The organism is Micromonospora musae, from assembly GCF_003626635.1.
Taxonomy (GTDB): Bacteria; Actinomycetota; Actinomycetes; order Mycobacteriales; family Micromonosporaceae; genus Micromonospora; species Micromonospora musae.
The window spans coordinates 171,970-256,169 of the sequence record NZ_RAZT01000012.1 but is presented as its reverse complement, the minus strand read 5'-3'; the positions used below and the strand labels follow the sequence as shown (position 1 = coordinate 256,169).

At 71.2% G+C, this 84,200-nt stretch carries 68 protein-coding genes, 6 tRNA genes and 1 pseudogene (1 of these 75 running past the window's edge); 39 read left to right on the top strand and 36 right to left on the bottom strand.

The annotated features are described in order from the left end of the window. The first annotated feature begins 167 nt into the window (after window positions 1-167). Both D7044_RS24040 and D7044_RS24035 read left to right on the top strand, forming a co-directional pair. Window positions 168-833: a TetR/AcrR family transcriptional regulator gene (locus D7044_RS24040; protein ID WP_158610030.1), complete on the top strand. Its 666-nt coding sequence runs from the start codon at window positions 168-170 to the stop codon at window positions 831-833. Window positions 834-878: 45 nt separating this feature from the next. Beyond that, window positions 879-1,664 (top strand): DsbA family oxidoreductase, encoded by a 786-nt coding sequence (locus D7044_RS24035; RefSeq protein ID WP_233565105.1) that lies wholly within the window; start codon window positions 879-881, stop codon window positions 1,662-1,664. 46 nt (window positions 1,665-1,710) lie between these two features. On the opposite strand, the gene D7044_RS24030 is transcribed toward D7044_RS24035, so the two are convergent. Beyond that, window positions 1,711-2,100 (bottom strand): winged helix-turn-helix transcriptional regulator, encoded by a 390-nt coding sequence (locus D7044_RS24030; RefSeq protein ID WP_120684465.1) that lies wholly within the window; start codon window positions 2,098-2,100, stop codon window positions 1,711-1,713. Between the two features lie 224 nt (window positions 2,101-2,324). Between D7044_RS24030 and D7044_RS24025 the strand changes: the two genes are divergently transcribed. Both D7044_RS24025 and D7044_RS24020 read left to right on the top strand, forming a co-directional pair. Continuing rightward, the gene (locus D7044_RS24025) at window positions 2,325-3,269 is read left to right on the top strand and encodes a quinone oxidoreductase family protein (protein ID WP_199716748.1); all 945 of its coding nucleotides are present in this window, start codon (window positions 2,325-2,327) and stop codon (window positions 3,267-3,269) included. Window positions 3,270-3,315: 46 nt separating this feature from the next. Further along, on the top strand, window positions 3,316-4,080 hold the full coding sequence (locus tag D7044_RS24020; RefSeq protein WP_120684461.1) for a glucose 1-dehydrogenase: 765 nt from the start codon (window positions 3,316-3,318) through the stop codon (window positions 4,078-4,080). A gap of 179 nt (window positions 4,081-4,259) precedes the next feature. On the opposite strand, the gene D7044_RS24015 is transcribed toward D7044_RS24020, so the two are convergent. The 4 genes from D7044_RS24015 to D7044_RS33320 all read right to left on the bottom strand — a co-directional run bounded on the left by D7044_RS24015 (window position 4,260) and on the right by D7044_RS33320 (window position 7,905). After that, window positions 4,260-5,519 (bottom strand): CynX/NimT family MFS transporter, encoded by a 1,260-nt coding sequence (locus tag D7044_RS24015; protein WP_199716747.1) that lies wholly within the window; start codon window positions 5,517-5,519, stop codon window positions 4,260-4,262. A gap of 397 nt (window positions 5,520-5,916) precedes the next feature. Beyond that, window positions 5,917-6,504, bottom strand: coding sequence for a TetR/AcrR family transcriptional regulator (locus tag D7044_RS24010; protein WP_199716746.1), 588 nt, complete (start codon window positions 6,502-6,504; stop codon window positions 5,917-5,919). Between the two features lie 70 nt (window positions 6,505-6,574). Beyond that, window positions 6,575-7,774, bottom strand: a complete 1,200-nt coding sequence (locus D7044_RS24005) for a cupin domain-containing protein (protein WP_120690264.1) — start codon at window positions 7,772-7,774, stop codon at window positions 6,575-6,577. After that, window positions 7,771-7,905, bottom strand: a complete 135-nt coding sequence (locus D7044_RS33320) for a hypothetical protein (RefSeq protein WP_267901614.1) — start codon at window positions 7,903-7,905, stop codon at window positions 7,771-7,773. The genes D7044_RS24005 and D7044_RS33320 overlap by 4 nt, the downstream gene beginning before the upstream one ends. A 96-nt stretch (window positions 7,906-8,001) precedes the next feature. Here D7044_RS33320 and D7044_RS23995 point away from each other — a divergent pair, with 96 nt between their 5' ends. Beyond that, a complete protein-coding gene (locus D7044_RS23995) occupies window positions 8,002-8,775 on the top strand; it encodes a DUF2785 domain-containing protein (RefSeq protein WP_120690262.1) in 774 nt (257 codons plus the stop codon). A 32-nt stretch (window positions 8,776-8,807) separates the two neighbouring features. On the opposite strand, the gene D7044_RS23990 is transcribed toward D7044_RS23995, so the two are convergent. Then, window positions 8,808-9,719: a nucleoside hydrolase gene (locus D7044_RS23990; protein ID WP_120690261.1), complete on the bottom strand. Its 912-nt coding sequence runs from the start codon at window positions 9,717-9,719 to the stop codon at window positions 8,808-8,810. 469 nt (window positions 9,720-10,188) lie between these two features. Between D7044_RS23990 and D7044_RS23985 the strand changes: the two genes are divergently transcribed. Both D7044_RS23985 and D7044_RS23980 read left to right on the top strand, forming a co-directional pair. Beyond that, the gene (locus D7044_RS23985) at window positions 10,189-10,398 is read left to right on the top strand and encodes a YbaB/EbfC family nucleoid-associated protein (protein WP_120684449.1); all 210 of its coding nucleotides are present in this window, start codon (window positions 10,189-10,191) and stop codon (window positions 10,396-10,398) included. A gap of 12 nt (window positions 10,399-10,410) precedes the next feature. Next, a complete protein-coding gene (locus tag D7044_RS23980) occupies window positions 10,411-11,286 on the top strand; it encodes an SDR family NAD(P)-dependent oxidoreductase (RefSeq protein WP_120690260.1) in 876 nt (291 codons plus the stop codon). A gap of 56 nt (window positions 11,287-11,342) precedes the next feature. Here D7044_RS23980 and D7044_RS23975 read toward each other — a convergent pair whose 3' ends face one another. Beyond that, window positions 11,343-14,459, bottom strand: a complete 3,117-nt coding sequence (locus tag D7044_RS23975) for an amidohydrolase family protein (protein WP_120690259.1) — start codon at window positions 14,457-14,459, stop codon at window positions 11,343-11,345. Window positions 14,460-14,819: 360 nt separating this feature from the next. On the opposite strand from D7044_RS23975, the gene D7044_RS23970 reads away from it, so the two are divergent. The 3 genes from D7044_RS23970 (at window position 14,820) to D7044_RS23960 (ending at window position 18,399) form a co-directional block, all read left to right on the top strand. Continuing rightward, entirely contained in the window at window positions 14,820-16,217 is a 1,398-nt protein-coding gene (locus D7044_RS23970) for an FAD-dependent oxidoreductase (protein WP_120681982.1), read from the top strand. A 122-nt stretch (window positions 16,218-16,339) separates the two neighbouring features. Then, a complete protein-coding gene (locus D7044_RS23965; protein ID WP_120690282.1) occupies window positions 16,340-17,500 on the top strand; it encodes an NAD(P)/FAD-dependent oxidoreductase in 1,161 nt (386 codons plus the stop codon). After that, window positions 17,497-18,399: an RNA polymerase sigma-70 factor gene (locus tag D7044_RS23960; RefSeq protein WP_120690281.1), complete on the top strand. Its 903-nt coding sequence runs from the start codon at window positions 17,497-17,499 to the stop codon at window positions 18,397-18,399. Before D7044_RS23965 ends, D7044_RS23960 begins: the two co-directional genes overlap by 4 nt. Window positions 18,400-18,425: 26 nt before the next feature. Here D7044_RS23960 and D7044_RS23955 read toward each other — a convergent pair whose 3' ends face one another. Continuing rightward, on the bottom strand, window positions 18,426-18,917 hold the full coding sequence (locus tag D7044_RS23955; protein ID WP_120681980.1) for an isochorismatase family protein: 492 nt from the start codon (window positions 18,915-18,917) through the stop codon (window positions 18,426-18,428). Window positions 18,918-19,001: 84 nt separating this feature from the next. Between D7044_RS23955 and D7044_RS33640 the strand changes: the two are divergent. The 7 genes and pseudogenes from D7044_RS33640 to D7044_RS32475 all read left to right on the top strand — a co-directional run. Next, window positions 19,002-19,091: pseudogene (locus D7044_RS33640) on the top strand (IS982 family transposase); the annotation flags it as partial. A 386-nt stretch (window positions 19,092-19,477) separates the two neighbouring features. Further along, window positions 19,478-19,550, top strand: a tRNA-Ala gene (locus D7044_RS23945). 34 nt (window positions 19,551-19,584) lie between these two features. Next, window positions 19,585-19,656, top strand: a tRNA-Gln gene (locus D7044_RS23940). A 33-nt stretch (window positions 19,657-19,689) separates the two neighbouring features. Next, window positions 19,690-19,779 (top strand) — tRNA-Ser (locus tag D7044_RS23935). A 1-nt stretch (window position 19,780) separates the two neighbouring features. Next, window positions 19,781-19,853: transfer RNA gene (locus D7044_RS23930), tRNA-Arg, on the top strand. Between the two features lie 61 nt (window positions 19,854-19,914). Next, a tRNA-Pro gene (locus D7044_RS23925) sits at window positions 19,915-19,988 on the top strand. 5 nt (window positions 19,989-19,993) lie between these two features. Continuing rightward, window positions 19,994-20,080, top strand: a tRNA-Ser gene (locus tag D7044_RS32475). A 91-nt stretch (window positions 20,081-20,171) separates the two neighbouring features. Here the strand turns inward: D7044_RS32475 and D7044_RS23920 are convergent. Then, a complete protein-coding gene (locus D7044_RS23920) occupies window positions 20,172-21,785 on the bottom strand; it encodes a carboxylesterase/lipase family protein (RefSeq protein WP_233563426.1) in 1,614 nt (537 codons plus the stop codon). 148 nt (window positions 21,786-21,933) lie between these two features. On the opposite strand from D7044_RS23920, the gene D7044_RS23915 reads away from it, so the two are divergent. Continuing rightward, window positions 21,934-22,881 carry a TetR/AcrR family transcriptional regulator C-terminal domain-containing protein gene (locus tag D7044_RS23915; protein WP_233563424.1) on the top strand — a complete coding sequence of 316 codons (948 nt, stop codon included), beginning with the start codon at window positions 21,934-21,936 and terminating at the stop codon, window positions 22,879-22,881. A gap of 78 nt (window positions 22,882-22,959) precedes the next feature. Here D7044_RS23915 and D7044_RS23910 read toward each other — a convergent pair whose 3' ends face one another. The 5 genes from D7044_RS23910 to D7044_RS23890 form a co-directional block, all read right to left on the bottom strand. After that, on the bottom strand, window positions 22,960-24,090 hold the full coding sequence (locus D7044_RS23910; protein ID WP_120681978.1) for an erythromycin esterase family protein: 1,131 nt from the start codon (window positions 24,088-24,090) through the stop codon (window positions 22,960-22,962). A gap of 125 nt (window positions 24,091-24,215) precedes the next feature. Continuing rightward, the gene (locus D7044_RS23905; RefSeq protein ID WP_120681976.1) at window positions 24,216-24,836 is read right to left on the bottom strand and encodes a hypothetical protein; all 621 of its coding nucleotides are present in this window, start codon (window positions 24,834-24,836) and stop codon (window positions 24,216-24,218) included. A 73-nt stretch (window positions 24,837-24,909) separates the two neighbouring features. Then, window positions 24,910-25,929, bottom strand: a complete 1,020-nt coding sequence (locus D7044_RS23900; protein WP_120690258.1) for an alpha/beta hydrolase — start codon at window positions 25,927-25,929, stop codon at window positions 24,910-24,912. A gap of 13 nt (window positions 25,930-25,942) precedes the next feature. Then, entirely contained in the window at window positions 25,943-27,175 is a 1,233-nt protein-coding gene (locus D7044_RS23895) for an SGNH/GDSL hydrolase family protein (protein ID WP_233565104.1), read from the bottom strand. 157 nt (window positions 27,176-27,332) lie between these two features. Further along, entirely contained in the window at window positions 27,333-28,673 is a 1,341-nt protein-coding gene (locus tag D7044_RS23890) for a nicotinate phosphoribosyltransferase (protein ID WP_120690256.1), read from the bottom strand. A 259-nt stretch (window positions 28,674-28,932) separates the two neighbouring features. On the opposite strand from D7044_RS23890, the gene D7044_RS23885 reads away from it, so the two are divergent. Further along, window positions 28,933-30,159, top strand: coding sequence for a PucR family transcriptional regulator (locus tag D7044_RS23885; RefSeq protein ID WP_120681968.1), 1,227 nt, complete (start codon window positions 28,933-28,935; stop codon window positions 30,157-30,159). Between the two features lie 32 nt (window positions 30,160-30,191). Here D7044_RS23885 and D7044_RS32710 read toward each other — a convergent pair whose 3' ends face one another. From D7044_RS32710 to D7044_RS23870, 4 genes are all read right to left on the bottom strand, one after another. Continuing rightward, window positions 30,192-30,365, bottom strand: coding sequence for a hypothetical protein (locus D7044_RS32710; protein ID WP_199716743.1), 174 nt, complete (start codon window positions 30,363-30,365; stop codon window positions 30,192-30,194). A gap of 88 nt (window positions 30,366-30,453) precedes the next feature. Beyond that, window positions 30,454-30,660, bottom strand: a complete 207-nt coding sequence (locus D7044_RS23880; protein WP_120681966.1) for a helix-turn-helix domain-containing protein — start codon at window positions 30,658-30,660, stop codon at window positions 30,454-30,456. Continuing rightward, on the bottom strand, window positions 30,660-31,094 hold the full coding sequence (locus tag D7044_RS23875; protein ID WP_233563421.1) for a DUF2975 domain-containing protein: 435 nt from the start codon (window positions 31,092-31,094) through the stop codon (window positions 30,660-30,662). The genes D7044_RS23880 and D7044_RS23875 overlap by 1 nt, the downstream gene beginning before the upstream one ends. A gap of 184 nt (window positions 31,095-31,278) precedes the next feature. Beyond that, a complete protein-coding gene (locus tag D7044_RS23870) occupies window positions 31,279-31,542 on the bottom strand; it encodes a DUF2188 domain-containing protein (RefSeq protein WP_233565103.1) in 264 nt (87 codons plus the stop codon). An 85-nt stretch (window positions 31,543-31,627) separates the two neighbouring features. Here D7044_RS23870 and D7044_RS23865 point away from each other — a divergent pair, with 85 nt between their 5' ends. Then, window positions 31,628-32,338 (top strand): DNA alkylation repair protein, encoded by a 711-nt coding sequence (locus D7044_RS23865; protein ID WP_120690255.1) that lies wholly within the window; start codon window positions 31,628-31,630, stop codon window positions 32,336-32,338. 92 nt (window positions 32,339-32,430) lie between these two features. Here D7044_RS23865 and D7044_RS23860 read toward each other — a convergent pair whose 3' ends face one another. Next, the gene (locus D7044_RS23860; RefSeq protein WP_120690254.1) at window positions 32,431-34,344 is read right to left on the bottom strand and encodes a Xaa-Pro dipeptidyl-peptidase; all 1,914 of its coding nucleotides are present in this window, start codon (window positions 34,342-34,344) and stop codon (window positions 32,431-32,433) included. Window positions 34,345-34,757: 413 nt separating this feature from the next. Here D7044_RS23860 and D7044_RS23855 point away from each other — a divergent pair, with 413 nt between their 5' ends. The 5 genes from D7044_RS23855 to D7044_RS23835 are packed head-to-tail and all read left to right on the top strand — an operon-like array spanning window position 34,758 to window position 39,256. Next, window positions 34,758-35,591 (top strand): carbohydrate ABC transporter permease, encoded by an 834-nt coding sequence (locus D7044_RS23855; protein WP_120681958.1) that lies wholly within the window; start codon window positions 34,758-34,760, stop codon window positions 35,589-35,591. After that, window positions 35,588-36,880: an ABC transporter substrate-binding protein gene (locus D7044_RS23850; protein WP_120690253.1), complete on the top strand. Its 1,293-nt coding sequence runs from the start codon at window positions 35,588-35,590 to the stop codon at window positions 36,878-36,880. The genes D7044_RS23855 and D7044_RS23850 overlap by 4 nt, the downstream gene beginning before the upstream one ends. Then, window positions 36,867-37,883 (top strand): ABC transporter ATP-binding protein, encoded by a 1,017-nt coding sequence (locus tag D7044_RS23845; protein ID WP_233565102.1) that lies wholly within the window; start codon window positions 36,867-36,869, stop codon window positions 37,881-37,883. Before D7044_RS23850 ends, D7044_RS23845 begins: the two co-directional genes overlap by 14 nt. Beyond that, window positions 37,880-38,761 carry a carbohydrate ABC transporter permease gene (locus D7044_RS23840; protein ID WP_120690252.1) on the top strand — a complete coding sequence of 294 codons (882 nt, stop codon included), beginning with the start codon at window positions 37,880-37,882 and terminating at the stop codon, window positions 38,759-38,761. The genes D7044_RS23845 and D7044_RS23840 overlap by 4 nt, the downstream gene beginning before the upstream one ends. A gap of 18 nt (window positions 38,762-38,779) precedes the next feature. Next, window positions 38,780-39,256 carry a hypothetical protein gene (locus D7044_RS23835; RefSeq protein WP_120681953.1) on the top strand — a complete coding sequence of 159 codons (477 nt, stop codon included), beginning with the start codon at window positions 38,780-38,782 and terminating at the stop codon, window positions 39,254-39,256. A 33-nt stretch (window positions 39,257-39,289) separates the two neighbouring features. Here the strand turns inward: D7044_RS23835 and D7044_RS23830 are convergent, their stop codons facing one another. Continuing rightward, on the bottom strand, window positions 39,290-40,261 hold the full coding sequence (locus tag D7044_RS23830; protein ID WP_233565101.1) for a hypothetical protein: 972 nt from the start codon (window positions 40,259-40,261) through the stop codon (window positions 39,290-39,292). Beyond that, window positions 40,255-40,587 carry a PadR family transcriptional regulator gene (locus D7044_RS23825; protein WP_120681951.1) on the bottom strand — a complete coding sequence of 111 codons (333 nt, stop codon included), beginning with the start codon at window positions 40,585-40,587 and terminating at the stop codon, window positions 40,255-40,257. The genes D7044_RS23830 and D7044_RS23825 overlap by 7 nt, the downstream gene beginning before the upstream one ends. A gap of 162 nt (window positions 40,588-40,749) precedes the next feature. Between D7044_RS23825 and D7044_RS23820 the strand changes: the two genes are divergently transcribed. Then, a complete protein-coding gene (locus tag D7044_RS23820; protein ID WP_120681949.1) occupies window positions 40,750-41,553 on the top strand; it encodes a maleylpyruvate isomerase family mycothiol-dependent enzyme in 804 nt (267 codons plus the stop codon). 14 nt (window positions 41,554-41,567) lie between these two features. On the opposite strand, the gene D7044_RS23815 is transcribed toward D7044_RS23820, so the two are convergent. Together D7044_RS23815 and D7044_RS23810 are read right to left on the bottom strand one after the other, a co-directional pair. Continuing rightward, the gene (locus D7044_RS23815) at window positions 41,568-42,578 is read right to left on the bottom strand and encodes a hypothetical protein (protein WP_120690251.1); all 1,011 of its coding nucleotides are present in this window, start codon (window positions 42,576-42,578) and stop codon (window positions 41,568-41,570) included. 13 nt (window positions 42,579-42,591) lie between these two features. After that, entirely contained in the window at window positions 42,592-43,155 is a 564-nt protein-coding gene (locus D7044_RS23810) for a PadR family transcriptional regulator (RefSeq protein WP_120681945.1), read from the bottom strand. Window positions 43,156-43,337: 182 nt separating this feature from the next. Between D7044_RS23810 and D7044_RS23805 the strand changes: the two genes are divergently transcribed. Next, window positions 43,338-45,728, top strand: a complete 2,391-nt coding sequence (locus tag D7044_RS23805) for a WD40/YVTN/BNR-like repeat-containing protein (protein WP_233565100.1) — start codon at window positions 43,338-43,340, stop codon at window positions 45,726-45,728. 85 nt (window positions 45,729-45,813) lie between these two features. Here D7044_RS23805 and D7044_RS23800 read toward each other — a convergent pair whose 3' ends face one another. From D7044_RS23800 to D7044_RS23780, 5 genes are all read right to left on the bottom strand, one after another. After that, window positions 45,814-49,206, bottom strand: a complete 3,393-nt coding sequence (locus tag D7044_RS23800; RefSeq protein ID WP_120690249.1) for a S8 family serine peptidase — start codon at window positions 49,204-49,206, stop codon at window positions 45,814-45,816. A 257-nt stretch (window positions 49,207-49,463) separates the two neighbouring features. Further along, on the bottom strand, window positions 49,464-51,884 hold the full coding sequence (locus D7044_RS33315; protein WP_120690248.1) for a M14 family metallopeptidase: 2,421 nt from the start codon (window positions 51,882-51,884) through the stop codon (window positions 49,464-49,466). A gap of 323 nt (window positions 51,885-52,207) precedes the next feature. Next, the gene (locus tag D7044_RS23790) at window positions 52,208-53,110 is read right to left on the bottom strand and encodes a DUF4231 domain-containing protein (RefSeq protein WP_120690247.1); all 903 of its coding nucleotides are present in this window, start codon (window positions 53,108-53,110) and stop codon (window positions 52,208-52,210) included. A gap of 63 nt (window positions 53,111-53,173) precedes the next feature. Continuing rightward, window positions 53,174-55,174, bottom strand: a complete 2,001-nt coding sequence (locus D7044_RS23785; protein ID WP_120690246.1) for an elongation factor G — start codon at window positions 55,172-55,174, stop codon at window positions 53,174-53,176. A gap of 201 nt (window positions 55,175-55,375) precedes the next feature. Further along, entirely contained in the window at window positions 55,376-56,713 is a 1,338-nt protein-coding gene (locus D7044_RS23780; protein WP_199716742.1) for a glycoside hydrolase family protein, read from the bottom strand. A 466-nt stretch (window positions 56,714-57,179) separates the two neighbouring features. Here D7044_RS23780 and D7044_RS23775 point away from each other — a divergent pair, with 466 nt between their 5' ends. From D7044_RS23775 to D7044_RS23745, 7 genes are all read left to right on the top strand, one after another. Continuing rightward, window positions 57,180-58,226, top strand: a complete 1,047-nt coding sequence (locus D7044_RS23775) for a LacI family DNA-binding transcriptional regulator (protein WP_120690245.1) — start codon at window positions 57,180-57,182, stop codon at window positions 58,224-58,226. 38 nt (window positions 58,227-58,264) lie between these two features. Further along, window positions 58,265-59,860, top strand: coding sequence for an FAD-dependent oxidoreductase (locus D7044_RS23770; RefSeq protein WP_120690278.1), 1,596 nt, complete (start codon window positions 58,265-58,267; stop codon window positions 59,858-59,860). A gap of 23 nt (window positions 59,861-59,883) precedes the next feature. Further along, entirely contained in the window at window positions 59,884-61,164 is a 1,281-nt protein-coding gene (locus D7044_RS23765; RefSeq protein WP_233563413.1) for an ABC transporter substrate-binding protein, read from the top strand. A 12-nt stretch (window positions 61,165-61,176) separates the two neighbouring features. Beyond that, a complete protein-coding gene (locus tag D7044_RS23760) occupies window positions 61,177-62,127 on the top strand; it encodes a carbohydrate ABC transporter permease (RefSeq protein ID WP_120681927.1) in 951 nt (316 codons plus the stop codon). After that, entirely contained in the window at window positions 62,117-62,959 is an 843-nt protein-coding gene (locus D7044_RS23755) for a carbohydrate ABC transporter permease (RefSeq protein ID WP_120681925.1), read from the top strand. The genes D7044_RS23760 and D7044_RS23755 overlap by 11 nt, the downstream gene beginning before the upstream one ends. Then, window positions 62,956-63,858, top strand: a complete 903-nt coding sequence (locus D7044_RS23750; RefSeq protein ID WP_120690244.1) for an ROK family protein — start codon at window positions 62,956-62,958, stop codon at window positions 63,856-63,858. Before D7044_RS23755 ends, D7044_RS23750 begins: the two co-directional genes overlap by 4 nt. 73 nt (window positions 63,859-63,931) lie before the next feature. Continuing rightward, window positions 63,932-64,627 (top strand): N-acetylmannosamine-6-phosphate 2-epimerase, encoded by a 696-nt coding sequence (locus D7044_RS23745; protein ID WP_120681921.1) that lies wholly within the window; start codon window positions 63,932-63,934, stop codon window positions 64,625-64,627. Window positions 64,628-64,717: 90 nt separating this feature from the next. On the opposite strand, the gene D7044_RS23740 is transcribed toward D7044_RS23745, so the two are convergent. Further along, the gene (locus tag D7044_RS23740) at window positions 64,718-65,176 is read right to left on the bottom strand and encodes an SRPBCC family protein (RefSeq protein ID WP_120681919.1); all 459 of its coding nucleotides are present in this window, start codon (window positions 65,174-65,176) and stop codon (window positions 64,718-64,720) included. Further along, on the bottom strand, window positions 65,173-65,532 hold the full coding sequence (locus D7044_RS23735; RefSeq protein WP_120681917.1) for an ArsR/SmtB family transcription factor: 360 nt from the start codon (window positions 65,530-65,532) through the stop codon (window positions 65,173-65,175). The genes D7044_RS23740 and D7044_RS23735 overlap by 4 nt, the downstream gene beginning before the upstream one ends. Window positions 65,533-65,714: 182 nt before the next feature. Here D7044_RS23735 and D7044_RS32470 point away from each other — a divergent pair, with 182 nt between their 5' ends. Further along, on the top strand, window positions 65,715-66,143 hold the full coding sequence (locus D7044_RS32470) for a hypothetical protein (RefSeq protein ID WP_158609393.1): 429 nt from the start codon (window positions 65,715-65,717) through the stop codon (window positions 66,141-66,143). A gap of 61 nt (window positions 66,144-66,204) precedes the next feature. Here D7044_RS32470 and D7044_RS23725 read toward each other — a convergent pair whose 3' ends face one another. From D7044_RS23725 to D7044_RS23710, 4 genes are all read right to left on the bottom strand, one after another. Further along, entirely contained in the window at window positions 66,205-70,185 is a 3,981-nt protein-coding gene (locus tag D7044_RS23725) for a ThuA domain-containing protein (protein ID WP_120681913.1), read from the bottom strand. Window positions 70,186-70,286: 101 nt separating this feature from the next. Then, complete coding sequence (locus tag D7044_RS23720; RefSeq protein WP_199716741.1) at window positions 70,287-71,492, bottom strand: multicopper oxidase domain-containing protein; 1,206 nt, start codon at window positions 71,490-71,492, stop codon at window positions 70,287-70,289. Next, window positions 71,489-72,445 carry a sugar phosphate isomerase/epimerase family protein gene (locus D7044_RS23715; protein WP_120681911.1) on the bottom strand — a complete coding sequence of 319 codons (957 nt, stop codon included), beginning with the start codon at window positions 72,443-72,445 and terminating at the stop codon, window positions 71,489-71,491. Before D7044_RS23715 ends, D7044_RS23720 begins: the two co-directional genes overlap by 4 nt. Window positions 72,446-72,461: 16 nt before the next feature. Continuing rightward, complete coding sequence (locus D7044_RS23710; RefSeq protein WP_120690243.1) at window positions 72,462-75,581, bottom strand: OmpL47-type beta-barrel domain-containing protein; 3,120 nt, start codon at window positions 75,579-75,581, stop codon at window positions 72,462-72,464. A gap of 838 nt (window positions 75,582-76,419) precedes the next feature. Here D7044_RS23710 and D7044_RS23705 point away from each other — a divergent pair. Beyond that, window positions 76,420-77,538 (top strand): DUF4185 domain-containing protein, encoded by a 1,119-nt coding sequence (locus tag D7044_RS23705; protein WP_120690242.1) that lies wholly within the window; start codon window positions 76,420-76,422, stop codon window positions 77,536-77,538. 231 nt (window positions 77,539-77,769) lie between these two features. Here D7044_RS23705 and htpG read toward each other — a convergent pair whose 3' ends face one another. Beyond that, window positions 77,770-79,683 (bottom strand): molecular chaperone HtpG, encoded by a 1,914-nt coding sequence (gene htpG / locus D7044_RS23700; RefSeq protein WP_267900772.1) that lies wholly within the window; start codon window positions 79,681-79,683, stop codon window positions 77,770-77,772. Between the two features lie 219 nt (window positions 79,684-79,902). On the opposite strand from htpG, the gene D7044_RS23695 reads away from it, so the two are divergent. Next, window positions 79,903-80,388 carry a winged helix-turn-helix transcriptional regulator gene (locus tag D7044_RS23695; RefSeq protein WP_120690241.1) on the top strand — a complete coding sequence of 162 codons (486 nt, stop codon included), beginning with the start codon at window positions 79,903-79,905 and terminating at the stop codon, window positions 80,386-80,388. Between the two features lie 60 nt (window positions 80,389-80,448). After that, the gene (locus D7044_RS23690) at window positions 80,449-81,147 is read left to right on the top strand and encodes an SDR family oxidoreductase (RefSeq protein ID WP_120681905.1); all 699 of its coding nucleotides are present in this window, start codon (window positions 80,449-80,451) and stop codon (window positions 81,145-81,147) included. A 156-nt stretch (window positions 81,148-81,303) separates the two neighbouring features. Here the strand turns inward: D7044_RS23690 and D7044_RS23685 are convergent, their stop codons facing one another. Further along, window positions 81,304-82,833: a M28 family peptidase gene (locus D7044_RS23685; protein ID WP_233565099.1), complete on the bottom strand. Its 1,530-nt coding sequence runs from the start codon at window positions 82,831-82,833 to the stop codon at window positions 81,304-81,306. A 1,145-nt stretch (window positions 82,834-83,978) separates the two neighbouring features. Between D7044_RS23685 and D7044_RS23680 the strand changes: the two genes are divergently transcribed. Next, window positions 83,979-84,200, top strand: partial view of a C39 family peptidase gene (locus D7044_RS23680; protein WP_120690239.1) — the beginning only. Its footprint extends 435 nt past the window's final position; only the first 222 of its 657 coding nucleotides appear in the window; the start codon lies at window positions 83,979-83,981; its stop codon lies beyond the right edge, outside the window.

The following is an 84,200-nucleotide window of genomic DNA, read 5'->3' as shown; positions in this document are numbered from 1 at the left end:
TCCGGACGCTCCCGAGGGACACCACGGCTACGGGCAGTACCGCGAGACCTACAAGAAGGTCGACGGGCAGTGGCTGATCGACTCGGTGCTGCTCACCCGCTTCTGGATGGACCCGCTTGAGAGCTGGGTTGCGAATGCCTGATCGGGATCCGGCACGCCATCGGCGCATGGACGAGCAGCAGAACCAGAGCCGGCCGAGCACCGCGCCACCCTTGGACGGTGTGGCCGGCGTCCGCGCGGACGCGCGGCACAACCGACGCCAGCTGATCGCAGCGACACGGGAGGCGATCGCCTCCCGTGGGCTCGACGTGTCGGCTTTGGACATCGCGAAGGCGGCGGGCGTGGGGGTAGGCACGTTGTATCGGCGCTTCGGCACCAAGGAGGCGCTACTCGACGCCGTCGTGCTCGGCCTCTACGACGAGTTGTGCGATACCGCGCAGGTCTGCATGGAGCGCCCGGATCCCTGGGACGGGCTGGCGGAGTTCATGATGGAGCTGGCCGGAGCACATCGGGACAGCCGCGGACTAGCCGAGGTCACCGCTGAGTGCGAGGGGCCACCGTCACCCGAGCTCGCACAGCGGACCGCCGCACTGCAGGACGCGGTCATCTTGCTCACCGAGCGGGCGCGCGCGGCAGGCTACCTGCGCGAGGACGTGACCTGGCAGGACGTCTTGATCTGCTCACGCGCGTCGCTGGACACCGACCACTGCCTCGGCGTCGACGCAGGGCCGGACGGGTGGCGTCGAGTCGTCACGATCCTGCTCGACGGAATGCGCGCCCCCGGGCGAACCCCTCTTGAGGGGCCGGGGCCGCAGGTCCACAGCGCAGGATGACCGAAGAGCTGCACGCTCCGGCAGACAAAGGAAACCCTTCAAGGAATGAAGAATATGCACATCGAAATTTGGTCAGACATATCCTGCCCGTGGTGTTTCATTGGAAAGGCCCGGTTCAACAAGGCACTTGCCACGTTCTCTCACGCGGAGCATGTGAAGGTAGCGCACCGTTCCTTCGAGCTCGACCCCCGGCTGGCCCAGACCCGCCCGACAACCGGCGCGGCGCACGCGGAGAAGTACGGCATGACCCCGGCACAGGCCCGAGCGGCCGAGGCGAACCTCGCGGGCATCGCCAGGAAGGAGGGCCTTGAATACCTCGTCGAGTTCCGGGACCACGGCAACACCTTCGACCTGCACCGACTGCTTCAGTTGGCCGCGACCCAGGGCCTGGAGCACGAGCTGCTGACACGGTTCTACGAGGGCAACTTCGCATCGGAGCGGACCATCTACGACTCCGAGCATCAGGTGGAACTCGCCGTCCACGCCGGACTCGACGAAGCCGAGGTAAGGACGGTCCTCGCCGACAAGCGGGCGTACGCCAACAAGGTACGCAAGGACGAGGCCGAGGCCGCACAGCTGGGCATAAACGCTGTACCGTTCTTCCTGATCGACCGGAAGTACGGGCTCTCCGGCGCCCAGCCGATCGAGGTCTTCTCCGAGGTGCTGGGGCGCGCCTGGACCGATCGCCAATCCGAACTGACAATCGTCGGCGCAGCCGACCAGGCCGGGTGCGACGCGGACGGCGCCTGCGACCTGCCCGGAAGAACAGGCGTGGGGGGGGACCGTCGCGCGACCGGCCGCCTGCTGACGGACCCCGGGTTCACCTATTAATCGGCGACGGACCCGGCAGTACCGCAGCGCGTGCATCGGCTGCTTTTCACTGGGAAGCGTCGAAGGTCGTCCTTGACTCCTGGATACCGGCGGCGTTCTCCACCGCCCACCCAGCGAGATTCCGCGCGACGGCGAGCAGGCTGAGGCCGCGCGAAGTCAGCGCGTAGTCGACTCGAAGGGGTTTGGTGTCCCGGAGGGTTCGGGTGACCAGACCGTCCCGCTCCAGCCCGCGCAGCGTGGCGCTCAACATGCGTTGAGTGATCGGTTCACTGAGCCGGCGCAGCTCGTTGAACCGCTTCGTGGTGTCGCCCAACTGGCAGATGACGACCACGGACCATTTGTCGCCGATTCGTTCGAGTACGTCCCGCACCAGCTCCCGGCCCTGCCCACACAAGGCCAAGGCCGTGTCGTCCGCGGATGTGATCGGATGCGCCATAGTCCAGAGTATACGAGATATACCAGGTGCCCAGGCTGCACTCATTTGGCACGGGTGGTTCCCCTCGTGATACCTGGGCACCTTGAGGTGCCTTCTTGTCGCTATACCCAGTTTTCCGCATACTCGTTCGGGTCGTTCGGATCCGATCCAAAGTGCGTGAACTAGACCATGAAAGGAATGCATTCGTGCGAGCTGTTGGTCTTTACAAGTTCGGCGGACCGGAGGTGCTGCAGGCGATCGAACTGCCGGATCCGCATGCTGGCCCGGGCGAGATTCGGGTGCACGTACGTGCGGCGGCGGTGAACCCGTCGGACACGCTGCTGCGGTCGGGTGCCCACGCACCTGCGCTCGCCGGGGTGCCGGGGCCCTACGTGCCCGGGATGGACGTCGCGGGTGTGGTCGACGAGATCGGCCCCGGAACGGAGACCGACCTGTCGATCGGTGACCCGGTGATGGCGATGCTCCTACCAGTGACTCCGGCCCCCGACGGCTCCCTCCAGAACAGCGGCGGCGGTTATGCGGAGTACGTGGTACGCCCGGCCAACTGGATCGTCCGTGCGCCTGCGGGCACCAGTCATGAGGCCGCCGCGACGCTGCCGATGAACGCATTGACCGCGATGCTGGCGCTCGACCAGTTGAATCTTGCGCCAGGCTCGACCCTGGCTGTGGTCGGGGCCGCCGGGGCGCTCGGTAGCTACCTGATCCAGATGGCCAGGCAGGCCGGCCTGATCGTGATTGGCGACGCTGCTCCGGCCGATGAGGCTCTGGTCCGTGAGTCCGGCGCGATCGACATCGTGGCCAGGGGCTCCGATGTCGCTGGACGCCTCCGGGCCCGCTATCCCGATGGCGTGGACGCGGTCGCTGACGTGGCGCTGTTCGGGTCGCGGCTCTTCGACGCCATCCGCGATGGGGGCACGCTGGTCCGGTTCCGCCAGAGCGACGAACCCGGCGGCTATCAGGCCGACAGCACCCGCGGGATCACGGTACGGACGCCGTTCGTGCCCGAGTACGCCGGACGGGCGGACAAGCTGGACGAGATCCGCCGTCTCGCCGAGTCGGGTGTGCTCATCCCGCGGGTCGCGAAGACCCTACCCGCCGCCGAGGCGCACGACGCGCACCGCCTGTTCGCAGCCGGCGGCGTTCGCGGCCGGCTCGTTCTCACCTTCTGAACCACCCACTGATCTGCCAACCCAGAGACTGAGACAAGGATCCATGATGTCCACCCGCTTCACCGACAAAGTCATCCTGGTCACCGGCGCCACCTCCGGCATGGGACGGGCCCTCGCAGAGCGGGTCGCCGCCGAGGGAGCGAAGGTCGTCCTGGCCGCACGCGGCAAGGACGCCGGCGAGACACTCGTCGCCGAGCTGCAGTCCGCCGGGCGAGAAGCGATCTTCGTGCCGACCGATGTGACGGTCGGCAGCGAGGTCGAGCAGCTGGTCCGGCAGGCGGTCGACCACTACGGCCGGCTCGACGGCGCCTTCAACAACGTCGGCGCGGCCACTGCGCACGGTCAGATCCACGAGGTCGACGAGGACGCCTGGAGCGCCGAGTTGGCACTCAACCTCAACAGTGTCTTTTTCGGACTGAAGTACCAGATTCCCGCGCTGCAGGCGTCCGGCGGCGGCGCCATCGTGAACAACGCCTCCAACGTCGGTGTCACCGGTGCGGCCGGCATGGCCGCCTACAGCGCCGCCAAGCACGGCGTCATCGGGCTTACCCGGTCGGCCGCACTCGACGTGGCCGAAACGGGTGTGCGGGTCAATGCGCTTGTCACCGGCGGCGTCGACACCCCGCTGCTACGGGGCGCGATGGGCCCGAATCCGGAGGAGGCCATCCGCGCTGCGGGCGCTATGCACCCGGTGGGCCGGATCGGGCGGCCCGATGAGATCGCCGCTCTCGCGGCCTTCCTTCTGAGCGACGAAGCCAGCTTCATCACTGGAGCCGCGCTCGCGATCGATGGCGGCCTGACCGCCGCCTGAGGACCCGGACGTCGATCTTCGGTGGGTGTGACGCCCCTGGCTGACGCGGTCACAGCCCTGAAAGGCTCACCGCCGGCTTCGTACGGGCGGCAGCTGATCGATCCAGTTGCCGGTCGGCCCGAGAAGGGGTCGAAGGGCGGCAGACCGCCGCCCTTCGACCCCCAGAATCACGAGAAACGTCACGCTGCTGGACGCGGCACAACGGTCACCTCGCGCGAGGCGTACCGGTCACGGGCCGAACCGAGCCCGCAGGCGAGGGTCGGCACGCCGAGGGCGATCAGCGCCGCCAGCGGAACGGCCCAGCTGCGGGTGGAGTCGTGTAGCGCCCCGAGAGCGAATGGGCCGACGGCCGCGAGGATGTATCCGGAGCACTGCGCCATACTCGACAGCTGAGCGGCGTGCCGGGCGTCCGGCGCGCGCAGCACGATGAACATCACCGACAGGCTCAGACCGGCACCCTGCCCCACACCCATCAGCGCCATCCACAGGTAGGTGTTCGCATCCGGCGTCACCAGGAGCCCGGCGAAAGCGGTCATGGTCAGCAGCGCGCTCAGCAGCACCAGCACGCCGGGGTGGAGCCAGCGGTTGGCCAGCATCGGCGTGAACAACGCTCCGACGATGGCGGACAGGCTGGAGAAGGAGAGCATCCAGCCGGCCGTACCGGACGACATCCCCGTGCCGGTGAGAATGGTCGGCAGCCAGGCCGCCGCGGAGTAGAAGACCAACGACTGCGCCGCGAAGTAGAACGCCACGAACCACGCCACGGGATGCGTCCAGAGACCCCGTACCAGCTGGTCACTGACGTCACCGCCGCGCGACCGGGACAGGCCCGCGCTCTCGTCCGCCGTCCGGCGGCGCAGCTGCGGCAGCCACACGAGCACGGCCAGGACGGCGAGGACACCCCACATCGCCAGCGCCGGTCGCCAGCCGAGGTGCAGGGCGTTGCGGACCGGCAGGGTCACGCCGGCGGCGAGCGCCGCGCCGATGAAGAGCGACATGGTGTAGATGCCCGACATGAGGGCCACCCGGGACCGGAACTCCTGCTTGATCACACCGGGCAGCAGCACGTTGGCCACAGCGATCGCCGCGCCGACGATGACGGTGCCGGTCAGCAGCGCGCTCGTGGGATGCAGCAGCCGCACGACGGTTCCGGCGGCCAGCAGCAGCATCATGACCAGGAGCACGGGGTTCACCCCGAACCGGCGTCCGAGGCGGGGCGCGAGCGGCGCGAGCAGGCCGAAACAGAGCAGGGGAAGCGTGGTGAGCAGACCGGCCAACGCCGTCGACATGCCGGTCTCGGCGCGCATGGTGTCGAGCAGCGGCGAGACGGCCACCACCCCGGGACGGAGGTTGATCGCCAGTAGCACCAGCCCGACGGCGAGCAGGACTGCCGATCGTCGGGGGGCCGAGCGATGGTGGCCGGCGTCGACGGTTGACACCCCCTGAGCGGGCGATGCACCGCGCTCCGCGGCCACTGGTGGATCGATGGACATAAGGCTTCCCCTCGAGCTGTGACTGCCGGCCGCACGCCGACATTTGATTGATGTATATCGATATATCGGCTCAGACGAACCCCCGTTCCGCAGGGTTGTTTCTCGACCGGGCCGCTCAGAACGGCGTGACGACTCCGGGCACGACGAAACGCGGCGCGTCCAGGAGGGCGGTAGGGCGCGTCGGACCGAGCGGACGCGAACGCCCGTCCATCAGGCACCGCCAAGGGTTACGGGGCGAGTCACCGCCGAGCGGGGGATCGATCAGCCAGCAACAGCCGCCGCACGCTGCGGCTCCGCGCCGGGCCGCTGACCGCGCCGCTTCCCCGCCCCCGCGGCGGCCGGCTCACCCGGCATTAGGCACCGAGGCCCTGAGCAGCGCCAGGGCGCCCCGGACGGCACGCTCGTACGGCACGACGGACTGTTCCGCCCGGGCCAGGGCGTAGCCACCCTGCACCACGGCCGCCAGCGCGGAGGCGGTCTCGTCGGCGTCGATCTCCGGGGCGAACTCACCGGCCGCCCGACCCTCCTCGATCACGTCGACGAGGAACCGGTGCAGCAGCGCAAAGGTCTCCCGGACCGGCTCGCGGAGCTGGTCGTTGACGACCACCTCCGGGTCGGCGACGAGCCGGCCCACCCGGCACCCGCGGAGCGCGTCGCGCTCCCGCAACAGGTACGCCGAGATCCGTTCGAACGCCGTCCCGTCGCCGGTGAGGACGGATCTCAGCTCTTCCTGCATCAACGCGGCGCTGCGCTGCTCGGCGGCCAGTACAAGGTCCCCCTTGCCCTGGAAGTGGTGGTACATGCTGCCCTGTCCGACTCCGGAGCGACGCAGGATGGCCGCCGGGCTCACGCCGACGTACCCGCGTTCCCAGAGCAGCTCGGAGGTTCCCTCGATCAGACGCTCACGCGCGTCGTCCTGTTGTCTGGCCACTCCACGACCATACCTACTAGTACGTATGTCGACCATGTGACGTGCCTCGCGGCGGTGCCGGCGCCCCGCCCTACCCGTCGTACCGGCGGATCGACGGCGTGTCGTTCACGTCCGGGCCGAAGAACTTGAAGATCACCAGATCGCCGTCCCCGGTGTTCTCCACGGGATGGGCGGCGGTCGCCGCGGCATGGCTCACCAACAGCTCGTCCCGGTCAGCATCACCACCACGCACGTCGTGCCCGCAGTACGTTCCGGAACCCGACCAGACCAGGATCGAGTACACCCCGTTCTCGGCCGCCGTGTGCCGCCGCCCGGGTGGCACGACGAGCTTCTTCCCGCTGAACTTCGGGGTGTTGTAGAAGATCCACCACTCCTCGCCACCGCCGTCGGTCTCGACCCGCTGCGGACTCAGGTGGTTGTTCTCGTAGAAGAACGGATCGCCGTTGAGCTCCCACTCCACGAAGTTGAGCGGGAAACGCTCGCCGTGCGCCTCCCGGTCGGCCGCGCGCACGTCGTGGAAGAGCAGCTCCTTGTCGATGATGCGACCGGCGTTGAGCGCCTGGAACATCGCGAAGACGTCCGAGTCCTCCTGCAACTCCACGGTGAGCGCCGTACCCGGCCCGTGCAGCACCCCCGACGGCACCTGGAAACCCTCGTCCGGCACCTGCAGCTCGGCCCGGGAGTGCCGCAGGATCAGGTCGCTGTCCCAGTCCACGAGGTACGGCAGGAGCACGTCGTACGCACGCTCCCGGACGATCCACGGGTGCACCCCGAAGAACGTCTCCGGGTGCGGGCCGGCATCGACGCCCGCCGGGAAGTAGTACGCCTCGTCCTTCGACCGGCGGCCCAGCAGCTCGGCGAAGCGCTGCGGCGGATGGATGTGGTACGGGATTCGCGCCCCGTAGTCCAGCAGCTTCGCCAGCCGTCCGAGACCCTGCGGATGACTCGCCGCGTACCCCGCGCCCATGATCGCGGCCGGATCGGCCGCCACGGCCTCGCGCAACGTCAGCCGGGGCCGGCCCGACGAGTCGACGATGCGGCTGAGCCCCTCGTCATCCGGCCCGATCCGGTTGTCCGCCTTCGTGGTCGAGCCCAGCCACCGCTCACAGAGGTAGCCCCGCTCGCCCAGGTCGTACGCCTCCTCGGGCAGGCCGAACCGCCGTCCGGGCGGCACCAGGTCCCGCGCCACGAACGCGGGCGCGAGACGCAGCACTCCCCCGCCGTCGTTCAACAGCTCCTCAACCAGCTGTCGGGGCGAAGCCTCGGTCACCCCTTGACCCCGCTCAACGCGATGCCCTGGCTGAATCGGTGCCGGAACAGCGGGAACGCCACGATCATGCGGAGGGTAGCGACCACCGAGCCGGCCGTCAGCCCGTTCCACGGCGTCCGATTCTTGACCACGCACAATGCTAGGCCGAGCGGCGCTGTGAATTTGTCGGAACCCGAGACCACGACGAGCGACCGCGAGTCCGTGTACCTCCGGTAGCCTGCCGGGCCGTGACCGACTGGGACGAGATCTACCGCAGCGACAGCACTCCGCCCGCCGGAGCCGACCTGGACGACCTGACCACCGAACTCGCCACGTGCCTCGGCGACGCCGACCCGGGCATACGCGACGGCACGCCGCACGCGGTGCTGCGCACCTGGATCGCCCGTGACGTCATCGCCGGCGAACGGCGTGCCTGGCTCGGCGACCAGATGGCGTCACGCTTCGCCGATCCGCGTATCGAGGCCCGCACCTTCGCACCCTTGGTCCTGGACATGATCGTCAGCCGGGGCGACCTGCGCCCAGGCTGGCTGGAGTCATTCGTGCGCTGGTACCCGGCCGAGACCGACCTGCGCGGCTACGACGACGAACTTGGCTGGCTGCACGCGGTCGCTCACGGCGCGGACCTGCTCGGCACACTCGGCCGCCATCCTGAAGTCGACCCGGCCGGAATGCTTGACGTGGCGGCCGCGCGGCTGATCGCACCCACCGACCACCTCTATGCCGAGCGTGAGGACGAACGGCTCGGCCACGCGATCGCACTGACCCTCACCCGCCCTCAACTGACCCCACGGCAATCGCTGGGCTGGCTCGAAACGATCGAGGAAGAGCTCAACAGCTTCACTCCAGGCATCACTCCGGCCCACGTCAGCAACACCTTGCGCACCCTGCGCATGCTCTACCTACTGACTCACCTCGGCGTACCCGACGGGCACGGCGGGGCGCGCATCCAGCTGACGCACCGCGACTCGATCATGGGACGGCTGGCCGCTGTGCTGTCCTGAGGTTGCAACGCCGAATCCTCGCTCGGCAACGGTCAGCAACGACCGATCCGTGCCCCGGACGGCGCCGCGTCGAGGATCGTCAGATAGTGGTCGATGAAAGCCTCCGGCCGTACGCCGACCGCCACCTCGTGCGGCCCCGTCCCGCCCTCTTCGGCGGCTCGCCAGGTCGTCACGCCCGCCGCCGGCCCGGAAGACCGGTCGACCGTCACCTCACCGGCGGCGAACACGCAGAGCGCCGGGTCGAAGAGGGTCGCCGCGGCCAGCGGGTCGTGGAACGTGATCTCGGACCGCTCGGCGAACCACGACGCGGCCATGTCCGCGACCGGCCGCAGCAGCGGACTCGTGCAGTGCTCCAGGAAGGCCTCGGCCTCCATCCGCACCCGTGTCGTCGCGTCGAGGCCGATCGAGCGGTGCACCGGCACCCGGGCCGCGTACACCCGGGCCGCCGCATGCGGATCGCAGCGCACGTTCCACTCCGGGCCGGGCACCGTGGTGAACGCCCCACCCATCAGCACCAGCGACCCCAGCAGCGACGGGATCTCCGGATCCACCGCGAACAGCAGCGCCACGTTCGTCAGCGGGCCGATCGCCAGCAACGTGACCTCGCTTGGACGCTCCCGGATCGTCCGCCGCAGGAACTCCACCGCCGCACCGGCGGGGAACGAGGTCTCGTGCTCCCACCGGGCCAACGCGGCCGCCTGCGTCGGCGGCCCCTGAACGGACGGGCCGGCCAGCGGCTGCGCGGCTCCGGGAAGGATCGGCACCGTGCGCCCCGCCGCCCGGCACAGCACGCTCGCCAGGGCGGCGCGCTGCTCGGGCTCGGCGCTGACCGTGGTGATGCCCAGCAGCTCGCACCGGGGCTGCGCGAGCAGGTACGCGAGGCAGGCGGCATCGTCGATGTCGTTGCCGATGTCGGTGTCCAGCAGGACCGGGGTGCTCTCCATGGCGGGATCGATTATCCGAACTGCCGGCCCGGGAAGCAGCGGAAGCAGGCGATGCCGCCGCCGGCTCGGCCAACGTACGAGCCGATGCGGTGAACGGGCGGTTCCGGACGGTGAGCGGCACGCCACACCGGCCGGATCTGCCTGCACCGCAACGCGTGTCGCGTATCGACGGTGTGAAAACCCGGCCCCGCCGCGTACCGAACACGTCAAGATCCTTGCTCGCCGCCACGAGGTCGAGGTGTGCTGGTCACGTCGGGGCGATCGAACCCGACGGGGTGAAAGGAAGACGTGGGTCCCCTCGAAACGGCGAGCCCTCCAACCGCCTGACCAGGTCGATGCGGTCCAGACAGCGCAGCGACCCCCCGCGGCGGCGGGAGCCCGCCACCCGTCCCTTTCCGCCTCCACGCGGCAGGTCCTCGCCGGTTCGGCCGGGACCTGCCGCGACCCCATTCGACAGAGAGCAACGACCGTGCACGAGATCATCGAATCGGGCGTCACCGCCGCCGATGCCGCCGGCTACGTCGAGGCCACCATCCGGCCCGACGGACGTCTCGCGGCACTGCGGATCGACCCCCGCGCCATGTACGACCTGACCGCCGCCGAACTCGCCGGCGCCTGCATCGAGGCGATCCAGCGCGCCTGCTCGGCGCGGGCCGATACCACCCACCACACCGCCTGAGGCGAGAAGAAGATGCCTGCCATCACCGTCGATCACCCAGCCACCACCAGCGCCGGCCGTAACCGGTCGGCGGAACTCCGCGCGCACCGCCCGCGGACCGCGCTCGTCACCGGCGCCGCGGGAGGCATCGGCCAGGCGGTCGCCGCGCGGCTGACCGCCATGGGATGGCGGGTGCTGCTGCACGCCCGCACCAGTGCCGAGGGCGCGGTCGCCGCCGACCGCCTGATCAGTCAGGGCGCGGACCCGGAGCGGCTACGGCCGGTCGCGGCCGACTTCACCCACCTGGCGGAGGTGCGCGACCTCGCCGACCAGGTCACCTCCCCACTGGACCTGTTGGTGAACAACGCCGCCGTCGCCGGTGAGATGCGGCGCGCGGAGACCGTGGACGGCCACGAGCTGACCTGGCAGGTCGACTACCTCGCCCCGTACCTGTTGACCCGGTTGCTGCTGCCCGCGCTGAGCGCGGCGGGTGGGTCGCGGGTGGTCAACCTCTCGTCGAGCCTGCACCGGATGGGAGACCTGCGCTGGGACGATCTCGACCGCACCGGACGGTACTCGCCGGTCGCGGCCTACGCCCAGGCGAAGCTGGCCCTCACCATGTTCGGCGCCGAACTGCCCGAGCGCGTCGACGGGGTGGCCGTGGTGAACGTGCACCCGGGCGTGGTGCGCACGTCCCTGACGCGCCTCTACAGCCGCAGCGGCGCCCCCGTCGAGGACGGCGCGTTGGCGGTGCTGCGCGCGGCGGTCAGTGACACCGTCAGCGGCGGATACTACGAGGGCACCCTGCGAGCCGTGCCCGCTCCGATCGTCGCCGACCGTCCGAGCGCGCGGCGGCTGTGGCGGCTCAGCGAACGGCTGGTCGGCCTGGACGTGCTCAGCCGCGCCTGACTCCCGGGTGGGAGCCGGACCCCGCGCTCCACGGGGCCCGGCACCGACCGGGGCGGTCAGCCCTCGGCGCAGCACGAGTGGCGGCCCGCCTCGACGTAGTGCGGGTCGTGCCACCAGTACCGGGCGTTCTCCGGATGCGCCGGCAGCGGCGGCAGCACCCTGCTCGCCGCGATCGTCGCCCTGGGTTCGCCGGTGAACGGTGCGAGCAGCTCGTCAACGCTGTGCAGCACCCCGTTGACCATGGTCAGCCGCACGTTGGCCGCTTGGTCGATGTCGGTGAGCGGGTCGCCGCCGAGCACCGCCAGGTCCGCGTACCCGCCGGGCACGAGCTGACCGATCGGCTCCTCGAGGAACTCTCCCGCCGCCCGGGTGGCGGTCGTCAAGGCCTCGTACGGCGTGAGCCCGTACTTCACCATGGCGCGCAGGTTGAGGTGCAGGCTGACCGCGTTGAACGCGATGGGTGAGTCCGTACCGGTGAGCACCCGCCCGCCGCCGCGGATCATCGCCGCCGCCTGCGCGACCTGCCGGGCCAGGTTCTCCCGGTTGGCTCTCTGGTCGGTGGTCTGCGCGGCGGTGGCCGCGGCTTGCAGCGCGGCGTACTGCCAGGACGGGTAGAGCGTGCGGACCCGCCGGTCGGTGACGAGCGAGGTGTCCTCGCGCAGCAGCGTGTTCGCACCGAACAGGGTGGGGGTGCGGGCGGCCCGCGAGGTGTTGAAGATGTCGATGACGTCCTGGTACCCGGCACCGATCGCCGTGACGGTGCGGGAGTAGCCGAACCGGTTCGTCGCGCCGGTGTGCTCCATGCCGTCGCTGCCGAACGCGAACGCCGGGTAGTGGTAGTGCGAGGTGGAGTGCACACCCCGCCGGTGCGCCCACGCGACCACGGCCCGCTGCCATTCGACCGGCAGCCGGACGTAGGCCTTCATCAGGTCGTAGTCGAGCGCCCCGGCCCGCTCCAGCTCCAGCTCCAGCTGCCGCTCGTCGAAGGTCGGCCGCATGAAGTTGTAGTAGATCCGGGGCCCGTCCACGGCCTCACCGGTGCCGAAGTACCGCGGCCCGATCCGGGCACCGGACTGGATCGACTCCCGCTCCTCCACCATGTGATAGGCGGGGCTGCCGGGCGAGCGGGTGGTGGTCACGCCGAGGGAGAGCCAGAGGCGGTTCTGCCGGGCGCCGTAGGCGTAGCCCTGCATCTCCCGGTGGTGGTGCATGTCGATCAGGCCGGGGATCACCACCCCGTCGCGCGCGTCGACGAGCCGCCCGTCGCGACCCGGCCGGGACGACTCGACGGCGGTGATCCGATGCCCCTCGACCACCACATCCACGTCCGTGCGCAGCCGCCGGCCGACGCCGTCCCAGAGGCGTCCGGCCCGGATCACCGTACGCCCGCGCGGCCGGCTGTTGGCCCAGCTCAGACCGACCGGCACGGTACGGGGTGCGCCGCCGCCGGCCGACACCAGCCGCAGCCGCCCGTTGTTCAGGTAGAGCAGCCGCGTCGAGTCGCCGCTCCAGCTCGGCGCGTCGGTGACCTCGTTGGTCACCTGACGGGGCGGGCCGGCGAAGGTGCCGTCGGGGTGGACGTCGACCACCCAGAGCACGCTGGCCACCACGAAGGCCATCCGCCGGCCGTCGGGCGACCAGACCGGCCCGTCGTCGCCCCGGGTCTGGATCGACCGGTGCGGCATCGGGTCGACGTAGCGGGCGGCTCCGGACGTCCGGTCGACCAGCAGGATCTTGCTGAGACCCTCCCGGTAGCGGGCGGAGTAGGGCACCACCGCGGCGAGGGCGATCACCCGGCCGTCGGCCGACCAGGTGGGGCGGCCGGGTTCGAAGGTCGCGCCGAAGACCGGCTGTACCTGCCCCGTGGCCACTTCGACGGTGTAAAGCGCGCCGTTCTGGTCGAGGAACGCCAGGCGGTCGCTCTGCGGTGACCAGGTACCGGAGACGGCGGCAGCGTCCGGCAGATCGGTCAGCTGCCGCTCCGCGCCGGTGCGCAGGTCACGCAGCCAGATGTCCAACTTCCCGCCCCGGTCGGTGGAGTACGACAGGTACCGCCCGTCGGGCGACCACGCCGGGTCGCACTTCCACCACTGGTCGCGGGTGAGCGGGCGGGGCGGCTGCCCGATCGTCAGCAGGTAGATGTCGTTGAGCGCGCGGAAGGCCACCTGCCGGCCGTCCGGGGAGAGCACCGGGCTGCCGATGCCGACGACCGGCCTGCGGGTCGTCGAGTCGAAGTCGCGCCGCCGCTTGCGGTACCGGGGCGTGGCGACGGTCACCGGGGCGACGAAGCCGATGTCGTGGCGGCGGTCGCCGTCGAGCCGGCGACGCCGGATCCGGCCGTCCGCCGTGTAGACGAACTCGCGGTCCGAGCGCCAGGAGACCCGGAACGGGTAGGCGTCCTCGCCGGTGACCAGCGGCGCGTCGCCCCGCCACAGCTCGCTGCGGCCGTCGAGCAGCCGGTGGTAGACCAGGTCACGGCCGTCCGGGGTCCAGGCCGGGCTGTGCAGCACCGCGCCGGTCGGCCCGGTGACCGCGGTGCTCCGCGCGCCGCTTTCGACGTCGACCACGTCGATGCGGGTGTTCGCAACCACGAACGCGATCCGGGTGCCGTCCGGCGACCAGGCCGGCTCGTACTCCTCCAGTTCGCTGTCGGCGACGACCGCGGTCTGCCCGCTCTTCAGGTCGAGCAGGTGGATTCCGTAGCTGCCGGAGCGGTCGGAGGAGAAGGCGATGCGTCGCCCGTCCGGGGAGAAACGCGGCTCGCGGTGGTCGTACGGGCCGTGGGTGAGCTGCCGGAGACCGGAGCCGTCCGGACGGATCAGCCACAGGTTGAAGTTGCCGTCCCGGTAGGACTGGAAGGTGATCGTCGAGCTGTCCGGCGCCCACTCGGGCTGCGCGATGTCGAACAGGTCGCTGGTGAGCCGGCGGGCCGGACCGCCCGACGCCGGTAGCACCCACAGGACGCTGACCAGGTCCATCGCGATCGTCCGGCCGTCCGGCGAGAGCTGGGCCGCCACATCGGTGCCCTGCCGCAGCGAGATCCGGCGTTCCCGGTCCGCCGTCTCGTCGTGCCCTCCGGCCAGCGCCGGGCTCGCGATCGCTACCCCACTCCCCGCGAGCGCCGCCGCGCCGGCCGTGCCTGCCAGGAGATCCCGTCTCCGTACGCCCGTCATCGTGCCTCCCCGCCGAAGCCTCCATCGAATATCTCCGATGGTTGTCCTGCTTCGGAACGCGGGGCAGCTCCCACTCGCCCGCCTGCGGCCAGCGGACCGGCAGCTGCGGCGATCGGCTCGTTTCCGGCGTTCAGCGGCACGCCGGCCGCCGAGCTCAATGCCCTGCGGGAACTCCTCCGACGCCACGGACCGCCCCAGGACCCCGCGGGGTAGGCGCTGATCATCCTCCTTATGGGTGCCATAAGTGCGACGAATAGCGGCGTGCAGCGACCGCCGACTAGCGTGAGTCGGGCATTTTGACCAGGTGCCCCTGACAACCCACCTGCGCCGCCGCCCGACATCTCCCAAGGAAGCGGAGCCATGAGCACCCCGAACCGCACGCTGCAGAGCGACATCCTCATCATCGGCTTCGGAAAGGGCGGTAAGACCGCGGCCGCCACCTTGGGCCGGTCCGGCAAGCGGGTCGTGCTCGTGGAGCAGTCGGAGCGCATGTACGGCGGCACCTGCCCGAACGTGGGGTGCGTACCGACGAAGGGCCTCGTGCACAGGTCGCAGCGACGCCGCCCCGAGGACCCCGCGCAGGACTGGTACGCGCGCTCCGTCCAGGAGGTCCAGCAGACCCGGGAGATGATGCGCCGGGGCAACTTCGACAACTTGAGCAGCATCGAGACCGTCACCGTGATCACCGGGCGGGCCTCCTTCGCCGACCCGCACACGGTCACCGTCGTCACCGGCGACGAGCACCTCACCGTCACCGCCGACACCATTCTCATCAACACCGGGTCCGAACCGGTCGTCCCCGACGTCCCCGGCCTCGCCACCAGCAGGTACATCAGGTCCAGCACCGACCTGATCGAGACGGCCACCCTGCCGGAGCGGCTCGCGATCGTCGGCGGCGGGTACCTGGGCATCGAGTTCGCCGCCATCTACCGCCGGTTCGGCTCGCAGGTCACCCTCTTCGAACGCACCGCCCGGATCCTCGGCCGCGAGGACGACGACGTCGCCGCCGTGGCCACGCACATCCTGGTCGACGAGGGCATCCACCTCGTCACGGCGGCCCAGGTGACGGAGGTGCGCGACGGCGACAACGGCGCGACGATCGGGTACGACAAGGACGGCGAGCAGCACACCCTCGAGGTCGACGCGATCCTCGCCGCCGCCGGCCGTGCACCGGCGACCCGTGACCTGAACCTGGCAGCCGCTGGCGTCCGCACCACCGCAGCGGGAGCGGTCGAGGTCGACGAGCACCTGCGGACGAGCCAACCCCACATCTTCGCCCTCGGCGACGTGCGCGGCGGGCCGCAGTTCACCTACCTCTCGCTCGACGACAGCCGGGTCGTCCTCGACCAGCTCACCGGCGAGGGCCTCCGATCCACGGCCGATCGCATCGTCCCCCGCACGCTCTTCATGACCCCGCCCCTGGCGACCGTGGGCATGACCGAACGGGAGGCCCGGAAGGCGGGACACCGGGTGAAGATCGCCCGCGAGGCGGTCGCGGAGATCGTGGCGATGCCCCGCGCGTACGCGGTGGAGGAGACCCGCGGCGTCATGAAGTTCGTGATCGACGCCGCCACGGACCGGATTCTCGGTGCCGCGATCCTCAGCATCGACGCTCAGGAGATCATCAACACCGTCGCGCTCGCCATGCGGCACGGAGTCACCGCAGCCGAACTCCGCGACGCCGTCTACACCCATCCGAGTTCGACCGAGGCGTTCAACGAGGTGCTCGCCACCATCGTGCGGGCCGACGAGCCGTAACAGCCCCGACCACTGGGCCCAGCAGTCCCCACCAGGCACGCTGTGATCCACATCACCCCGGCTCACGATCCAGCCGCCCCACCCGTCTCGTGGTCGTCACCGACACGAAAGAGGGCGGACAGATGAACAGGATCGTGATTCTCGGCGCCGGGTACGCGGGCCTCATCACGGCGGTCAGCCTCGCCGGGCGCACCCGGCGGCGCGAGGACGTCCAGATCACCATCGTCAACGCGGAGGAGCGGTTCACCGAACGGTTGCGGCTGCACCAGACCGCATCCGGCCAGCGGCTCGCCGACCTGCGCATCCCGGAGCTGCTGGCCGGAACCCGGGTGGAGTTCGTACGCGGCTGGGTCACCGGCATCGACACCGCCGCCCACCGCGTCCGCGTCGACGACGGGCGGGAGATCGAGTACGACCGGCTGGTCTACGCGCTCGGCGCCACCGCCGACACCGACACCGTTCCCGGCGTCGGCGAACACGCGTACACGCTCGACAGCGCGCACGACGCCGAACTGCTCGCCCGGAAACTGGCGAGCCTCGGCCGCGGCACGGTGGTGGTCTGCGGCGGCGGGTTGACCGGCGTCGAGGCCGCGGCCGAGGTCGCCGAGCAGCACCCCGGCCTGGACGTGGTGCTGCTCGGCAGGCAGGAGCCGGGATCGATGATGGCCCCCAAGGCCAAGGCGCACCTGCACGCCGGTCTCGCCCGGCTCGGCGTCCGGGTCGTCAACGGCGTGGAGATCGTCAAGGTACGCCCCGGATCGGTCGACCTTGCCGACGGCACCAGCGTCCAGGCGGACGCCGTGCTCTGGACCAGCGGCGTGCGGGTGCCGGTGCTGGCCGCCGCGGCAGGCCTGCGGGTCGACGGCAGCGGCCGCATCGTCACCGACCCGGCGCTGCGCTCGGTGTCGCACCCGCAGGTCTACGCCGTCGGCGACGCCGCCGCGATCCAGCAGGGCTACGGGGTGCTGCACGGCACCTGCGGGAGCGGCCTGGCCAACGGCGTGCACGCGGCGACGTCGATCGTGCGGGAGCTCGACGGCGGAGAGCCCCGAACCTTCCGCTTCGGCTACATCCACGCGGCCGTCAGCCTCGGCCGCCACGACGCGGTCATCCAGTTCACCCACCCCGACGACAGCCCGAAACGGTTCTTCCTGACCGGCCGCCCTGCGGTCTGGTACAAGGAGACGGTGAGTTCGATCGCGTGGCCGTCGTTCGGCCAGCTCAAGACGTTCCCCGCAATGGGAGCGTTCGTGTGGCGCCGCGGCGGCCGGTTCACCCGATGACCGACGAGCCGGGCGGTGGGGCCTTCGACAAGCACCGCAACCTGCTCTTCTCCGTCGCGTACCGCGTCCTCGGCGTCGCCGCCGACGCCGAGGACGTCGTGCAGGACACCTGGCTGAAATGGTCGGCGGCCGACCGCTCCCAGGTCGCCGACCCGAAGTCCTACCTGGTGCGGATCACCACGAACCTGGCGATGGACCGGCTGCGCTCGGCGCAGACCCGACGCGAGACCTACATCGGCCCGTGGCTACCCGAGCCGATCCTCACCAGCACCGACGCGGCCGACGACGTGGCCACCGCCGACACCGTGTCGATGGGGCTGCTGGTCGTGCTGGAGACGCTGACCCCGCTCGAACGCGCGGTCTTCGTGCTCAAGGAGGCCTTCGGTTTCACGTACGCCGAGATCGCCCAGGCCGTGGAGCGCTCCGAGGAGACCGTACGCCAGGCCGCGCACCGGGCACGCGGGCACGTACGAGCCCGCCGGCCGCGATTCCCGACCGATCGCACCCGCCAGCGGGCGGTCACCGAGCGTTTCCTCGCCGCCGCGGCGGGCGGCGACATCAACACGTTGATGCAGCTGCTCGCCCCGGACGTGACACTCTGGACCGACGGTGGCGGCAAGGTCCGCCAGGCGATCCGCCCGATCACCGGCGCGCAGCGGGTGTCCACCTGGTTCGCGGCGGTCGCGGTCCAGCCCTACCAGGGCATCGAACCGGTCAACATGGCCATCGAGGTGGTCGAGCTCAACGGGCAGGTGGGTCTGGTCTTCGGCGACGGTGGGCGGATCGTCGCCACCGTCACCTTCGACCTGAACGACGACGGCGTGATCACCGGCATCCACGACGTCGCCAACCCCGACAAGCTCCGCGCCGTCACTGCCCGGACGGTCCACCACCTCTAGAGGAATGAGTCCGAAGTGCGGGCTGGTCAGTGGTCGTAGGCGTCAGTGTTCTGCACCTTGCCGAACCGAGGAAAGATCTTCTCGATGGTGAAGTTGTGTTCCTCGGCGGCGAACCCGGACATCGCGTCGGCGACGAACTCCAACTCGTAGCCGTAGTCGCTGGCCGCCCGTGCCGTGGACTCCACCCCCATCGTGGTGACCAGCCCAGCGAGGACCAGTGTGTTCACCCCACGACTCTGCAACTGGTCGTGCAGGTCGGTGTTGTGGAATGACCCGATGGTGCGCTTGACCACCACAATGTCGTCGGGTTGGACCAGGCCATCGGCGAAGTCACTGCCGGGTGGCTGCTCAGACACGTTCGGCCGCTCCACCCGGACCAGAACCACCGGATGATCGTTCGCGCGGAACGCCGTGGCCAGCCGACCGCAGCGTTCAAGAACCTGTTGGCCGGAGTGGGGGGCAACAGGCAGAGCGATGATTCGCGGCATCAGGTCGATCAGTACGAGAGCGGTGGTCATGGAGATGATCATAATTGGCATCGTGACCCGTCCGGCGACCCTCGACTCGATTGACCGCACGGCGAAGGGTGTCACTGTTTCCGTGTGACAGCGAACCTTGACAGCCTCCTCACGGCACTCTACGTGTTCTGTGACGAGCACGTCATCGGGCGTCGCCGGATCGGACGCCCGCCGTAAATGCGTTGCCCGCTCTCGTCACCATGCCTAACGTCGTCGTCAACAGATCAGGAAGGAGCAGCCGGTCATGATGAGCCACCCGAGCCCCGCACCGCAGCAGCGAATGTCGCCGCGCGGGCGAAGCCGCCGAGCCATGGCCGCCTCCTCCGTTCCCAGCCGCCCGAGCCGGTGGCGCGACTGACCGCGACCGAACCCGCGGAGGCCGCCCACCCAGCGAAGGGAACGGGCGGCTTTTTCGTACCCGGGAAACCAAACCCGCTAAGCACCTGACGCCTCGGCCAGCCGGCCGGAGGAGCAATGGTCATTGTCAACTTCACAGGGAAGAACAATCGGCGATCCGGCCGGCGGTAGCGCATCCCCGCAGCCCACCGGAGCGTCACGATGGGCCTGTGGCGCAGTCGGTAGCGCACCTGCTCGGCAGGCAGGAGGTGCCCGGTTCGAATCCGGGTAGGTCCACGCATGGTCCGGCGCGCGACGTCGCCCGGCCCGTTCCCGGATGGTCCAGTCGGCAGGACGCCGCACCCTGGATGCGGAGAGCTGGGTTCGAATCCTGGTCCGGGAGCTGCTCGACCCCCTCAGCCAGAGGGGATATCACGAAGGGTTGGCCGAGTGGCCTAAGGCGCCGCGGTGCTAACGCGGAGCGGGTTCACCCCCGCCGGGAGTTCGAATCTCCCACCCTTCGCCACGCCCCCGTAGCTCAGCGGAGAGAGCGCTTGATTACGGATCAAGAGGCCGGACGTTCGAATCGTTCCGGGGGCACGTACGCCTTTCCCGGCCGTCCTCACGACGGCCGGGAGGGAGCCGGCACCGCCGGCTCCGACGGGTAGTGGCGCAGCTTGGCAGCGCGCTTGCTTTGGGAGCAAGAGATCGCAGGTTCGAATCCTGTCTACCCGACTCCTGGTGAGGCCACCCGATCTGGTGCCGGGCGCCGTCTCGAAAACGGTCTGGGCCGAGAGGCCGTGTGGGTTCGACTCCCACCCTCACCGCCGAGCTGCCGGCCGGGCTCGTGCCCGCACGGATTGCGGCCCCGATGCGAGCGCCGCAATCCGTGCCGGGTGTCGACCGTCCGGCGGGTCCTCAGCTCGGGACGGACCGCCAGAAGGCGACCTGGTGTTCCCGGGCGAAATCGGTGCGGCCGACGCCGCCCGGCCCGGTGGCGAGTCGCTGCACGTAACCGGATCGGGCGTCGAAGCGGGTCCAGGAGGGCAGTCCCCGCCGGTTGGGGTCCCCGTGGTGGGCGAACGTGGTCCAGTAGCCGGCCAGCACCGCGGAGAGTCGCTGCTGCGCGGCGGAGAGCGGCCGCGCGTAGTCGACGGCGAACAGGTACGGCAGCTCGGCGGTGTGATACGCGCCGGTCGGGAAGCTCACCGGCGCCGCCTCGGTGAAGAACGGCGCCTCCCGGTCGGCGAACTCGTACATGAAGGTCGGAACGTACCGGCTGAACTGTGCGGCGGTCTCCAGCACCGGCTGCGCGTACTGGAAGTCGGTCATCGCGGCGGAGAGCGCCTCGGAGGGCGTGCCGTAGGTCGCCAGCGGATAGCGGGCGGCCACCTTCGACGCCTGCGCGTCGAACGTGGCGCCGAGCTGCTCCCGGTGCTGCTCTGCGGTGAGCGCGCACGGCATCTCCTGGCCCGGCGCGCAGAGCATGCCGGTGCGTTCCATGCCCCAGACCTGCGCGCGGTACTCGTCCCGGGTCACGCCGATGAGGATCGGCACCCGATGGAACCGGCCCGTGGCGACCGCCTCCGCCGGGTCGACCGGCAGCATCGGCCCGCCGGCGACCGGGCCGGACTCCCACGCGGACTGACCCGGGTAGCCGGCCGCCTCGATCAGTTCCTGCGCCGACCGGCCGCGTAGGCAGGCCGCGACGCCGGCCGCGTCCCCGTCGCAGCCGACAGCCGCGACGAGCGCGTCCGCGCCGGCTGCCGTTTCCCGGCGGGTACGCAGCGGGGTGCTGCACGAGTTGCTCTGCAGGATCGCGCGGTGGAACAGTCCGGCGGAGTCGGGCGCCGCGAGGTGGGCGCAGACGCTGGTGGCGCCGGCCGACTGCCCGGCGAGGGTGACGTTGCGCGGGTCACCGCCGAACGCGGCTATGTTGGCCCGTACCCAGCGCAGCGCCGCTTGCTGGTCCTCCAGCCCGAAGTTGCCTGAACCGCCGACGTCGGGGCGGGTCAGGAAGCCGAGCGGCCCGAGGCGGTAGTTCACCGTCACCACGACCACGTCGCCCCCGACCGCCATGGTGCGCCCGCCCCAGGTGTCGCCCTGGCCGAGGAAGAAGTGCCCGCCGTGCAGCCACACCACCACCGGCAGCGGCTTCCCGCCCCGCCGGGTCGGCGGCGCGGTGACGTTCAGGTAGAGGCAGTCCTCGCTGACGCTGGGCCGATCCGTCGGTAGACCGGCCAGTTGGGCGCAGCCCGGCCCGGGTCGGGTGGCGTCGCGCACTCCGCTCCACGCCGGGGCCGGTTGCGGCGACCGCCAGCGCAGCGCACCGACGGGCGCGGCGGCGTAAGGGATGCCCCGGAACGACAGGTGGTCTGCGGTCACCGTGCCCCGCACCAGCCCCTGGCCGGTGCGCGCCACACCCGACCCGCGCTCCGGGCCGGTCGTGCCGGCCCCCACAGCGCCCACCGAAACCAGTGCCGCGACGGCGAGTGCCGTGACGGCCCACCAACGCTTCCTCGACTTGGCCACCTGTCGCCTCCAGAATCGCTGTGTACGTGGTACCTGTCCGGGCCGAGCCTCCGTCCATCCGCCAGTCCCCTCAACCAGGGCACTAGTGCGCCCGGCGGGCCGGTCGGGACGGCGGCGAGGCGCACTAGTGCAGCGGGAGGGAGACGGTGTGACGTCCAGCGAGGCCGCACCGGTGTCGGCACGCATCAGCGCGGAGCTGCGTAGGCGCATCGCCGCCGGTGAGCTCCGGCCGGGCGATCACCTGCCCTCCACCCGGCAGCTCGTGCGGGACTGGGGCGTGGCGATGGCCACCGCCAGCAAGGCCCTGGCCGTACTGCGGCAGGAGGGGCTGACCGAGACGGTTCCCGGCGTGGGCACGATCGTCGCGCCCCGCCGAGCACGTCGCAGCGGCGATTCGCATCCCGGGCGGCGGGTGGCCGGCGACGCCGACGTCTTCCGCGATCGGGTCGTGCGTACCGCCATCACGATCGCCGACGTCGAAGGCCTCGCGGCGACCACGATGCGTCGCGTAGCGACGGAGCTGGAGGTGGCGACCGTGGCCCTCTACCGTCACGTACGCGGCAGGGAGCACCTCGTCACCCTCATGGCGGACGCGGCGTTCGCCGCCCACCCCCTGCCCGCGAAGCCGATCGGTGACTGGCGTAGCCGGCTGGAACTGCTCTGCCGCACCCAGTGGGCCATGTACCGGCGGCATCCGTGGCTCGCCCATGTCGTCTCGCTCACCAGGCCGCTGCTCACACCGCACGCGATCGCACACACCGAATGGACCATGCGTGCGGTCGCCGACCAGGGGCTCGGCCCCACCGCTCTCATCCACGTGGCGGCGACGGTCGCCAACTTCGTCCGCGGCACCGCCGTCGGCCTGCAGCGGGAGGCCGAGGCCGAACAGGACACCGGCCTCACCGACGACGAGTGGATGCACGCCCAGAGCAGCGAACTCGCTGCGGCGCTGCGCAGCGGCCGCTATCCGATCCTGGCCCGCATCTCCGCCCGTGACGACGTCGACCTCACCCTCGACAGCCTCTTCGACTTCGGCCTGCAGCGCATGCTGGACGGGATCGCACTGCTGTGCGGGGTCCGGCCCGGCCCCGGTTGAGCGACACCAACTCCTCGACGTCGGGGTGTCCGGCTCGGCGGATGCCCCAACGTCGAGCAGGTCGAGTGGGAACCAGCGCTAGCCGGTGATGTGCAGGATCGCGTCAGCGCCGTCGATCGTCGCCTGTTCGAGCGGGAAGTACCCCTGCTGCGGGGTGGTGTCTTCTCGCCTGCGGGCCGGCGACACCTCGGCCGCCGGGAGCAGGCCCCAGTCGGTGATGCGGCGTTGCAGGAGCCCCTCGAAGGTGTCCGGCGCGGGCTCGCCGAGCTTGAGGGCCGTGCTGCGCCCGAGGCTGCCCGCGATGAAGGTGTAGTTTCCGATCCCCAGGGAGTCGACGATGGCCCCGGCGCCGTACCAGTCGGCGCTCAGGTCGCCCAGACGCCAGGCGCTCACGTTTCGTTGCAGGTGCGAGTTGTGGGCGCAGAGCATCGTGGGGCCGCGCTCCGCCTCCACACGGCGGATGTCGAGCAGGTTGCGGGCCATCAACGTGTCCCGAGTGGTCAGCAGGAGGCAGATCCGCTCGCTCTGCGGGAGGGGCCGCGCCGCCTGCCAGTGGTAGTGGAGCAGCCCGAGGCCGGCGTCGAGGTGCGTCCTGGCCCGGAGCCACTCGGCACGGGAGGTCCGGGCGATCAGCTCCGGTGCGCGGGCGTGCAGCCGGGTGAGCAGGTCCTCGCCGATGCTTCGCAGCCGCTCGGCTTCGGGCGTACGGCCCATGGACCTGGCGAAGTCGAGGATCGCCTCGTCGCGGCTCCAGCGGTGGTCGTCCCCGGCGATCTCCGCGAGGTCGAGGTCCTCGATCTGAAGGTAGTCGCGGGCGTGCTCGAAGTAGCTTCTCGGGCTGGGCGCGCTGGTGTTCTCGGTCGGAGCGTCGAAACCGTGGAACGTCACGCGCTCCTGCGCGGGCCGGTGCCGGTTGTGCTCCCGCAGCCAGGCGACCAACCGCCGGTTGGCGTCCAGGGCGCCGAAGTCGTGGGAGAAGCCTTCGGCCAGCACCGTGGCGAGGTTTCCGGTGCCGTGCAGTACGTGGTCGTTGACGGCGAGCGCGGCCACCCGATCGGTTTCGAGGGCGATCGAACGGAAGCCGAGCTGGACCAGTTGGGCGAAGAGTTCGTTGCGGACCGCGCCGAAGGCGGGCTCCTGGTGGGTGGGCTCGCCGAGGGCGAGGAGGTCACCTGGTTCGGGTACGAGGTCGCGAATGTGCTGGCTCATGTGGCTCAACCGTACCGTTGAAACCTCGGTGGAGACTTTCTGCGGCGAGCGACGAGGTACGCCGCGCGAAAGCCTCAACCGACTGTTCAGGCGAGTGCTGGAGCGGGGCGCTGCGACCCGACGGCTCAGCGGTGGCCGGTCGGCTGCGGGAGCGTCGTGTCCGGGTAGACGATGAGCGGCTCGTACGGCGAGGTGCGACGCCGCCGGTAGAAGGCGTTCGCGGCCGGCAGCGCGAGCAGGACGAGGGCGACGAGCAGTGCGGGGGAAGCCACGAAGCCGGAGACGGCGTCCACGGGCTCGACCCATCCGGGCATGAGCCGGCCGGCGATCGCTTGGACGCTCTCCCAGTCGGTGGTGTCCCGAGCCGGATCGGCACCGCCGGACGGCAGGAGCCTCAGCGCGAGCCAGAAGCCCGAGAACGCCAACGTCACCCCGCCGAGGGCCCAGGTGACGATCCGGGTCCAGTTCCATCCGCCGAGGTTGGCCAGCGCCAGCGCCAGGAGGGCGAGCGCGGAGAGCGCCACGACCAGACCGACGACCATGAGGAAGACCATCGGTAGGGCGGCGAAGCCGTTGGGCGTGCCCACCCGCTCGTGAGCCCTGAGGTAGACGTTCTGCGACACCGCCTCCGCCGCCACCTGCGCGAGCCGGGCCAGGCCGCTGAGCGCCAGCAGCAGGCTGGACGCGAGAACGATCGGATGCGGGCGTCGGCGGGCCGTGCCGGTCGTGTCGATCCCCGTGTTCATGTGCATGAATGCTAGTCAGCGGTCGCTGGTGGAGGGCACCCGCCGTTGGTCGGCGGCGGGTGCCCCCACCGGCCTACCGCTCGGCGGAGTGGACCGCCGCGCCGCGTCCGGTCCCCAGGGCGTCCAGCAGCATCGGCAGCGCCCGGTGCAGTTCGCGCTGCCAGTACGGCCAGCTGTGCGTGCCGGGGCCGTAGAAGTCGGTCTCGACGGAGACACCCACGTCGCGCAGCCGGTCGACGACGTCGAGGTTCTCCTGGTGGATGAGCGCCTCCAGGCTGTCCGTCGCGCCGGGCTGATCGAACGGTCCGCCCGCGGTGCCGTCACCGCTGGCCACGAAGAGCGCCGTGTGGCGCAGCCGCTTCGCGAGGTGGTACGGGTCGTGTGCCGCCCAGATCCGCCGCTGCGCCACCGGGTCGCCCCAGAGGTCGTACGGGTCGAGCCCGGTGCGCCCGAAGAACGGCAGCCAGAACGAGGCGTCCCGCAGCGGGTGCAGGACGCCGCTGAACGACGCGGCGGCCCGGAACATCCCCGGGTTGCGGGCCGCGTACGACAGGGCGCCGAAGCCGCCCATCGACAGCCCGGCCACGGCGCGCTTCGGGCCGGCGCCGTATCCCCGTTCGGTGAGCTGACGTACCTCGCGCAGGTGGAAGGTCTCCCAGGCCGGGGTGCCGCCCCGACCTGCGTTCCACCAGTCGCTGTACCAGCCGGCGGCACCGGCCTCCGGCATGACGACGAGGACGTCCCGCAGCTCGGGGATGCTCGCGACGTCGGTCGAGCGGGTCCAGCTCAGGTAGGAGTCGCAGCAGCCGTGCAGCAGGTAGAGCACCGGCCACCTGTCCCCGCGCCTGCGCTGCTCCCAGCCGTCGGGGGTGAGCAGCCGTACGTTCGCCGTCGTGCCGAGCGCCGGTGACTGGATGGTCAGGTCGACCAGACGTGGCCCGACCGTCGTCTCCCGCACCACGTACGCCCCATCGGCGGCCCGGACGGGCGCGGCGGTGGCGGTTGTCGCGGCGAGGGCCGGCGTCGGTGCGGAGAGTCCGGCCAGCAGGAGCCCGGCCGCGAGGGCGGCGCGGAGCACCGATGATCTGTTCATGTCCTCTCCCCCGTTATCGGCAGACGGCTCTGAGGTCCACGGCCCGCGCCATGGCGGTGAAACCGGCGTCGCCGGGGTGCAGGTGGTCGCCCGAGTCGTACGCGGGGTTGATCCGGCCGGGGTTCGCCGGGTCGCGGGTGGCGGCGTCGAGGTCGACCACCGCGTCGAACTCGCCGGAGGTGCGGATCCACTGGTTGACGGCCTGCCGGTCGGCCTCACCGGCGGCGCTGTAGTAGCCGGCGCCCTCGTACGGCAGGATCGTGGCGCCCACGGCGCGGATGCCGGCCTGGTGTGCCCGGGCGATGAACTGCCGGTACACCCCGATGAGCTGCTCCGGTTCGAGGGCGCCGCGGCTGTTGCCGATGTCGTTGATGCCCTCCAGCAGCACGACCGAGCGGACGCCGGCCTGTCCGAGCACGTCACGGTCGAACCGCGCGAGAGCGGAGTCGCCCGCCGAGCCGGCGTTGGCCAGCAGCCGGTTACCGCTGATGCCGGCGTTGAGGACGCCGCAGCGCCGGGCCTCGGGCAGCCGCGTCAGCCGGTCGGCCACCTGATCCGGGTAGCGCAGGTTCGCGTCGACGGTCGAGACGACCCCGTCGGTGATGGAGTCGCCGAAGAAGACCACCGATCCGGCCGCCCGGGAGACGACGTCGACGCCGGAGAGGAAGTACCGCGCGGTGTCCAGCGGAGTGAAGGCGCCGCCGGCGTCCGTGGTGGCGTCGCCGGTGGCGCGGAAGGAGGTGGCGTAGCCGGCGGGGTGCCAGGTGGTCGGGCCGGTGGGGCCGGGCAGGTACGTGCTGACCACCAGGTCGGAGTTCGCGGCGACCTTCAGGCGCAGCGGATCGGACCACCACTCGGATCCGGCGGGGATCGTGACCGACCGAACGCCCGCGAACGTGACGGGGCGCAGGGCCCGCTCGGTCACCTGCGGCGTTCCCGATCCGCCGGAGCGCGGGGCCACGGTGACCGCGCCGACGGTCAGGGGTGTGGTTCCGTAGACGTTGCTGAGGCGTACCCGGATGCTGTCGCCGCCGATCGACAGGTGCGCGACCTGCCGCAGCGTGGTGTCGGTGAACCCGGTGGCCGACGTGCCGGTGGTCCTCGGCTCGGCCACCGCCACCGTCCAGCTGCCGATCCAGTCGGCGCGGGCGTGCGACTGCGCGGTGGCGCTCGCCGGCAGGAGGCCGATCACCGCGGTGAGCGTCGCGGCGGTGGTGAGGCGTACTCGTAGACGTTTCGATGTCACACCCAGCTCCTCGTCTCGAGTTTCATGAAGGGGTCGCCGGCCGGCGGGGCCGATGAAATCACGTACCGTGATCATCCGATAGCGCATCGACGGTCATCGGTACGGTCAGCGCGACGAGCGGACGGTTGGCTGAGCCGAGCGGCGAGCGGGGCTGCGATCAGCGGCCGCCATCTTGGCGCGCCTCCGCCGCCACCCGGTCCCGCAGCGCGGCCAGCGCCGGGCTGACCAGAACGGTCAGCGGCTGCGGCTGAGCCAGCCGTCGCGCCGACCCGGGCAGCCAGGTGAGTTCCGCCTCGAATCGCCGCCGCGCGGCGCGCACCAGGTCGGCGGGGGCACCCGTGTCGAGGCGGCGTCCGTCGCGCATCACCGGCACCAGCAGCGGCTCCCGGTCGGCGGGTACCGGCTCGTCGCGGAGCCCGATCACGTCGCACGCGACACCTGTCGCATCCCGGAACACCTGCTTCGGGCCGGGGAGCGTGGCCTTGCCGGGGGAGAGTTTCAACACCGGCCGGTCACCGATGGAGACCAGCTTGTACGCGCTGTCCAGCGACGGCGCGTCGTAGGAGACGCCCATCTTCGTCCCCACGCCGTACCCGTCGATGGGCGCGCCCGCCGCGACGAGGCCGGCGATGACGTCCTCGTCGAGGCTGCCGCTCGCCACGATCCGGGCTCGGCTCAGCCCCGCCTCGTCGAGGATCGCCCGGGTCTGCCGAGCCAGCGCCGCGAGATCACCGGAGTCGAGCCGGACCCCGAACGGGCCGGTCAGCCCCAGCTCCTCCACCACGTCGACGGCGGCCCGCACCCCGTCCGGTGTGTCGTACGTGTCCACGAGGAAGATCGGGTCGACCGGGAAGTCGGTGGCGAAGGCCCGGAACGCGGACCGTTCGTCCGGGAACGCCTCCACGTAGGAGTGCGCCATGGTGCCGGACGGGGTGAGGCCGTAGCGGACGGCCGCCTCGACGTCGCTGGTCGCCGCGAAGCCGGCGATGGCCGACGCCCGGGCGACCCCCGCCCCGGCCTCGAACCCGTGCGTACGCCGGAACGCGAAGTCGATCAGTTGAGCGTCGCCCGCGGCGATGCGGCAGCGGGCGGCCTTGCTGGCGATCGTGGTCTGGAAGGTGATCAGGTTGAGTACCCCGGTCTCCACCAGCTGCGCCTCGGCGATCGGCGCGGTGACCTCCAGCAGCGGTTCGTCGGCGAAGACCACGCGGCCCTCCGGAACGGCCCAGACGTCGCCGGTGAAGCGCAGCGTCGACAGCGCGGCCAGCGTCGACCGGTCGAAGCCGCCGACCCGGCGCAGGTAGTCGAGGTCGGCGGCGTCGAGCGAGAAGTCCTCCAGGAAGGTCAGCGCCTCGGCCAGTCCGGCGGCCACGAGGAAGCCCCGCCGGGACGGAAGCCGGCGGGAGAAGAGGCTGAACGTCGCCGGCCCGGTCATTCCGTGCCGCAGGTAGCTGGCGGCCATCCGCAGCTCGTACAGGTCGGTCCGCAACCCACTCATGTCGCCTCCTCAACCACGGCACCACTGTGGTGGACGCGGAGTCGGGATGTGTGGGAAACGGGAGATCCCGGGCGGCGCGTCCCGACCAGCGGGCGTCGAGGTCGGCTACGGGCCGGTAGGCGGTTGTCCCGGTCGATGTCGACAAGCATGATCGTTCTGTGCGGCCTTGGCGCGGCCGGGCCTGGAGGCTCGGTAGGCCGCACCGGTGGGTACCAGTCCACCGTGTGAGGTCCAACGAGGAGGTGACCGGAGGAATGTCATGCAGGATGAGTTGCAACGCCTCGTCGACGCGCTTGCCGCGTATGCAGGACGACCCGCGCTGATCGAGGACCGGCGCCAACGGGTGGTGGTCTACAGCGAGCACAACGGACCGATGGATGACGTACGGCGCGCCTCGATCCTGCGCCGGCAGACCACCCCGGAGGTGATGGCCTGGTTCCGTAACGTCGGCATCATGGACGCCCGGGAACCGGTACGCACACCGGCCTCCGGGGAGCTGGACCTGCTGCCGCGGGTCTGCGTACCGATCCGTCACCAGGATCTGCTGCTCGGGTTCGTCTGGTTCATCGACCCGGAGGGCACCATGGCCGACACGGACATCGCCGCCACCGGTCTGATGAGCGAGCTGTCGCTGGCGCTCTACCGGGAGAACCTCCTCGGCGAGCTCGCCTCGCAGCGGGAGACCGAGGCCGCCCGAACGCTGCTCTCCGACAACGAGGCGACCCGGGTCCGGTCGGTACGCGCCCTGCGTGAGGCCGGCATGATCGCCGACGGGTCGGCGACCGCCCTCGTGGCGCAGCTCGTCGCCTGCGACGGGGATCCGCTCGACGAGCTCGCCCGGCTCGCCCTGGAGCAGGCCCTGGTCACCACCCGGCGGTGGGTCGGCACCCGGGAGGCGCTGCACCTGGTCCGCGACGACCACGGGGTGCTGCTGATCGCCGGTGGTCGGGGCGCGGGACGCCCCTCCCCCGAGGTCGCCGCGAAGCTACTCGACGACAACCTGCGGCATACGACCCGGGGCCTCGGCTCGATCGAGCGTGCGGTGGTCGGGATCGGGCAGACGCGGCCCGGCCTGGCCGAGGCCTTCGGGTCGTACGGGGAGGCGTTGCAGGCCGCCCGGGTCGGCGTACGGCTACCGGCCCTCGGCGGCGTGGTCTCCTGGTCGGGTCTGGGGATCTACCGGGTGCTGTCCCGGCTGGAGGGGCGGCACCTCGACATGGCCGACGTGCACCCGGGTCTGGAACGGTTGCTGCGCGAGCAGCCCAATCCGGTGCTGTTGCGGACCCTGGAGCGCTACCTCGACCTGGCCGGCAACGCCCACGCCACCGCCGAACAGCTCCGGCTGCACCGGACCACGCTCTACTACCGGCTGCAACGGATCGAGGAGCTGGCCGAGACCGACCTGAAGAACGGCAACGAGCGGCTCTGCCTACACCTGGCGCTCAAGCTGGGCCGGCTCACCGGCGCGTACCACCCGGAGGACTGACGGAGCGCGCCGTGCCGGGGCACGGCGCGGCGTCACTGCCGCCCGTCGCGGCGGATCGTCCGCACTCCGAGCCCGATCGTGGCGATCACGAGCAGGGCGCCCAGGAGCTGGAGGCCCGGGGAGTCGTCGGCCTCGCCGTACACGACGGCGGCGACGCCGATCACGACGGCGAGGAGGGCGACGGGGGCGAGGATGACGTACCTCATCGGGTCTCCTTCCGGCGGCCGAGGCCGGCGGCGGTCTCGTGGGTGGGCGCGTCGACGGTCGACGTCGCCGGCAGGTGCGGCGAGGTGCTCATTCGTCGACCCATTCGAGGAGGTCACCGGGCTGGCAGTCGAGCACCCGGCACATGGCTTCGAGGGTGCTGAACCGGACGGCCTTGGCGCGACCGTTCTTCAGCACCGCGACGTTGGCGGGGGTGAGCCCGACACGTTCGGCGAACTCACCGACGCTCATCTTGCGCTTGGCGAGCTGGACGTCGATGCGCACGACGATCGGCATCAGATCACCGCTTCCATGTCGGTACGCAGGGTGGTGGCCTGGCGCAGCAGGGCACGCATCACGACCATCAGCAGCCCGATCACCGCGACGCCGATCAGCAGCAGGAGCAGCACGAGCGGAGCGCCAGGGTCGTCCGCGTTGATCCCGACCCAGAGGAACACGCCCAGGAGCACCACCCAGGCGGCGGCGATGGCCCACACGATGGCGTCGACCCAGGCCAGGGCGGGCTGGCTGAAGATCCGGTCGTTCTTGACCATGCTGAGCAGCTTCCAGGTCGCCACGATCACCACCTGGACGCAGAGCACCCAGAAGACGGTGATGGCGGTCAACGGCCACCTGAGGTAGGCGTCCTGCGGGGACTCCTTGGCCATGTGGGCGAACTGTCCGGGCAGCGACAAGGTCTGGAACAGGACCAGGATCCCGAACAGCAACACGAGGAAGACTCTGAGAGCGGCTACCGCCCGATGCTCTGTGACCATGCATCGACTATCACTCGTTACCTATCGAAAGTCAATAGGTTCAAGGATTCGGCAGGGCCGGCAACGGCACGCCGACCTGTCGTGACCGCCGGTGGCGTCCGGAGGTCCGGACGCCACCCGATCCGTCGGAGCCGGGCCCTCAGCCCTCGATGTCGCGCGGATCCCGGCTACGCGGGTACGTGTTCTTCTCCCCGATCGTGCCGTCCTGCTTCTTGATCACGTGCTCCGTGCCGCGCTCGACAGCCGTGTCCCGGCCGGCGGCCGCCGCCTCCGACTTCGTGTCGTGCGTGCTGCTGGCGCGCTCGTTGCCCTCGGGACGGTTCTTCCACTGCCCGTCCTCCTGGTACGTCTCGACGTCGCCCTTCGACATGACCTGACCTCCCTCGATCGCATGGTCGGTCACGAATACCTGCCCGCGGCGGACTCCGCCAAACGTCCGCCCCCGCTTCACCTGGTTTCGCGGGCCGGTCGCGGTAGGTTGCACAGTCATGGCCACGGTCGCCGACATCCGTCACGAACTCGCCGACCTCGCCGACCCACTGCGGGCGGCGAGGCTGAGCCGGTTCCTGCAGATGGTCCCGGGCGGGTACGGCGAGGGCGACCGGGCCATCGGCGTCTCCGTGCCGGACCAGCGCAGGGTGGCCGCCCGGCACTGGCGCGACCTGCCACTGGCGGAGACGGTACGGCTGCTGACCAGCGGCGTGCACGAGGAGCGGCTGACGGCGCTCTTCATCCTGGTACGGAAGTTCGGCAACGGGAGCGACGACGAACGGGCCCGGATCTTCGACGTCGTCCTGGCCCACACCGGCCACATCGACAACTGGGACCTGGTGGACTCCTCGGCGCCGTACATCGTCGGCCCCTGGCTGATGGACAAGGACCGCGACGTCCTCGATCGGCTGGCCCGGTCGAACCTCGTGTGGGACCGGCGCATCGCCGTCATGGCCACCTTCGCCTTCATCAAGGCCGGCGACTTCCAGTGGACCTTCCGCCTCGGCGAGCAGCTCCTGCGCGACCCGCACGACCTCGTGCGGAAGGCGGTCGGCTGGATGCTGCGCGAGGTCGGCAACCGGGACCGGGCGGCGGAGGAGGAGTTCCTGGCGAGTCGTTACCAGGTCATGCCGCGAGTCATGCTGCGCTACGCGATCGAGAAGTTCGAACCGCAGCGACGCCGGGAGTACCTGACGGGCGCGGTCTAGCGCCGACCGGCCGGCGCTCCCCCGCGGACCGAGAGAGGGCGGGGCGACACACGCCGCCCCGCCCTCTCGTCACTCGATCCGGTCTCCGGAGGTCACAGACCGGCCTTCTCGGCGGCCCTCCGGCCGCCGACGACCGGCAGCTCGATCCGGCTGCTGTCGAAGTGGACAGTGATCTCGGCCTGGTTCTGCTTCGCCCGGCTGCTGTAGCCGGAGTACGAACCGAGCAGCACCACACCGATCTGGTTCCCGGCGTCGAAGACGTAGTCCTCGGGCAGCAGCGGCACGTCGACGCTGTTCTTCTTCCCCGGCCGCAGCGGGGTCGACTTGGACAGCGAGTCCAGGTTCAGGCCGTCCAGGATGCCCTTGGTGACGAGCGCCTGCGGATCGGTGGCCACGTTCTTGGCGGTCTCCCGGTAGCAGGCCTCCTCGGCGTACCCGCCCCAGTTGGCCTGCTCGCCCCAGCAGTCCTCCTCGGTCAGGGTCCGGATGCCGTCGCCGGCGGTGCTGAACCGGGGGCGGGTGCCGTAGTCGACGAGCAGGCCGGCGAAGCTGGTGTCCTCGCCGTTCACCGACGCCTTGATCCGTACGACCGGGGTGCCGGAGATGTGCAGCGGCGCCCGCAGCGGCTGCGACAGGAACACCAGCCGGTTCGCCGTGTTCGCCGCCGGGTCCGACGGGTGCCGGATCGCGTTGGTCTGGCTCATCGACGGCGTGTCCTGGAAGGTACGGGAAACCTTGCCGTGCTCCGGCCTGACCGAGAGCGCACCCGCGGCACCCTCAGCGCCCGGGCGCAGGAACACCGAGGTCTTCTGGCTCGTGGGGATCGGCCAGTCGCGGTGGGTCTCCCAGACGTCCGGCGCCCGCTCGATGTCGGCGCGCGGCTCGTTCATGATGCCGTTCTTGACGCCCTGCAGCCAGAAGTCGAACCAGCGGTGCAGGGTGTCCACCCACTCACCCCGCCGGAAGTCGAACGGGTCGACGTGGCCGGTGCCGGTCATCCAGAGCTTGCGGGGCACGTTGTTCTTGGCGAGGGCGTCCCACCACTTGCTGAAGTGGTCCGCGCGGACGTTGTCGTCGTTGATGCCGTGCACCACGAAGACGCTGGCGCGCACCCGCTTGGCGTCCGGCACGTAGTCACGCTCGGCCCAGAAGTCGCTGTAGTCACCGGTGGTGTCGTCGCCCTCCACCCCGAGCTTCTCCCGGACCGGTGCGCAGTACGCCCGCCGCTCCGGGTTCGTGACGGTGTTGGAGAGGCTGCCCGAGTAGTTGTTGCCCCGGGTGACCAGGCCGTTGCTGCGCGAGTAGTCGTACCAGCTGGAGATGGCCGAGATCGGCACGATCGTGGAGAGCCCCTTGACGCCGGTCGCGGCGGCCGCGTTGGCGAGGGTGCCATCGTACGACTTGCCGATCATGCCGGTACGGCCGTTGTGCCAGTCGGCCACGACCCGCTCGCCGGCGGCGTTGGTGCCCTTCCGCCGACCGTTGAGCCAGTCGATCGCCGTCGGCGCGCTGATGTTGTCGCCCCGTCCGCCGGTGACCGGGCAGCCCGTCGAGTGGTTGGTCCCGATCATGTCGAGCAGGATCACCGCGTAACCACGCGGGACGAAGTAGTTGTCGTAGAAGAGCGGCCACTTGTCGTTGAGGCCGTCGCCGTCGACGTCGTCCTTGCACTCGCTCTCGTTGCCCCGGCACACCGTCGAGTAGTACGGGCTGGCGTCCATGATGACCGGAACGTCCAGCCCACGCTCGCTGGCCTTGGGCCGCATGATGTCCATGGCCACGACGTCACGGGCGCCGTCGCCGTCGGTGTCCACATCGGAGGTGACGAATACCCGCTCGCGGATCGCGTCGGCGTACCCGAACACCGGTTGGGTGACTCCGTCCCGGACGACCGGTCGGAGACGATCCCCGGACGGGCTCGCCGTCGCGGCGGCCGCCGGCAGGCCCACGGCGACGGTCAACGCGACCACCACCGACGACCGCCACCAGCTCCTCGTGGTTCGCATGGTGCTCCTTCCCTGATCCGGCACCGGCGCAGTCGCCGGCCGTTCCGGGCAGGGACGGCCGGCCGCGGGTGCGGCATGCATCGAACCCTAGAAATCCAGCCGGGACCGGTCATCGGACAGGTGCGGGAGTTGATCGTTCCCGGCTCCTACGTCTGTCGCATACCTTCGCTACCGGCCGTGACCGGCAGCCGCGCAGGCCACCGGCGCGCTGCCAGACCTGCCGGAGTGCGACAGGCGTAGCAGCGCCCGGGGGGTGATTCCGTCAGGTGCCCGATGACGCACACGCCCGGCCGCCATAGGTTCGGCCGCACCAGCACGCCGAACGGTCAACCCGGCGGGCCCTGTCGCCGGTGTCGACCCGGGCGGGGCACGCCGACCGGTGAGAAGGGCAGGATGTGCGGTCCGAAGGCGCCGTGGCACTGCGGTTCGTCGGGCGGTTCGTGGTGCCGGCACTCTTCGCGGCGCTCTTCACCGCCCCGCTGTGGTTCATGGTGGTCGGCTCGCTGCGGCCCGTCGGAGAACCACCGCCGCGCACCCTGGAGCTGCTGCCGCCGGACCCGACCGTGGCCGCGTACACCCGGCTGCCGGAGCTCATCCCCCTCTTCCGCTACCTGGCGAACTCGGCGCTGGTCGTCGCGATCGCCGTGCCGGTGACCGTGCTCGTCGCGTCGCTGACCGGCTTCGGGCTGCGCCTGCTCAGCCCGGCGGCCCGTCGTCGCGCCGTGCTCGGCCTGCTGGCGGTGCTGCTCGTACCGGTCACCGCCGTCTGGGCCACCCGCTTCGAGCTGTTCCGGCTCGCCGGCGTCGTCGACACGTACGTGCCGCTGCTCGCCCCGGCGCTGCTCGCCGGCAGCCCGCTGCTCGTGCTGCTCTACGCGTGGGCGTTCGGCGGCGTACCGGAGAGCCAACTCGGGGCGGCCCGGCTCGAAGGCGCCGGCTGGTTGACGATCTGGCGGCGGGTGGCGCTGCCCCAGGTGCGCCCGGCGACCCTCGCGGTCGCCGTGCTCGCCTTCACCCTCCACTGGTCGAACCTGATCGACCCGCTGCTGTACCTGCACAGCGGCGACCGCTACACGTACCCGCTGGGCCTGCAGTTCCTGCGGCTGCTGAACCCGACCGACTGGCCGCTGCTGATGGCCGGCTGTGTCGTGGCGACCGCGCCGTGCGTCGTGGTGTTCCTGCTGGCCCAGCGCATCCTGCTGAACGACGATCCGCTGGCCGCACTGAGATCTGGAGGTCGTAGGTGAACCGATTCCGCCGGTACGCCGCCCTGGTCACCGCCGCGCTGCTGCTCGGTGTCACCGCCTGCGACAGCGGCGGCGAAGCGGAGGACGACGCGGGGATCACCATCGTGCTCTTCGGCGACGCGGAGGAGATCGCCGGCTACCGCAGCATGATCGACGCGTTCGGCGACGCCCAGCCGGACGTCCCGGTGACGCTCTCCCCGGTCGCCACCCAGGACGAACTGATGGCCCGGCTGACCACCTCGTTCGCCGGCGGGCAGCCACCCGACGTCTTCCTGCTGAACTACCGCCGGTACGGGCAGTTCGCCGCCCAGCAGGCGATCGAACCGGTGCAGTCGTACCTCGACCGCAGCAGCGTGCTGAAGGAGAGCGACTTCAGTCCCCGGGCGCTGGACGCGTTCCGGTTCGACGGCGAGAAGCTCACCTGCCTGCCGCAGAACATGTCCTCCCTCGTCGTCTACTACAACGCCGACCTCTTCGCGAAGGCCGGCGTGCCCCTGCCGAAGGCGGGCTGGACCTGGGACGACTTCCTCGCCGCCGCCCGCGCGCTGACCGGCGACGGGAAGTACGGCCTCGGCGTCGAACCCTCGGTTCCGAGGCTCGCGCCGTTCGTCTGGTCCAACGGCGGCGAACTCGTCGACGATCCGAACCGACCGACCGCGCTGACCCTCACCGGCAACCCGCCCACCCGCCGGGCCGTCGACTGGTTCCTCGACCTGCAACTGAAGCACCACGTCGTACCGCCCGACGCCGAGGAGCAGAGCGAGTCGAGCGAGGACCGGTTCCTGCGCGGCACGCTCGGCATGTACCTCAACAGCCGCGTCGCCGTACCCACGCTGCGCACCATCGAGGGCTTCACCTGGGACGCCGCACCGCTGCCGGTCGCGCCCGGCGGGGTACCCGCGTCGATCCTGCACAGCGACGCCTACTGCATGAGCGCCGGCGCGCCCAACCACGACCGGGCGTGGCGGTTCATCGAGTTCGCGATGGGTGCGCAGGGACAGCAGATCCTCGCCGGGTCCGGCCGCACCGTGCCGTCCCGCCTCGACGTGGCGAACTCCCCCGTCTTCCTCGACCCGCAGGAGCCGCCGCGGTCGTCCCAGGTCTACCTCGACGCCGAACCGCACCTGCGGGCCACCCCCCGCACCGGCACCTGGTCCCGGGTGGAACGGGAGGCGGACGCCCTGCTCGAGGAGGTCTTCTACGGCCGGGTCGGCCGCGAGGAGGGGCTGCGGAACCTGGAGGAGAAGATCCGCCCGCTCTTCACCCTGCCGGTGGGTGCGGGTGGGTGAGCGCGGCACGATCCGGATCGAGTCGCTGACCAGGACGTACGGGCGGGTCGTCGCCCTCGACGGCGTCGACCTGGAGGTGCGGGCCGGGGAGCTGATGACCCTCGTCGGCCCGTCGGGCTCGGGCAAGTCCACGATGCTGCGGCTGATCGCCGGCCTCGACCGCCCGGAGCGCGGCCGGATCCTCGTCGACGGGCAGGACGTCTCCCGGGTCCCCCCGCACCGGCGGTCCGTCGCGATGGTCTTCCAGGACTACGCGCTCTACCCGCACCTCACCGTCCTCGGCAACCTGCTCTTCGGTCTGCGGGTACGCCGGGTCCGCCGGGACGAGGCCGAACGGCGGGCGCGCTCCGCCGCCGAGCGGCTGGGCCTCGCCGATCTGCTCGACCGCTACCCCGACCAGGTCTCCGGCGGGCAGCGTCAGCGGGTCGCGCTGGCCCGCGCGCTGCTGCGCGAGCCCGCCGTGTACCTGCTCGACGAGCCGCTGGCCAGCCTCGACGCGCCGCTGCGCTTCGCCACCCGCGCCGACCTGCTCGCGCTGCACCGGGACCTCGGCAGCACCACCGTTCACGTGACGCACGACCAGGCGGAGGCGATGACCCTCGGCGACCGGGTCGCCGTCCTCGACCGCGGCCGGATCCGCCAGCTCGGGCCACCCCAGCAGGTGTACGACGAGCCCGCCGACACGTTCGTCGCCGGGTTCCTGGGCAGCCCCCCGATGAACCTGGTGCCCGGCGGTGGTCTGCTCGGCGGCTCCCCCGGCCTGATCCTCGGCGTACGTCCGGAGGACCTGATCCTCGACGCCGACGGGCCGATCGAGGTCAGCGTCGACGCGGTGGAGGCGCTCGGCAGCGAGAGCATCCTGCTGACCCGGGCCACCGACGGCACCCGGCTCACCGTACGGGCGGCGGCACGGTGCGGGGTACGGCCCGGTGACACGGCCCGACTGCGGCCGGACCCGGCTCGCCTGCACCACTTCGACGACGAGACGGGACGGCGGAGGTGACCTCGGACCGCGGTCGCAAGCCGCTGACCGGGTGGGCGTTCCTCGCCCCGTACGCGATCGCGGTCGGGCTCCTGATCGCGCTACCGGCGCTGCTCAACGTCGGCTACGCCTTCACCGACCACACCGGACTGACGCGTGATCCGCAGTTCGTCGGCCTCTCCAACGTCCGCCGGATGTTCAACGACGGTTTCCTGCTCGACAGCGTGCGGGCCTCGGCGATCCACCTGGCGCTGGCCGTACCGCTGCGGCTGCTCGCCGCCGTCGGCCTCGGCCTGCTGCTGGCCGCGCCGCGACCGGGCGGACGCTGGTTCCGGGCCGCCGTGTACCTGCCGACGGTCGTACCGGACGTGGCCCTCGCGGTGCTCTTCCTCTGGGTGCTCAACCCGCTCTACGGCCCGCTCAACCAGCTGCTCGGTCTCTTCGGGCACTCCGGCTTCACCTGGCTCTCCGACCCCGACACGGCCCGGCTCGGGGTGGCGCTGATGCTGATGTTCCCCATCGGTGAGGGCTTCCTCGTCGTCCTCGCCGCCCGCCGGATGCTCGACGGCCGGCTCTACGAGGCGGCGGCGCTGGAGGGCTGCGGGCCGTTCGGCCAGCTGCGCCGGATCACCCTGCCGTTGCTCGCCCCGGTCCTGCTGCTGCTCGCCGTGCGGGACACGATCCTGACCCTGCAGGTCAACTTCGTGCCCGCCTACATCCTCACCGACGGTCGACCCGCGAACGCCACGCTCTACCTGCCGGTCTACATCTTCGACCAGGCCTTCGAGTTCTCCGGCTTCGCGTACGGCGCGCTGATCACGACCGTCCTCATGGTGGTCACCGCGATCGTCATCACCGCGCTGCTGCTCGTCGTACGACGGTGGCGGGTGCTGCGCTGAGCGTGCCATGCTGCGACGGTGAGACTCCGGATACTCGCCGTCGTCGTCACCATCCCGCTGCTGCTCGTCGCCTGCGGCACGGACTCCGGTCCCGGGCAGCGGCCCGCCGGACGGGGGCCGGAGATGCTGGCGAACCTGCCCAGCTGCGACCGGGTGCCGTTGGACACCGGCGCCGAGGTGCAGGCGCGGGTCTCCGGCCTGCTCCTGCCCGAGGACGCCCGGGTGACGTCCGTCGTGGAGCAGGGCGCGCTCACCACGGTCGAGGCGACCGTCCGGATGACACCGCTGGACGTCCGCGCCCATTACGAGCAGCGCGGCGACCTCGACCTGCTCCGCATCGAGGACGAGATCTTCGAGACCGAGGTGCTGATGCGGGCGCAGCAGCGACGAACGTACCTTCGTGCCACCGCCCTCTGCGCCGACGGAACGACGCTGACCGCGGTGGTGGGCCCGGACTCGGAGGACGCGGGCCTGCCCGAGTTCCAGAGCCGATAGCGTCGCCGTGCGCTGCCACGCCGATGGCCGCCGTCAGGCGATCGACGCCTGTGGCGGGAGAGCGGCCTCCGGTTCGCCCCGGGAGGCGCGTCCGGCATTGATCACGTACGCGAGCGCGTACGGAGTGATCGCCAGGTAGAGGACGGCCTCGGTCACCACCACGTCCGTGATCAGGAAGATCTCCCACGGTGTCGGCCTCGGCAGGCCGAACGACCAGTCGGTCCAGGTGGTCAAGAGCCAGAGCGGCGCGGACACCCGATCGACGGTGTCGTACTGCGCCATACCGTCGATGATCGTGCCCGGTCCGGCGGGGATCTGGTTCACCACGGTGAGGACGACGGCCAGGTCGGCGGCGACGAGCGCACCGATGACGCCGAAGCACCATGCGGCGCGGACCCGGCCCCGTCCGGCGAGCGCGGCCGCGCCCCAGAGCACCAGCGTCAGGAAGGTCAGCCAGCTCAGCAGGCCGGGGGCGGCGCGGACCAGACCCTCGACGCTCATCGCGTACTCGATGCCGACGATGACGACACCGACCGGAAGCATGATGCCGAGCGCCGTACGCAGCGGCCCGGTCAGCGCGGAGCGGCGACCCCAGCGCGCCGCGAACCGGGCCAGGAGCACCGCCAGCCCGGCCGTCATCGCCGTCCAGAGCGGCATCTGCGCCCGCGTCCACCAGGCGAAGGCGGTGAGCAGAAGCTGGCTCACCACGACGTTCATCACGATCCCGCTGATCACCACGATGGCCACGCCGCCGAACGGGGCGAGCAGCAGCGCGGCCGCGGTCCGGCCGACCGGTCCGCGTACCGGCTGCCGGCCGGCGAGCGGGCCGTCGGTCCTGCTCAGCGCGAGGCTCGCCGCGAAGCGCAACATCCGCAGTCGCCGCCGCCGCGTGGCGAGGACGTGCAGCTCGGCGCTCCACTCCCGCCGCAGGTCGTCGCGGAGCGCGGCCGGCCAACGCCGCGCGGCCGCGTCCAGCAGGGCGTCGGCGAGCCGGCGGGTCACCACGCGGCCGCGCCCCTCGGCTCGGCGTTCCCCCGGGCCGGCCGCGCGTCCCGGTTGAGGGCGTGCAGCTCGGCGAGGGCCTGGCGGGCGGCGGTGGCTCCTTCTGCGGTGAGCCGGTAGTAGCGGCGCGCGGGCCGGCCCTCGGTGGCGGGGTCGATCGTCTCCCAGTCGGCCTCGACCCAGTGGGCGCGCTGAAGCCGGTGCAGCACGGGGTAGACGGTGCCGCTGGGCAGGCCGGTCAGCTTCATGAGATCCAGCCCGTACCGCTCTGCGTCGGGCTCGGCCAGCAGGGCCGAGAGCACTTTCACCACCGGAAGCGTCAACCGCACCCGGGCAACTATATCGGTTGTCTACATAGGGTGTTCCCCCCCATCCGAACCGCCGGCCGGCCGGCATGTGTGATGGGCGTCACAGCACGGCGCGATAGGCCGATGGACGTCGGCTCCGACCAGTTGATGAGCGGACGGTGCCGCCCGAGGAGAGGAACGACAATGACGAAGGTTCCGAGCATGGGGTTCGACGGCTGGTGCGACGAGATCCTCACCCAGACGCGGTTGCTGGCCGCGCACCTGCCCGGCACCGACCTCCGCACGCCGGTGCCGTCCTGCCCCGGCTGGACGGTCGGCCAACTGGTGCGGCACGTCGGCGCGGGACACCGCTGGGCGGAGGAGACCGTACGCACCAAGGCCGCGTCACCGCTGCCCGACACCGAGCTGCGCGAGCTCTCCGGGCACGTGGACGGCGACCCGGCGACTCTCGGACCGTGGCTCGCCGAGGGCGCCGCCCGGCTCACCGAGGCGCTGCGCACGACCGGGCCGCAGACCGAGGTCTGGACGCCGATTCCGGGCCGGACGGACGCGGCCTTCTACGCCCGCCGGTTCGCGCACGAGACCCTGGTGCACCGCGCCGACGCCGCACTGGCGTTGGGCGTGCCATTCACCGCCGATCAGGAGGTCGCGGCGGATGCGCTCGACGAGTGGATGGAGCTGGACACGCTGCCGGTCATGCTGGAGATCAAGCCCGAGCGGCGGGAGCTGCTCGGGCCGGGGCGCACCCTGCACCTGCACGCCGTGGACACCGCGCCAGATCTAGCGGCGGAGTGGCTGGTCGACCTCACCGGCGAGGTCGTCACCTGGCGGCGCGCGCACGAGAAGGCCGCAGTCGCCGTGTGCGGCCCGCTCATCGAGCTGCTGCTCACGGTCTATGGACGCCGGCCGCTCGGGGACGGCACGGTGCAGGTCATCGGCGACCGCGAGCTGCTGGAATCCTGGCTGGCCAAGGTCAGCTTCGGCTGAGTGCCGCCAGATCCTCAGGCGTGCCTGGCGGCGGACCGCCGACCGGCGGCTCGGATGACGTCGCGGTAGACGGCGAGGGCGGGCTTGGCCCGGTAGGTGTCCGTGACGATCCCCAACGTTCCGGTGGGCTGGGTGGAACCGCTGTCGGCATCGCGCAGGCTGAACAACTCGTACTGGGCGATGTTCAGCGACTCGGCAGCGGCGAGGATGGCGTCGAGCATGTCCGACAGCGAGTCGCACTGCGCCTGCTCGGTGCGCGGCGCCCCGCTCGGGCTGCCGTTCTCCGCGATGTGGATCGGGACGCTGGGCGGGATGTGAGCGCGAGGCAGCGAACGGCTGCGCAGGTGGTGGAGAGCGTGCGTGGTGAGCGACGCGGTGTCCCCGGGGGTGCCGCGTGGAGCGACGGGTGAGAAGGCGTCCGGGTAGAGCCCCAGGCCGACGTAGTCGACGTGGGCCGCGAAGTCCTGGTAAGGCAGGGCCGACAGGCGCCGCCAGAACTCGTCGTCGCCGCCCAACCACTCCGCCGGTTCGGCGACGGAGAAGCCGACCCGTACGTCGTGCAGGCCCCGCCGGTCCAGCGCGCCGCGCGCGTACGGGAGACCGAGGGTCAGGGCCTCGACGACGCCCGGGGCGCTTCCGTCGATGAGTGGGATGGGGAAGTTCGGCTCAAGCGTCACCTGGAGAAACCGCGTCAGATGACCGTAGCGCTCGATCACCGTGTCGAGGAAGGCCAGCCAGCCGGGCACGTCGGCGACCGCCGGAAGGTAGCTGACCACGAGATCCAACTCGCGGCGGTCCTGGACGTACCACTCGTCGGGCATCGTCAGCTGGACGAGTTCCTTGTCGGCTCCGAGTGAGGTCACGACATCCGGCGCGGTCGCGTCGCCGAAGAAGTGCACGTACTCGCGGATGACGAAGGGTCTGCCGTCCGCCAGCATCTCCACCAGATCGCTGGTCGCGACCGGGTCGGGCGGCCGCGAGCAGAGTGTCCCCACCCGACCACCGGGATAGATCCCGAATTTCACGCGTCGGTCCCCTTCACCTCGTCGGGCTGCCGCCCGGCCAGTCGATGTCGTGTGATCGGATCCGCCGCACCAGCGTCCTGGCCCAGGCGACTTCGGCGGCGACGACGGCGCGCCAGTAGGCCACTTCGAGCATGTGCACCTCGAGCACGCCGTGCGGCTCTGCCCGCAGGGCCGCCAGCTCGTGGTCGAGCCGGTCGGCGCGCTCCTCCAGCACGGACGCGGCCAGGTCGGCCGGGAGGATCGCGACGTACGCGACGGCCATGACGAAGTCCAGGGAGGCCACCGCGGTGTCACGCAGCCCCGCCTCGACCCGCTGACGGAACTCCGCCACACCCGCCTCGGTCAGCTCGTACGTCGTACGTGGCGGCCGGTTTCCCGACCGCTCGGCAGGGCGCGCAGAGAGCAGACCGGCCCGGTCGAGCGCTTTCAGCAGGGAGGTCACCGTGCTGCGGGTGACTGACACCTGCGCATAGCGCTCGTGGAGGCGCCTCGTGAGGTCGTAGGCGTGTGCCGGCTGCTCGACGAGGAGGCCGAGCATCGGCAGCACCAGGCTGTTCCGTGTGGCGTCCAGAGGCACCGATCCAACCTATAGACGTATACGTCTAATCGCAAGAGCGGAGATCGGCATCGACAGCTGTCCTAAGCAGAGGGTGCCAATCGGCGACAGATGCCCGGTGACGTACGTCACTCGACTGTCTAGCTTGAATCGATGGAGACCGCTTTCCCGGTCGTCACCACGCGTGGACAGGGAGACACCGCATGAAGCTCACGCTCGTCCGAAGATATCGCGGCCTCACGATGACAGTGGCGGTCGCGCTGCTGGCCACGGTCGCTCTCACCGCCTCCTCGGCACCACGGCCCGTAGCGGAGGTGTCGCTCTCCACCAACACCCCCACCGGGCCGATGGAGCTGCCCGACGAGTGGATGACCGCCCAACGGATGAGCGACGGCAGCACCGAGCTCTCCACCGCCAAGTACGCCAGCGCCCGCGGCGAGGCCGTGAAGGTCGCCGGTCACACCCGCAAGGCGTACCGCCACCTGGCCGAACGGAAATGGCACTTCTTCGGGCCCAGCAACATCGGCGGCCGGGTGGTCGACATCGCCCTCGACCCGCACGTGCCCGACCAGGTCTTCATCGCCGCCGCCTCCGGCGGCATCTGGCGCTCCAGCGACGCCGGCGCCACGTTCGAGACGGCATGGCCGGACGGCTGGACGCAGAGCATGGGCGCAGTCGCGATGACCAGCAAGGGCGTCCTGCTCGCCGGCACCGGCGAGGCGCAACCCGGCGGCGGCTCGATCACCTTCGGCGGCGACGGCATCTACCGCTCCACCGACCGCGGCAAGAGCTGGCGCTACGTCGGCCTGCGAGGCAGTCACGCCATCGCCCGCTTCGCGATCGACCCCGGCAACGAGAACCGGATCTTCGCCGCCGCCGCGGGCAACCTCTTCGTGCCCGGCGGCGAGCGGGGCGTCTACCTCTCCGAGAACGCCGGAAAGAGCTGGCGACGGGTACTCGCGCCACCGAACGCCACCACCGGCGCGACCGAGGTCGTCATCGACCCGAGCAACCCCCGCCGGGTGTACGCCGCGATGTGGGACCACCTGCGCGAGCCGCACCAGCGCACGTACGGCGGCCCCGGCTCCAGTCTCTGGCGCTCCGACAACGGCGGCCGTACCTGGCAGCGGATGACGACCGGACTGCCCACCGACGCCGACCAGGGCCGGTGGGGCCTCGCCCTCGCGCCCAACGACCCGCAGCGGCTCTACGCCTACGTCGGCACGGCACTCGGCCCGTTCCGCGCGTTCTACCGCTCCGACGACGGCGGAGACAGCTGGACCCAGACGCCGGTCACCGCCGGCCAGGCCTCCCAGTCCACCTTCAGCTGGTGGTTCGGCAAGCTCTTCGTCGACCCCACCAACGCCGACCACGTCTTCCTCACCGGCGTGAACCTGATGCGCTCCACCGACGGCGCGCAGAGCTTCAGCTCGGTGGGCGGAGTGCACGCCGACCAGCACACGATGCGCTGGGATCCGAAGGTGCCCGACCGGGTCTACCTCGGCAACGACGGTGGCTTCTACCGGTCGCAGGCCAACGGCGCGAGCGGCTGGGTGAAGTCCACCTACGAGCCGTACACGCAGTTCTACACCGTCGACGTCGCCGAGACCGACCCGGTGCTGAAGGTGGGCGGCGCGCAGGACAACGGCTGCAACCGCGGCTACACCGGCGTCGGTGGGCCGTGGACCGCGATCGGCTGCGGCGACGGACTCCAGGTGATCATCCACCCGGAGCAGTCGAACATCGTCTTCGGGTGCAGCCAGTACGGCTCCTGCTACCGCTCGGAGAACTCCGGCGCCGCCCCGCGCCAGACCATCGGCGCCGGGCAGACCACCTCCGACCGACGCAACTGGCTCACGCCGCTGCAGTTCGACCCCACCGACCCGAACGTCATGTACTACGCCGGCAACATCGTCAACCGGTCCACCGACAACGGCCGCACCTGGACGCCGATCAGCCCCGACCTCACCGGCGGCGGCCCCAACGACCCGTCCGGCTACCCGTGGGGCACCATCACCACGATCGCCGCGGCGCCCACCGACGGGAACAAGCTCTACGTCGGCACGGACGACGGACGGCTCTGGTGGACCGACGACCTCGGCGGCACCTGGCACCAGGTGAACCCGGGGCAGCTGCCCGGCACCTGGGTGACCCGGGTGGCGGTGCACCCGACCGACGAGAACATCGCCTACGCCACCTTCTCCGGCTTCCGCTCCGGCAGCGATCGCGCCCACGTGATGATCACCCGCGACGGCGGGTCCACCTGGCGCGACATCGGACGGGGCCTGCCGGACGCGCCGGTCAACTTCGTCGAGCCGACCACCGACGGTCTGCTGCTCGTCGGCACCGACGTCGGGGTGTTCATGTCGGCGTGGAACGGCGGCGAGTGGGCGGCACTCGGCGCCAACCTGCCCCAGGCCGCCGTGATGTACCTGCGCTACCACGAGACCAGCCGGCAACTGACCGCGGCCACGTTCGGCCGAGGCGTCCACGACCTCACCGTCCCGAAGTGCCCCGCGGCGTCGACCCGGCTGCCGCTGAAGCCCACCGGGGTCGGCGTGGTCGGTGCGCTCGCCTCCTGTCGCAAGGGCTGACCGCACGCCGGACGGATCGACCGGCCGTAACGACAGTGCGGCCCCGGCACATCGTGCCGGGGCCGCACCGCGTACGCGAGGACGGTCAGTCGGCCTTGTATGCCCGGATGATCGTCTGGTCGATGCCGCTACCACCGCTGGCACCGGCCTTCACCCGCAGGGAGACGGCCTGACCCGCCGCGGGAGCCGGCAGCTCGACGCGGTACGCGTCGTCGTGGCGGCTGGCCCGGGCCACCTGCCACGTCTTGCCGTCGTCGGTCGACGTCCACACCTGGAAGGAGGTCACCTTCTGCGTGGGCACGCCCTTGGTCTGCCGGACGGTGAACTCGCCGGTGCCACCGGTGAGGTGGTTCCCGGCGTCCATCGGCAGCGCGTAGTCGACCGCGAGCAGCGGCAACGGCACGCTTCCCGTGCCGGTCGGGCCGGCCGAGCGGAACGTCCAGGAGGTGTTGACCTTCGTCGAGATGGGCAGGATCAGGCTCGTGTCGAGGTCGAAGGTCACCCGGTAGTCCGCCGCCTGCTGCGGCACCGTGAAGTCGGCCCGCGAGGCGTTGCGCTCCTCGACCAGCTTGCCATCGCGGTAGAGCGACAGCTTCCGGTTCAGGCCGATGCCGCCACCCTGGAGGCAGTCGGCACGCCCGTGCTGGTCGGTGAGCATGGCCAGGTCGACGTGCAGGTTGCCCCGCGTCCGCGACGGCGCGGTGGCGCACGTCTGTGCGTCGCCCTTGTTCACGATCCCGTCGACCCAGTCGGAGTGCAGCGGCTGCCGCGCCCAGACCTTGGAATCCCGGCTACCGGGCTGGTAGCTGCGCACCTGCTCCTGGGCGGGCAGGCCGCCGTAGACGGCCTCGTCCATGTAGAGGTAGCCCGGCGACAGGTAGGAGGTGCGGTTCGTCGGCAGGTCGAAGTTGCGGAGCTGGGTCAGGTACACCCCGTCGGGCGCGAACATGGCACGCCGCAGCGAGGTGTACATCTCCGGCGAGTCCATCTGGTTGAACCGCTCGTCGACGCGGGCGAGCTTGGCCTGCTCGGCCTTGCTCACCCGGTACGTCGGGTCGGCCGGAACACCGCCGGTGTACTCGTGGGCCAGATCGTAGGCGTACGGGTCCGCCGTGCCCTGCGGTGACTGGAGGAAGAAGGCGGAGTACGCCCGCAGCGAGCCGATGCTCGGCTTGCGCAGCGGCGACACCGAGACCTTCGCCCCGCCGCCGAGGCCGGTGACGCTGTTCCACCAGAACTGGCCGTTCTTCGCGGCCTGCTGGTAGATGAACGAGGCGAGGATCGGCGTGGTGGGCGCCCCGTCGACGATCGCCGTCACCGGCCGGGCCGTCGCCGGGTCGAGGGTGATGCTCCGGTTGCCGCGGATCGCCACGTCGGTGTCTCCGACGTACGCCCCCGCCTGCGCGTCGGTGGCCGGGTCGTACGAGGTGTACGCGGCGGTGACCGCGTACCGTCCCTCCGCGACCCGCACCGTCACCGACTCGCCCTGCGCGAAGAACGCGCCGCCCGCGGAGATGAGTGGGTCGTCGAGGTTGGTCACCAGGACGCCGACGTAGCTGTCCGCGCCCTCCGGCACGTCGGCCATCGGCTTGGTGTTCACCGTCAGGTCGAAGCTGCGCGGCTCGACGTAGAAGCTGACCGGCGTGGTGGCGACCGGCTTGTGCCCGGCGGCCCGGGCGGTGACGGTGGCGAGGTAGTAGCCCGGCTTGCCGGCCAGGGCGGCACGGTTGATCCGCAGCGTGGTGCCGGCGGTGGAGCCGCGCTTGACCTTCACCTTGTTCGCGGTGAGGGTTACCGCACCGCGCGGCGCGACGGTTCCGTCGTGGTTGACGGCGGTCACGTCGAGGTCGAGGTTGACCGTGGCCGGCGTGCTGTCGCCGGTCCAGGTCAGCGTCGTCGCGGCGGTGCCGGACTGCGGGTAGCCGAAGGTGCCGAGGTCGACCGTCGGCTGATCGCTGGTCGGGCCGGAGAGCGCCCGCTCGGCGTTGAGCCGGCCGGCGCCGACGGCGTACGGGTCGACGGCGGTCATCGGGTCGGCGGCGCCGACGAGCGCGGCCTTGAGCCGGTCGGCCTTCCAGTCCGGGTGCCGCTGGACCAGCAGCGCGGCCGCGCCGGCCGTGTGCGGGGCGGCCATCGACGTGCCCGTGAGGCCCTCGTAGTACTGGTCGATCGGGTCCTGCAGGTTCGTGCCCGCGGCCCGGGCGGCCACGATGTCGACGCCCGGCGCCACGACCTCCGGCTTCGCCACGGACGTGTCGACGAGCGGCCCGCGGCTGGAGAAGACCGCCAGCTCGCCGTCGCGGTCGACCGCACCGACGGTCAGCGCCGTCGCGGCCGATCCCGGCGCGGAGATCGCGCCGCCGTTGTTCCCGGAGGAGATCACGAAGAGCGCGCCGGTCTTGCGGCTGGCCGCGTCGACGGCGAGCGCGAGCGGGTCGCTGCCGTCGTCGGCGGACTCGCCACCGAGGCTCATGTTGATCACGTCCGCGCGCTCCGCCGCCCACTCGACGGCCCGGATGATCTGCGAGTCGTCGCCGAATCCGTTGTCGTCGAGGACCTTGCCGATCACGAGCTGGGCGTCGGGCGCGACCCCACGCCGCTGCCCGTGGGCCGCGGCGCCGGTGCCGGCGATGGTGGACGCGGTGTGCGTTCCGTGGCCGTTGTGGTCGACGGCGTCGCCGCCCTCGACGGTGAAGTCGGCCTTCTCCACCACGCGACCGGCGAGGTCGGGGTGGGCGAAGTCGGCGCCGGTGTCGAGCACCGCGACGCGCACACCCTTGCCCGTGTACCCCGCCTTCCAGGCGTCGGGCGCGCCGATCTGCTCCAGGTTCCAGTCGAGGTCGCTGCCGTGCTGCTTGCCGGCGATCGGCGCGACGCCGGTGGGCCGGGTGGTGCTCAGGCCGGTGGCGCGGACCTTGCGGTCCAGCCACACCTTCTTCGCCCCCGCCAGCAACGAGTTCGTCGCCAGCTTCGCCGTCGCCTCGCTCTTCTTGGGCACGTGTCCGGCGACCGCCTCGATGAGCGGTAGCTGCTGCACGTCGGCGAGCGCGGCCACCCGGGCGGCCTTCACGGCCGGCTGCACGATCACCGGCAGCGTCGTGGTGCTCTCGTCGTCGTAGCCCTCGGCGATCAGCGTGGTCACGTCGAACAGGTCCGGATCGAGAATCGCGCCGATCTTCGACGCGACGCTCGCCGGAGTGATGTGCAGGTGGCCGTCGGGGCCACACGACTGGTGGAACACCGCGTTCGGCTTCGCGGGCTGCACGGACGCCTGCGGGCACCCGGAGCCGTTGCTTCGTACGGTCACCACGTCGCCGGTCAGCAGCGTGATCGTGTGGGTCGTCCCGCCGGCGTCGGCTCTCACCGCGCTCGACGCGGCGAAGTGGCCGGGTTCGGCTGACGCCGGCCCGCCCGGCACCGCGCCGAGCGCCGTCGCTGTCACCGCGGCGGCCACCAGCCAGCGTGTTCTTCTGAGCATGTCGCTCCTCACAGGATTAGTCGCCACTTCTCGCTCAAGGGGGGTCGAGAAGTTGATCACACGCTAATCCTGGGGGAATTCGGCGGGAAGACGGGGTACGCAGCCGGTCGTGTGAGGTGATCGGTCCTGGTGGTGGCGGCCTCGGACGTGATACGGCCAGGAAAAGTCAGGGCAGATCGCACCAGCACGCACGATGCCGGACAGGCGACGGCCGCGGCGCCCGAGGGAGCGCCGCGGCCGTCGTGGTACGGCTGTGGTCACCTGCGCGGCAGGACCGCCTTACCCTTGCGGTAGTTGTTGCCCTTGCCGTCCGGACGGTAGTTCTTCTCCACGTTCCCGGCGGCGTCGACGGAGAACCAGTGGACCTCCGTGCCGGCCCGGACGGTCAGCGTCTCGCCGCCCTCCCGGATGCCGGCCGAACCGTAGAGCGTGGAATCGTACGTCGGCTTGGCGCCGTCGAGGGTGTAGAAGACCGCCGCCGGCTCGGAGACGTCGAACGTCACGTTCACCATGCCCGGGCTGGAGCTCGGTGCGACGTTCATGGTGCTCTCCGGGCGCTTCTTGTCCGAGTCGAAGTCCCGCGCGACCCGCATCAGCTCGACCAGTCCGTTGGAGAACTCCATCGCCTCGGCGTGCGCCTCGTCCCACTCCGGCTGGAAGGACGTGCCGACCTCGAAGTTCCAGGCGTAGATGCCGTACTTGTACCAGAGCATGTCGCCGGAGTTGCCCGCCGCCGAGTAGAGCACGTCGGAGATCGGGCCGGTGCGGGCCGGGGTGACCGCCATGTTCCGGTGCTGCTTGATCGCGGTGAGGATCCGCGAGGAGGCGCCCCAGAAGAACGACTCGTCGGCGAGCGACGGGCGCGGCGCCGAGGTGCGGTCCGGCAACGCGTACGCGCCCGGCGACCACATGAAGTAGTTGCCCGACGAGTGCAGGTTCATCGAGAACTTGATGTTCGGCCGGGAGGCCAGCCAGTCGAGGTTCCGGTTCTCCGGCTCCGACAGCTCGCTCGGGCCGGCGTAGGTGCCGCTGGTGCAGCTCGACGAGGCGCCCGAGTAGCCGTCGAAGAGGCTGTACTCGGTGTAGTTGCGGTTGTTGTCCACGCCCCAGGAGTCCCGGCCGAGGAAGTCGGCCGCCCCGGTCGTCGGGCAGTGGTTGGTCATGTTCTTGCGCTGGGAGTTGAAGTCGTAGAACGAGTAGTGGCCGCCGTCCGGGTTGATCGACGGGGCGATCCAGATGTCCAGGTCGTTCAGGAGCTGCTTGGTCCGGCCGTCGTGGTCGTAGTTGCGCAGCAGCCGCTCGGCGGTCTCGATGGTGACCAGCGGCGGCACCCACTCGCGGGCGTGCTCCTGGGCGTACGCGAGCACGCCCAGCTTCGAGCCGTCGCGGTGCTTGCCGATCCGGATCGCGTACACCGGGTGCGGGTCGCGGGAGACCGAGGCGGGGGCGCTCAGGTCGTCGGTGAGCTGGGTCCGCGGCGCGGAGACGACCACGCCGTCGCCCGGGCTGCCCCGGTAGGTGTACGCCCGCACCAGCGTCCCGGCGTTGGCGTTCAGCGCCGCCGCCACCTGCGCCGCGGTGCTGATCACCGCGCCCGTACCGTCGGTGGCGAGGTTGACGCGGATCGCGTTGCCCGTCACGGTCACGCCCAGCGCGGCGTTACCGGCGCCCGGGTCGGCCAGCTCGACGGAGACGTCGTTGCCACCTTCGTGACCCCAGGCGAGCGAGTCCACCGCGACCCGGCTGGCGTTGGCGGCGCCGAGCACCGCCTGGGCGTGCCGACGGTAGCCGTTGGTCTTGTACGGGAGCTCGACGACCTCGGCCAGCTTCGGGAACTCGGCGGCGAGCTGCTGGATCCGCGCGTACAGCTCGGTCGGCGTCTGATAGCTGGTGACGAAGTCCTTCTGGTAGCCCGGCCCCTCCGGGTCGGTCCGCGGCGTGGGCAGCCACTCCCGCACCTTCGCGACGGCGACGTCGCCGGCGGGGCTGGTGATCCGGACGTACTGCGGGCGGCTGGTCACCGCCGCGGCGCCCCGGTGGTAGAGGTAGACGCCAGCGTCGACGAAGCGGGAGATGGTCTGGGTGCCGCCCGAGCCGATGGCGGTGCCCGGCCCGCTGTCCCGCTCGACGGTGAGCGTGTTCGTGGCGGTCTGGCCCTGCGCCCACTTCGCCTCGACGGAGAGGACCTGGCCGGTGCCGGAGGTGTAGTAGTCCGCGCGGATGATCTTGACGTCGGAGGCGTCTGGCGCGGTCGGGTCGGCGGCGGTGGCGGCGAACTCCCGGTTCTCCGACCGGTGCTCGGCGATGGTCGCCTCGCGCTCCGCGACGCGGTCACGGGCGTCCGCCGGACGGTGCAGCACCTCACCGAGGGTGAAGCCCGCGGCGGTCAACCGGTCGGCCTCGCTCGGCGTGATCACGGCCTGCGCGACGACGCCGGTCTCCGTGCGTTCGACGTGGTGGTCCAGGTCGACGCCGGTGGCGACGAGCGCGTCCAGCTCCGCGGTGCCGTCGAGCAGCACCTCGACGACGCTCGCCTGCTGCCCGGCGATCGGGTCGGCCTCGGCGGGGGCGGTGGCCTGTGGCGTGACCGCCGAGGCCGGGCCGACCAGCAGTACGACTGCCGTCGCCGCGGCCAGGGCCACCGGTACGGGAAGGCGGCGTCGCCACCTCGGGGACATTGGGTACGGCAATGTTCTCTGCCCTTCTGGCTGTTCGGCCGGGAGGCCGAAGGTGATTGCCGAGGGGCACGCCCGGGGTGCGCGGCTCCATCCGGCGAGTCGGGCGCGGCCGTTGCGGTGACCAGGCGCACGACGGTGATCGGGAAAGGTGGTGGGGAAAGCCGACCGCCGGGGTGGACGCCGCGCATCGCCGAATGTGCGACAGCGTCACGGGTTGGTGATGACGTGGTGGCGGTCGGTGAACTGGGATCATCCTCAGCGCCGCAACAGGTTCTGTCAATCCCTCGGCGGGACCGTCGAGTTCGGACCGACGGCGGTGTACGTCAGCGGTGCGCGGTCCCGTCCTCCTCGAGGGTCCTGGCCATCCACGCCTCGTTGGAGACCGAGATGATCCGCTCCGACTCGGCCACGAACGCGTCGTCGTCGGACCAGCCGGCCCCGTCACGCCGCAGCCGCCCGAGCCGGGTCAACTGGTCGGCCGTGCGGGCGTACTCGATCTGGTGGGCCTCGAACTGCTGGGCCGCGCCGTAGCCGACCAGCGCCGTGGTCACCGTGGCGACCACCCCCACCCAGGCGGCCAGCCCGAGACCGTCACCGAGCACCCCGACCACGCCGGAGAGCACCGCCCCGACGACGGTCAGCGCGGTGGTCGCCAGCCGGATCCGGGCCGCCCGACGGGCCATCTGCCGCGCGCCGGGAAGGTAGTACGCCTCCACCTGCTGCACCAGGCGGTGCGTCAGGTACGAGTCGACGCCCGCGACCGTCGGCAGCTGTCGACGGAGGAGCGGCAGATCCACCGTCAGCCCGACGAGGTCACCCACGTCGTCGACCAGGGCGTCGAGCCGGCGCAGCAGCACGACGTCCCGCTCGGGCCCGGAGAACGGCGCCACCCGGGCCAGGTGACGGTAGACGTCGGCCTTGAGCGCCTCGGAGACCGACCGCAGCCGGGTCCACGCCTGTACCGCCTCCCGCCCGGTCGCCCGGGCCGCCACCGGGACCAGCGCCAGCGCCACGGCGGCGAGCACCGCGAGGACGCGACTCACGCCGGCCTGCACCCCGCCGAACTGGGCGGCGGCGGTCCCAGCGACGGCCGCCGCGATGGTCAACCCGGCGACCGCGCGACGGCCTCGGATGATCCGACCCTGCGCCCGCCCGGCCGCCCGCGACCAGACTCCCTGCTGCTGCCAGACCGCGTCGACGGCGGTCGGCGCATCGACATCCGCCACGCCCGCATCGTAGGGCAACAACGCCGGGGGCGGGCCGGCCCGACGGCGGGCGGCCGGGCCGCCTCAACGCTCCCCGTGCCGGTTCACCCGACGGTTGACGGCGAGGAGGTACTCCTTCCGGTCGCCGGGATCCGGGGCGTCGCGCGGACGCCGGGGCGGTTCGCCCCGGACCGGCCGGTGATGGTCGAAGGTGGACTCGAAGATCCCCTCTCCCCTGGTCAACGCGGGCAGCCGGCGCTCCACGGCGTGCACCTGCCGCGCCGGGACCACGCCCGTCACAACTGCCGAGCCGTCCTGGGCCGCCGTGCTGTGCGGCACCGCGTCCAGCCGGGCCAGCACGGGCAGCACGGCGGCGAGGAGATCGCCCGGGGCCTCCAGCCGAAACCGGTGCATCGGCTCCTCGGCCCGGGTACCAGCTTCCCGCAACGCCGTCACCAGCACGAGCGGGGTCAGGTTCCGGAAGTCGCCCGCCGTGCTGGACATGCTCTTGTCGAAGGTGCCGTGGGCGTGGCTCTGCCGAGCCCAGTAACCGGCGTGCGTCATGGTGACAACGCAGTCGAGGACCTGCCAGCCGTACAGGCCCTGGCGCAGCGTCTCCCGTACGGTCTCCTCGACCGCGGCGAAGAAGGCCGGAGGCATCGAGCCGAGTTCGACGCCGAGCCGGAACACGGTCCCGCTGCCGGGCCTGCCCGCCGCGACCCGCAGCCCCACGGTGGCCAGGAACGGGTTGGGCTCCACGCCGATCAGTTCGACCGCCGCTCCTGTGCCGCGCAGCCGTTCGACGTGCACGGTCGTCGTCTCCCGGAACGTGACCACCAGGCCGTACTCGTCGGCGAGGGTCGCCCCGACGACCTCCTTCTGCACCTCGCCGTAGAGCGACACGGCGATCTCCCGCCGGCTGGCGTCCCGCCGAACGTTGATCAGCGGATCCTGCTCGGCCAGCTCGCTGAGGGCGTCGTGCAGGGCCGCCCGGTCCGAAGCCCGCTCGGGCACCACGACGGTCTCCAGGCTGGGCAGGGCGAAGTGCCGGGCCGGCGCACCGGGGCGTGCGACGCCGACCGGATCGCCGATCCGGACGTCGCCCAGGCCGCGCAGCAGGGCGATCCGTCCGGCGTCGACGGCGTCGACGGGTACCGTCGAACCTCGGTCGAACACCTGGATCCCCGTCACCGTGGCGACCCGCTCGCCCACCGGCAGCCGGTCGCGGAGCCGGACCGTGCCGCCGAACATCCGCACGTAGGCGACCTTCTCGCCGGACGGAGTCCGTTCGATCTTGAACACCGTGCCCGACGCCGGGGCGTCCGCGTCGGGCCCGGCCACCGGCAGCAGTTCGGTGAGACCGCCGATCAGCGCCGCCACCCCGGCCCCGGTGATCGCGGAGCCGGCGAAGACCGGGTGCACGACTGCTCGTCGGCTCTGGTCCGCGAGCGCGGCGCGCAGCCGCGGACCGGTGAGGCGACCCTCGTCCTCGACGTACTCCGCGAGCAGCCGGTCGTCGCCTGCGCTGAGCAGGTCGCGCAGTCGCCGGACGAGCCGCGGGTCGCCGTCGCGGTGGGGCACGAAATCCGCCTCACGGGTGCCCGCCGCCCGCACCCGACCCGTCGCCACCACCGACGGCGTCAGCCGGTCCGCGATGTCACGCAGCACCCGGTCGGGCTCCGCGCCGGACCGGTCGATCTTGTTGATGAAGAGCACTGTCGGCAGGCGCAGGCGCTGGAGCGTACGCATCAGCACCCGGGTCTGCGCCTGGACTCCTTCGACGGCGGAGACCACGAGCACCACGCCGTCGAGCAGGTCCAGGACGCGTTCCACCTCGGCGATGAAGTCCGGGTGGCCGGGCGTGTCGATGAGGTTGACCGTCACGTCGTCGACGACGAACGAGACGACGGCGGAACGGATGGTGATCCCGCGCCGTCGCTCCAGCGCCAGGCTGTCGGTACGGGTCGTGCCGTCGTCGACGCTGCCGAGTTCGTCGATGACGCCGACGGTGTGCAGCAGGCGTTCGGTCAGGCTGGTCTTGCCGGCGTCAACATGCGCCAGGATCCCGACGTTGAGAGTTGTCACGAAGCGTCATGTCCTTCGGGTCGATGAGCATTCCCAGGTGGTCGGACATGAACGCAGCGCGCATCTCGGTTTCCTCTCGATCGGTAGCGGTTGCCCGCCCAGTCGAACAGCAGCGACGTGGGCGGGCAACCGAAATAGCCATCAAGGCGGGCGGCCGTCGTCGGCCGCCCGCCCCGATGTGGATCAGGCGTGGGTCAGGGCTCAGTGCCCCCGGTCGTGCGGCACGGTGACGGTCACCGTGCAGCCGGCCGGCCGGCCGATCTCGTCGTGCCCGGCGTACGTCAGCGTGTAGACCCGGTCCCCGCCGTTGCCGGCCCGCTCCGCGCGGAGCCGACCGGTGGTGTCCGGGGCGCCGGTGGTGAAGCCGTGCACGTCCGTGGGGTCGCCGCCGGTCACGCCGGTCAGCGTGAAGGCGTTCGGGCCGAGCACCCCGTCGGGAAGGTCGACGCGTACGGCGACGTCGACCAGCTTGTGGTTCGGCGGCCAGAGCACCGGCCGGTCGACGGTGCAGTCCAGCTGCCGGGTGGGCAGCGGCTCGGGCAGGGTGGCGACGGCGTGCCCGATGGTCGCGGTGAGCCGACCGCCCGCCTCGTAGTACATGTGCGCGCTGCGGCCGTCGAAGTAGAAGGTCGGCGCGGCGGAGCGGCCCAGATCCGGGGCGGCCGTCATCGAGTCGTGCACGACGCCGAGGTGGAGCTCCTGGTCGAAGTTCTCCCCCACGTCGACGGCGTGCATGTTGCCGTCGGCGGCGTGGTAGATCACCAGGTTGCGGCCCTGCCAGCGCAGGAAGAAGGGGCCGGAGGCGTTCGCGCCCTCGTCACCCTGCGGGGTGACCAGCGGCTCGGGCTGGATGGTCCATGTGCGGGCGTCCGGGGAGACCGCCCAGCGGATCCGCCGGGCCACCGGGCCGGTGGGCCCGGGCGGCGCGGCGGTCGGGTTGTCCATGAAGACCATCAGGTAACGGCTGCCGAGCCGGGGCACCGCCTGCTCGAACACCCGGGCGTACGAGGTCTCACCGCCGGTGCTGGCGTCCCGGCTCACCGCCGTGCCGCCGTAGTCGAAGTGGATGCCGTCCGTGGAGGTGGCGTACCGGGTGATCGAGTTCTCGCCGTGGAAGTAGAGGAAGAGCTTGCCCTCGCCCTCGATCCAGACGGCGTGCGGTGAGGAGACGTGGCTGACCGTCGGGTAGTGCGGCAGCCAGGTGTTGCCGATCAGCGGGTTCGCCGCGTACTCGGTCCACGGGCCGTCGATCGAGTCGGCGTACGCCAGGGCGATGCCGCCGGGCCGCTCGTGCGGGGCGTAGTACAGGTAGTAGGTGCCGAGCGGGTTCGGGAAGTAGTCGGCGGCGCGGATGACGCTCGGGAAGATGAACTCGCCGGTGGGGTTGTAGGTCAGCTCGGCCTTGTCGAAGGCGGTGCCCACGTAGTCGAAGTGCGGGAAGTCGAGCGTGGGGGCGTCGGCGGCGGCGGGGGTGCCGGCGACGGCGGCGATCAGCAGGCCGGCGCCGAGCGCGGCGGCCGTACGGCGGGTTCTCGTCATGCCTCTTCCTCTTCTCGGGACGGGATCGGAGGCCGGCCGGTGCGGACGGCCGGACGTGGCGAGCCTGCGGCGACCCGAGGGCACGGGTCGTCGCCGGACGGGCACTGTGGACGGTCCGGGGGTTCCCGACCCACGAGGACCGGGACGGGAGTGACGCTCAGTCAGATTGATGCGGTGGGGGTGTGCCGGGGCGGGTGCCACCTCGACGTGCTAATACGTATTAGCGATCATGTTTCTCGAATGTTGCTCGCCACCGGCCGCGCCTGTCAAGAGGGGCGGTCGAATCCGCCGGCAACCGGTCGCTGATCGGCCGCTCAGTCGGTCACGATTCGGCTAATACGCATTACTCCTGCGGGTTCATCTCCCGGAAATCTGCCGCCACCCTCTTGACACCCGGCGGGCCGGGCGGCCAGAGTCCTCCCTACACCGAGCGCTAATGCGTATTAGCGCCGCCGGAAGGACTCCCGTGACCGCAACCCCCCGCCGCGTCACTCAACGTGACATCGCCCGGATGGCCGGCGTCAGCCAGGCAACGGTCTCCCTCGTGCTGAACAACCGGGCCGATGCCGACGTGCGGATCGCCCCGGAGACCCGGGACCGGGTGCTGCGCGTGATCGCCGAGACCGGCTACGCGGCCGACCCGGTCGCCCGCCGGCTCGCCTCCCGCTTCAACCGGATCATCGGCGTGTTCACCTACGAGCCGGCCTTCCCCAGCGGCAGCCGGGACTTCTTCCACCCGTTCCTGCTCGGCATCGAGGAGTACGCCGAACGGGTCGGCTGCGACCTGCTCCTGTTCACCAGCGCACCCGTGATCGACGGCCGACGGCGCATCTTCCACCAGGACAACCGGCTGCGCCTGGCCGACGGCTGCCTCCTGCTCGGCCGCGAGATCGACGCCGACGAGCTGCACCGGCTCAACCGCGACGGCTACCCGTACGTGGCGGTCGGCCGGCGCGACGACGCCGGCGGCCCGGTGCCGTACGTCGGCGCCGACTACGCCACCGCCGTCGGCCGGCTCGCCGAGCTGGCCATCGCCCGCGGGCACCGGCGGATGACCTACCTCAGCATGGGCATCGACGCCGAGTCCTCCGAGGACCGCCGGCGCGGATACCTGGCGACCGCGTCCGCCGCGGAGAGCGCCCGGCACCGCCCGGCCACCGCAGCGGACGCCGAAGCCGTCCTCGACGACCTGCTCGCCGACGGCAGCACGGTCGCCTTCGTCGAGGACTTCGCCACCGCGGTGGCGCTCGAACGAGCCGCGCGGCGGCGCGGGCTCTCGGTGCCCGGCGACCTGTCGCTGCTGACCCTGGGCGACCCGACCGTCCCCGTCCCCACCGAGCTGGCCTTCACCGGGTTCCGCATCCCCCGCGAGGAGATGGGCCGGCAGGCGGTCGAGGTGCTCACCCGGGTCATCGACGGTAGCGCCAGCGGTGTCCAGCAGCGACTGCTGCCCTGTGAGCTCGTCGAGGGCGCCACCCTCGGCGCCCCTGAACCGGCGGTCGACCGCCCGTGAGCGGCGACCGCGCAACCGGAAGGAAGCAAGTGGTACAGATGCGTGCGGACGTCCTCGTCGTGGGTGGCGGGCTGGGCGGCGTCGCGGCGGCTCTCGCGGCGGCCCGCGCCGGCCGGTCGGTCATCCTGACCGAGGAGTTCGACTGGCTCGGCGGGCAGCTCACCAGCCAGGCCGTACCCCCGGACGAGCACTCCTGGATCGAGCAGTTCGGCGCCACCGCCAGCTACCGGGCGCTGCGCAACGGGATCCGGGACTACTACCGTCGGCACTACCCGCTCACCGAACAGTCCCGCGCCTGGACCGACCTGAACCCCGGCGCCGGCTGGGTCAGCCGGCTCTGCCACGAACCCCGCGTCGCCGTCGCCGTGCTGGAGGGCATGCTCGCGCCCTACCGGGGCGCCGGCCGGCTCACCGTGCTCCAGCCGTACCGGCCGGTCGCGGTGGCGACCGACGGCGACCGGGTGGTCGGTGTCACCGTGGCGCATCGTGACCGCGACGAGCAGATCGACCTCACCGCGCCGTACGTGCTGGACGCCACCGAGGCCGGCGACCTGCTGCCGCTCTCCGGCACCGAGTACGTGACCGGCTTCGAGTCCCAGGCGCAGACCGGCGAGCCGAACGCGCCCGCCGAGGCGCAGCCGATGAACATGCAGGCCGTCTCGGTCTGCTTCGCCATCGACCACGTCGACGGCGACCACACCATCGACCGCCCGGCCGGCTACGACTTCTGGCGCGACTACAAGCCCGACTTCTGGGGCGACCGGCTGCTCTCCTGGCGCTCCCCCCACCCGCGCACCCTGGAGATCGTCGAACGCAGCTTCACCCCCAACCCGGACGACGACCCGCTCGCGGTCAACGCCGACCAGCGCCTCAATCCCGGCGACGGCAACCTGTGGACGTTCCGGCGCATCGCCGCCCGGCGCAACTTCACCAGCGGGGCGTACGGCAGCGACATCACCCTCGTGAACTGGCCCATGATCGACTACTTCGAGGGCCCGGTCATCGACGTGCCGAACGCGTCCTGGCACCTGGCCAAGGCGCGCGAGCTCTCCCTCTCGGTCCTGTACTGGCTGCAGACCGAGGCGCCCCGACCGGACGGCGGGACCGGCTTCCCGGGGCTGCGCCTGCGCGGCGACGTGACCGGCAGCCGGAACGGCCTGGCTCAGGCGCCGTACATCCGTGAGGCGCGGCGCATCCGCGCCGAGTACACGGTGGCCGAGCAGGACCTGTCCCTCGCCGTACGCGGTGAGCGCGGCGCGGTGCACTACCCGGACTCGGTCGGCGTCGGCATGTACCGCATCGACCTGCACCCGTCCACCGGCGGAGACAACTACATCGACGTCGGCTCCTGCCCGTTCGAGATCCCGCTCGGCGCGCTCATCCCGCAGCGGGTGGAGAACCTGCTGCCGGCCGGCAAGAACATCGGCACCACGCACATCACCAACGGCAGCTACCGGCTGCACCCGGTCGAGTGGAACGTCGGCGAGGTAGCCGGCCTGCTCGCCGACTTCTGTCTGGCACGGGGCGAGTCCCCGCGCGCGGTCCGCAGCACCCCCCGCCTGCTGGCCGACTTCCAGGACCGCATCTCGGCGGCCGGCGTGGAGCTGCGCTGGCCGACGATCGCGGGCTACTGACAACCCCCGGTGAGGAGATGATCGTGAAAACAGGAAAGGGACTGCGGTTCGCCGCGGCGGCCCTGGCCGGCGTGCTGGCGCTCTCCGCCTGCGGCGGCGGTGACGAGGGCTCCGACGGCCCGGCCGACCTCCGGATGACGGTCTGGTCGGCCAACGAGGCGCACCTGAAGCTGCTCAACGAGATCGCCGACGAGTACCGCAAGAACCACCCGGACGTCAGCGCCATCACCTTCGACCCGCTGCCGTTCGAGAACTACACCACCACGCTGACCACCCAGATCGCCGGTGGCAACGCCCCCGACATGGCGTGGATCTTCGAGAACTCCGCCCCGGACTTCGTCTCCTCGGGTGCGCTGCTGCCGCTGGACGACACCCTCAAGAAGGCCGAGGGTTACCAGTACGACGACATCTCCCCGGCCACCCTCAAGCTCTGGCAGGACGGCGGGAAGCTCTACGCGTACCCCTTCTCCACCTCGCCGTTCGGCGTCTTCGTCAACACCGACCTGCTGAAGCAGGCCGGGCAGAAGACCCCGGCCGAGCTGATCGCCGCCGGCCAGTGGACGTGGGACGCGGCGCTCGCCGCCGCCGGCGCCACCCAGCGGACGACCGGCAAGGCCGGCCTGGTCATCCGCGACTTCGACTACAAGGGCTGGGACAACCTCTCCACCTTCTGGACGGGTTGGGGCGCCCAGGCGTGGAGCGAGGACGGCAAGTCCTGCGGCTTCGCCGCGCCCGAGATGGTCGACGCGATGACCGCCCTGCACAAGGCGATCTTCACCGACAAGGCGCTGCCCGGCCCGGGGACCACTGCCGACTTCTTCGCCGGGGACGCGGCGATGACGGTCACCCAGATCTCCCGCGCCTCGCTGCTGAAGGACGACGGCTTCGCCTGGGACCTGGCTCCGCTGCCGGCCGGCCCGAAGGGCGACTACGCCGTGGTCGGGCAGGCCGGCATCGGCGTGCTGAAGAAGAGCAAGCACGCGGACGCCGCCGCCGACTTCCTCGCCTTCCTCACCAACCCCACCAACTCCGAGAAGCTCGCCCAGTTCTTCCCCCCGCCGCGGCAGTCGCAGCTCACCGCGGAGACGCTGGCGAAGACGAACCCGAAGCTCAAGCCGGAGCAGCTGCAGAAGGTGGTCATCGACGGCATCACCAGCGGCGTGGTGAAGCCCAACCACGCCGGGCAGGCCGAGCTGAGCCAGCAGGTCCGCGCCGGTCTCGACCCGCTGTGGAAGCCGGACGCGGACGTGAAGGCCGTCCTGGACGGCGTCTGCGCCAAGATCCAGCCGCTGCTGGCGAAGTAGGGCAGCCGGACCATGTCCCAGACGGACATCCGGGTGGGCGGGGCGCCGGCCCCGCCCACCCCGGGCCAGGCGTCGCGCCCGTGGTGGACCAGCCGCCGCCGCGACCAGCTCGCCGGTTACCTCTTCATCGCCCCGCAGCTGCTCGGCAGCCTGCTCTTCGTCTTCCTACCGCTGGGGCTGGTCGTCTGGTACAGCCTGCACGAGTGGAACGTGCTCGCCGGCACCTTCGACTTCGTGGGCGCCGACAACTACACGGCGCTGGCCGATGATCCCAACCTCGGGTCGGTGCTGCGGGCCACCGGGCTCTTCTCCGTCGGCCTCGTGGTGTTCAACCTCGCCCTGGCGCTGCTGCTCGCCGTCCTGCTCAACCAGAAGCTGCGCGGCACCATCGTCTTCCGCACCATCTTCTTCTCCCCCGTGGTCGTCTCGCTGGTCGCCTGGACGATCGTCTGGGGCTTCCTGCTGCAGGACAACGGCGGCGTCAACGGCCTGCTCGACACCATCGGCGTGGACGGGCCGAACTGGCTGCGCGGCGAGGGCAGCGCCATGCTCTCCGTGATCGTCGTGCAGGTGTTCAAGAACGTCGGCCTGAACATGGTGCTGTTCCTGGCCGCCCTGCAGGGCGTACCCGCCGAGCTGTACGAGGCCGCCGAGGTCGACGGCGCCAGCCGGATGCGCCAGTTCTGGCGGATCACCGTGCCGTTGATCAGCCCGACGATCCTGCTCACCTCGATCATCACCGTGGTCGGCTCGTTGCAGGTCTTCGCCCAGATCGCGGTGCTCACCCAGGGCGGGCCGGGCACCTCCACCACCGTGCTCGTCTACTACCTGTACCAGCAGGCGTTCCAGTTCCATCACTTCGGCTACGGCGCGACCCTGTCGATCCTGCTCTTCGGCATCGTCCTCGCGCTCACCGTGCTGCAGTGGCAGATGCGCAAGAGGTGGGTCTTCCATGAGTCGTGACCTGTCGCGCCGCACCAAGCTGGTGCTCTACGGAGTGCTGCTGGTGCTGGCGATCCCGTTCGTCTTCCCCACCTGGTGGATGGTCACCTCGTCGCTGAAGCCGGTGGCGGACATCTTCGCCTTCCCGCCGCAGCTGCTGCCGGTGCATCCGCAGCTCGACGCGTACCAGCGGGTCTTCGAGCTCCAGCCGTTCGGCCGGCAGTACCTGAACAGCCTCTACATCGCCCTGGTGGTCACCGTCGGCACGCTCGCGGTGTCGGCGCTCTCCGGGTACGCGTTCGCCCGGATCCGGTTCCGCGGCCAGAACGTGCTCTTCCTGGTCGTCCTCGCCGGTCTGCTCATCCCGAGCGAGGTCACGATCGTTCCGCTGTTCCAGATGTTCTTCAAGCTCGGCCTGATCGACACCCACTGGCCGCTCATCCTGGTGCCGATCCTCGGCGCCCCGAGCGTGCTGGCGACGTTCATCATGCGGCAGTTCTTCATCAGCCTCCCCGGTGAGCTGGAGGAGGCCGCCCGGGTCGACGGGCTCGGCCGCTTCGCCACGTTCTGGAAGGTGGCCCTGCCGCTGTCCCGGCCTGCCCTGGGCGCGGTCGGGATCTTCACCTTCCTGCACAGCTGGAACCTCTACCTGGAGCCGATCGTGTTCCTCTCCACGCCGGAGAAGTTCACCCTGCCCCAGGCGCTCACTCAGTTCGTCGACGCGTACGGCGGCCCGATGTGGAACGTGCAGCTGGCCGCGGCGTCACTGACCGCGCTGCCGGTCCTCGTGGTCTTCGTCATCGCCCAGAAGCAGTTCGTGGAGGGCCTCGCGCACACCGGCCTGAAGGGATGACCGGCCCGGCCGTGGTGGGCCTGGACATCGGCGGCACCAAGACGGTGGCCGTCCTGGTCGACCGGGACGGCACGGTGCAGGACCGGCGGCGGGCGAGCACCCCCGCGCGCTCCGGGCCCCGCGCGGTGCTGGACACGGCCGCGCGGCTCGCCGCCGACCTGCTGCCCGCGGCGGGCGGCGGACCGGTGGGCGTGGGCACGGCGGGCACCGTCGACCCGACGACCGGCGTCATCCGGTACGCCACCGACAGCCTGCCGGGCTGGACCGGCACCCCGGTCGCCGATGCGCTGGCCGAACGGCTCGGCCGGCGGGTACGGGTCGGCAACGACGTGCACGCCGCCGCGCTCGGCGAGTGCTGGTCCGGCGCCGGCCGGGGCGACGGGCACCTGCTGCTCGTCGCGGTCGGCACCGGGCTGGGCGGGGCGATGGTCCGGGCGGGCCGGCTCGACGCCGGCGCCCGCGGTGCGGCCGGCGCGGTGGGGCACCTACCGGTGCCGGGCGCCGAGGGGCTGCGCTGCGGCTGCGGCCGGTACGGGCACCTGGAGGCGATCGCCTCCGGCACCGGGCTGGCCGCCGCGTACGCCGCGCGGACCGGGGAGCGTTGCACCGGACGGCAGGTGACCGAGCGGGCCGCGTCGGGTGACCCGGCGGCGCGGGCGGTGCTCGATCGGGCCGGCGAGGCGCTCGGCGCGGCAATCGCCGGGCTGGTGGCCCTGCTCGACCCGGTGACGGTGCTACTGGGCGGCGGGGCCGCCGAGTCCCTGCTGCCCGCCGCGACCGCCGCCTACGCCGCCGAGCTGCCGCCGGCCTGGGCCGACGTGCCGCTGCGCCTCGCCGCCCTCGGCGAGGACGCGGTCGCCGTCGGCGCCGCCCGGCTGGCCTTGGCGGAGCAGCCGTGACGGCGGCGGCTCTCGAATCCAACCGACCGGCGGCCCGCCCGTCCCGGACGACGCGAAGAGGAGACCCAGACCGGTGAGCGTGCTCGACGACCTGGCCGGCGGGCTGGTGGTGTCCTGCCAGCCCCTGCCCGACGATCCCGACGACCCGATGCGGGACCCGTACGTGCAGGCGCGGGTGGCAGCCGCCGTGGTCCGGGGCGGCGCGGTGGCGGTGCGCGCCAACGGTCCCGCCGACGTACGCGCCATCCGCGCCGCCGTGGACGTGCCTCTGATCGGCCTCTACAAGCACGGTGCCGCCGACGTCTTCATCACCCCGACGGCCGAGCACGCCGTCGAGGTGGCGCTCGCCGGTGCCGCGATCGTCGCGGTGGACGCCACCGACCGGCCCCGCCCCGACGGACGTACCTTCGCCGACACCGTCCGCGCGCTGCGGGAGCAGACCGGCGCCCTGGTCCTCGCCGACGTGTCGACGCTGGCGGAGGGCGTGGCCGCGGTCGAGGCGGGCGCCGACGCGGTCGCCACCACGCTCTCCGGGTACACGGCGGCGAGCGCGGACGCGGAGCGCCCGGACCTGGCGCTGGTCGCCGCGCTCGCGGCCGGCGTGCCGGTGCCGGTCTTCGCCGAGGGGCGCTACCGGGACGGCGAGCAGGTCGGGCGCGCCTTCGCGGCCGGCGCCCACGCCGTGGTGGTCGGCAACGCGCTCACCTCCCCGCTCTGGCTCACCCGCCGGCTGGTCTCGGCGCTCCGGCCCGGTCCGGGGAACCGCTGACCCTGGGGTGCCCGAGGAGGCGCCGGTGCACAAGCTCCGGCACCTCCTCGGCTCTCCCGGCCGGCGGTACGAGCCGGCGCGGGAGCGCCGTCAGCCGGCCGTTCCGGTCGTCTCCAGCTCGGCGGTGAGGGCGTCGAGCTGGGTCGCCGTGCCCTGTTCACGCCAGGCCGGCTGCTCGTGACCGTCCAGGTAGGTGCCCTGCTCGGTGAGGACCAGTCGGGTGCCGTCGCCGTCGGGCACGAACTCGACGGTGGTGATGGAGAGGGTCGACAGAGTGCCGTCGAAGGAGAGCGCGGAGCTGCACACGATCCGTTCGTCGGCGACGATGTCCTGGTACTGCGTGTCGTAGGTCAACGCCCGGCCGTCGTGCTGGCCGAGCACCCGCTCCCGACCGCCGACCCGGAAGTCGAGATCGTGCTCGGCGTGCTGGCCGGCGAACCAGCGGGCCTTCACCTTCGGATCCGCCCAGGCCGAGAAGACGGCGGCGGGCGGTACGGCGTAGTGGCGCTCCAGGGTGAAGGTCGAGTGGGCGGTTTCGGAGTGGCTCATGCTCGATCGTCTCCTTCTGCTGCGGGATCGCCGGATCGGTGCGCCAGGATGTCGTCGAGCCGGTCCAGGCGCTGCTCCCAGTTGGTGCGCTGGGCGCCGAGCCAGCTCTCGGCCGCGCGCAGCGCCGCCGGCTCGACCCGGCAGGTGCGCACCCGGCCGGCCTTCTCGGAGATCACCAGGCCGCTGCTCTCGAGCACCTGGAGGTGCTGAAGCACGGCCGGCAGCGACATCTCCAACGGGCGGGCCAGTTCGCTCACCGAGGCGGGCCCGCGGACCAGCCGCTCGACGATGCCGCGTCGGGTCGGATCGGCGAGGGCGTGGAACACCAGGTCCAGCGATCCCTGATGGTTAGGCACATCCTTAACTTTCCACGTCGAGCGCCAATAGTCAAGGACTTGCTTAACCATCACCGCGGCGCACCGCATCCGGCGTTTGTCCGCCCAGGTCGCGGGAAGACCCGGCCGACCACACCGACGGGACCTCTCCTGGCCGATCACCGGTGGCAGGGGATTCGGGGCAGACCTGAGGAGGAGCGAGGATGACCGCAGGCAGGACTTCCGTCCCGCCGGGGAGCCGCCCGACCGGGGCCCGCAAGGCCACCGGCGCGAAGAAGGCGCCGATGAACCGCAAGGCGGCGGCGAAGAAGGCCACCGCCGCCACGAAACGGGCGACCGGCGCGAGCGCGGCCAAGTCACCCGGCGCGAAGCCCACGACGACCACGGCCCGAGTCGCACGGAAGAAGAGCACCTCCGCCACCACGGCGACGCCCACCCGCCGGCCGACGGCGAAGGCGGCCACCGCGAAGAACGCGCCACCGAAGAAGGCGCCGGCCACCCGGGCCGCCGCGAAGAAGGCGGCGAAGAAGGCGCCGGCCCGGACCCGGACCACGTCCGCCACCCGGGCGCCGGCGAAGAAGGCCACCACCATGGAGTCGTTCGGCAACCGGCGCACGGCCCGCAAGGCCTGACCGCCGACGCAGCAGTGCCGGGTACGGAGGGTGGGTCCTCCGTACCCGGCACGCTTTGGGGTTACAGCTCGCGGACCCTCACGTCACGGAACTCGATCAGGTCGTTGGTGCCGTGGTTCTGCAATCCGACGAACCCGCTCAGGAACTGCCGCAGGTCCGTGGGCGGGTCACCCGCGCGCGACGAGTTCTTGCCCGGGGTGTTGTCGAACTCGTTGATCACCACGCCGTTGCGGATGATCGTGTAGTGCTGGCCGACGACCCGGACCTCGTAGTCGTTCCACTGGCCCTTCGGGGTCACCCGCGCCTGGTCCAGCGTGTTCGGGTCGAAGTTGTAGATCGAACCGGTCTTCTGCGGCTCACCGGTCGGTCCGTCGTAGATCTGGATCTCGTGGCCGCAGAAGATCGCCACCCACGCCGGTGAGCCCGCGGCCGAGCCGGTCCGGCCGCACTCCGGCCGCTCGTCGACCGGTTGGCGCGGGTCCGGGAAGCGGGTGAAGACGCCGGTGTTGGCGTACGTGCCGGCCGGCGACACGTCCCGGAACTTCATCCGGACGGAGAAGTCACCGAACTCCTTGCCCGCGTACCAGAGCATGCCCAGCCCGCCCGAGCTGCGGATCGAGCCGTCACTGCGCAGCGAGAACGATCCGCTGGGCGCCTGCCGCCAGTCGACGAGGGACTGCGCGGACCCGTCGAAGATGGTCTGGTAGCCGGCGGTGGTGCCGACCTCCGACCGCTGGGCCGCCCGGTTCAACCGGTTCGCGTCCTGCTTGTCGATCTCACCGTCGGCACGCAGCTGCGCGACGACGTCCTCGACGTGACCGACGAACTGGGCGTGGTTGGCCCAGTTGCGCTCATCGTCGATGAGGTCGTTGACGGTGCACCCGCCGCCGACCGCGTAGTTGGGCACTCCGGTGTCGGTGTCGAGCATCCGTACGGTCGACCGGCCGTCAGGCGCGACGCAGCCGACGCTGACCGGCAGCACCGACATCGCCACCTCGCCGTTGGCGTAGGTCACCTTGAGGGTGGCCTGGTAGCTGCCGTAGTCGGCGTACCGGTGGGTGGGGTTGGCCGCCCGAGACACCGGGCTGCCGTCGCCGAAGTTCCACTCCCAGGCCACGCCGCCGACCTTGGCGCCGGAGAACTGGACGTTCTTCGGGTCGCTCTGCGCCACGGCCCGCGCGCCGGCGTCACTCGGGTTCGGCGTCGCCGGACCGCCGGTGTAGGCGATCCGGATCAGCTTCTGGTTCGAGTGCAGGCTGAAGAAGCCGCCCGCGTAGTCGAGCATGTACAGGGCACCGTCCGGGCCGAACTTCGCGTCCATCCAGGACTGGAGCTGGGTACCACCGCTGCCCGAGCGGATGATGGAGCGCAGGTCCTCGGCGAACGCCGGCGGGCCGTGGCTGTCGACCTTGCTCTTGTCGACGGTCACCGCGATGCGGTTGCTGGCGTTCGACTGGTCACCGATGAACCACTTGTCGTCCCAGTACTCCGGCCACGCCACCCCGCTGGTGGTGTCGACGTTCTCCCGCTGGTAGGTCGGGCCGTCCATGATGGCCTGACCGCCGCCCTTGAGGTACGGCTCGGTGAAGGTCTCGTCACCCGGCTCGTACGTCGGCAGGCCGCTGCCGTCGGTGCGCTCCGGGAAGACCGGACCGCCACCCTGCGGCGAGTACCAGATCATGTTGTCCTGCACCGGCGGGAGGTTGACCAGACCGGTGTTGCGCGGCGACTCGTTCTTCGGGGCGTCGCAGTCGTACCAGCCGGTCAGCACGGTCGCGTCGGTGTTGCTGCGGTCCCGGTACGGCTGCCGGTTACCCATGCAGTACGGCCAGCCATGGTTGCCCGCGGACTTGATGATCGTGGCCGTCTCGTACTTGGCCGGGCCGAGCTCCGGGTTCGGGCCACCGGCGTCCGGGCCGACCCACGCGGCCGTCAGCCAGTCGTTGACCGGGTCCCAGGCGATCCGGGCGATGTTGCGCACGCCCATCACGTAGATCTCCGGACGGGTCTTGCCGCCGCCCTCCTCCTGGCCGGTGAAGAGGTTGCCCTTCGGGATGGTGTACGTGCCGTCCGCCTCGGGGTGGATCCGAATGATCTTGCCGTTGAGGTCGTTGGTGTTACCGGCCGTACGGCGCGCGTCCTGGAACGAGACACCCTTGTAGTCCTGGGTCCAGTTGTTGCCGGAGTAGCCGTCCGAGCCACCCGACGAGTTGCTGTCACCGGAGCCGATGTAGAGGTTGCCGGACTCGTCGAAGGTCATGCCGCCACCGGCGTGGCAGCAGCTGTGGATCTGCGTGTCCCAGCTCAGCAGGTCCTTGCGGGTCGCCTGGTCGATCGTCTGGTTCGCGGCGTCGTAGGTGAACCGCGAGACGGTCCGCTTGCCGATGCGCAGGTCACGGTCGATCGACTCGTGCGGCATCCAGTAGACGTAGATCCAGCCGTTCTGCGCGAACTTCGGATCCAGCGTGATGCCGACGAGGCCTTCCTCGTTCTTGACCAGCTCACTGCCGCTGCCCCGGTTGCCCATCACACGGAGGGTGGTGAGCAGCTTGACCTGCTTGGTCTTCGGGTCCCACTGGTGGATCGTGCCGCAGCCGAGACCCACGTTGGGGTCGTCCCAGTTGGCGATCGGCCCGGTGGCGCAGGCCGCCTTGCCGATGTAGAAGACCTTGCCGTCCGGGTCGATGGTCAACCCGTGCGGTTCACCGATCTGGTCGAGCTGACCGGGCTGGTTCGTGGCGGTGAGCCGCTCGATGCGGTAGTTCGAGGCGATGGTCGCCTGGCAGTCGCCGCGCACCATGCCGGCCGCCCACTTGATGGCCCCGGCCAGGTGGCTCTGGAACTGCGTGTCGTCGGTCCAGCTGGCCGCGGTGCGGCCCATGCCGGTGTAAAACGACCGGCCCCCGTCGTAGTCCTGGCACCAGGAGATCGGGTGGAACGCGCCGTTGCCGCTCAGGCCGGGGTTGTAGGTGCCCTCCTCGACCTGGGCGACGGTGTGCACCCGACCGATCGGGTTGGAGTCCCAGTTGATCCACTGGTCGGACCGCTTCGCGGTCAGCGGCGTCCCCTTGTTGGCCGGGTGCTGGCGGTCGGTGAAGTCGACCACCGCCTCCTGCACCTGGGTGTCCGGGGTCGGCCCGGCGTCCGGGCCGATGAGCCACAGCTCGGCGAGCTGGATCAGCGGCTCGCCGCTGTTCGCGGTGATGTTGAGCCGGTAGTGCTGGTAGGCGGTGGTGTTGGTGAAGCTGTACTGCTTGGTCTGGAACCGCTGCGGGAAGGTCTCGTCGGTGCGGGTGTCCAGGTCGGTCCAGCTGGTGCCGTCCTGGGAGCCCTGCAGGGTCCAGTTCTTCGGGTCGCGGCCGGGGAAGTCGTTCGCCGAGGTCAGCGCATACCGGCTGACCACCACCGGCGCGGCGAGCTTCGCCGAGAGCCAGCCGGTCGTCGTCCGGGCCAGCCACTTGGTGCTGGTCGACCCGTCGATGGCCATCGCCGCGGTCTCGTTCGGCGGGTTGTCCCCGCTGGCGGCGGCCGAGACGGGCTTCTCGGCGTTGGGCAGGCCGGCCGCCGGACGGGCGCCGACCAGCCCGGTGAACCAGGAGGAGTCCGGCTGGGCGCGCACCGCGTCGTGCACGCCGACGAAGCCGCCGCCGCCCTTCACGTACGCCTGGAAGGCCGCTTCCTGGGCGTCGCTGAGCGTCACACCGTTCGCGGAGAGGAAGACCACGCCCCGGTAGCGGGCCAGGTTGTCGACGTTGAACACGTTGGGGTCGGTGGAGACGTCGACGGCGAAGTCGTTCTGCCGACCCAGCTTCTTGATCGCGGTGGCGGCCCGGCCGACCGGGTCGTCCTGCTCGGCGGCCGGGCCATGGAAGACCAGCACCCGCACCGAGGCGGCGGCTGCGGCGTCGGCGGCGGCGGGAGCGCGGGTGGGCGCCGCGCTCGCGGGCACGCTCAGCATGCCGAGCGCGAGCACCGCACCGCTGGCCAGGGCACCGAGCCGGCGGGGTACGCCGGTGCGGTGCCAGAGGCGTCTGTGAGCCATCTCGACTCCTTCTCAGGTTTGAGGCGGACCTGCGTTGACGGGGTTCGGGGCGTGGGGGTGGCCGCCGGAGCGGTTCGGCGGCCACCCCACGCCGTCGGCGATCACTTGTGCTGGTGCACTCCGGCGCCGCTGCCCGCCGGGGCCGCGCCGCTGCTGGTCGCGCTGTGCTCGTGGCCGCCGCCGGGCGGCATGTTGCCGTTCTCGTCCAGGACGTGCATGGTCGTGTACATCCCGGCGTCCGAGTGGAACTGCATGTGGCAGTGGATCATCCAGTGGCCCGGACCGACCGAGTCCCCGGCGATGATCTGCACACCGAACGAGTCACCCGGCCCGACCGTCTTGTTGTCGATGGTCTGCACCTGGTCGGTCTCGGCGTTGGTGCCGGTCAACACCCCGGTCCGGGTGTCCGCCCACGAGTGCCCGTGGATGTGGAAGGTGTGCATGTCGTTGCCGATGCCCACCACGATGAACTCGACCCGCTCCCCCTTCTTGGCGACGATGCAGGTCGGGCCGGGCACCGGGTTCACCGGATCACAGGTGTCGGCGGCAGCACCCCGGCGCAGGTTGATGCTCTGCTGGTCCCCGAAGACGGACATGTAGGTCCGGTCCGGCTTCGGATCCCCCACCCGCCGTACGACCAGGCCGCCGAAGAGCCCGGAGCCGATGCCCTTGGTGCCGTGCGGGCCACCCACCACGTGGTCGTGGTACCACCAGTAGCCGGCCGTGCCCGGGGTCCCGGCGGTACGGTCGCGCTTCTTGGCGTACCAGGTGTAGGTGCGCGACTGGCCGGGCGGGACGTACGAGAAGCTCTGCGCCGTGCCGTCGGAGAGCTGCGTGTACTTCACGCCGTGCACGTGCAGCGAGACACCGAGCGGATGGGTCGGGTCGGTGCGCAGCTGCTCCAGGGTCGCGGCGGGCACCTGGTTGTGCAGGGTGACGGCGAGGCACTCCCCCTCGATCATCTCCATGGTGGGGCCCGGGTAGGAGGCCGTCTGCGGGGTGAGGCCGTAGCCGAGCCGGATCTGGTTGCCGTCGCGGGGCAGCTCTACCGCGTAGAGCGTGACGGTACGGTCCGGCTGGTTGCAGCCCTCGGGGCGTTCCGGCAGGAGCGCGGCGGCCCCGCCCGCGACGGCGAACCCGCCCGCGCCGACGAGGCTCAGCACCACGATCGCGGCGACCACCAGCATCCGGCGGGTGGTGGAGCCGGAGCGGGCCGGCGGCGTGTCCGGTGTGGCCCCGGACTCCGCCTTCGGCCCGGGTTCCGGTGCCGGACCGCCGTCGGTGAGCCGCCAGGCGGAGGCGGTCACTTGGTCCCCCGCAGGTTGCGCATCCGCCGGTAGCTGCGTGCGGCGGCGCCGAGCGAGCCGGGCGGGTTCGGCTGGGCGTTGGGCGCGCTGTCCTGCTCCCAGAGGTACTCGAACCGGCCCCGGTGCTTGAGCTCACCGAAGAACTCGGTGAACGGGATGACGCCGGCGCCGAACTCCACGTCGAGGTAGGAGTTGCCCTGCTGCGGGTCGGGCAGTGGGACGCCGTCCTTGACGTGGAACATCGGGAACCGTTCGGGGTGGGCGTTGACGTAGTCGACCGGCCGGAAGCCGGGGTACTTGCGCGCGCCGCCGTACGCCCACAGGATGTCCAACTCCAGGTACACGAACCGCGGGTCGGTGAGCTCCAGGAACAGGTCGTAGAGCCGGACGTCCGGTCGGTCCGTGGCGAAGCTGAACTCGATGGTGTGGTTGTGCTGGTAGAGCTTCAGCCCGCGAGCGGTCGCGGCGGCCCCCCACGTGTTGAACTCCTCCGCCGCCTTCTGGTAGCCGGCGATGGTGCGGTCGCCGGTGGGCGCCTCGGCCGTGCCGATGTTCGGCATGCCGAGCGTCTCGGCGATGTCGAGCTCCTGCTCCAGGTTCCGGCGGAAGTCGCCGAGACCGCGGTGGCTGCCGACCGCCTTGAGCCCGTTGACGTCGAGCAACTGGCGGATCTGCTGCGGGGTGATGGTGCCGACGTTGCCCTGGGTGTAGCCGGCGAACTCGACCTCGCGGTAGCCGATCCGGGACAGCTCGTCGAAGACGTACGCGAATCCGAACTCGTTGATCTTGTCGCGGACGCTGTAGAGCTGGATGCCCATGTGCCCCTGGGGAATCAACCGGCCGGCCGCCGCGGCGACGGGGAGGGCGCCGGTGAGGCTGGCCGCGCCGACCGCGACGGTCGTGCCGGCGAGACCACGTAGCAGGGCCCGACGGTCGATCTTCTGCTTTGCCATTGGTGGTTCCCTTCGCTCAGTTACCGGCGGCGGCCGGCGTCAACGGGGCGATCCGGACGTTGCGGAAGCTGATGACGTCGCCCTCGCCGTGGTTCTGCAGGCCGATGTATCCGCTGGCGCTCTGCCGTCCGGCGCCGCCCGGGTCGTCGGATCGCGGCGGGCTGAAGACGGCGTCCGGGGTGTTGACGTACTCGTTGATCAGCTCGCCGTTGCGGAAGATGGACCAGTGCTGGCCGACCACCCGGATCTCGTAGTCGTTCCAGGTGCCCTTGGGCGTGACCCGCGAACCGGAGAGGTCGACCTGGTCGAAGCCGTACACCGAGCCGGACTTGTACTGGTCGCCGTCGGGCCGGTCGTAGATCTGCAGCTCGTGGCCGTACTTGATGGCCACCCACTCCGGCCGGGACTCGTCCGGGTGGTCGTGGACCTGCGGGAAGCGGGCGAAGACCCCGCTGTTGGCGCGACCGTCGCCCGGGGCGTCGTCCCGCCACTGCAGCTTCAGCGAGAAGTCCCCGTACGCCTGCTCCGGGAACCAGAGCATGCCCATGCCCGGGACGGCCTTGCTGGTGATCGATCCGTCGGCGTTACGGAGGAAGCCGCCTCCACCGACGTGCTCCCACCTGTTGAACGACGCCTTGCTGGAGTCGAGCAGCGGCTGGTACCCGCTGCGGGCCTCCGGCTTGCCGACGCCCGAGTTGCGGGCGGCCTCGATGAGCTGGGTGCGCTGCTTCTTGGTGAGCACCTCGAGGTGGCCCAGGTGCTCGGCGACCACCTTGACGTGCGCGACGAACTCGGCGTGGTCGATCCAGGTCCGCTGCCCCTCGAAGAGGTTGTTGATCGTGCACTCGCCGTAGACCGGCTTGTTGGGTACGCCGCTGTCGAGCGTGCCGAACCACACCGTCGCCCGGGTGTCGGGCACCAGGCAGTTCGCACCCGAGCCGTTCCCGATCACGGTGAAGGTGAGCGAGCCGGTGCCGGAGGTGTTGCCGACCTTGTCGGTGGCCCGGAAGCTGAGCGTGTAGTCGCCCGGCTGGTCGATGGTGACCGGGCGGGTGTAGCGCTGGTACTCGTCGCCGTCGAGGGCGTACTCGATCCGGTCGACGCCGGTGCCGCTGTCGAAGGCGAAGAGCGTCACGCTGGCGCTGCCGAGGTAGGCGCCGTCACCGTCGACCTGGCCGGTGATCGACGCGGTCACGGTCGGTGCCGTGATGTCGTCCGACGGGGGTGCGACCACCGTGAAGGAGACCGTCTTCACCGCCGAGGTGTTGCCCGCCTTGTCGGTGGCCCGGTAGTTGACCGCGTGCGCGCCGGGCTGGTTCACCGTCACCGGCGCCGAGTAGACGGCGTAGGGCTGCCCGTCGAGCGAGTACTCGATCCGGTCCACGCCCGACCCGGTGTCGGTCGCCGTCACCACGACCGTGGCGCTGCTGACGAACGCGCCCTCGGCGTTCTTCTGACCGTGCAGCACGGCCGAGGTGGTCGGGGCGGTGGTGTCCTGCGGCGGGGGCGCGACCACGGTGAACGACACCGCTTGCACCGCCGAGGTGTTGCCGGCCTTGTCGGTCGCCCGGTAGTTGACGGTGTGCTGACCCACCGTGTTGACGCTCACCGGCGCGGAGTAGACGGCGTAGGCGCCGCCGTCGAGCGAGTACTCGATCTTGTCGACCCCGGACTCGGTGTCGGTGGCCGACACGGTCACCGTGGCGTTGCCGACGTACGCGCCCTCGGCGTTCTGCTGACCCGCCACGGAGGCGGTCGCGGTGGGGGCGGTGGTGTCGTCCGGCTCGGACTCGGCGATGGTGAAGGACTCGCTCTTCACCTCCGAGGTGTTGCCCGCCTTGTCGGTGGCCCGGTAGTTGACCGCGTGCGCGCCGGGCTGGTTCACCGTCACCGGCGCCGAGTAGACGGCGTAGGGCTGCCCGTCGAGCGAGTACTCGATCCGGTCCACGCCCGACTCGGCGTCGGTCGCCGACAGCATCACCATGACGCTGCCCACGTACGCGCCGTCGCCGTTCTGCTCGCCGTGCAGCATGGCGGCCGTGGTCGGCGCGGTGGTGTCCTCGACCTGGGGCGGCACCACGGTGAACGACACCGACTGCGGCGTCGAGGTGTTACCGGCCTTGTCGGTCGCGCGGTAGTTGACGGTGTGCTGACCCACGGCGTTGACGCTCACCGGCGCGGAGTAGACGGCGTAGGCGCCGCCGTCGAGCGAGTACTCGATCTTGTCGACCCCGGACTCGGTGTCGGTGGCCGACACGGTCACCGTGGCGTTACCCACGTACGCGCCCTCGTCGTCCTGCTGACCGGTCACCGACGCGGTCGCGGTGGGGGCGGTGGTGTCGTCGGACTGGGGCTCGGCCACGGTGAACGACTCGGTCTTCACCTCCGAGGTGTTGCCCGCCTTGTCGGTGGCCCGGTAGCTGACCGTGTGCGCACCCGGCTGGCTCACCGTCACCGGCGCCGAGTAGACGCCGTAGGGGCCGCCGTCCAGCGAGTACTCGACCTTGTCGACGCCCGAGCCGCTGTCGGTCGCCGACAGGTTCACGGTGGCGCTGCCGACGTACTCCCCGTTGTCGTTCTGCTCGCCGGTCACCTCGGCGGTCACGGTCGGCGCCGTGGTGTCGGAGCCTCCGCCGGAGACGACCAGGAGCCCGGTCATGCTGCCGTGGCCGGGGATCGCGCAGAAGTACCGGTAGGTGCCCGGGGAGAGCGTCACGTCCACGCTCCACCGGCCACCGTTGGCGTCGTTCGGGTCGGCCAGGATGTTCACGTCGACGTCGGTGTTGTACGCCGGGTTGCCGGTGTCGAACGTCAGGGTGTGCTGCATGCCGGTGGTGTTGCCGGTCGCGGCGCTGTTCTCGAAGACGAGCGTCGCCGGGCCGGCCACCGCGGTGGTGGGCGCGGAGCGGTAGGCCAGGAAGTCGTCGCCGGCGGTCCAGGTGAGCACCTGGGCCTGCAGCTGGCGGGGCTGGGCCGCCGCCGGAGCGGTCGGCGGTTCCGTGTCGACCGGTTTCGCGCTCGCCGGCACCGCCACGACTCCCGCGGTCAGCCAGACGAGAGCGGCCGTGGCAACGGCCGCGATCGATCTCCGGAGCCGGCCCGCCCGGAGCCGGCCAGGGGGTGAGTAGCCTTTCATCGATGCCTCTCTCCCAGGTCCGAGGCGCGCATCCCCGGGGCCAGGCATCCCCCGTGAATGTCAGCTCACCTCTTGTCCAGATATGTCGCCGTTCGGCGGTACCGTGGGCCCCCTCCTTGGCCGCACGGAATCCCCGGCCGTGGCGGCGCCACGGTCGTCCTGTGTGAGGTTGGAGCTCGCCCGTCGAGGGCGGGCGAGCCGGATCACCCGAGTCACCGGGCAGCGTTCAGCGTGGAGCCGAACGGGTGGTCGGGCCGCCTCGGAGCTCACGAGGCGGGCATCGGGAGCGAATCGGTTACGCCCTCGGCACTTCGCAGCGCCGGGTCGCAGGGCGCACGCCGACCCGGGGTGTCGTCCCTGGCCGGGCCGGTGACCGCCGGACGTGCTGCGCCGCCTGGGGTCACCGTTCGAGATTCACCGCGCGGCCGGTTCATCTCGCTGAAACATATCGATGGATCCCGACAGTACTAACTTGGCCCGAACGTGTCCAGAGCTTTCGTTGCCCCCGGCTCGACTTTCCTACAAACCAACGAAAGTCACCGACGCGCTGCCCGGCGTGAGCAGCACAGGTGTCGCGAAAGTCCTAAGAGGACAGCGGAGAAAGTCCGAGTCCGACCCGCTCGACCAGCGAAGACGGGCCGCCTCGGGACGCCTGCGGCGCCGGCGCGGGCCACCCGCGACAGGTCCGCCCGCGGCCCACCCGCCATTCCCGGCGACCGACCCGACGGGGAGGGGTATTGACATGCCTCGACGGTCAGGACTTGACTTCGGGGGTACGTCACCCCGTCCGGGCAACGGCCGTCACCGCCGCCCGGCCGTGCGAAACGAGAGGACAGACATGACGTTGAACCGTCGGTCCTTCCTCATCAGGACGGGCACGGTCGGCGCGGCCGCCGCCGTCGCCCCGGCGCTCGCCCTCTCCTCCGAGGCCCACGCCGCCACCTGGAAGAAGCGCCTCACCGGCGCCGACCTCGACACCAACGGCCGGTGGCAGGTCGCCGGCACCGACCTCGGCATCCCCTACGTGCTGGAGAACGGCTCCATCGGCTACCTCTTCGGCGACACCTTCAACACCCCGTGGCCGGAGGGCCCCCCGCTGCCCAACGACTGGCGGTCACCGGTGATGCTGCGCTCCGCCGTCCACCCGGGAGCGGCCGGCGGAGTGGTCTTCGACAGCGCGGCCCGGGTCGCCGGCAACGGCCGCGCCCCGGAGCTGATGCACAACGGCCACAACGGCATCGGGATCGACGGCCTCTGGGAGGTCACCGTCATCCCCAACGACGGGATCAGCTTCCCGGAGACCGGCCGGCAGCTCATCTCGTACATGAGCATCGAGAACTGGAACTCCGCCGGCCCCGCCGGCCCGCACTGGCGGTCGCGCTACGCCGGCCTGGCCTACAGCGACAACGGCAACGACTTCGTCCGTACGCCGCTGAAGTGGTGGAACAACGCCGGCAACAGCGACCCGTTCCAGATGTGGACGATGCAGCGCGACGGCGACTGGGTCTACGTCTTCTCCGTACGCGCCGGTCGGCAGGACGGCCCGATGATGCTGCGCCGAGTCCGCTGGGACCGCCTCTTCTATCCCGAGTCGTACGAGGGGTGGGGGTGGAACGGCAGCAACTGGGGCTGGGGCCGCCCGTGCACCCCCATCCTGACCGGCCGGTTCGGCGAACCCTCCGTACGCCGGCTCACCGACGGCACCTGGGTGATGTCGTACCTCAACTGCGCCAACGGCTGCATCGTCACCCGTACCGCCACCGGGCCGGATCAGGTCTGGAGCGGCGAGAAGGTCCAGGTCACCTCCTGGCAGGAGCCCGGCCTCTACGGCGGCTTCGTCCACCCCTGGTCCAGCCGGCAGCCCAACGACCTGCACCTGATGGTGTCGAAGTGGACCCGGACGCCCGACGGTCGCAGCACCGCCTACCACATGAGCCAGTTCACCGGCTCGATCTAGGGTCTGTTTCATAAGACCGTGCCCGGCTGCGCCGGCCCCAGGCGACGACCGGCCGCGTTGGAGGTTCGTCCGGATACAACACCGGTATCCGGACGAACCTCCGCCTTGCCGGACCGCCGCCTGGGCCTCGGCTCGCTCGGGCGAGCCTTATGAAACAGACCCTAGTCACGACTTCCACCGCCGGCCGGCGGGACACCCACGCGGGGGCGCCGCCGACCGGCCGCGGACGGCTCAGACGGTGCGGGAGAGCCGCTCGGCGAGGAGCCGGGTGAAGCGGGACGGATCGGCCAGCTCACCGCCCTCGGCGAGCAGCGCCATCCCGTACAACAGCTCGGCGGTCTCCCGCAGCTCCGCCTGGTCACCGCCCTGCTCGTGCGCCTTGCGCAGCCCCGCGACCAGCGGGTGCCCCGGGTTCAGTTCGAGGATCCGCTTGACCGAGGGCACCTCGTGCCCCATCGCCCGGTACATCTTCTCCAGCGTCGGGGTGAGGTCGTGCGCGTCGCCGACGACGCAGGCCGGCGAGGTGGTCAGCCGGGAGGAGAGCCGCACCTCCTTCACGTCCTCGGCGAGCACGCCGCTCATCCAGGCGACCAGCTCGGCGTGGTCCTTGCGCTGCTGCTCCCGCTCCGCCTCGGCCTGCTCGCGCTCGTCGTCGGTGTCCAGGTCGACGTCGCCCTTGGCGATCGAGCGCAGCGGCTTGCCGTCGTACTCGCCGACCCGCTCCACCCACACCTCGTCGACCGGGTCGGTAAGCAGCAGCACCTCGAGGCCCCGCGCGCGGAACGCCTCCATGTGCGGCGAGTTCTCCAGCATGGCCCGGGACTCGCCGGTGGCGTACCAGATCTCGCCCTGGCCGTCCTTCATCCGGTCGACGTAACCCCGCAGGTCGGTCGGCTCGGCCGGGTCCTGGGTGGAGGCGGCGCTGACCAGCTCCAGGAGCGTGTCCCGGTTCTCCGTGTCGTCGATGAGCCCTTCCTTGACGACCGCGCCGAACTCGCTCCAGAGCGTGCGGTACCGCTCGGCGTGATTGGCCTTCAGATCCTTCACCGTGGCGAGGATCTTCTTTACCAGGCGTCGCCGGACCACCTGGATCTGCCGGTCCTGCTGCAGGATCTCCCGGGAGATGTTCAGCGACAGGTCGTGCGCGTCCACCACGCCCTTGACGAAGCGCAGGTAGTTCGGCATCAACGCCTCGCAGTCGTCCATGATGAACACCCGCTTGACGTACAGCTGGACGCCGCGCCGCCCCTGCGGCGCGAAGAGATCCAGGGGCGCGTGCGCCGGGAGGAAGAGCAGCGCCTCGTACTCGAAGGTGCCCTCACCCTTCATGTGCACGATCTCCAGCGGATCCGCCCAGTCGTGCGCGACGTGCTTGTAGAACTCGTGGTACTCGGCCTGCTCGACCTCGTCACGGGAACGCGCCCAGAGCGCCTTCATCGAGTTGAGCGTCTGCTCCTCGCGCGTGGTCGCGCCCTCCTCGCCCGGCCGCTCGACGGTCATCCGGATGGGCCAGGCGATGAAGTCGGAGTAACGCTTGACGATCTCCCGGATCGTCCACTCGGCCGTGTAGTCGTGCAGGCTGTCCTCGGTGTCGGCCGGCTTGAGGTGCAGGGTGACCGAGGTGCCCTGCGGGGCCGTGTCGACCGACTCGATCGAGTAGCTGCCCTCGCCGGTGGACGACCAGCGCGTCCCGCCCGGCTCGCCGGCCTTGCGGGTGAGCAGCTCCACCGCGTCGGCGACCATGAACGCGGCGTAGAAGCCGACGCCGAACTGCCCGATGAGCTCCTGCGAGGCGTTGGCGTCGGCGGACTCCCGCAGCGTACGCAGCAGCTCGGCGGTGCCCGACTTGGCGATGGTGCCGATCACCGAGACCACCTCGTCGCGGGTCATCCCGACGCCGTTGTCCCGGACGGTCAGGGTGCGCGCGTCCCGGTCGACCTCGATTTCGATGTGCAGGTCGGAGGTGTCGACGTCGAGGTCCTTGTCGACCTGGGCGGCCAGCCGCAGCTTGTCCAGCGCGTCCGAGGCGTTCGAGATGAGCTCGCGGAGGAAGACGTCCTTGTTCGAGTAGATCGAGTGAACCATCAGCTGAAGCAGCTGACGCGCCTCGGCCTGGAACTCCAACGTCTCGACCTGGCTGGCCACGCCGTCTCCCTTCTGCCACACATCGGGTTTCGGGCACAGGATACGGACCGTCACCCGGCGTTCGAGCCGGTCCCCGTCCCACACCCACCCCGCGGACCCCACGGACGGCATCCGGCAGCGCCACGGACGCCGGCTCCGGCCTATTCCCGAACCCGGCGGGCTCCGGCGTGACCTAGCTGACTTTGCTTAACCTAAGTCAGCCTGGGTAACGTGGCCGGCATGACGGATCTCCTCGCCGACCGGGACGGCTGGCTCATGACCAACTGCTCGATCGCCCGGACGCTCGACGTGGTCGGCAACCGCTCGACGCTCCTGCTGCTGCGGGAGGCGTCCCTCGGCACCCGGCGCTTCGACGACTTCGCCGCCCGGGTGGGCATCAGCGAGCCGGTCGCCGCCGCCCGGCTCAAGCAGCTCGTCGCCGACGGACTGCTCGAGCGGCGCCCCTACCAGGAACCCGGGAAACGCACCCGCGACGAGTACGTGCTGACCGACAAGGGCGCACAGCTCGTCCCCGTGCTGGTCGCGCTCCGGCAGTGGGGCGACACCTGGGCCGCCGACGACGCCGGTCCGTCGGTACGGCTGGAGCACCACGACTGCGGCGCGGAGGTGCACGCCGTACTGCGCTGCGCCGGCGGGCACGACGTCGAGCCCGACGAGCTGGACGTACGCCCCGGACCGGGCCTGCTCCGCGTCGACAGCGAATGACCTCCGGGCGGCGCCACGCCGACCCGTCCCCTCTCCACCAGATGCTCTAGGAGTAACCGCATGAAGATCGCCGGAAGCACCGCCCTCGTCACCGGCGCCAACCGGGGCTTCGGCCGGCACCTCGCCGCCGAACTCGTCTCCCGGGGCGCCACCGTCTACGCGGGGGCCCGCAACCCGGAGAGCATCGACCTGCCCGGCGTCACGCCGGTCCGGCTCGACATCACCGACCCCGCCTCGGTCGCCGCCGCCGCCGAGCTCGCCCACGACGTCAACCTGCTGATCAACAACGCCGGTTCCGGCACCGGCGCCGACCTGCTCGACGCCGACCTGGACCCGATCCGGCTGGAGCTGGAGACCCACTTCTTCGGCACCCTGTCGATGGTCCGGGCGTTCACGCCGGTCATCGCCGGCAACGGCGGCGGCTCGATCCTCAACGTGCACTCCGTGCTCTCCTGGCTGCACCCGGCGGACAGCGGCGCGTACAACGCCGGCAAGGCGGCCGAGTGGGCGCTGACCAACGCGGTGCGCGGCCCGCTCGCCGAGCGGAACATCCGGGTCGTCGGCCTGCACGTCGGCTACATGGACACCGACATGACCGCACACATCACCGCGCCGAAGTCCGACCCGGCCGACATCGCCCGGATCACGCTGGACGCCGTCGAGGCGGACGCGTACGAGATCGTCGCCGACGACATCAGCCGACAGGTCCAGGCCGGCCTCTCCGGCGGCATCGCCGCGCTCTACCCGCAGCTGCCCTGACGTCGGGCTGCCTGCCCGTCACCGGCGGGCACGAGCGGGTGCGGACCAGGTTCGCACCCGCTCGCTCGCGACGTCTCGACCGGCGATCGGCGTGATCCGCCGCTCGTCACCGACTGTCGGAGTGGGCGAGCCAGCCATCCCGCTCGCAGGCCCGGCTCAGCCCGCCTGGAGCGTCACGTCGTCGACCACGAAGCTGGTCTGCAACGAGGAGTCCTCGGTGCCGGTGAAGGTCAACGTCACCGTCTGACCCGCGTACCCGCCGACGTCGAGGGTGCGCTGGAGGTAGCCGGAAGCGGCGTCGAGGTTGGACCAGGTCGCCAGCGTCGTCGTGCCGAGCCGCACGGTGAGCCGGTCGTACGCGGTCGTCCTGGTCGTCTCGGCGGTGTCGATGTGCAGCCAGAACGCCAGCGTGGCGGCCGTGCAGCCGGCCGGCAGCGTCACCGTCTGCGCGAGGGTGTGGGTGGTGGTCCGGCCGCGCCCGTCGAGCCAGGCCTTCCAGGTGCCGGTCCGGGCGGGCTGCCCGCTCGAATTGGTGATCACCCCGGAGCTGGCCGTCCACGGGCTGCTGCCGCTCTCGAAGCCGCCGTTGGTGACCACCTGCCCGCCGGAGCAGCCGCCCGTGCCGTCGCCGACCGCTAGCTGCCAGAGCGCGTACGCGATGCCGTCCGCCGCCCGGTTCAGGACCGTCGAGCTGATGTTGGCGGTGGTGTCGCAGGACCGGTGGTAGCAGGGGTCGTACGCGGCGTTGGCCGTGCCGCCCCACTTCGTGGCCTGGGCGCTGGTCTTGCGGGCACTGGCCCCGGCCGCGTACCCGGAGGTGGGGATCCCGGCCTGCTGGAACGGATAGTCGTCGGAGCGGCCCTGACCCTCGACGTTCTCCTCCGGCCGCAGCCCCAGCGAGTCCCAGTACGCCTTCAACGGCGCGGCGGTCGTCGAGCTGAGGCGGTTGATGAAGTAGCCGCCGTTGGTCGAGCCGACCATGTCGAAGTTGTAGTAGCCCTTGATGTAGCCGCGCTGCGTCGCGCTCAACGAGTTGACGTAGAAGCGGGAGCCGTTGAGCCCCTGCTCCTCGTCGGTCCACCAGGCGAACCGCACCCGCTTCGTCATCGTCGGGTCCTGCGCGGCGAGCACCAACGCGTTCTCCAGCAGCGCGGCGGATCCGGAGGCGTTGTCGTTGATGCCCGGTCCCGCAGAGACCCCGTCGAGGTGTGCCCCGAACATGACCACCTGGTCGGCGGGGCCGCCCGGCCACTCGGCGATCAGGTTGTTCGACGGGTACGTGCAGGAGGTGCAGCGCTGCTCGGTGACGGTGTAGCCGGCCGCCTGGAGGCGGGTCTTCACGTACGTGACCGAGGCGGTGTAGCCGGCGGAGCCCGCTCGCCGGTTGCCACCGTTACTGCTCGCGATGCTGTTGAACTGGGTCAGGTGCGCCTGCACGTTGGCGATGGAGATGTCCGGTGCGGCCAGTGCGACGGCGCCCGGCGCGGCGGCGGCTGGCCCGACAGGTGCGGCCGGTACGGCGGCACCCGGCGCGGCAGGTGCGGCCGCGACAGCAGGCGGCGCGGCAGGTGCGGCGACGGCCGATAGCGCGGGCGGGGACGCGGCGAGCGACTGGGTGGCGAGCGTCAGCGTCATCCCGGTGCATACGACGAGCGCGATCCGCGCGCTCAACGTTCTGCCTCTCATCGGGGGCTCCTCGGGGTCGGAGGGAGCTTGACAGTGACACTTATCGATTCCCGTCCGCAACGGCCGTTCGTCCGGAACCGACACCGCCGACGTCCGGACCGAGCGGCGGGCGATCAGGCTGTGGGTGCCGTCGACCAGCGCCGCGGCGACCAGCGGCGTCGTGCCGCCGAAGAGCGCGGGGCGATGCCTGGGCCGATCGGTCGACGCCGCGCGCCTTGCGGAAATCGACGCGAACCCTGGGCGGCCCGGTCGACACCGCGCGCCTTGCGGAAATCGACGCGAGCCCTGGGCGGATCGGTCGACGCCGCGCGCCGCGCCGTCTGGAAGGATCGGTCGACGACGGGCGCCGCGCGGAGATCGATGCGAGGCCTGGGGGGATCGGTCGACGACGGGCGCCGCGCGGAGATCGACGCGAGGTCTGGGCGGATCGGTCGACGACGGGCGCCTTGCGCGGAGATCGACTCGACTTCCATGAGGTCGGGGTGTCCGCCGCCGGATTCACCGCGACTTCAATGAGGTCGAGTGGATCATCCGCCCGTCCGGGTGTAATGTCCGGTTTAACCGGGCCGGTTGGCCCACCGGTGTCCGGTTCGAGACCGGGCGTCCCGTGGTCGGGGCCACCCCGGCGGCGGAATCATCGCCGGGCCCGGGTCGTTGAACATGGTCGAGCCGCGCGACCCCGCTCGCCGGCCCCCGAACCACCGGCCCAGCCGGGAATCATCACCGGCCCCGGGTCGTTGAACCCCCCGCCGCCGCGAGCCCCGCACCACCCGGGCCACCCGCGACGAGCCCCCGGGAACGACCGGCCCACCGAGGCCGTTACACATCCCGGCGACGCACCCAATCAGGGGCCGAGCAGGGCGGCCCCGCCGGTGAACACCCCGGCAACGCACCTCACCAGCGCCGCCCCGCCGGGCCCCCGGGAATGACCGGCCCACCGAGGCCGTTGCACACCCCCACGGGACGCGCCCCGACCACCCGTCGGGCCACCCGCACGAGACGCCTCGGAATGCCGGCCGACCCGGCCGCGTTACACCCCGGACCCGCCCGAGCAGGCCACGCCGCCGGGCCTTCGAACCTCCCCCTCACCACACGCGGACCCCGACACACTTCCGCGTGCACCCCCGAACAGAGAGGCACACATCATGCGTACCGATCTGATCCGCAAGACCGTCCTCACCGCCGCCGGCATCGCCGCCGCAGGCGGAGGCATCGCCGGCCCCGCCATCGCCGCCAACGCCGCCCCCGCCGAGTCCAAGCCCGCCAGCCAGGTCCAGGACCGCAAGGGCCACAGCGAGCGTGAACTGAACGTGCGTTACGAGGCGCAGCCGAACTTCTACTACTGCGGCCCCGCCGCCACCCGCAAC

Excerpts from the sequence above, each read along its gene's own strand:
- D7044_RS23885 (WP_120681968.1), top strand. The coding sequence starts at position 28,933 with ATGCAGGATGAGTTGCAACGCCTCGTCGACGCGCTTGCCGCGTATGCA.
- D7044_RS23800 (WP_120690249.1), bottom strand. The coding sequence starts at position 49,206 with ATGCTCAGAAGAACACGCTGGCTGGTGGCCGCCGCGGTGACAGCGACG.
- D7044_RS23860 (WP_120690254.1), bottom strand. The coding sequence starts at position 34,344 with ATGCGAACCACGAGGAGCTGGTGGCGGTCGTCGGTGGTGGTCGCGTTG.
- D7044_RS23910 (WP_120681978.1), bottom strand. The coding sequence starts at position 24,090 with ATGAGCCAGCACATTCGCGACCTCGTACCCGAACCAGGTGACCTCCTC.
- D7044_RS23980 (WP_120690260.1), top strand. The coding sequence starts at position 10,411 with ATGCCTGCCATCACCGTCGATCACCCAGCCACCACCAGCGCCGGCCGT.
- D7044_RS24040 (WP_158610030.1), top strand. The coding sequence starts at position 168 with ATGGACGAGCAGCAGAACCAGAGCCGGCCGAGCACCGCGCCACCCTTG.
- D7044_RS32710 (WP_199716743.1), bottom strand. The coding sequence starts at position 30,365 with ATGAGGTACGTCATCCTCGCCCCCGTCGCCCTCCTCGCCGTCGTGATC.
- D7044_RS23965 (WP_120690282.1), top strand. The coding sequence starts at position 16,340 with ATGAACAGGATCGTGATTCTCGGCGCCGGGTACGCGGGCCTCATCACG.
- D7044_RS23690 (WP_120681905.1), top strand. The coding sequence starts at position 80,449 with ATGAAGATCGCCGGAAGCACCGCCCTCGTCACCGGCGCCAACCGGGGC.
- D7044_RS24035 (WP_233565105.1), top strand. The coding sequence starts at position 879 with ATGAAGAATATGCACATCGAAATTTGGTCAGACATATCCTGCCCGTGG.
- D7044_RS23990 (WP_120690261.1), bottom strand. The coding sequence starts at position 9,719 with ATGGAGAGCACCCCGGTCCTGCTGGACACCGACATCGGCAACGACATC.
- D7044_RS23960 (WP_120690281.1), top strand. The coding sequence starts at position 17,497 with ATGACCGACGAGCCGGGCGGTGGGGCCTTCGACAAGCACCGCAACCTG.
- D7044_RS23705 (WP_120690242.1), top strand. The coding sequence starts at position 76,420 with ATGACGTTGAACCGTCGGTCCTTCCTCATCAGGACGGGCACGGTCGGC.
- D7044_RS23820 (WP_120681949.1), top strand. The coding sequence starts at position 40,750 with ATGACGAAGGTTCCGAGCATGGGGTTCGACGGCTGGTGCGACGAGATC.
- D7044_RS24030 (WP_120684465.1), bottom strand. The coding sequence starts at position 2,100 with ATGGCGCATCCGATCACATCCGCGGACGACACGGCCTTGGCCTTGTGT.
- D7044_RS23770 (WP_120690278.1), top strand. The coding sequence starts at position 58,265 with ATGCGTGCGGACGTCCTCGTCGTGGGTGGCGGGCTGGGCGGCGTCGCG.
- D7044_RS23750 (WP_120690244.1), top strand. The coding sequence starts at position 62,956 with ATGACCGGCCCGGCCGTGGTGGGCCTGGACATCGGCGGCACCAAGACG.
- D7044_RS23865 (WP_120690255.1), top strand. The coding sequence starts at position 31,628 with ATGGCCACGGTCGCCGACATCCGTCACGAACTCGCCGACCTCGCCGAC.
- D7044_RS23880 (WP_120681966.1), bottom strand. The coding sequence starts at position 30,660 with ATGCCGATCGTCGTGCGCATCGACGTCCAGCTCGCCAAGCGCAAGATG.
- D7044_RS23740 (WP_120681919.1), bottom strand. The coding sequence starts at position 65,176 with ATGAGCCACTCCGAAACCGCCCACTCGACCTTCACCCTGGAGCGCCAC.
- D7044_RS23760 (WP_120681927.1), top strand. The coding sequence starts at position 61,177 with ATGTCCCAGACGGACATCCGGGTGGGCGGGGCGCCGGCCCCGCCCACC.
- D7044_RS23780 (WP_199716742.1), bottom strand. The coding sequence starts at position 56,713 with ATGACGAGAACCCGCCGTACGGCCGCCGCGCTCGGCGCCGGCCTGCTG.
- D7044_RS23805 (WP_233565100.1), top strand. The coding sequence starts at position 43,338 with ATGAAGCTCACGCTCGTCCGAAGATATCGCGGCCTCACGATGACAGTG.
- D7044_RS23755 (WP_120681925.1), top strand. The coding sequence starts at position 62,117 with ATGAGTCGTGACCTGTCGCGCCGCACCAAGCTGGTGCTCTACGGAGTG.
- D7044_RS23725 (WP_120681913.1), bottom strand. The coding sequence starts at position 70,185 with ATGGCTCACAGACGCCTCTGGCACCGCACCGGCGTACCCCGCCGGCTC.
- D7044_RS23710 (WP_120690243.1), bottom strand. The coding sequence starts at position 75,581 with ATGAAAGGCTACTCACCCCCTGGCCGGCTCCGGGCGGGCCGGCTCCGG.
- D7044_RS33315 (WP_120690248.1), bottom strand. The coding sequence starts at position 51,884 with ATGTCCCCGAGGTGGCGACGCCGCCTTCCCGTACCGGTGGCCCTGGCC.
- D7044_RS23695 (WP_120690241.1), top strand. The coding sequence starts at position 79,903 with ATGACGGATCTCCTCGCCGACCGGGACGGCTGGCTCATGACCAACTGC.
- D7044_RS23685 (WP_233565099.1), bottom strand. The coding sequence starts at position 82,833 with ATGAGAGGCAGAACGTTGAGCGCGCGGATCGCGCTCGTCGTATGCACC.
- D7044_RS23900 (WP_120690258.1), bottom strand. The coding sequence starts at position 25,929 with ATGAACAGATCATCGGTGCTCCGCGCCGCCCTCGCGGCCGGGCTCCTG.
- D7044_RS23905 (WP_120681976.1), bottom strand. The coding sequence starts at position 24,836 with ATGAACACGGGGATCGACACGACCGGCACGGCCCGCCGACGCCCGCAT.
- D7044_RS23955 (WP_120681980.1), bottom strand. The coding sequence starts at position 18,917 with ATGACCACCGCTCTCGTACTGATCGACCTGATGCCGCGAATCATCGCT.
- D7044_RS23715 (WP_120681911.1), bottom strand. The coding sequence starts at position 72,445 with ATGGCAAAGCAGAAGATCGACCGTCGGGCCCTGCTACGTGGTCTCGCC.
- D7044_RS23970 (WP_120681982.1), top strand. The coding sequence starts at position 14,820 with ATGAGCACCCCGAACCGCACGCTGCAGAGCGACATCCTCATCATCGGC.
- D7044_RS24020 (WP_120684461.1), top strand. The coding sequence starts at position 3,316 with ATGTCCACCCGCTTCACCGACAAAGTCATCCTGGTCACCGGCGCCACC.
- D7044_RS23890 (WP_120690256.1), bottom strand. The coding sequence starts at position 28,673 with ATGAGTGGGTTGCGGACCGACCTGTACGAGCTGCGGATGGCCGCCAGC.
- D7044_RS23975 (WP_120690259.1), bottom strand. The coding sequence starts at position 14,459 with ATGACGGGCGTACGGAGACGGGATCTCCTGGCAGGCACGGCCGGCGCG.
- D7044_RS32470 (WP_158609393.1), top strand. The coding sequence starts at position 65,715 with ATGACCGCAGGCAGGACTTCCGTCCCGCCGGGGAGCCGCCCGACCGGG.